Origin of the sequence: Micromonospora echinospora, assembly GCF_900091495.1 — a bacterium.
Taxonomy (GTDB): Bacteria; Actinomycetota; Actinomycetes; order Mycobacteriales; family Micromonosporaceae; genus Micromonospora; species Micromonospora echinospora.
The window spans coordinates 6094224-6209566 of the sequence record NZ_LT607413.1 but is presented as its reverse complement, the minus strand read 5'-3'; the positions used below and the strand labels follow the sequence as shown (position 1 = coordinate 6209566).

Annotated in this window: 94 protein-coding genes, 1 tRNA gene, 4 pseudogenes and 2 riboswitches (2 of these 101 cut by a window edge); of the genes and pseudogenes, 68 read left to right on the top strand and 31 right to left on the bottom strand. The window is 71.8% G+C overall.

Annotation, left to right across the window (positions count from 1 at the left end; genetic code table 11):
* The 14 genes in view from uraD to GA0070618_RS26575 are tightly spaced (at most 43 nt apart) and all read left to right on the top strand, a layout consistent with a single transcriptional unit that may run on beyond the window.
* On the top strand, positions 1-31 hold the end of the coding sequence (gene uraD, locus GA0070618_RS26640) for a 2-oxo-4-hydroxy-4-carboxy-5-ureidoimidazoline decarboxylase (protein ID WP_231931465.1). 476 nt of this gene lie to the left of the window's left edge; only the last 31 of its 507 coding nucleotides appear in the window; its start codon lies off the left edge, out of view; its stop codon occupies positions 29-31.
* Positions 18-377: a hydroxyisourate hydrolase gene (uraH, locus tag GA0070618_RS26635; protein ID WP_088984068.1), complete on the top strand. Its 360-nt coding sequence runs from the start codon at positions 18-20 to the stop codon at positions 375-377. The genes uraD and uraH overlap by 14 nt, the downstream gene beginning before the upstream one ends.
* 4 nt (positions 378-381) lie before the next feature.
* The gene (pucL, locus tag GA0070618_RS26630) at positions 382-1236 is read left to right on the top strand and encodes a factor-independent urate hydroxylase (protein WP_088984067.1); all 855 of its coding nucleotides are present in this window, start codon (positions 382-384) and stop codon (positions 1234-1236) included.
* 23 nt (positions 1237-1259) lie between these two features.
* On the top strand, positions 1260-2645 hold the full coding sequence (locus GA0070618_RS26625) for an 8-oxoguanine deaminase (RefSeq protein ID WP_088985865.1): 1386 nt from the start codon (positions 1260-1262) through the stop codon (positions 2643-2645).
* Positions 2642-4234 (top strand): malate synthase A, encoded by a 1593-nt coding sequence (gene aceB / locus GA0070618_RS26620; protein WP_088984066.1) that lies wholly within the window; start codon positions 2642-2644, stop codon positions 4232-4234. Before GA0070618_RS26625 ends, aceB begins: the two co-directional genes overlap by 4 nt.
* Positions 4234-5418, top strand: a complete 1185-nt coding sequence (locus GA0070618_RS26615; protein WP_088984065.1) for a DUF6986 family protein — start codon at positions 4234-4236, stop codon at positions 5416-5418. The genes aceB and GA0070618_RS26615 overlap by 1 nt, the downstream gene beginning before the upstream one ends.
* 43 nt (positions 5419-5461) lie before the next feature.
* On the top strand, positions 5462-6778 hold the full coding sequence (gene allB, locus GA0070618_RS26610) for an allantoinase AllB (RefSeq protein WP_088984064.1): 1317 nt from the start codon (positions 5462-5464) through the stop codon (positions 6776-6778).
* Entirely contained in the window at positions 6775-7899 is a 1125-nt protein-coding gene (alc, locus tag GA0070618_RS26605) for an allantoicase (protein ID WP_088984063.1), read from the top strand. The genes allB and alc overlap by 4 nt, the downstream gene beginning before the upstream one ends.
* Positions 7880-8182 (top strand): urease subunit gamma, encoded by a 303-nt coding sequence (locus GA0070618_RS26600; RefSeq protein WP_088984062.1) that lies wholly within the window; start codon positions 7880-7882, stop codon positions 8180-8182. The genes alc and GA0070618_RS26600 overlap by 20 nt, the downstream gene beginning before the upstream one ends.
* Positions 8179-8511 carry an urease subunit beta gene (locus GA0070618_RS26595; protein ID WP_088984061.1) on the top strand — a complete coding sequence of 111 codons (333 nt, stop codon included), beginning with the start codon at positions 8179-8181 and terminating at the stop codon, positions 8509-8511. The genes GA0070618_RS26600 and GA0070618_RS26595 overlap by 4 nt, the downstream gene beginning before the upstream one ends.
* On the top strand, positions 8508-10211 hold the full coding sequence (locus tag GA0070618_RS26590; protein ID WP_088984060.1) for an urease subunit alpha: 1704 nt from the start codon (positions 8508-8510) through the stop codon (positions 10209-10211). The genes GA0070618_RS26595 and GA0070618_RS26590 overlap by 4 nt, the downstream gene beginning before the upstream one ends.
* Positions 10212-10213: 2 nt before the next feature.
* Positions 10214-10897, top strand: coding sequence for an urease accessory protein UreF (locus GA0070618_RS26585; RefSeq protein WP_172900337.1), 684 nt, complete (start codon positions 10214-10216; stop codon positions 10895-10897).
* Positions 10887-11615 carry an urease accessory protein UreG gene (gene ureG, locus GA0070618_RS26580; RefSeq protein WP_088984058.1) on the top strand — a complete coding sequence of 243 codons (729 nt, stop codon included), beginning with the start codon at positions 10887-10889 and terminating at the stop codon, positions 11613-11615. The genes GA0070618_RS26585 and ureG overlap by 11 nt, the downstream gene beginning before the upstream one ends.
* Positions 11615-12352 carry an urease accessory protein UreD gene (locus tag GA0070618_RS26575; protein ID WP_088984057.1) on the top strand — a complete coding sequence of 246 codons (738 nt, stop codon included), beginning with the start codon at positions 11615-11617 and terminating at the stop codon, positions 12350-12352. Before ureG ends, GA0070618_RS26575 begins: the two co-directional genes overlap by 1 nt.
* Before the next feature lie 89 nt (positions 12353-12441).
* Here the strand turns inward: GA0070618_RS26575 and GA0070618_RS33715 are convergent.
* Positions 12442-12564: pseudogene (locus GA0070618_RS33715) on the bottom strand (IS5/IS1182 family transposase); the annotation flags it as partial.
* On the opposite strand from GA0070618_RS33715, the pseudogene GA0070618_RS35590 reads away from it, so the two are divergent.
* Positions 12526-12702, top strand: a pseudogene (locus GA0070618_RS35590) (YobI family P-loop NTPase); the annotation flags it as partial. The pseudogenes GA0070618_RS33715 and GA0070618_RS35590 overlap by 39 nt on opposite strands.
* Before the next feature lie 71 nt (positions 12703-12773).
* On the opposite strand, the gene GA0070618_RS33710 reads toward GA0070618_RS35590, so the two are convergent.
* Positions 12774-13631, bottom strand: coding sequence for a hypothetical protein (locus GA0070618_RS33710; protein ID WP_143740265.1), 858 nt, complete (start codon positions 13629-13631; stop codon positions 12774-12776).
* 237 nt (positions 13632-13868) lie between these two features.
* Between GA0070618_RS33710 and GA0070618_RS26560 the strand changes: the two genes are divergently transcribed.
* Positions 13869-14159: a hypothetical protein gene (locus GA0070618_RS26560; protein ID WP_088984054.1), complete on the top strand. Its 291-nt coding sequence runs from the start codon at positions 13869-13871 to the stop codon at positions 14157-14159.
* An 80-nt stretch (positions 14160-14239) separates the two neighbouring features.
* Here GA0070618_RS26560 and GA0070618_RS33705 read toward each other — a convergent pair.
* Positions 14240-14369 (bottom strand) — tRNA-OTHER (locus GA0070618_RS33705).
* 163 nt (positions 14370-14532) lie between these two features.
* Positions 14533-15213, bottom strand: coding sequence for a TetR/AcrR family transcriptional regulator (locus tag GA0070618_RS26555; RefSeq protein ID WP_088984053.1), 681 nt, complete (start codon positions 15211-15213; stop codon positions 14533-14535).
* A gap of 103 nt (positions 15214-15316) precedes the next feature.
* Between GA0070618_RS26555 and GA0070618_RS26550 the strand changes: the two genes are divergently transcribed.
* The 3 genes from GA0070618_RS26550 to GA0070618_RS26540 all read left to right on the top strand — a co-directional run bounded on the left by GA0070618_RS26550 (position 15317) and on the right by GA0070618_RS26540 (position 17782).
* The gene (locus tag GA0070618_RS26550; RefSeq protein ID WP_088984052.1) at positions 15317-16285 is read left to right on the top strand and encodes an NADP-dependent oxidoreductase; all 969 of its coding nucleotides are present in this window, start codon (positions 15317-15319) and stop codon (positions 16283-16285) included.
* Positions 16286-17023: 738 nt separating this feature from the next.
* Positions 17024-17155, top strand: a complete 132-nt coding sequence (locus GA0070618_RS35400; protein WP_276328527.1) for a hypothetical protein — start codon at positions 17024-17026, stop codon at positions 17153-17155.
* 159 nt (positions 17156-17314) lie between these two features.
* Positions 17315-17782, top strand: coding sequence for an SMI1/KNR4 family protein (locus GA0070618_RS26540; protein WP_143740405.1), 468 nt, complete (start codon positions 17315-17317; stop codon positions 17780-17782).
* A gap of 478 nt (positions 17783-18260) precedes the next feature.
* Here the strand turns inward: GA0070618_RS26540 and GA0070618_RS26535 are convergent, their stop codons facing one another.
* Complete coding sequence (locus tag GA0070618_RS26535; protein ID WP_088984050.1) at positions 18261-19742, bottom strand: fibronectin type III domain-containing protein; 1482 nt, start codon at positions 19740-19742, stop codon at positions 18261-18263.
* A 295-nt stretch (positions 19743-20037) separates the two neighbouring features.
* Here GA0070618_RS26535 and GA0070618_RS26530 point away from each other — a divergent pair, with 295 nt between their 5' ends.
* On the top strand, positions 20038-21243 hold the full coding sequence (locus tag GA0070618_RS26530) for an IS256 family transposase (RefSeq protein ID WP_231931856.1): 1206 nt from the start codon (positions 20038-20040) through the stop codon (positions 21241-21243).
* A gap of 69 nt (positions 21244-21312) precedes the next feature.
* Here the strand turns inward: GA0070618_RS26530 and GA0070618_RS26525 are convergent, their stop codons facing one another.
* The gene (locus tag GA0070618_RS26525; RefSeq protein ID WP_088984049.1) at positions 21313-22092 is read right to left on the bottom strand and encodes a transposase family protein; all 780 of its coding nucleotides are present in this window, start codon (positions 22090-22092) and stop codon (positions 21313-21315) included.
* A 159-nt stretch (positions 22093-22251) separates the two neighbouring features.
* Here GA0070618_RS26525 and GA0070618_RS34910 point away from each other — a divergent pair.
* A pseudogene (locus tag GA0070618_RS34910) lies at positions 22252-23331 on the top strand (hypothetical protein); the annotation flags it as partial.
* Between the two features lie 32 nt (positions 23332-23363).
* Here the strand turns inward: GA0070618_RS34910 and GA0070618_RS26515 are convergent.
* Both GA0070618_RS26515 and GA0070618_RS26510 read right to left on the bottom strand, forming a co-directional pair.
* Positions 23364-25256 carry an ABC transporter ATP-binding protein gene (locus tag GA0070618_RS26515; RefSeq protein ID WP_231931463.1) on the bottom strand — a complete coding sequence of 631 codons (1893 nt, stop codon included), beginning with the start codon at positions 25254-25256 and terminating at the stop codon, positions 23364-23366.
* A complete protein-coding gene (locus GA0070618_RS26510) occupies positions 25253-27022 on the bottom strand; it encodes an ABC transporter ATP-binding protein (RefSeq protein ID WP_231931462.1) in 1770 nt (589 codons plus the stop codon). The genes GA0070618_RS26515 and GA0070618_RS26510 overlap by 4 nt, the downstream gene beginning before the upstream one ends.
* A 202-nt stretch (positions 27023-27224) precedes the next feature.
* Between GA0070618_RS26510 and GA0070618_RS26505 the strand changes: the two genes are divergently transcribed.
* The 10 genes and pseudogenes from GA0070618_RS26505 to GA0070618_RS26465 all read left to right on the top strand — a co-directional run bounded on the left by GA0070618_RS26505 (position 27225) and on the right by GA0070618_RS26465 (position 49415).
* Positions 27225-28235, top strand: a complete 1011-nt coding sequence (locus GA0070618_RS26505; RefSeq protein WP_231931461.1) for a FecCD family ABC transporter permease — start codon at positions 27225-27227, stop codon at positions 28233-28235.
* A pseudogene (locus GA0070618_RS35395) lies at positions 28232-28606 on the top strand (iron chelate uptake ABC transporter family permease subunit); the annotation flags it as partial. The gene GA0070618_RS26505 and the pseudogene GA0070618_RS35395, both read left to right, overlap by 4 nt.
* A gap of 83 nt (positions 28607-28689) precedes the next feature.
* Positions 28690-29340, top strand: coding sequence for a FecCD family ABC transporter permease (locus GA0070618_RS26500; RefSeq protein WP_269148443.1), 651 nt, complete (start codon positions 28690-28692; stop codon positions 29338-29340).
* The gene (locus tag GA0070618_RS26495; RefSeq protein WP_088984046.1) at positions 29337-30179 is read left to right on the top strand and encodes an ABC transporter ATP-binding protein; all 843 of its coding nucleotides are present in this window, start codon (positions 29337-29339) and stop codon (positions 30177-30179) included. Before GA0070618_RS26500 ends, GA0070618_RS26495 begins: the two co-directional genes overlap by 4 nt.
* Positions 30180-30450: 271 nt before the next feature.
* Positions 30451-30690: an MbtH family protein gene (locus GA0070618_RS26490; protein WP_088984045.1), complete on the top strand. Its 240-nt coding sequence runs from the start codon at positions 30451-30453 to the stop codon at positions 30688-30690.
* The gene (locus GA0070618_RS26485) at positions 30683-32065 is read left to right on the top strand and encodes a salicylate synthase (protein WP_088984044.1); all 1383 of its coding nucleotides are present in this window, start codon (positions 30683-30685) and stop codon (positions 32063-32065) included. The genes GA0070618_RS26490 and GA0070618_RS26485 overlap by 8 nt, the downstream gene beginning before the upstream one ends.
* A 1-nt stretch (position 32066) precedes the next feature.
* Positions 32067-35621: a non-ribosomal peptide synthetase gene (locus GA0070618_RS26480; protein WP_172900335.1), complete on the top strand. Its 3555-nt coding sequence runs from the start codon at positions 32067-32069 to the stop codon at positions 35619-35621.
* Entirely contained in the window at positions 35618-37282 is a 1665-nt protein-coding gene (locus tag GA0070618_RS26475; RefSeq protein WP_088984043.1) for a (2,3-dihydroxybenzoyl)adenylate synthase, read from the top strand. Before GA0070618_RS26480 ends, GA0070618_RS26475 begins: the two co-directional genes overlap by 4 nt.
* Positions 37283-37284: 2 nt before the next feature.
* Complete coding sequence (locus tag GA0070618_RS26470) at positions 37285-42120, top strand: non-ribosomal peptide synthetase (protein ID WP_088984042.1); 4836 nt, start codon at positions 37285-37287, stop codon at positions 42118-42120.
* On the top strand, positions 42117-49415 hold the full coding sequence (locus GA0070618_RS26465; RefSeq protein ID WP_088984041.1) for a non-ribosomal peptide synthetase: 7299 nt from the start codon (positions 42117-42119) through the stop codon (positions 49413-49415). The genes GA0070618_RS26470 and GA0070618_RS26465 overlap by 4 nt, the downstream gene beginning before the upstream one ends.
* 71 nt (positions 49416-49486) lie before the next feature.
* On the opposite strand, the gene GA0070618_RS26460 is transcribed toward GA0070618_RS26465, so the two are convergent.
* Positions 49487-50506: an ABC transporter substrate-binding protein gene (locus tag GA0070618_RS26460; RefSeq protein ID WP_088984040.1), complete on the bottom strand. Its 1020-nt coding sequence runs from the start codon at positions 50504-50506 to the stop codon at positions 49487-49489.
* A gap of 152 nt (positions 50507-50658) precedes the next feature.
* Between GA0070618_RS26460 and GA0070618_RS26455 the strand changes: the two genes are divergently transcribed.
* Positions 50659-51606: a TauD/TfdA family dioxygenase gene (locus tag GA0070618_RS26455; protein WP_088984039.1), complete on the top strand. Its 948-nt coding sequence runs from the start codon at positions 50659-50661 to the stop codon at positions 51604-51606.
* Between the two features lie 65 nt (positions 51607-51671).
* On the opposite strand, the gene GA0070618_RS26450 is transcribed toward GA0070618_RS26455, so the two are convergent.
* A complete protein-coding gene (locus GA0070618_RS26450; RefSeq protein WP_088984038.1) occupies positions 51672-52616 on the bottom strand; it encodes a methionyl-tRNA formyltransferase in 945 nt (314 codons plus the stop codon).
* Between the two features lie 132 nt (positions 52617-52748).
* On the opposite strand from GA0070618_RS26450, the gene GA0070618_RS26445 reads away from it, so the two are divergent.
* A complete protein-coding gene (locus GA0070618_RS26445; RefSeq protein WP_088984037.1) occupies positions 52749-54092 on the top strand; it encodes a lysine N(6)-hydroxylase/L-ornithine N(5)-oxygenase family protein in 1344 nt (447 codons plus the stop codon).
* A 29-nt stretch (positions 54093-54121) separates the two neighbouring features.
* On the opposite strand, the gene GA0070618_RS26440 is transcribed toward GA0070618_RS26445, so the two are convergent.
* The 4 genes from GA0070618_RS26440 to GA0070618_RS26425 are packed head-to-tail and all read right to left on the bottom strand — an operon-like array spanning position 54122 to position 58027.
* Complete coding sequence (locus tag GA0070618_RS26440) at positions 54122-54934, bottom strand: ABC transporter ATP-binding protein (protein ID WP_088984036.1); 813 nt, start codon at positions 54932-54934, stop codon at positions 54122-54124.
* Positions 54931-55953, bottom strand: coding sequence for a FecCD family ABC transporter permease (locus tag GA0070618_RS26435; protein WP_088984035.1), 1023 nt, complete (start codon positions 55951-55953; stop codon positions 54931-54933). The genes GA0070618_RS26440 and GA0070618_RS26435 overlap by 4 nt, the downstream gene beginning before the upstream one ends.
* Complete coding sequence (locus GA0070618_RS26430; RefSeq protein ID WP_088984034.1) at positions 55950-56990, bottom strand: FecCD family ABC transporter permease; 1041 nt, start codon at positions 56988-56990, stop codon at positions 55950-55952. Before GA0070618_RS26430 ends, GA0070618_RS26435 begins: the two co-directional genes overlap by 4 nt.
* Positions 56990-58027: an iron-siderophore ABC transporter substrate-binding protein gene (locus GA0070618_RS26425; protein ID WP_088984033.1), complete on the bottom strand. Its 1038-nt coding sequence runs from the start codon at positions 58025-58027 to the stop codon at positions 56990-56992. The genes GA0070618_RS26430 and GA0070618_RS26425 overlap by 1 nt, the downstream gene beginning before the upstream one ends.
* 99 nt (positions 58028-58126) lie before the next feature.
* Here GA0070618_RS26425 and GA0070618_RS26420 point away from each other — a divergent pair, with 99 nt between their 5' ends.
* From GA0070618_RS26420 to GA0070618_RS26410, 3 genes are all read left to right on the top strand, one after another.
* A complete protein-coding gene (locus GA0070618_RS26420; RefSeq protein ID WP_088984032.1) occupies positions 58127-59821 on the top strand; it encodes an ABC transporter ATP-binding protein in 1695 nt (564 codons plus the stop codon).
* Positions 59818-61584: an ABC transporter ATP-binding protein gene (locus GA0070618_RS26415; protein ID WP_088984031.1), complete on the top strand. Its 1767-nt coding sequence runs from the start codon at positions 59818-59820 to the stop codon at positions 61582-61584. The genes GA0070618_RS26420 and GA0070618_RS26415 overlap by 4 nt, the downstream gene beginning before the upstream one ends.
* A gap of 162 nt (positions 61585-61746) precedes the next feature.
* The gene (locus GA0070618_RS26410) at positions 61747-64152 is read left to right on the top strand and encodes an ATP-binding protein (protein ID WP_088984030.1); all 2406 of its coding nucleotides are present in this window, start codon (positions 61747-61749) and stop codon (positions 64150-64152) included.
* A gap of 54 nt (positions 64153-64206) precedes the next feature.
* Here GA0070618_RS26410 and GA0070618_RS26405 read toward each other — a convergent pair whose 3' ends face one another.
* The gene (locus GA0070618_RS26405; protein WP_088984029.1) at positions 64207-65721 is read right to left on the bottom strand and encodes a cellulose binding domain-containing protein; all 1515 of its coding nucleotides are present in this window, start codon (positions 65719-65721) and stop codon (positions 64207-64209) included.
* 152 nt (positions 65722-65873) lie between these two features.
* Complete coding sequence (locus GA0070618_RS26400; protein WP_088984028.1) at positions 65874-66752, bottom strand: alpha/beta fold hydrolase; 879 nt, start codon at positions 66750-66752, stop codon at positions 65874-65876.
* A 101-nt stretch (positions 66753-66853) separates the two neighbouring features.
* Between GA0070618_RS26400 and GA0070618_RS26395 the strand changes: the two genes are divergently transcribed.
* The 5 genes from GA0070618_RS26395 to GA0070618_RS26370 all read left to right on the top strand — a co-directional run bounded on the left by GA0070618_RS26395 (position 66854) and on the right by GA0070618_RS26370 (position 71374).
* A complete protein-coding gene (locus tag GA0070618_RS26395) occupies positions 66854-68827 on the top strand; it encodes an AfsR/SARP family transcriptional regulator (RefSeq protein ID WP_088984027.1) in 1974 nt (657 codons plus the stop codon).
* A gap of 434 nt (positions 68828-69261) precedes the next feature.
* Entirely contained in the window at positions 69262-69897 is a 636-nt protein-coding gene (locus tag GA0070618_RS26385) for a hypothetical protein (protein WP_143740407.1), read from the top strand.
* Positions 69894-70301 carry a phage holin family protein gene (locus GA0070618_RS26380; protein ID WP_088984024.1) on the top strand — a complete coding sequence of 136 codons (408 nt, stop codon included), beginning with the start codon at positions 69894-69896 and terminating at the stop codon, positions 70299-70301. The genes GA0070618_RS26385 and GA0070618_RS26380 overlap by 4 nt, the downstream gene beginning before the upstream one ends.
* A 23-nt stretch (positions 70302-70324) precedes the next feature.
* Positions 70325-70936, top strand: a complete 612-nt coding sequence (locus GA0070618_RS26375) for a DUF3618 domain-containing protein (protein ID WP_088984023.1) — start codon at positions 70325-70327, stop codon at positions 70934-70936.
* 270 nt (positions 70937-71206) lie between these two features.
* The gene (locus GA0070618_RS26370) at positions 71207-71374 is read left to right on the top strand and encodes a hypothetical protein (RefSeq protein ID WP_197701648.1); all 168 of its coding nucleotides are present in this window, start codon (positions 71207-71209) and stop codon (positions 71372-71374) included.
* Between the two features lies 1 nt (position 71375).
* On the opposite strand, the gene GA0070618_RS26365 is transcribed toward GA0070618_RS26370, so the two are convergent.
* From GA0070618_RS26365 to GA0070618_RS33690, 5 genes are all read right to left on the bottom strand, one after another.
* Positions 71376-71768, bottom strand: a complete 393-nt coding sequence (locus GA0070618_RS26365) for a hypothetical protein (protein WP_088984022.1) — start codon at positions 71766-71768, stop codon at positions 71376-71378.
* A gap of 123 nt (positions 71769-71891) precedes the next feature.
* Entirely contained in the window at positions 71892-72113 is a 222-nt protein-coding gene (locus GA0070618_RS33700; RefSeq protein WP_143740406.1) for a hypothetical protein, read from the bottom strand.
* A 307-nt stretch (positions 72114-72420) separates the two neighbouring features.
* Complete coding sequence (locus GA0070618_RS26360; protein ID WP_157749018.1) at positions 72421-72816, bottom strand: immunity 22 family protein; 396 nt, start codon at positions 72814-72816, stop codon at positions 72421-72423.
* Positions 72813-73280, bottom strand: coding sequence for an SMI1/KNR4 family protein (locus GA0070618_RS33695; protein WP_157749017.1), 468 nt, complete (start codon positions 73278-73280; stop codon positions 72813-72815). The genes GA0070618_RS26360 and GA0070618_RS33695 overlap by 4 nt, the downstream gene beginning before the upstream one ends.
* Before the next feature lie 159 nt (positions 73281-73439).
* Positions 73440-73736, bottom strand: a complete 297-nt coding sequence (locus GA0070618_RS33690; protein ID WP_143740404.1) for a transposase — start codon at positions 73734-73736, stop codon at positions 73440-73442.
* 536 nt (positions 73737-74272) lie between these two features.
* On the opposite strand from GA0070618_RS33690, the gene GA0070618_RS26355 reads away from it, so the two are divergent.
* Positions 74273-75961: a cellulose-binding protein gene (locus tag GA0070618_RS26355; protein WP_231931460.1), complete on the top strand. Its 1689-nt coding sequence runs from the start codon at positions 74273-74275 to the stop codon at positions 75959-75961.
* Between the two features lie 216 nt (positions 75962-76177).
* On the opposite strand, the gene GA0070618_RS26350 is transcribed toward GA0070618_RS26355, so the two are convergent.
* The 4 genes from GA0070618_RS26350 to GA0070618_RS26335 are packed head-to-tail and all read right to left on the bottom strand — an operon-like array spanning position 76178 to position 81424.
* The gene (locus GA0070618_RS26350) at positions 76178-77896 is read right to left on the bottom strand and encodes an ABC transporter ATP-binding protein (protein WP_088984020.1); all 1719 of its coding nucleotides are present in this window, start codon (positions 77894-77896) and stop codon (positions 76178-76180) included.
* Entirely contained in the window at positions 77893-78819 is a 927-nt protein-coding gene (locus tag GA0070618_RS26345; protein WP_088984019.1) for an ABC transporter permease, read from the bottom strand. Before GA0070618_RS26345 ends, GA0070618_RS26350 begins: the two co-directional genes overlap by 4 nt.
* A complete protein-coding gene (locus GA0070618_RS26340; protein ID WP_088985862.1) occupies positions 78816-79790 on the bottom strand; it encodes an ABC transporter permease in 975 nt (324 codons plus the stop codon). Before GA0070618_RS26340 ends, GA0070618_RS26345 begins: the two co-directional genes overlap by 4 nt.
* 44 nt (positions 79791-79834) lie before the next feature.
* Positions 79835-81424: an ABC transporter substrate-binding protein gene (locus GA0070618_RS26335; RefSeq protein WP_143740403.1), complete on the bottom strand. Its 1590-nt coding sequence runs from the start codon at positions 81422-81424 to the stop codon at positions 79835-79837.
* A gap of 280 nt (positions 81425-81704) precedes the next feature.
* Positions 81705-81900, bottom strand: a riboswitch (cobalamin riboswitch).
* Between the two features lie 119 nt (positions 81901-82019).
* Positions 82020-82145: riboswitch (cobalamin riboswitch) on the top strand.
* Between the two features lie 101 nt (positions 82146-82246).
* On the opposite strand from GA0070618_RS26335, the gene GA0070618_RS26330 reads away from it, so the two are divergent.
* The 9 genes from GA0070618_RS26330 to GA0070618_RS26285 all read left to right on the top strand — a co-directional run bounded on the left by GA0070618_RS26330 (position 82247) and on the right by GA0070618_RS26285 (position 91277).
* On the top strand, positions 82247-83290 hold the full coding sequence (locus tag GA0070618_RS26330; RefSeq protein ID WP_088985861.1) for a prenyltransferase/squalene oxidase repeat-containing protein: 1044 nt from the start codon (positions 82247-82249) through the stop codon (positions 83288-83290).
* 35 nt (positions 83291-83325) lie between these two features.
* Entirely contained in the window at positions 83326-83811 is a 486-nt protein-coding gene (locus GA0070618_RS26325; protein ID WP_088984017.1) for a hypothetical protein, read from the top strand.
* 350 nt (positions 83812-84161) lie between these two features.
* Positions 84162-85577: a prenyltransferase/squalene oxidase repeat-containing protein gene (locus tag GA0070618_RS26320; RefSeq protein WP_088984016.1), complete on the top strand. Its 1416-nt coding sequence runs from the start codon at positions 84162-84164 to the stop codon at positions 85575-85577.
* 29 nt (positions 85578-85606) lie between these two features.
* Positions 85607-86467 carry a hypothetical protein gene (locus GA0070618_RS26315; RefSeq protein ID WP_231931949.1) on the top strand — a complete coding sequence of 287 codons (861 nt, stop codon included), beginning with the start codon at positions 85607-85609 and terminating at the stop codon, positions 86465-86467.
* Positions 86460-87623, top strand: a complete 1164-nt coding sequence (locus tag GA0070618_RS26310) for an energy-coupling factor transporter transmembrane component T (RefSeq protein WP_088984015.1) — start codon at positions 86460-86462, stop codon at positions 87621-87623. Before GA0070618_RS26315 ends, GA0070618_RS26310 begins: the two co-directional genes overlap by 8 nt.
* Complete coding sequence (locus GA0070618_RS26305; RefSeq protein WP_088984014.1) at positions 87623-89254, top strand: ABC transporter ATP-binding protein; 1632 nt, start codon at positions 87623-87625, stop codon at positions 89252-89254. The genes GA0070618_RS26310 and GA0070618_RS26305 overlap by 1 nt, the downstream gene beginning before the upstream one ends.
* The gene (locus GA0070618_RS26300) at positions 89251-90123 is read left to right on the top strand and encodes an ECF transporter S component (protein WP_088984013.1); all 873 of its coding nucleotides are present in this window, start codon (positions 89251-89253) and stop codon (positions 90121-90123) included. The genes GA0070618_RS26305 and GA0070618_RS26300 overlap by 4 nt, the downstream gene beginning before the upstream one ends.
* 273 nt (positions 90124-90396) lie before the next feature.
* A complete protein-coding gene (locus GA0070618_RS26290) occupies positions 90397-91020 on the top strand; it encodes a superoxide dismutase (protein ID WP_088984011.1) in 624 nt (207 codons plus the stop codon).
* On the top strand, positions 91017-91277 hold the full coding sequence (locus tag GA0070618_RS26285) for a superoxide dismutase (protein ID WP_088984010.1): 261 nt from the start codon (positions 91017-91019) through the stop codon (positions 91275-91277). The genes GA0070618_RS26290 and GA0070618_RS26285 overlap by 4 nt, the downstream gene beginning before the upstream one ends.
* 11 nt (positions 91278-91288) lie before the next feature.
* On the opposite strand, the gene GA0070618_RS26280 is transcribed toward GA0070618_RS26285, so the two are convergent.
* The 4 genes from GA0070618_RS26280 to GA0070618_RS26265 form a co-directional block, all read right to left on the bottom strand.
* Positions 91289-92062, bottom strand: a complete 774-nt coding sequence (locus GA0070618_RS26280; protein ID WP_088984009.1) for a class I SAM-dependent methyltransferase — start codon at positions 92060-92062, stop codon at positions 91289-91291.
* A complete protein-coding gene (locus GA0070618_RS26275; protein ID WP_088984008.1) occupies positions 92035-92583 on the bottom strand; it encodes a DUF5825 family protein in 549 nt (182 codons plus the stop codon). The genes GA0070618_RS26280 and GA0070618_RS26275 overlap by 28 nt, the downstream gene beginning before the upstream one ends.
* Positions 92580-94466 (bottom strand): RiPP maturation radical SAM C-methyltransferase, encoded by a 1887-nt coding sequence (locus GA0070618_RS26270; RefSeq protein ID WP_088984007.1) that lies wholly within the window; start codon positions 94464-94466, stop codon positions 92580-92582. Before GA0070618_RS26270 ends, GA0070618_RS26275 begins: the two co-directional genes overlap by 4 nt.
* A gap of 463 nt (positions 94467-94929) precedes the next feature.
* Complete coding sequence (locus GA0070618_RS26265) at positions 94930-95331, bottom strand: GlcG/HbpS family heme-binding protein (protein ID WP_088985859.1); 402 nt, start codon at positions 95329-95331, stop codon at positions 94930-94932.
* A gap of 661 nt (positions 95332-95992) precedes the next feature.
* On the opposite strand from GA0070618_RS26265, the gene GA0070618_RS26260 reads away from it, so the two are divergent.
* From GA0070618_RS26260 to GA0070618_RS26180, 17 genes are all read left to right on the top strand, one after another.
* Positions 95993-97189, top strand: a complete 1197-nt coding sequence (locus GA0070618_RS26260) for a glutathione-independent formaldehyde dehydrogenase (protein WP_231931459.1) — start codon at positions 95993-95995, stop codon at positions 97187-97189.
* Between the two features lie 390 nt (positions 97190-97579).
* Complete coding sequence (locus GA0070618_RS26255) at positions 97580-98275, top strand: GntR family transcriptional regulator (protein WP_088984006.1); 696 nt, start codon at positions 97580-97582, stop codon at positions 98273-98275.
* Between the two features lie 450 nt (positions 98276-98725).
* Complete coding sequence (locus tag GA0070618_RS26250) at positions 98726-99736, top strand: BMP family lipoprotein (protein ID WP_211296314.1); 1011 nt, start codon at positions 98726-98728, stop codon at positions 99734-99736.
* A gap of 10 nt (positions 99737-99746) precedes the next feature.
* Positions 99747-101318 carry an ABC transporter ATP-binding protein gene (locus GA0070618_RS26245; protein WP_088984004.1) on the top strand — a complete coding sequence of 524 codons (1572 nt, stop codon included), beginning with the start codon at positions 99747-99749 and terminating at the stop codon, positions 101316-101318.
* Entirely contained in the window at positions 101318-102433 is a 1116-nt protein-coding gene (locus tag GA0070618_RS26240; RefSeq protein WP_088984003.1) for an ABC transporter permease, read from the top strand. The genes GA0070618_RS26245 and GA0070618_RS26240 overlap by 1 nt, the downstream gene beginning before the upstream one ends.
* 1 nt (position 102434) lies before the next feature.
* Entirely contained in the window at positions 102435-103535 is a 1101-nt protein-coding gene (locus GA0070618_RS26235; protein WP_088984002.1) for an ABC transporter permease, read from the top strand.
* A gap of 2 nt (positions 103536-103537) precedes the next feature.
* A complete protein-coding gene (locus GA0070618_RS26230) occupies positions 103538-104473 on the top strand; it encodes an amidohydrolase family protein (protein ID WP_157749016.1) in 936 nt (311 codons plus the stop codon).
* Positions 104470-105222 (top strand): cupin domain-containing protein, encoded by a 753-nt coding sequence (locus tag GA0070618_RS26225; RefSeq protein ID WP_088984000.1) that lies wholly within the window; start codon positions 104470-104472, stop codon positions 105220-105222. Before GA0070618_RS26230 ends, GA0070618_RS26225 begins: the two co-directional genes overlap by 4 nt.
* A 17-nt stretch (positions 105223-105239) precedes the next feature.
* Positions 105240-105767, top strand: coding sequence for a YbhB/YbcL family Raf kinase inhibitor-like protein (locus GA0070618_RS26220; protein WP_269148442.1), 528 nt, complete (start codon positions 105240-105242; stop codon positions 105765-105767).
* A gap of 44 nt (positions 105768-105811) precedes the next feature.
* A complete protein-coding gene (locus tag GA0070618_RS26215; protein ID WP_088983999.1) occupies positions 105812-106987 on the top strand; it encodes an FAD-dependent monooxygenase in 1176 nt (391 codons plus the stop codon).
* Positions 106984-107892 (top strand): MBL fold metallo-hydrolase, encoded by a 909-nt coding sequence (locus tag GA0070618_RS26210; protein WP_197701647.1) that lies wholly within the window; start codon positions 106984-106986, stop codon positions 107890-107892. The genes GA0070618_RS26215 and GA0070618_RS26210 overlap by 4 nt, the downstream gene beginning before the upstream one ends.
* Before the next feature lie 27 nt (positions 107893-107919).
* A complete protein-coding gene (locus GA0070618_RS26205) occupies positions 107920-108300 on the top strand; it encodes a carboxymuconolactone decarboxylase family protein (protein ID WP_231931458.1) in 381 nt (126 codons plus the stop codon).
* Positions 108297-109184, top strand: a complete 888-nt coding sequence (locus tag GA0070618_RS26200) for an NAD(P)-dependent oxidoreductase (RefSeq protein ID WP_088983997.1) — start codon at positions 108297-108299, stop codon at positions 109182-109184. The genes GA0070618_RS26205 and GA0070618_RS26200 overlap by 4 nt, the downstream gene beginning before the upstream one ends.
* Positions 109181-110611, top strand: coding sequence for an aldehyde dehydrogenase family protein (locus GA0070618_RS26195; protein WP_197701645.1), 1431 nt, complete (start codon positions 109181-109183; stop codon positions 110609-110611). Before GA0070618_RS26200 ends, GA0070618_RS26195 begins: the two co-directional genes overlap by 4 nt.
* A 421-nt stretch (positions 110612-111032) precedes the next feature.
* Positions 111033-112181 (top strand): helix-turn-helix domain-containing protein, encoded by a 1149-nt coding sequence (locus GA0070618_RS26190; RefSeq protein ID WP_231931948.1) that lies wholly within the window; start codon positions 111033-111035, stop codon positions 112179-112181.
* 334 nt (positions 112182-112515) lie between these two features.
* Entirely contained in the window at positions 112516-113718 is a 1203-nt protein-coding gene (locus GA0070618_RS26185) for a helix-turn-helix domain-containing protein (protein ID WP_231931457.1), read from the top strand.
* 2 nt (positions 113719-113720) lie between these two features.
* Positions 113721-113960, top strand: a complete 240-nt coding sequence (locus GA0070618_RS26180) for a hypothetical protein (protein ID WP_088983995.1) — start codon at positions 113721-113723, stop codon at positions 113958-113960.
* A 126-nt stretch (positions 113961-114086) separates the two neighbouring features.
* On the opposite strand, the gene GA0070618_RS26175 is transcribed toward GA0070618_RS26180, so the two are convergent.
* Positions 114087-115121, bottom strand: coding sequence for an extracellular catalytic domain type 1 short-chain-length polyhydroxyalkanoate depolymerase (locus tag GA0070618_RS26175; RefSeq protein WP_157749015.1), 1035 nt, complete (start codon positions 115119-115121; stop codon positions 114087-114089).
* Between the two features lie 83 nt (positions 115122-115204).
* A protein-coding gene (locus tag GA0070618_RS26170; RefSeq protein ID WP_197701644.1) for a hypothetical protein crosses the window boundary here: on the bottom strand, positions 115205-115343 show its 3' portion. It continues 1712 nt past the right edge of the window; only the last 139 of its 1851 coding nucleotides appear in the window; the start codon falls outside the window, past its right edge — the gene reads right to left on this strand; its stop codon occupies positions 115205-115207.

Here is a 115343-nt window from a genome sequence, read left to right as displayed (position 1 = left end):
GATCGGGAAGCTGCTCGATGAGCCGGCCTGACCGGGACGTGGTGGGCTTCGCGCCGGTGTCCACCCACGTGCTCGACACGGTCGTCGGGGCTCCCGCCGCTGGCATACCTGTGCGGCTCGACCGGCTCGACGGGACCCGCTGGCGGCAGGTCGGAGCCGGACACACGGACGCCGACGGACGGTTGCGCGATTGGGTGCCGGCGCGGCAGTGGACGGCCGGACGCTACCGGCTCGTCTTCGACCTCGGCGGGCACCTCGGGGCCGACTCCTTCTATCCGGAAGCCGTCGTGTCCTTCCGGGTCGGCGACGCCGCCACCCATCACCACCTGCCGCTGCTGCTCAGTCCGTTCGGCTACACCACCTATCGAGGGAGCTGACTATATGGGTATCGTGCTCGGGTCCAACCGGTACGGCAAGGCTGAGGTACGCGTCGTCCACGTCGCCCGCGACGGCGACCGGCACACGCTGCGCGACCTAAACGTCAGCACCGCCCTCGCCGGGGACCTGGACGCCACCCACCTCACCGGCGACAACAGCCAGGTCTTGCCCACCGACTCGCAGAAGAACACCGTCTACGCGTTCGCCCGACGGCACGGGATCGGTTCGCCTGAGGCGTTCGCGCTGCTGCTGGCCGAGCACTTCGTGCACAGCCAGGCGGCCATCCGGCAGGCCCGGGTGAGCGTGCGGGAGCAACTCTGGCAGCGGCTCGGGCCGCACTCCTTCCAGCGCCGCGGCGAGGAGATCCGCACGGCCGAGGTCAGCTACGACGGTGACCGTGCCCAGGTGGTCTCCGGGATCACCGGCCTGGTGCTGATGAACACCACCGGCTCCGAGTTCCACGGCTACGTACGCGACGAGTACACGACCCTGCCGGAGACGACCGACCGGATCCTGGCCACCGCCGTGGACGCCCGCTGGCGGCACCTCGACCCCGACACCGACTGGGATCTCGCCTACCAGCAGGTGCGCGATGCGCTGGTCGCGGCGTTCGTCGAAAGCTACAGCTACTCGCTGCAGCAGACCCTGTACGAGATGGGCCACCGGGTGCTCGACACCCGGCCGGAGCTGGCGGAGATCCGCCTGGTCCTGCCCAACCGGCATCACCTGCCGGTCGACCTGTCCCCGTTCGGCCTCGACAATCCGAACGCCGTGTTCGTGGCCACCGACCGCCCGTATGGGGTCATCGAGGGCACCATCCGTCGCGACGACGTCCCGGCCGCGGTCGGCGAGTGGTGACGGCGCCCCAGCCGGAGGCAATCATGATCGTCATCGAGAACTGCGCCGTCGCCACCGTCGACCGCGGGTGGACCGAATACCGTGACGGGCACGTCGTGGTCGGCGCCGACGGCCGGATCACCGCGGTCGGGCCGGGTCCGGCCCGTGCCGTTGACCCGTCGGCCCGCCGGGTCGACGGCACCGGCTGCCTGGCCACTCCCGGTCTGGTCAACGCCCACCACCATCTCTACCAGTGGGTGACCCGGGGTCTCGCCCAGGAGGCCGACCTGTTCGGCTGGCTGACCACCCTGTACCCGGTCTGGGCCCATCTGGACGCCGAGATGGTGCACGCCGCGGCGGCGGCCGGCCTGGGCTGGCTCGCCCTGTCTGGTTGCACGACCAGCACCGACCACCACTACGTGTTCCCACCCGGCCGGGACGATCCGCTGGCCGCCACGATCGAGGCCGCCCGCCGGATCGGGCTGCGCTTCCAGCCCAGTCGCGGGTCGATGGACCTGGGCCGGTCCGACGGCGGCCTGCCCCCCGACTCGCTCGTCGAGGGCACCGAGGCGGCTCTGCTGGCCACCGAGGCAGCGATCGACCGCTACCACGATCCGTCCCCGGGGGCGATGCTGCGGATCTCCGTGGCACCGTGCTCGCCGTTCTCGGTCACCGCCACCTTGATGCGGGAGGCCGCAGCGCTGGCCCGGCGGCGCGGGGTCCGGCTGCACACCCACCTCGCCGAGACCGTCGAGGAGGAGGAGTACTGCCGGGCCACCCACGGCTGCACCCCCGTCGAGTACGCCGAGCGACTCGGCTGGCTCGGTGACGACGTGTGGCTGGCCCACGGCGTGCATCTCGACGACGCGGCGCTGGCCCGGCTGGCCGCCACCGGCACGGCCGTGGCGCACTGCCCCAGCTCGAACGCCCGCCTGGGCGCCGGCGTCGCCCGCGTGCCCGACCTGCTCGCCGCCGGCGTGCCGGTGGGGCTGGGCGTGGACGGCGCCGCCTCTCAGGAGGCCGGCCAGCTCGGCGCGGAGCTGCGGCAGGCCCTGTACGCCGCTCGGCTGCGCGGCGGCCCGGCGGCGATGACCGCCCGACAGGCGTTGGCCCTCGGCACGGTCGGGGGCGCCGAGTGCCTGGGTCGAGCCGACGAGATCGGCTCGCTGGAGGTGGGCAAACTCGCCGACGTCGCGCTGTGGCGCCTGGATGGCCTCGGCCACGCCGGCATCGACGACCCGGTGGCGGCGCTGGTGCTCGGTCCACCCGCCCCGCTGGCGCTGCTGCTGGTCGGCGGCCGGACCGTCGTCGAGGCCGGGGAGCTGCGCACGGCCGACGTGGGGACGATCACCGATCGGGCCAGCCGGGCCCACCGGAAGCTGCTGGCGCTGGCCGAGGCGGGGTCGACGAGGACAGGAGACGGTCGATGACCGAAGCTCAGGCGCCGTCCGCGCGGGCAGACGCCGATGGGGGTGACATCCTCACTCCGGACGCGGTCGCTTTCGTGACCGCCCTGCACCGGCGGTTCGCGGGCCGCCGCGCCGACCTGCTCGCCCGCCGGGCGGTCCGCCGTGCCGAGGCAGCCCGCGACGGACGGCTCGAATTCCCCGCAGACACTGCGGCGATCCGCGACGCGGACTGGACGGTACCGCCCCCGCCGGCCGACCTGACCGACCGGCGGGTGGAGATCACGGGGCCGCCCGAGCGGAAGATGACCATCAACGCGCTGAACTCGGGCGCCCACGTCTGGCTCGCCGACCTGGAGGACGCCAACACCCCGCGCTGGACGAACGTCCTTGACGGGCAGCGCAATCTTCGTGACGCGGTACGCCGCACCATCTCTGTGGACAACGGCGGCCGGCGCTACGAACTGGGCCCCGGACCGTACCCGACGATCGTCGTCCGGCCCCGGGGGTGGCATCTGGACGAGCGGCACCTGCCGGTCGACGGGGTGCCGGCAGTCGCCGCGCTGGTGGACTTCGGGCTCTACCTGTTCCACAACGCCGACGAGTTGCTGGCCCGGGGCAGCGGCCCGTACTTCTATCTGCCGAAGCTGGAGAGCAGCGACGAGGCAGCGCTCTGGAACGACGTGTTCGACCACGCGCAGGAGCTGCTCGGCCTGCCCCGCGGGACGATCCGGGCCACCGTGTTGATCGAGACGATCACCGCCGCGTTCGAGATGGACGAGATCCTGTGGGTACTGCGCCCCCACGTGACCGGACTCAACGCGGGCCGGTGGGACTACCTGTTCAGCATCATCAGGACCTTCCGCGACGCCGGGGCGTCATTCCTGCTGCCCGACCGCTCGGCGGTCACCATGACCGCGCCTTTCATGCGCGCGTACACCGACCTGTTGGTCGCCACCTGTCATCGACGGGGGGCCAGCGCGATCGGCGGCATGTCCGCCTTCATCCCCAACCGGCGAGACGCCGACGCCACCGAGCGAGCCTTCGCCCAGGTCCGCGCCGACAAGCAACGCGAGGCGGCCGACGGCTTCGACGGCTCCTGGGTCGCCCACCCCGACCTGGTCCCGATCTGTCGGGAGGTCTTCGACCGGGCCCTCGGCGACCGTCCCCACCAACTGCACCGGCGCAGGACCGAGGTGGCTGTCACCGCCGAGCAGCTGCTCGACCTGCGCGGGATACCCGGACAGGCCACCGGAGTCGGTCTGCGCGACAACGTCGCCGTGACGCTGCGCTACCTGGAGGCCTGGCTACGGGGCAACGGCGCGGTGGCGATCAACAGCATGATGGAGGACACCGCCACCGCGGAGATCTCTCGGTCACAGATCTGGCAGTGGATCCACCACGGCGTACGCCTGTCCGACGGCACACCGGTGACCGCCGAGCTGGTCCGCGGCATCGAGGACGAAGAACTCGCCGCGATCCGGGCCGAGCTGGGCCAGTCGGCCTGGGCGGGGTCCCGCTTCGACGACGCCCGCCGGCTCTTCGAACGGATCGCCCTCGATCTCGGGTTCGTCGACTTCCTCACCATCCCGGCGTACGAGTTGGTCGACTGATGCGCCTTCGCACGGAGGTGTACACCGACCTGGACGACCGGCTGGCTGCGGTCGACCTCGAGCTGCGCGCAGCCCACCCGGGCCGGGCCGGCGGCCGGCAGCCGGTGCACACCGTCTACGTCCCCGCCGATCGGGTCACCACACGTCTCGTCCCCACCTGGGGGGCCGCCGCCCTCGCCGCCCTGCGGGGCTGCCTGCCACCGCCGTTCGCCGAGGAGTTGTGCGAGGCGGTCACCAGCAAGCTGGCCTCGGAACCGATCGAAGACCTGCGAATCGACCTGGAGGACGGCTTCGGAACCCGTGACGACGCCGACGAGGACCGGGCGGTACGGACGGCGGGCCGGGCGCTGGTCGACGCTTGGGCGGAGGGAATCGCGCCGCCACTGGTCGGGATCCGAGTCAAGAGCCTGGAGGCGGCCACCCGGCGGCGGGCGGTGCGCAGCCTCGACCTGTTCCTGGACGCCTGCGGCGGGGCAACGCCCGGCTTCGTGGTGACCCTGCCTAAGGTCAGCCATCCCGCGCAGGTCGAGGCGATGGTGGTGCTCTGCGCACGCCTGGAGTCGGCCTACGGGCTGCCGGACGGGACGCTGCGGTTCGAGATCCAGGTGGAGGTGCCCCGGGCCGTGCTGGGCCCGGACGGCACCGCGACGGTGCCCCGGCTGGTCACCGCCGCCGACGGCCGCTGCGCCGGGCTGCACTTCGGCACCTACGACTACAGCGCGGCATGCGGGATCGCCGGCCCGTACCAGAGCATGGAGCACCCCGCCGCCGACCACGCCAAGGCCGTGATGCAGGTGGCCGCTGCCGTGGCCGGTGTGCCCGTCTCCGACGGCTCCACCAACGTGCTGCCGGTGGGCGCGGCCCCGGCGGTGCGAGCCGCGTGGGCGCTGCACGCGCGACTGGTCCGCCGCTCCCTCGAACGCGGCTTCTACCAGGGCTGGGACCTGCACCCGGCGCAGCTGCCGACCCGGTTCGCCGCGACCTACGCCTTCTTCCGCGACAACGCGCCCGACGCGGCCCGGCGGCTGCGCGCCCACCTCGATCGATGCTGCGACGGGGTGCTCGACGAACCGGCGACCCGGCGCGCGCTCGCCGGCTTCCTGCTGCGCGGGGTCGACTGCGGGGCGCTGGACGCCGAGCAGGTGGGATTCGAACCGGGCGAGCTGCGGAGCCTGACGTGGTGAGCCCTGACCGCCGCGACCGGCGGTCGACGAGGCAGGAGGGCAGATGACGTACGACCTGGTGCTGCGGTCCCGGCGGATGGTGTTGCCGGACGGGCAGCGGGCGGCGGCGGTCGGCGTGCGTGACGGGCGGATCGCCACGCTCGCCGGCTATGCCGACCCGCTCGACGCCGCCGCCGAGGAGGACCTGGGCGACGTGGCCCTGCTGCCCGGCCTGGTGGACACGCACGTGCACGTCAACGAGCCCGGCCGCACCGAGTGGGAGGGTTTCGCCAGCGCGACGCGGGCGGCCGCCGCGGGCGGGGTCACCACCGTCATCGACATGCCGCTCAACAGCGTCCCGCCGACCGTCACCGCCGAGGCGCTGGCGGTCAAGCGTGCCGCTGCGGCCGGCCGCTGCCACGTGGACGTGGGCTTCTGGGGCGGTGTCGTGCCGACGAACCTGGCCGACCTCGCCGAGCTGCACCGCGACGGGGTGTTCGGGTTCAAGGCGTTCCTGGTCGATTCCGGCGTGCCGGAGTTCCCGCCGGTCGACCCCGAGTTGCTGGGGCGGGCGTTGGGTATGGTCGACGCGCTCTTCGTCGTGCACGCCGAGGACCCGCGGTCGGTGCGGGAGTCGCCCCCGTCGGCCCGCTACGCCGACTTCGTCGCCTCCCGGCCACCGGCAGCGGAGCGGTCCGCCGTCGCCGCCGTCGTGGCTGCCGCCCGCCGCACGGGCGGCCGGGTCCACGTGCTGCACCTGTCATCCGCGGAGGCCCTGCCCGACCTGGTGGCCGCGCGGGCCGACGGGGTGCGGCTGAGCGTGGAGACCTGCCCCCACTACCTGGCGCTGACCGCCGAGCAGGTGCCGGACGGCGCGACCGAGTTCAAGTGCTGCCCGCCGATCCGGGACCGTGACAACCAGGACCGTCTCTGGGCCGCTCTCGCTGCCGGTGCGGTGGACTGCGTGGTGAGCGACCACTCGCCCTGCCCGCCCGCGCTGAAACACGCCGAGACCGGCGACTTCGCCGCGGCCTGGGGTGGCGTCGCGTCGGTGCAGCTCGGTCTGCCGGTGGTCTGGACCGAGGCCCGCCGCCGCGGGCACGGCCTCGCCGACGTCGTCGGCTGGATGGCCACCGGCCCGGCCGACCTGGTCGGACTGTCCGGCAAGGGTCGCATCGCGGTGGGCGGGGAGGCCGACCTGGTGGCGTTCGACGCCGACGCCGACTTCCACGTCGACCCCGGCCGGCTGCATCACCGGCATCCGGTGACCCCGTACGCGGGGCAGCGGTTGACCGGTGTCGTCCGGACCACCTGGCTGCGCGGTCAGGCCGTCACCGGTCGGACGCCGCGCGGCCGGCTGCTGCGGGCGGATACGGCATGAGCGACCTGCCCGACCTGCCCGACCTGGCGTCGCGAACCTTCGGCGGGGGCGTCGTCGCGGCCAACGACGAGTTCTTCGCCGCCGCGGACAACCTCGTCGACCCGCGGCCACCGACGTTCCAGCCGAGTACCTTCGCCGCCAAGGGCCAGGTGTACGACGGCTGGGAAACCCGCCGGCGTCGGGACCCCGGCGCCGACCACGCCATCGTCCGGCTCGGGCTGCCCGGCGTCGTGCGCCTGCTCGTCATCGACACCAGCTTCTTCACCGGCAACTACCCGCCGTACGCCGCCGTCGACGGGTGCGCCGTCGACGGCCATCCGGGGCCGGTCGAGCTGGCTCGGGCGCGCTGGGTGCCGCTGCTCGCGCGTACGCCGCTGGCCGGCGACAGCCGCAACGCCTTCCCGGTCGCCGTGCCCTACCACCTGACCCACGTGCGGCTCACCATCTTTCCCGACGGCGGGGTGGCCCGGCTGCGGGTGTACGGGGACGTCGTACCCGACCCGGCGCTACTGCCGGAGGTGTTCGACCTGGCGGCGGCCGAACACGGCGGGTGGGTCGAGGCGTGCAGCGACCGGTTCTACGGCGCTCCGCAGAACTTGCTCGCCCCCGGCCCGGCCCGGACGATGGGGGAAGGCTGGGAGACCGCCCGACGGCGCGACGACGGCAACGACTGGGTGCTGGTCCGGCTGGGCCTGCCCGGGACGGTGCACTTCGTCGACCTCGACACCAGCCACTTCAAGGGCAATGCCCCGGGCAGCGCCACCCTGCGCGCCGCCGACGCGCGCCACGGCGACCTCGACGACCCACGGACGTGGTTCCCCCTGCTGCCGGACACCCGGCTCCGGCCGGACACCCGGCATCGTTTCCCGGTCACCGAACCCCGCACCGCCACCCACGTCCGGCTGGACGTCTTCCCCGACGGCGGCATGGCCCGGCTGCGGGTGACCGGCCGCGCCGACCCCACCGCACGGGCCGTGCTCGCCGCGCTGCGGGAACGCACCCGGCTACCGGCGGCCGGACCCGCCCCCGCCGCACCACGAGGAGCCGGAGCCGCGGATCTGGCACCGAACCGACCGCACCGCGACAGCACCAGGAGCACGGATGTTTCTGACCCCGCATGAGCAGGAGCGTCTGCTCATCCACACGGCGGCGGACGTCGCCCGGCGGCGGCGCGACCGCGGCCTACGGCTCAACTATCCGGAAGCGATGGCGACCATCACCGCGTTCCTGCTCGAAGGCGCCCGCGACGGCCGCTCGGTCGTCGACCTGATGTCGGCCGGGCGGACCGTGCTGACCCGCGAGGACGTCCAGGAGGGCGTCCCGGAGTTGTTGAAGGAGGTGCAGGTGGAGGCGACGTTCCCGGACGGCACGAAGTTGGTTACGGTGCACCACCCGATCCCGTGATTCCCGGCGAGGTGCTGCCCGGCGACGGTCCGGTCCGCGTCAACGTCGGACTGCCGGTGACCAGCCTGCTGGTCGTCAACACCGCCGACCGTCCGATCCAGGTCGGCTCGCACTACCACTTCTTCGAGGCCAACCCGGGGCTGTCCTTCGACCGGGCCGCCGCGTACGGGCTGCGGCTGGCCATCCCGGCCGGCACCTCGGTGCGCTTCGGGCCCGGGGTGAGCCGCACGGTCGACCTGGTTCCGTTGGGCGGTGCCCGGATCGTGGCGGGGCTGCGCGGCGAGGTTGCCGGTTCGTTGGACAACGACGGGACGGGGACGGCGCCATGATCGAACTGGACCGTCGGCGGTATGCCGAGCTGTACGGACCCACCACCGGCGACCGGATCCGGCTCGCCGACACCGACCTGCTCATCGAGGTGGAGGCCGACCACTGCGTCGGCGGGGACGAGGTGGTCTTCGGCGGCGGCAAGGTGATCCGGGAGTCGATGGGGCAGTCCCGAGCCACCCGGGCCGAGGGTGCCCTCGACACGGTGATCACCGGGGCTGTCGTGCTCGATCACTGGGGCGTGGTGAAGGCCGACGTCGGCATCCGGGACGGCCGGATCGTGGCGCTCGGCCGAGCCGGCAACCCGGACACCATGACCGGCGTGCACCCTGACCTGGTGATCGGCCCGGCCACCGAGGTCATCGCCGGCAACGGACGGATCCTCACCGCGGGCGCCATCGACACCCACGTGCACTTCATCTGCCCACAGCTCGTCCAAGAGGCGCTCGCCGGCGGGATCACCACGCTGGTCGGGGGCGGCACCGGCCCGGCCGAGGGCAGCAAGGCGACCACGGTCACCCCGAACGCCTGGCATCTGGCGCGGATGCACGAGGCCCTCGACACGTTCCCGGTCAACGTGCTGCTGCTGGGCAAGGGCAACACGGTCTCCACCGAGGCGCTCTGGGAGCAGTTACGTGCCGGGGCCGGCGGGTTCAAGCTGCATGAGGATTGGGGCACCACGCCGGCTGCGATCGACACCTGCCTGCGGGTGGCCGACGCATCCGGGGTGCAGGTGTCCATTCACACCGACACCCTCAACGAGGCCGGCTTCGTCGCCGACACGCTGCGCGCGATCGGCGGACGGGCGATCCACACCTACCACACCGAGGGAGCTGGCGGCGGGCACGCCCCGGACATCATCACCCTGGCCGCCGAGCCGAACGTGCTGCCGTCGTCGACCAACCCGACCCGCCCGTACACCCGCAACACCCTGGCCGAGCACCTGGACATGCTGATGGTCTGCCATCACCTCAACCCGGCGGTGCCGGAAGACCTCGCCTTCGCGGAGAGCCGGATCCGGCCGTCCACCATGGCCGCCGAGGATCTGCTGCACGACCTCGGCGCGATCTCCATCATCGGCTCCGACTCGCAGGCCATGGGCCGGATCGGCGAGGTGGTCACCCGCACCTGGCAGAGCGCCCACGTGATGAAGCGGCGGGTCGGTCCGCTGCCCGGGGACGGGCGGGCCGACAACCACCGGGCTCGCCGGTACGTCGCGAAGTACACCATTTGCGCGGCGATGGCCAACGGCCTGGAGCGGGAGATCGGCTCGGTCGAGCCGGGCAAGCTGGCCGACCTGGTGCTCTGGGAGCCGGCTTTCTTCGGCGTCCGGCCGCACCTGGTGATCAAGGGCGGGATGATCGCGTACGCGCAGCTGGGCGACGCGAACGCCTCGATCCCCACCCCGCAACCGGTGCTGCCGCGGCCGATGTTCGGCGCGTACGGGGCGGTGCCCGCCGCGACCAGCGTGGCGTTCGTCGCGCCGGCCGCGCTCGAGGCCGGACTGCGGTTGGACGTACGGCGACCGCTGGTGCCGGTGGGTGACGTGCGGTCGCGGGGAAAGGCCGACCTGCCGGAGAACGGCGCGATGCCGAGGATCGAGGTGGACCCGGACACCTTCACCGTCCGGATCAACGGCGTGGTGGTCGAGCCGGACCCGGTCACCGAGTTGCCCATGGCACAGCGGTACCACCTGTTCTGACCATGGACAGCGCCCTGCTCCTGCTCGCCGACGGTCGGTTCCCGGCCGGGGCGCACGCCCACTCGGCCGGCCTCGAGGCCGCGGTCACGGCCGGACGGGTCACCGAACTGCGCGACGTCGAAGCGTTCCTGCGTGGGCGGCTGGCCACCGCCGGGCTGGTCACGGCGGCGTTCGCCGTGGCGGCCCACCGCGCCGACACGCTGCCGGCGGGGAAGCGGCCTGGCCGGCTGGCGGAACTCGACGCCGAGTTGGACGCCCGCACCGCCGCGCCCGCACTGCGCGCGGTCTCCCGCCGGCAGGGCCGGGCGCTGCTCCGGGCCGGCCGGACCGTCTGGCCGGGCGGGCGCTTCACCGACCTGCCGGCCGAGCCGGGCGGTCCGCACCAGCCACTCGTCCTCGGGTTGATCGGCGTCGCCGCCGGACTCGCCGCGTCGCAGGTCGCCCTGCTGGCCATCCACGGCACGGTGACCGGGCCGGCCAACGCCGCCGTGCGGCTGCTCGGCCTCGACCCGTACGAGGTCCAGGCGCTGCTGGTCCGTCTAGCCCCGACCGGTGACCGGATCGCCGCTGCGGCGGTCCGGGCCGCCGCCGAGCCACCGGCCGCGTTGCCCTGTGCCGCCGCGCCGCTGACCGATATCCAAGCCGAAGCTCACGCCACCTGGGAGGTGCGTCTCTTTGCGTCCTGAAACCACTCCGTCGGACCCGCACGACGAGTCCGTCCCGCATACCCACCCCGCCCCGGATGTCGATCCGCACCCGGCGCTGCCCCACTCGGCCCGGCCGCTGCGGATCGGCATCGGCGGGCCGGTCGGCTCCGGAAAGACCGCCCTGGTCGCCGCGCTGTGCCGGGCCTTCGCCAACGAGCTGCGGCTGGGTGTGGTGACCAACGACATCTACACCACCGAGGACGCCGACTTCCTCAAGCGCGCCGGGGTCCTCGACCCGGATCGGATCCGTGCGGTGGAGACCGGCTGCTGCCCGCACACCGCGATCCGGGACGACATCGGGGCGAACCTGGACGCCATCGACGAGCTGTCGGACCAGGTCGGCCCGCTTGACCTGGTCCTCGTCGAGAGCGGCGGCGACAACCTGACCGCCACGTTCAGTCGCGGCCTGGTCGACCAGCAGATCTTCGTGGTCGACGTGGCCGGCGGCGACAAGGTTCCCCGCAAGGGTGGCCCCGGGGTCACCGCCGCCGACCTGCTCGTGATCAACAAGACCGACCTGGCTTCCCTGGTCGGCGCGGACCTGGCGGTGATGGACCGGGACGCCCGGGCCCGCCGTGGGGACCTACCCACCGTCTTCCTGTCCATCGTGCGCGACGGCGGCGCCGCCGAGGTCGCCGCCTGGGTACGCCACCAGCTCGCGCACCACACCGGCGGGGCCGCCGCCGGCATTGCCTGATGTTCGCCGCGGCCCGCGTGCGGGCGAGCCCCGACCGCCACGGCGGTACCGTCCTGGCGGACCTGCACGGCGAGCCGCCGCTGGTGCTACGCCAGGTCCCGGACGACCACGGCGCCGCCGTGGTCTACCTGGTCGCTGGCGCGGCCGGTCCGCTCGGTGGCGACGACCTCCGGCTGGACATCGAGGTGGAGGCGGGAGCTGCGCTCCGGGTACGCACCCTCGCGGCGTCCGTCGCCCTGCCGGGACGCTCCGGCGCGCCGTCGCGGACCCGTGTGCGGGCGCTCGTGCACCCCGGTGGGAGCTTGGACTGGTTACCGGAGCAGTTGGTCGCCGCCGCCGGGTGCGCACACATTTCGCACGCCGAGATCAACCTGGCCGCCGGGGCCACCCTGACCTGGCGCGAGGAGCTCGTCTGTGGCCGGCACGCCGAACCGTCGGGCGACGCGACCGTCTCGATGTCGGTCGACCACGATGGCCGGGCGCTGCTACGGCAGTCGCTCGCCGTGGGACCGGCCGCCGACGGCTGGGCCGGTCCGGCGGTACTGGGCGGAGCTCGGGCCACCGGTTCGCTGCTTCAGGTCGGTCCCGCCGCAGCCGCGTTGCCTCCGGTGGTCCGGGGGACGGCGTCGCGGGTGCCGCTGGCGGGCGGTCCGGCCGTGTTGTTCACCGCCACCGCCGACGACGCGCACACCCTCCGGGAGCATCTCACGTCCGAACGTTGGGCCGGCCTGCCGTGACGCTGTCCGGTCGGCCGAGTCCGATGGCGTACCCCGGCGCTCCGCGAGCCGGCCCAGCCCTCCTGTGGCCGCGCTCGCCACCGCTAGGCTCCGTCGGCCATGACCGGCCTACCAGCGGGTTTCTGGTCGATGCCGGAGGTGCGGTAGACGATGGTGTCGTTGCGGTCGCCCGGCTGCGGGTCACCGACGGCGATGACCAGGCGGGTGCTGGCGACAAGTACCTCGACGAGATCGTCCACTTCTTCGAGACGACGAAGTTCGAAGTCGTCGTCTTCGAGGACCTCGACCGGTTTGACGACCCGCACATCTTCGAGGCGTTGCGCGAGCTGAACACCCTGCTCAACACCTCGCACGCAGCGCGGGGCCGGACGATCCGGTTCGTCTACGCGCTCAAGGACAGGCTGCACGACGCCCTCCGCGGTCAACCGATCGCCTGTACCCATGCCTCGGCTCGGGGGCCGGCGCCGACGGCACGCAGGACGGTGACGGCGTCCCGTGGGTCGTCCACGGTCACGACGTGTACGTGCTGGCGGGCGCGGTGGTGCCGGACGTCGACGTCGAGCAGCCGGCCGGCGCGGACCAGGACGTCGGACAGCAGGGCATCGGGTACCCGCACGCGCAGCTGGGTGCGTCGCCGGTCGCTGCTGGACACCAGCAGCGAGGTCCGCCACACGGTTCGCGCCAGTGGCATCGCGTCCGGACACTGGCGGTGCAGCTTCCCGGGCAGAGACGTTCGCAGCTGCTGAAGCAGGTCGGTGGCGGCCTTCAGTTCCGACGCCGGCACGAGCACCTCGAAGCTAGCCCGGCCGGCACCGGCGCGACGGGACGGTTGGCAAGTCGTCGTGACCTCCGGAACGGCCGTGCGGATCACACGGGCCGTCCTGATCGCGAGTTGGGCGTAGATCGTTGAGGCGACACTCGCCCAGTGGCCAGCGCAGTCCCATGGCACAGGCCGGAGAAGACCAGTGACGAGCGCGGCGTCCGCCCAGGCGAACGGCGTGGCGGGTACGGACGCGGCCAGGGCGTCCAGCAACGTGCGATGCGTGATCGCCCCCCAGCGCCCGTGCCGTCTGACCTGTCTGGCCGCGCGAATCGGCGCCTCGGAACTGCTTTCCATATCGAGTATCGAAGCAACGGCGTCCCAATCGCGACAATGAGCGCCGGGAACGATGTTCGTCCTCTCCCGCCAACCCGCTTCGGAGGAACGCACCATGAACGACGCGTCACGCTGCTGGTGTGCTTGCCCCGGATGCGAGAGGACCAGATCAGGAGCGACCACTACGCCATGTGGTAGGTGGGATCACCCCCGCCTCACATACGTCCACGGGGAGGTGCCGACCTCAATGGAGAGGAACGACCCGACAGCACACACAGATCACTGCCATCGACCTGGGGACACCATCCGCCAGGTCGTGCTAGGTCAGCGCGCCGAAGCCGCCGAGTGGCAGCGTCGGCGCGAGTAGCTGGGCCCGGACGGGCCCACGGCACCCTCATTGCCGTATCCGCAACGCTCTCCATGGCGCTCTGGCTGGTGCTCGCGTTCAGCCTGGGGCACCACGCTACCGACTATGCCACCTACGGCCACGCCGTCCTCGTCTCCTTCGCTGCCCTGCCGGCTATCGCCCGCATCCAGCTCAGCATCGCGTACGTCCGGGAGACCCGCGCCGCCCTGCGGCACGACGAGATCCTGAAGATGGCCGACGCTGTGAGCAGCCGCACGATGGAGCATTCCGAGGCGGTCAGCGATACGGTCGACCGGCTCGGCGCGGCCATCCAGGGCGGGACCCAGGTGCGCAACATCCGCTGACCTCCCCCAAATGTCCCCACGCGATGAGTAACGGCCCCTCGGAGTCTTCCCGAGGAGCCGTTTTACCTGGTGGACAGGGGTGGGTCGCCGGGGACTCGAACCCCGAACCCTTCGATCCAACCAAGGAGAAGGAAGCGCTCCCATAACCGCACAGGCGGAAAGCGGACGCGCTACTCAGTCGAATGCTCTATCCAGTTGAGCTAGCGACCCAGATGTCGATCATCGCACCGTCCGGGCGGACACGGCCATCGAGTTTCGGAGTCACTGCCGTACACGGCAGAGATGGAACGCCGCCGCTTGTCAACTCCGCTTCAATCGTGGGCCTGTTGCGAAAGTGGGGTTTGCCGTGCCATGCGGCAGGCGCCGCTCTGCGTCAGGCTCTGGAGGGCCGCTGTCTCGGGGAGCTGTCGGCCGCGAGCGGGAGACTGCGCAGCGACAGAGTGCTCGGTGGAGGTAGGGCCCAGTGAGCCGCCTCAGCGCGGAACGACTGGAGCAGGTACGCCACCAGGCGCCGGGACGCAGCACTGTCCCGCGGCAGCGCGGTGACCAGACCGCAGTGGGACAACAGGGCCACGGCGAGGTCGGAAGGGTGGAAGTCGGCCCGCAACACGCCCGCTGCCTGGGCTCTGCGGACCAGGGTCAGGAGATCCCGCTCGGTCCGTTCTCGGGCCTGCGCGTGTTCCACCGTGCTGTCCGGAAAGGCTGCGACGAACGCGGCCGAAAACCCCTGTTCCTCCCGCTGAAGCTCGCAGGCCGTCTCGACCAGGCGCTGGAAGCCCCGCCAGGGGTCGGGGTCGGCCAGTGCCTCGGTGAGCGCTCGGGCGCAGGTCTCCATCTGCTGCGCGAACGCGGCCCGCACCAGAGCATCCCGGGTCGGAAAACGCCGGTACAGCGTCGCTACGCCGACCCCGGCCCGTCGGGCCACGGTCGCCATGGGCGCGTCGATCCCGTGCTCGGCGAAGACCGCGCGGGCGGAGACGAGGATGCGCTCCTGGTTGCGCCGGGCGTCGGCCCGCAGCCTGGCCGGGCCCGCGATCCGAGAGGATTCCTCCACCACTGTTTCTCACCTCCGCTTCAACCGGACGATGTCGTCCACTTAATAGCCTACGCTCGGCGCCAGGTCCCCCGCAGGGCCACTGGTGGCGAAGGTGAGAACGATGGACGACCGCATGATGAAAGCAATACTTTTCGACCGCTTCGGCGGCCCCGAGGTGCTGTACGTGGGCCGGGTACCACGCCCCGAACCGGCGCCCGGCGAGGTGCTCGTGCGGGTGCGCGCGTTCAGCATCAACGGCGGCGAACTGGCGGCCCGTTCCGGCAGCCTCCGTCTCTTCACCGGACGGAAGTTCCCGCAGCGCGTCGGGTTGGACCTCACCGGCGAGGTCGCCGCACTCGGCGTCGGCGTGACGGACTTCGCGGTCGGCGACCGTGTGTGGGGCATCGTGGGCCGTACCGGATTCGGCAGCGCCGCCGAGTACGTGACGGTCCGCGTCGAGCGGCTCGGCCGGGTCCCGGACGGACTGGATCTGGCGGCAGCCGCCGCACTGCCGGTGGCAACCACGGCCGTCACGGCGCTGCGCGACAAGGCCAGGCTGCGCCCCGGCGAACGACTGCTCGTACGCGGCGCTGCGGGCGGCGTCGGCAACGCCGCCGTCCAGCTCGGACAGGCATATGGCGCCGGAGTGACGGCCCTGGCCCGCGCCGCCAACCTTGACTTCGTCCGCACGCTCGGCGCCCACCACGCCATCGACCACCGGACCGTCCCGCCGAGGGAACTGGGCCTGTTCGACGTGGTCCTCGACACCGTGGGCACCGACCTGCGGGCCTTCCGGCGCCTGCTGGCACCTGGCGGACGCATGGTCACTATCGCCTTCGACCTGGCGCGGCCCGCCGCCTCACTCGGCTACATCGCCGCCAGCGCCGTACACGGAGGCGGCCGGGTGCGCTTCTTCAGCGGCAACCCCAGTCGGGCACTCTTCGACGACCTCGCCCGCCAGGTGGTGGAGGGTGGCCTGCGCCCTGTGGTGGACAGGTTCTTCTCGTTGGAGGAGACAGCGGCGGCACACCGGGCGCTGGAGGCGGGCGGGGTGCGGGGCAAGTACGTGGTCAGGGTCCTGAGTCATTGATTCGTTTGCAGTACGTGGCGAGGTTGGTCAGGATCTCGTCGGCGGTCTTGGTCCAGACGTAGGGTCGGGGCTGCTCGTTACAAAGGGCGAGCCAGTCGCGGATGTCTTTCTCCAGGGCGACCACGCTGCGGTGGACACCACCGCGGATGGGCTTGTTGGTGATCTCGGCAAAGAACCGTTCGACGAGGTTCAGCCATGACGCGCCGGTCAGGGTGAGAACTGCCCCGGATCTTGTAGAGCCTTGCCCGCTTGGGAAGGATCGAGAGATGGCAGGAACGAAGCCGTATCCGCAGGTACTTGCGGGAGCGGGCGGTGCGGATGGTCGTGGAGGTGCGGCCGAACTACGAGTCGGACTGGGCGGCGATCACCCCAGTGGCGGCTCGGTGGGGTCGGCACCGCCGTCCATCACACAAACCGCTGGCTCAGGTCAGGCCAGAGTGGACAGCTCACACCCTCGCCACGCGTCTACAGGACCGCCAGATCGAAAAGACGCTCCGCCATGCCCGATCCACTGACCTGGCGCCGGCATCAAGGAACACGCCGCGATCCGCTACGCCAACGAGAGGTTGATCTGGCGTTGACGATGCCCTGGTTCGCCTGCTTCGTGGGTACGTCTGGCCGCTGCTTCGAAGGCCGTTGTGCAAGGAAAGCCTCGCTGCCGGTCGTTGCTGCTGCCAGTGGGTGCGGGTTCCCATCCCTCTGGGCAGGACGTGTACGCCTTCGTCGCGGAGCGCGGTCATGGTGTTGGCCGCCGTGTCACGGACGGTCGCCACCGACGCTGTGCTGGCCACCGTCCCCGAACCGACCGAGTTCCTGCGGGACATCGAGCGGACGCAGTCCGGACGTTCGCAGGTCGGCGTGGTCGGATGACGGAATCCGCCGAGACGAGGCGGTCGACGCCTTCGAGATGTTGCGGTCGACGCCTTCGAGATGTTCGGCGGCGAGCGCAGGGCCGCGGTGGTCGAGATCGGTGTGCACGCTGCGAGGGTTGCCCGTGGGCCTGCCGGCGCCGCTGGCTACGGTGAGCGCATGGGTGTTGTCTCGTATCCCTGGTGGCACACGCGTTTCGAGTCCGTACGGATCGATGAGGGCGCCTCCGACGTGGCCGGTGTCGCGCTGGCGCGGACAGAGCTGGCGAGTGCCTTGGTTTTCGCCGAGCCGTTCGTTCTACCGCCGCTGCTCGCCGAGATGCTCGCATCGGGTGTCATCTGGTGTTCGCGTACCGCCGGCGACCGGTATGCGGAGTTCGGCTGGTGCGGTGCGCAGATGGCCGAGATCTCCTGCGATTACGAGTTCGCCGACTACATGCCGGCTGCGGTACCGCTCGCCTTCGACGGTGGCGGTGGTCTCTATCTGCTGGACGCGCGTGCCGGTCGCAACGACGGGCGGCAGCCGGTCGTCTGGTCGCACTCCGGCAGCCTCGGATGGCATCCGGACGACCACAGGCTGGTGGCCCCGGACTTCGAGTCGCTCGTGTGGGACACGAGCCTGACATGACGGATGCGCGTGGTCGTAGCGTTCTCGGGAGGTGCTGGGCGGGGTTCGCTCGTGAAGTGACTGCTGCCTGTGGGTTGGCTCCAAGAGGGGTGTGTGACCCGGTGTGGCGCCGGCCGCGGTCTGACTCAACAGAGGCGTGAGGGTGTAGGGCACTGCAAGTCGGTCTGTCGTGCGCGGTCGTCATCGTCAGCGACGGCGAAGGGCTGAGGCGGCATGGTGAGCATCGGGATAGATCCACACAAGAGTAGTCACATCACCGTGGCTGCCGCCACGGTCGGCACGGGCCAGAACCATCCCAGCTTCGGGCCCAGCACCGGTATCGTCGTTGAGGGCACCCCCATCATTCTGGCCGGGGTGCCGACTGCGGCGGTCGGCACGCCCACCGGATGCGGGCGGTGCCGCCGGGCGACGGGATCACCGTGGGCTCGCGGTCGGGGGCCAGCACGGTGCGCCGTTTTCGGCCCCCGGCCGCTGATCGTCACGGCGGGGGCAGGTACATGGCCCGGACGGTGACGCGTGGGCTGGGCGCCGACTCGTGGCCGCTCGCGTCGACGGCGACGACGACGTACTCGTGGGTGGTGCCCGCACCGACGGGAAGCGTCAGCGACGTGCCGGCGGTCTCGCCGACCACCGTGGCGCCCTCGTACAGCCGGTAGCCGGCCGGTGGTTCCCCTCCCGTCGAGGAGGACCACGTCAGGGTCACCTGCGCCGAGGAGGGCCACACGGCTGGAACGTTGCCGGAGACGACGAGGGAGGCGGGCGCCGCCGGGCGGGCGGGCGGCCCGTCCGGGGTGGTCACCTCGACCCGCCGGCTGCGCGGGCTCGCACCGCAGCCCTGCGCGAGGCTCGCGACCACCCGGTACGCATGCGCCGACGCGGAGGGCAGTCCGGTGAGGACGGCCTCCGCGTACCGGGTGGTGGCGACCGGGGTGTCCCCGTCGAGCACCGTGTAGGAGTCGGCGGTGGAGTCGAAGATCCAGGCAAGGCGCGCCGAGGACGGCGACGTGCCGGTGACCCGCAGGTCCACCGGTCGGGGCGGCTCGGTCAGGCAGGTCTCGGTGGCGACCGTGGCGGCGGCGCTGTGGGTGGACTCGTTGCCCGCCGCGTCCAGGGCGGCGACCGTGAACCGGTGCCAGGTGGCGTGGTAGAGCCGGTCCACCGTGACCGTCGTCCCGGTGGTGGCGGCGACCAGCGTGGCGCCGTCGTAGATCGCGTACCGGGTCGGCGGGGTGCCGGGCGGAGCGGTCCAGGACAGGTCGACGGTGGAGTCGGTCCGACCGGTCACGGTGAGCCCGGTGGGTGCCGCCAGCCGGGCCGGGTCACCCGGTGCGGTGGTGGCGGTGAGGGAGCCGGCCAGGCGGGGGCCACCGCTGCCGGGGCACTGACTGTAGCGGTAGAGGGCGAACTGGTGGGACGCGGCCGGTGTCAGGCCGCCGACGCGGACGCTGGTCCCCGGGACCGGGCCGAGGCTACGGCCGTCGACGCGCAGTTCGAGGTCACCGCCGAGCGGGTGCCGCGTCCAGGCGATGGCGACCGCCGAGGCGGTGACCTCCCGGACCGAGACCGGCACGCCGGGATCGGGCATGCACTCCGGGTTGTAGCCGTACTGCCAGGATCGTCCGGTGGCCGGGGTAGCGCGGGCCGACTCCCGGCCCCGGCGGTCGACCGCCGTGACGGTGTAGGTGTGCGTGGAGCCGAACGGGACGTCCAGGTAGGCGGCGGTGGTGGTGGTCCGGGCCACCACCTGGTCGTTCTCGTACACGCGGAAGGCGGTGGCCCGGGAGCCGGTGCGCGGCTGTTCCCAGGTGAGCGAGATGCTGCTCCCGGTCGTGCTCGCCCAGAGGGCGGTGGGCGTGGCGGGGCCGGTGGAGCCGGCCGAGGCGGCGGGTGCGGTGGTGGCGAGGGTGCCGAGCACGGTGGCGAGCAGGATGGCGCCACGGCGACGGAGCGGTGGGCTCACAGAGATCCTCTCAGATCCGCGAAGGTCGATGAACTTATCGAAGCCACGTCGTGACAGCCTGTCAATTGGCCGTTGGGAGCGCTCGGCTCCGCAGTTGGTCAGGGGTAGCCGCGCCGTCCTCATCGGAGGCGACGTCCATGCCCAAATACACCGCGCCCATCGTCGGCGGGGACTGTACAAATAACGGCTGATCGACCGATCAAGGGAGAGACGCCAGATGACGACCGAGATCATCTCGGGGCAGGAGCCGGCAGCCGTGCCGGTGGGTGCGGTCACGGATGAGCAGTTGATCGCGATGCTGGTCGATCGGACTCGTGGTGACGGGTTGAAGCTGACCGGTGAGGGTGGGCTGCTGCAGCAGCTGACCAAGCGGGTCCTGGAGTCGGCCCTGGATGGTGAGATCACCGACCATGTCGGCTACGACAAGCACGACCCTGCCGGTCGGGGCAGCGGGAACAGCCGTAACGGCAGCCGGACCAAGACGGTGCTCACCGATGTCGGGCCAGTCGAGGTGCGGGTTCCCCGTGACGCGGCGGGGACGTTCGAGCCGCAGATCGTGCGGAAACGGCAGCGGCGCCTGACCGGGGTCGACGACATGGTGCTGTCGTTGTCGGCCAAAGGCTTGACGCACGGCGAGATCGCCGCCCATCTGGCCGAGGTGTACGGGGCTGAGATGTCGAAGCAGACCATCTCCACCATCACCGACAAGGTGATGGACGGCATGGTCGAGTGGCAGAACCGGCCCCTCGACCCGGTGTATCCGGTCGTGTTCATCGACGCCATCAACGTCAAGGTCAGGGACGGTCAGGTCGCGAACCGGCCGATCTACCTGGTCATGGCAGTCACCGTCGACGGCCACCGGGACATCCTCGGGATCTGGGCCGGTGACGGCGGCGAAGGCGCGAAGCACTGGCTGCACGTGCTCACCGAACTGAAGAACCGCGGCGTCGCCGACGTCCTGATGCTCATCTGCGACGGGCTCAAGGGTCTACCCGAGGCAGTGGAGACGGTCTGGCCGCGCACCATCGTGCAGACCTGTGTCGTGCACCTGCTACGTAACTCGTTCCGGTACGCGGCCCGGCAGGACTGGGACAAGATCGCCAAAGCGCTCAAGCCGGTCTACACCGCGGCCACGGAGGACGCCGCGGCCGAGCGGTTCCTGGAGTTCGCCGAGACCTGGGGCAAGAAGTATCCGGCGATCGTGAAGCTGTGGGAGAACGCCTGGGCCGAGTTCGTGCCGTTCCTCGCCTTCGACGTCGAGATCCGCAAGGTCATCTGCTCCACCAACGCGATCGAGTCCGTCAACGCGCGCATCCGCAAGGCCGTCCGGGCTCGTGGGCACTTCCCGAACGAACAGGCCGCCCTCAAGTGCGTGTATATGGCGTTGATGAGCCTCGACCCGACCGGCACCGGCCGCCGACGCTGGACCATGCGCTGGAAGGCACCCCTGAACGCCTTCCAGATCGCCTTCGAGGGCCGGCTCACCCCGGCCAACCACTGACCACCTCAACCAAGATCAGCCGTTAACTTGACACTCCCCGGTGAGCCTGGCCGGGCAACGGGTCGGCGTTCAGCCGGCAACGATGATGTTGTGGAGATGAGCGATGCCGGATGCGGTGTCGGTCAATGTGCTGGCGGCACGCCGGTAGTCGCGCAGGAGCTTGAAAGTCTTCATACGGGCCAGGGCGTGTTCGACCTGGGCGCGGACGGTGCGGTGATGGTTGTTCAGGTCCGCCTTCCACTCGGGTAGCTCGCTGCCGTCGGCAGGCTTGCGGTACGGGATGATCACCTCAGGATTGCCGCGGTAGGCGCCGTCGGCCATGACCGGCCGTCCGGCCAACTTCTGGTCGATACCCGAGCTGCGGTAGACGATCGTGTCGTTGCGGTTACCGGGTTGCGGATCACCGAGGGCGACGACGAGGCGGGTGTGGGCGTCGATGGCGACCTGCAGGTTGATGCTGTAGCGGTAGTTCTTGCTCGGGGCGGCCAGCCGGTGGTCCCGGGTCGGCACGAGAGTGCCGTCGACGATGGTGATCTGCTCGACCCGACGCCGACGCCCCGGCGTCAGAGCGAGCAGGGGGCCGACGGTGTCGATGACCCGATGCGCGGCGGAGTGCGACACCCCGAACAGCGGGCCGATCTGCCGCATTGTCAGGTTCGTGCGCCAGTACGCCGCCACCAGCAACACCCGGTCGGCGAGGTCGAGAGACCACTGCCGGCCCGGCCGACCGTCAGCGATGGCGTCACCGCCACGCTCGGCGACCAGCCTGACGAGGCGGCGGAACTGGGCGGGCTGCAGCCCAGTGAACGGGAAGATCCACTCCGGGCCGGCTGCCGAGATCACCTGCACCCGGACATAATCCACCATGAACCGGTCACCGAGTTACGAGACGTCCTTTAGCGGGTCAACGGCGATCGTGTCGGCGTGGTTCGCATGGTGGTACCTCCGGTTAACTGTGCTGCGGCTGCGGGCTGGCAACCGCCGGAGTCGACCGGAACGGGGGACCACGTGCTCGAGAAGCTGATCATCCAGAAGACACTGCGCGTGCCGGCCAGCGACGGCACGGCGGGCGACGGCACGGCGGTGGCCCGGCAACTGGACGCGGCGCTGCTCGAAGTCGGGTTCTCGGCGTCGCGGGCTCTGCTGGAGCACATCGGCGCCCTGGCTCCCGGTCCGGCGATGGACCTCGCCGCTACGGTCGTGTCGGCGGTGCGCGAGCTGGTGGGCGATCATGTCCAGCACAACGCCTATTTCATCGGCTTCCCGGACGGCGTGCCGGACACCATCGAGTTCTGGACGGATCGGCTTCGGGCGGCCGTGCTCGCCGGTGGGGGCACGGCGACCGACGCGCAGCTGCGGGACGCCGTTGCCTCGGGCGGGGTGAACCTGCTCGACCTGCCGGCTTACGGGGTCTACCAGCACACCCATGCCGAGCTGTTGGCCGTGCACGACGACCTGGTCGCCGCAGCCGGTGACCGGGTGACGTTGCTGCGTCTCGGCGACCCGGCCGACGTGGAGGCGGCGCGGCTGTATCTGGCCTTGGCCGGTAGCTCGACGCCGCACGGCGAGGCGGACCTCGCCATCCTCGGTGAGCTCGCCGTCGCCTGCATGGACGGCACGCAGCCGGCCGAGGTCCCGGTGCGGGAGAACCGTGCCGTGCTCAACGGGATCCGGTTCGTGCTCGGTCGGCCGCTGGTCGGCGTGGACAGCACGACCGATGTGCTGCGCGTTGCCTGCCATGTCTCCGGCGGGGACGCCTCGCTCGTCACACCCACGCGGTTCCGTGCCTTCCGGCGCCCGGAGCGGCGGATGCTGCTGGCCGCGTTGAACGAGGTCGTCGGGGCGAGCCCGGACAAGCTCGGTGACGTCGTGCGCTACGCGGAGCGGTGGAAGCGGCTCGGGGAGCGGCTGCACCCGCACGAGTACGGCCAGTGGCCGCACGCGCAGGAGGTGTTCGCGGTCGAGCGTGGTGAGCGTCGCGTGTCCAACCTCGCCGGCCGCGCGGAGGCGGCGATCCGCGCCGGAGCCATCGGCCCGGCCGCTTCGGTGTTGTCGGCCGCGTCGGGCCTGCTCCTGCGGTCCGCGGATGTCCGAAGAGGGTGCGTATCGGCCCGGAGGGGCTACCGATCCGGAACGGCCAAGCCGGATCCGGTCCGAGGGTCGACCGCGCCGGTTCCGGGAACGACTCCGGCACCGGTGCCCGGTCGGCCGGAGCGGTCCGCCGCCTGGCGGGGCCGGTCGCGAACACCAGCACGGGTGCCGCTCCAGCTTCGCCAGAGCCTGCCGTACATCCCTTCCGCCGAGACGAGTTCGGCGTGTGATCCCGTCTCGACGATCTTGCCTTGGTCGAGGACGACGATCCGGTCGGCGGTGGCGGCCTGGGTGAGCCGGTGCGCGACGATCAGCGTGGTCCGCCCGGCGGTCGCGGCGGTCGCCGCCGCGTCGAGGTCGCGGGCACCGGCGCTGCCCGCCTCGGCGGTCGCCTCGTCCAGGATCGCGACCGGGGGGTCGGCGAGCACCAGCCGGGCCAGCGCGAGGTGCTGGGCCTGAGCGTCGGTGAGCTGGTGGGCGCCCTCGCCGACGACGGTGTACAGCCCGTCGGGCAGTTCCCGGACCCAGCCGAGCGCACCGACGGCATCGAGGGCGGCAGTGACCTGCTCCTCCGTCGCCTCGGGTCGCGCCAGCCGCAGGTCCTCGACCAGCGGCCCGGAGAAGACGTGCACCTGCTGGGTGACGATGCCGACGTGGCGCCGTACGAAGGATCCCTCCAGGGTGGACGGATCCACACCGCCGATGCGGACCGATCCGGTAGCCGGTGCGATCATCGCGCCCGCGATCGCGGCCAGCGTGGTCTTGCCGGCACCGCTGGCCCCCACCAGCGCGACCCGTCGCCCTGCGGGGATGCGCAGGGAGATGTCGAGCAGGACGGGCGGGCCGTCGTCGTACCAGTGGGTGACGTCGATGATCTCCATCGAGGTGTCGGTCAGGGGTGCGGGATCGCCCGCAGCCGCCGACGCGGGTAGCCGAGCCACCCCGACCAGCCGCGCCAGGCTCGCGCCTGCCCGCTGGAGCGCGTCGGCCTCGGAGAGCAGCAGGGCCAGGGGATTGAAGAGGCGGTGGAAGTACAGGGCCGCGGCGGTCGTCGCGCCCACCGTCACGGCGTCGGCGCGGACCAGGAGGTAGCCGACGACGAGGACGGCGCTCAAGCCGACGAACTCCGCGCGGTTGATCCGGGACACGAAGCGGGTGAACATTGTGAAGACCCCCACGGACAGCCCCATCGCCGTGTGGGAGCGGTCGGCTATCTGGCCGACGTGTTCGGTCTCGAGGCGGTAGGCCCGTACCGTCGTGCCTCCCCGCAGCGCGCCGACGATCGCCTCGGAGCGCTGCGCCGCCGCGACCCGCTCCTTCGCGTAGTACGGCCCGGACCGGGGCAGGTACCACCGCAGCGCCCACGCGTACAACGGGGCCGCGGCCAGCCCGGCCAGGCCGAGCCGCCAGTCCACCGCGAACATCCCGACGCCGGTGAGGACGACCGTGATCAGCGTCGAGACCAGGGTGGGCCCGGTGGTGCTCACCACCGTGTTCACCACGGCGGCGTCGTCGCCCACGCGGGACAGCAGGTCACCGGTGCCGACCCGGTCCAGGGAGGTCACCGGTAGGTGGAGGGCCCGGTCCAGTGCCCGCTCCCGTAGCCGGGCGAGAACGGTGGCGCTGACTCGGGCGACGAGGACCGTCGCCCAGGCGGTCAGCGCGGCGCCGAGCACGGCGGCCACCGCGACCACCGTTACGGCCCGGAACAGGTGCCCGAGGGTGGTGCCGCCGAGGAGGTTGTCGATCATGTCGCCGAGGACCCAGGGCGCCACCAGCCCGATCGCGCTGGCTGCGACGGCGACGGCGAGTGCAGCGGCGGTGAGTCCCGGCATCGTGCCGGCCTCCGTGCGCAGCGTGGCCCAGGTCTGGCCGGCGGAAGCGGTCGGCAGGGCCCGGTGCGCCGTGGAAGTCTTGGTCACCGCAGCACCGCCTCGCGGTATGCGGGTTCCGTGGCGACCAGGTCGGCGTGGGTGCCTTCGGCGACCAGCCGGCCGGCGCGGATGACGACCACCCGGTGCGTTGCGTTCAGCAGGGTCGGGCTGGTGGTGACCACGACGGTGCTGCGGGAGCCGCCCTGGCGGGCCTGCGCGAGTCCGTCGGCGATCAGCGATTCCGTGACCGGGTCCACCGATGTCGTCGGTTCGTGCAGGACCAACACCGGGGGGTCCGCCGCCAGGGCCCGGGCGAGGCCGACGCGCTGCCGCTGCCCGCCGGAGAGGTTCGTACCCTGGCCAGTCAACGGCCGGTCCAGTTCGTCCGGGTGGCCGGCGACAACGTCGTCGGCTGCGGCGGCCCGGATCGCGGTGGCGAGCCGGTGCTGGCCGTCGTCGACAGCCGGTGCGGCCGAGTCCCGCCCGCTGGAGGTCGTCCAAGAGCGGTGGCCGGGGAGCAGGTTCGACCTGAGGGTTCCGTCGAACAGCGCGACGCGATGCGGTTCGACCAGCACGGTCGCGCGGGCGGCGTCGAGGTCGAGCTGCTCGGCGGGAACCCCGTCGATGGTCACCGTGCCGGTGTACTCGTGTCGCGGCACGCGACCGGAGAGGAGCATCAGGAGGGCGTCGGCGTCCCCCGGGTCGTCGGTGACCACGCCGAGCGTCTCGTCGGCGTGCACCGCCAGGGTGAGCCGTTCGAGGGTGCGGTAACTGACCGCATCGAGGGCGAGTCGCGTCTCGGCGTGGGGCAGCGGTGTCCGGTCGCCGGGACGGATGGTGGGCGCGGCGGCGAGGACCCGGGCGATCCGCTGGGCGGACGCGCGAGCGCCGGCGTGGAGCTGGACGCAGAACCCGAGGCGTTGCAGCGGTTCCGCGGCGAACTGCGCAAGCCCCACCACGGCGATGAGTTCTCCCACCGTGATCCGTCCGCGTACCGCGAGCCAACCAGCGGCGGCCGTGACACCGGCCAGGTACAGCCCACTGACCAACACGGTAAGACCCTGGTGGAGTCCCTTGACGTTGGCGGTGTGCACGGTGGCCGCCAACTGTCGAGCGCTTGCCTGTGCGTACCGTCGGGACGCGTTGCCCTGCGCTCCGAGCCCGTGGAGCACCCGGACTCCGTGGAGCAGGTCCGTGGCGAGCGCGGTGGTGGCGGACATGGTGGTCTGCTGGACGATTCCCCGCCGGGTCAACAGTGGGGCGAGGCGCTGTAGGACGGTCACGACGATCACCGCGCCGACCAGGACCCCGAGCCCGAATGGGGCATCGATTACAAGTAATGCGATGCACGAGACGGCCAGCGCGGTCGACGCGCTCGCCGCCATGCTCACCGCCCGGATCACCGTCGCCATGGCCGTCACGTCGGTGGACGCGACGGCCAGCAGTTCCCCGTCGCGCATGCCCGTGCGGTGGTCGCGGGGATCGAGGATCAGCCGGCTGATCTCGACCCGCAGCAGGTGTGCCTCCCGTTCCATGGCCCGCAGCCCGTGCGCGGCGCCGAACCGCCAGGCCAGAGCGATGACGACGAACAGCAGGCCGAGGCCGGCGATCGACGCCGTCAGCGCGGAACTGTCCCCGGTCGCCACGGCCCGGTCGATGATCAGACCGATGGCTACCGGTACCAGCGCCTCGGCGGCCTGGTGTACGCAGAGCAGGGCGAGGGTGGCGGAGAGCCGGCCCAGGTGCCGGCGGACAGCGCGCCGCAGCAGTCCGGTGGCGGTGGCATGGTCGTCAGCACTCGGTTCTCCGTTCACCGTTCCCCCGACAGCTCCCGTAGACGGATCGAAGAACATTGAAAGGTAGGCTAACCTAAGTTGCTGGACGGAAGAAATCCTTGATTGTGGCCAGTTCCTGATCATTCAACCGCCCTCAGTGGCCGGGGCGTGGAATTGAGAGACGACGCATGTGAAAGCCGTGTTCAGCGCCCGGAATCGGGCGGGCTCCGCCAGTCAGCCCGTGATCGGAGACGTCCGGCGCGGGCGGATTACCGTGCTGATCACGCTGCTGGCGTTGCTCGTGCTGGCGGCGCTCGCCAGCCTCACTGTCGGGGCGAAGCCGATTCCACCCGACGCGGTGTGGAGCGCGATCACCGCACCCACCGGGAGCGAGCACGACTTCGTCGTCCGCACGCTGCGTGTGCCACGTACGGTGCTGGGCCTCGGGGTGGGGATGGCGCTGGGCGTCGCCGGCGCGTTGATGCAGGGACACACCCGTAACCCGCTGGCCGAACCGGGCCTGCTGGGTGTCAGCGCGGGTGCCGCGTTCGGCGTCGTGGTCGGCATCGACCTCCTCGGCGTCACCGGTCTGTATGGCTACGTCTGGTTCGCATTCGCCGGCGCCTTCGCGGCGAGCGTCGCGGTGTTCCTGCTCGGCTCGGTCGGCAGGGGTGGGCCCACCCCGGTCACCCTGGCCCTGGCCGGGGTCGCGCTGAGCGCCCTGCTGACGTCGCTGACCTCGGCGCTCGTCCTGTCCGACGTGCAGACCTTGGACAGGTTCCGGTTCTGGGCCGCGGGTTCGGTCGCCGACCGGGGTGCCGACATCACCTGGCAGGTCACGCCGTTCCTCCTCGCCGGACTGGTGCTTGCCGCGCTGAACGCGCCGGGGTTGAACCTGCTGGCGCTCGGCGAGGAGATCGCCCGGGGACTCGGCGTCAACGTGCGCCGGGTCCGCTGGACCGGTCTGGTCGCGGTCACGCTGCTCGCTGGAGCGGCGGTGGCGGCGTGCGGGCCTATCGCGTTCCTGGGCCTGGTGGCGCCGCATGTAGCGCGGCACTTCACCGGCCCCGACCACCGCTGGTTGCTGCCCGCGTCGGGTCTGGCCGGCGCCGTGCTCCTGCTGGCGGCGGACGTGATCGGCCGGGTGGTGGTGTCCCCTGGGGAGCTTCAGGTCGGCATCGTCCTCGTGTTCGTCGGCGCGCCGTTCTTCGTCGCCCTGGTGCGCCGCCGGCACCGGCTGGTGTCGTTGTGAGCGCCGGCGGAGTGGACCAGGTCACCCGGTACGAGCGGCCGGCCGGCCGGGTGCCGGGCCGGACGCCCGTACGGGTCGGTCCGTTGTCCGGCGTGTGGCGCCCCCGGACGGTGGGGGTGACCCTGGTCGGGCTGGTCCTGCTCGGTCTGGTCGCCGCGGTGAACGTCGGACGTGGCGATTTCCCCATTTCCGTCGGCGAGGTGGTCGCCGTCCTGTTCGGCGGTGGCGACCGCGCGGACCGTTTCGTGGTGCTGGAACTGCGGCTTCCCCGGACGTTGACCGGGCTTCTCGTCGGCGCCGCGTTGGGACTGTCCGGCGCGATCACCCAGGTCGTCGCCCGTAACCCGTTGGCCAGCCCGGACATCCTCGGGGTCACCGCCGGCGGCAGCGCGGCAGCGGTGGCGGTCATCGTGCTGGGGGCGGCTCCGTCGCCGGGGGCGGGCTGCTGGCCGAGGTGGGCCTGCCGGTCGCGGCGCTGGTGGGTGGTCTCGGCACCGCGGCCCTGGTCTACCTGTTGGCGTACCGGCGTGGGCTCGACGGATACCGACTCGTCCTGGTCGGGGTGGGGGTCGGCGCGCTGGCCGCCGCCCTGGCGAACTGGTTGCTGGTGGTCGCGGAGATCGAGGAGGCCGCCCGGGGCACGGTGTGGCTGGTCGGCTCGCTCTACGCGCGCGGCTGGGAGCACGTCGTCCCGGTGGGACTGGCGTTGGTTGTGCTGGTACCGGTCGCGCTGCTGCTGGCGTTCCCGCTGGGCGCGCTGCAACTCGGTGACGACACCGCCCGAGGTCTCGGCCTGCGGCTCAACCGGGTCCGGGCCGGGCTGGTCACCGTCGCCGTCGGGCTCGCCGCCGTGGCGACCGCGAGCGCCGGCCCGGTCGCCTTCGTCGCGCTGGTCGTGCCGCAGATCTGCCAGCGGCTGGTGGGCGGCGCCCGGCCGCCGCTACTCGCCTCGGCCGTCTACGGCGCGCTGCTGACCGTCGCAGCGGACCTGCTGGCGCGGACCGCGCTCGGCGTCGAACTTCCGGTGGGCGTGGTCACCGCGATCCTCGGCGCACCGTACCTGCTCCATCTGCTCGTCCGTGGCAACCGGAGGGTCAGCGTATGACGGAGATGGCTCCCACCGCCCGCCTGCGGGCCCGTGGGTTACGCGTCGCCTACGGCGACCGGGCGGTGCTCGACGGCCTGGACATCGACGTGCTGGACGGCTCCATCACCGCGGTGATCGGGCCGAACGGCTGTGGCAAGTCGACCCTGCTGCGTACGCTGGGGCGGCTGCTGCCCACCACCGGTGGACACGTTCTGCTCGACGGCGTACGGATCGACCGGATTCCCTCCCGGCGGGTCGCCAAGGTGCTGGGGGTCCTGCCGCAGTCCCCGACCGCCCCGGACGGTATGACGGTGGCGGACCTGGTCGCCCGGGGACGCCACCCGCATCAGGCCTGGTACCGCCAGTGGTCGGCGGCGGACGAGGAGGCGGTCGCCGAGGCGCTCCGGTGGACCGACATGGCGGAGTTCGCCGAACGCGGCCTCGACACGCTGTCCGGTGGGCAACGCCAGCGAGTGTGGATCTCCATGGCCCTCGCCCAGCAGACGGACGTGCTGCTGCTCGACGAGCCGACCACCTTCCTCGACCTGGCCCACCAGATCGACGTCCTCGACCTGGTCGAGCGGTTGCACCGCGAGGGTGGCCGGACGGTCGTGATGGTGCTGCACGACCTCAACCTCGCCGCGCGCTACGCCGGTCGGCTGGTGGCGATGCGCGACGGTCGGATCGTCGCCTCGGGCACCCCGTACGAGGTGCTCACCCCGGCGGTGATCCGGGAGGTGTTCGGGCTCGACGCGCAGGTTGTCGACGATCCGGTGTCCGGTACCCCGTTGGTGGTCCCGATCGGCCGTCGGCACCGGGCCGCCGTGCCGACCCCGGAGTTGTCCGGCCGGAGCTGAGTCGGGCCGCCGGTCTGGACGGGCGGCCGGAGGTGGAGCGGGTCCGCCGGGTGGCGGAGCCCGGGAGAAGCTGGCCGGGCGCGGGCGAGCGGCGGTGGGCCCGCCAGTGGAGCGAATCCGCAAAGTTACATTGAGATATCTCGATGTCACTGTTAGGGTTGGCTTACCTAATTGACGCGTCCTGGGTCGCACTGAGGTTCGTCGCGTCCGCCATTCGTTTCCACCCGTCAGTGGTCGCTGCGCGCTCAGCCATCCACGGAGGAGCAGATCTGTGCCCGACAACCCTTTCGATGACGAGGACGGCGTCTTTCACGCCCTGGTCAACAGTGAGGGCCAGTACTCGCTGTGGCCGGTGTTCGCGGCCGTTCCGGCCGGCTGGTCGATCGCCCACGGCCCGGACAGCAGGCAGGCGTGCCTCGGCCATATCGAGGCGGTGTGGACCGACATGCGCCCGGCGAGCCTGGTCGCCCTGATGCGGACGGACCGCGACCACCACCAGACCGATGTCTGACCGTGCCGGGGCGGGCGCCGACGGAACACTGCAGCGGTACCTGCACGCCAGTGTGACCGTGGCACGCGACCCGGTCGCCGCCGGAGTCGACCTGGTCCACCGGGCGCGGGGTCCCCTCGTCGTGTACGAACGCCCCGGCGAGGTCGCCGTCGCCTCCGGCGTGCTCGCCGAGATCGTCCTCGACCGCCGGCAGGTCCAGGTACGCATCGGTGAACACCGACATGTCGAGCCGACCGGTGACGAGCCCCTGCAACAGGTGCACCGGCTGCTGGCCGGCCTCGACGTCGCCGGCTGGCGCGCGTACGGCTGGATCGGCTTCGAGCTGAGCTACCTGCTGCACGGCATGCCGGAAGCGGTCGGGCCGGCGCCACTGCTGCATCTCGTCGTACCGCGGCGGGAAGCCCGCATCAGCAACCGGACGGCCCACCTGCGGGCCACCGACCCGGCCGGGCTCGCCGACCTGTCGGCCCGACTCTCCGCCGTACCCGACCAGCCGCCGCACCACGCGGACGGCCGTCCCGTCGACGAGTCGAGCGGAGCGGTCGAGTACCGGGCCGCGGTCGCCTCGGCCATCCGCGACATCCGCGGCGGCGACCTGCAGAAGGTGATCCTGTCCCGCGTGGTCCCCGTCCCCGGCCCCGTGGACCTCGTCGCGACGTACCGGACCGGTCGCCGACGCAACACGCCGGCGCGGTCCTTCCTGCTCCGGATCGGCGGCGTGCAGGCCGCCGGGTTCAGCCCGGAGACCGTCATCGAGGTCGGTGCCGACGGCACGATCTCCACCCAGCCACTGGCCGGCACCCGCGCGCTGTCCGGGCTGGACACGGTCGACGAGGAGCTGCGCGCGGAACTGCTCGGCGACCCGAAGGAGATCTTCGAGCACGCGATCTCGGTGCAGGCCGCCCAGGAGGAGCTGCGCGGCGTGTGCCGCGACGGCTCGGTGCACATCGAGGAGTTCCTGACGGTCCAACGCAGGGGCAGCGTGCAGCACCTCGCCTCCCGGGTCACCGGCCGGCTAGACGCGGGCCGCAACTGCTGGCACGCCGCCGCTGCGCTGTTTCCCGCGATCACCGCGTCCGGCATACCGAAGCGCGCGGCCTGCGCCGCGATCCACCGGTACGAGACCACGCCGCGCGGCCTCTACAGCGGAGCCGTGGTGGTCGCGGACTCCGACGGCGGGCTCGACGCCGCGCTGGTCCTGCGCACCGTCTTCCAGCAGGACGGGCGGACGTGGCTGCGCGCCGGAGCGGGCATCGTCGCCCAGTCCACACCAGAGCGGGAGTTGGAGGAGACCCGGGAGAAGCTGCGCAGTGTCAGCCCGTTCCTGGTCGGAACCGACGAGCCGGTCCCCGTCGCCGGCGGGGAGGTGGCCTGAGGTGAGTACGTCGCACACGCCGGACGTCAGCGAGGCCGGTCTCCGCGCCACCCTCGCCGATCTGCTGGAAGAGGAACCGGCGACGGTGGGCGCCAGCACCAACCTGTTCGAGGAGGGGCTGGACTCGATCACCCTGATGCGCCTGGTCGGCACCTGGCGGCGGGCCGGCTTCCAGGTCGACTTCGCCGAACTCGCCCAGCGGCCGACCGTCACCGCGTGGTCCGAGCTGCTCAACCGGACACCGGACGACCCCACCCGCGCCGCGCCGCCACCGCACGCCGGCACCGCCCGGACCGGGGCCGCCGGCACCTCCCGCGACCCCGACACCGCCGGGTCGGGCCAGCCGGCCGACGGCTCCGGCGAGGAGTTCGCGTTGGCGCCGATGCAGTACGCCTACTGGGTCGGGCGTACCGACGGGCACCCGCTGGGTGGCGTCGCCGCCCACCTCTACACCGAGTTCGACGGTACCGGGGTGGACCCGGACCGGCTGGCCGCCGCCCTGGAACGGCTCGTGGCCCGCCACGACATGCTGCGGGTACGCATCACCGACAACGGTCGGCAGCGCGTCGACACCCGCTCCGGGTGGCGCGGACTGGTCGTGCACGACCTGCGGGACGCCGGACCCGACCAGGTCGAGGAGGCGCTGGCCGCCACCCGCGACACGTGGTCCCACCAGCTCCTCGACATCGAGGCGGGCGAGGTCTTCGCCACCGCGCTGAGCCTGCTGCCGGGTGGCCGTACCCGGCTGCACCTCGACGTGGACATGGTCGCCGCCGACGCGGTGAGCTACCGGGTCATGCTGGCCGACCTGGCTCGGCTCTACGCCGACCCGGCGGCGACGCTGCCCCCGATCGGCTACCACTACCGGGACTACCTGGCCGCCCGGCCCGTCGCCCGTCGGGACGCGCAACGGCGGGCCGCCGCCTACTGGCGGGAACGCCTGGCGGCCCTGCCCGGGGCCCCGGACCTTCCGCTGGCGGCGGACCACCCGGTGCCCGGCACCCCCCGGGTCGTCCGGGAACACCTGTTCCTGCCAGCCGAGCAGCGGGCGGCGCTCGCCGCGGCGGCCCGTCGGCACGGGGTGACACTGGCCGCCACGGTCGCCACCACCTTCGCCGAGGTGCTGGGCGCGTGGAGCGGGCAGCCACGTTTCCTGCTCAACGTGCCGATGTTCGACCGCGCCCCCACCCACCCGGACGTGGACCTGCTCGTCGGCGACTTCACCAGCTCGGTGCTGCTCGCCGTCGACCTCTCCGAACGGCTGGCCTTCGCCGACCGGGTCCGCGCCGTGCAGGCCCGCTTGCACGCCGACGCCGCCAACGCCGACCACCCGGGGGTGGCGGTGCTGCGGGACCTCACCCGCGCCGCCGGTCGGCAGGTGATCGCCCCGGTCGTGTTCACCAGCGCGCTCAACCTCGGTGAGCTGTTCGCCGACTCCGTACGACGGGAGTTCGGCGACGCCGGGTGGATCGTCTCCCAGGGACCGCAGGTGCTGCTCGACGCGCAGGTCACCGAGATGACGGACGGACTGCTGGTCAACTGGGACGTCCGGGTGCGGGAGTTCGCCGACGGCGTCGTACCGGCGATGTTCGCCGCCTTCGCCACGCTGGTACGACGCCTGGCGACCGACCCTGCCGTGTGGCGTGACCCGGTCGACGGCTTGCTGCCGCCGGCACAGCTCGCGATCCGGGACCGGGTCAACGCCACCGACGGCCCGTGCCGCGCGCGTACCCTGCACGGGGACTTCTTCGCCCACGCCCGCGCCCGGCCGGACGCGCCCGCGCTCCGCTGGGGCGAGGCGTCGCAGCTGACGTACGGGGAACTCGCCGAGCGGGCCCTACGGGTGGCGGGGGCGCTCACCGCGCACGGGGTGGCACCCGGCGATCCGGTGGGAGTGTCCCTGCCCAAGGGCCCCGACCAGGTGGTGGCGGTGCTCGGCGTGCTCGCCGCCGGCGGGGCGTACGTGCCGGTGGGCACCGACCAGCCGCCCGCGCGGGCCGCGCGGATCGCCGCGCTGGCCGGCTTCCACGTGCTGCTCACCGCCGGCAAGGAACCCGACGGTGGCCTGCCCCTGGCGCGGGCGTCGACCCACCCGCCGCTGCCCACACCGGTGCCCAGCGGTGGCGACGACCTGGCCTACCTGCTGTTCACGTCCGGGTCGACCGGTGAGCCCAAGGGCGTGGAGATGCCGCACCGCGCCGCGACGAACACCATCGACGACCTCCGCGACCGCTACCGGCTCGGCCCCGAGGACCGCACCCTGGCCGTGTCGGCGCTCGACTTCGACCTGTCCGTGTTCGACGTCTTCGCTCCGCTGTCCAGCGGCGGCGTCGTCGTCGTGGTCGGCGAGGACGAGCGGCGGGAGGCGCACCGCTGGGCCGAACTGGTCCGGGCGCACCGGGTCACCGTGCTCAACTGCGTACCGCAACTGCTCGACGCGATGCTGCGCGCCGTCGGCGACCGGGCCGACCTGCGCTCCCTGCGGGTGGTGCTGCTGGGCGGCGACCGGGTGGGCGTCGACCTGCCGGCCCGGCTCGCGGTCGCCGCGCCGGGCTGCCGGTTCGTCGCGCTCGGCGGCACCACGGAGACGGCGATCCACTCGACCGTCTGCGAACTCGATCCCGGCGCGGCGGTCCCGGCCGACTGGCAGTCGGTGCCGTACGGCACCCCGCTGCGCAACGTGGTCGTCCGGGTCGTGGACCCGCTCGGCCGGGACTGCCCGGACTGGGTCCCCGGGGAGCTGTGGATCGGCGGCGCCGGCGTGGCCCGCGGCTACCGGGGCGACCCGCGCCGCACCGCCGAGCGGTTCGTCCATTCCGGCGGGCGCCGCTGGTACCGCACCGGTGACCGGGCCCGCTACCGGCCGGACGGGACCGTGGAGTTCCTCGGCCGCCTCGACGACCAGGTGAAGATCCGCGGCTTCCGTGTCGAACTGGGCGAGGTGGAGGCGGCCCTGTCAGCCGGGGAGTCGGTCCGCGCCGCAGTGGCCGTGCTGACCGGCGGGGACCGTCCGGCGCTCGGCGCGGCCGTCGTCACCGACGGCACGACCACCGTCGAGGAGGTCCGCGAGCGGGTCCGTGACCTGCTGCCCGCGCACATGGTCCCGGATCGGGTGGTACGGCTCGACGCCGTGCCGCTCACCCCGAACGGCAAAATCGACCGGCGGGCGGTACGGGTGGCCGTCGAGCGGGCCGACGCCGGGCCGGCCGCCCGGGTGGCCCCGGACGACGAGGTGACCCGCGCGGTCGGCCTCATCTGGGCCGAGGCCCTCGAGGCGGAGCCCGACACTCTGGGAGTCACCGACGACTTCTTCGCCAGCGGCGGCGACTCGCTGCTGGCGACCCGGGTCGTCGCCGCGCTCCGCGACACGCTGGGAGCCACGGTGTCGGCGCGCATGCTGTTCGTCGCGCCGACCATCGCCGGCCTCGCCGAGCGGATGCTCGCCGCCGAACCGGCACCCGCGCGTCTGCGCCGCGCCGCGGCCGTCTACTGCGAGGTCGCCGCGCTCTCCGACGACGAGGTCGCCGCGCAACTCGACGAAGGAGAACGAGTATGAGCGCGTCCCCGCCCGTGCCGGCGCTCGACGGCGTCACGGCCTACCCCGACGAGTTCGTGGACCGCTACCGCGCCGCCGGCTACTGGCGCGACGAGACGCTGGGGCAGCTCCTGCGGAGCTGGGCGGCACGCTCCGGCGACTCGACGGCGGTGGTGGCCGGGCCGGTCGGCGCGCCGCAGCGGCTGAGCTACGCCGAACTCGACCGGCGGGTGGACACGACCGCCGCCGGACTGCGGGCGCTGGGCATCGCGGCCGCCGACCGGGTCGTGGTGCACCTGCCGAACACCCTCGAGTTCGTGGTGGTGCTGTTCGCGCTGCTGCGCTGCGCGGCGGTGCCGGTGCTGGCCCTGCCCGCACACCGCCGCGCCGAGATCGCCCACTTCGTGGCGCTGTCCGAGGCGGTCGCCTACGTCGTTCCCGACCACCACGAGGGGTTCGACTACCGGCCGCTGGCCGCCGAGGTCGCCGCCGCCGCGCCGACCCTGCGGCACGTGCTGGTCGCCGGTGACCCTGGTCCCCACACCGCGCTCGCCGACCTGCCGGCCGGCCCACCCGGGCCGCTGCCCGACGTCGACCCCGGCGCGGTCGCGCTGCTGCTGATCTCCGGCGGAACGACCGGGAAACCCAAACTGATCCCGCGCACCCACCGCGACTACGCCTACAACGCCCGGGCCAGCGCGGAGCTGTGCAGGCTCAGCGCCGACGACGTCTACCTCGCCTGCCTGCCCGTCGCCCACAACTTCCCGCTGGCCTGCCCGGGTCTGCTCGGCGCGCTCGGCGTCGGTGCCACCGTCGTGCTCGCCCCGACCCCGAGCCCCGACGTCGGGTTCGGGCTCGTCGAGCAGGAACGGGTGACGGTCACCGCGCTCGTGCCGCCGATGGCGCGGATGTGGGTCGACGCGGCGGACTGGGACACCCGCGACCGGTCCAGCCTGCGTCTGCTCCAGGTCGGCGGCGCGAAACTCGACGCCCAGCTCGCCCGCCGGGTCGGCCCGGTCCTCGGCTGCGGGTTGCAGCAGGTGTACGGGATGGCCGAGGGGCTGCTCAACTACACCCGCCTGGACGACCCGGACGACCTCGTCGTCGGCACCCAGGGCCGGCCGTTGTGCCCCGACGACGAGGTACGGGTGGTCGACGGCACCGGCGCGCCAGTGCCGCCCGGCGCGGTCGGGGAACTGTGGACCCGGGGCCCGTACACCATGCGCGGCTACTACCGGGCGGCGACGTACAACCGGACGGCCTTCACCGCCGACGGCTTCTACCGGACCGGCGACCTGGTCCGCCAACTGCCCACCGGCCACCTCGTGGTCGAGGGACGGGTGAAGGACGTGATCAACCGCGGCGGGGAGAACGTGTCGGCGGCGACGCTGGAGGAGCATCTGCTCGCCCATCGCGCCCTGGCGCAGGTCGCGGTGCTCGGACTGCCCGACGAGACGCTCGGCGAGGCGGTGTGCGCCGTGGTCACGCTCAGTCCCGACGGCGCATCCGCCCCGAAGCTGAAGGAGCTGCGGAGCTTCCTGGCCGGGCGAGGGCTCGCCCGCTTCATGTGCCCGGACCGGCTCGTCGTCCGCGACACCCTCCCGGTGACCGGCGTCGGGAAGATCGACAAGCGGGAGCTGGCCGCCCTCCTCACCGCCGCCGAGACGGAAGGCCACCAGTGAGCATGGACCGGACACCCAGTTCCACCGCGCGCCGCCGGGAACTGCTGCGCCGCCGCCTGGCCGAGGAGAGCCTGCTGGCCGCGCCGGCCGCGGAGGGCACCGCCACCGTGGGCCCCAGCGGCCCGCCCGCGCCCGGCGCGCTCTCGCCGGGGCAGCGGCGGATGTGGTCGATCCAGCAACTCGCCCCGGGCACCGTCGGCTACAACGTCACCATCGCCCTGGACCTCACCGGCGACCTCGACCCGGACCTCTTCGCCCGGGCGGTGCACACCGTGGTCGCCCGGCACGACATCCTCCGCACCACCTACCGCCTGGCCGACGGCGACACCGACACCGGACCGGTCGTCCAGGTCGTGCACCCGGACCTGCCCGCCCCCGTCGACCGGTTCGACGTCGGTGACCTCGACGACGAGGCGCGCGCCGCCCGGGTGGACGAGCTGGCCCGCGCGGTCGCCGGCCGACCCTTCGACCTGTCGGTCGACCCACCGCTGCGGGTACGGCTGATCCGCACCGGCCCCACCACGTACACGCTGGTGGTCGTCGCGCACCACGTCGCGTGGGACGACGGCACCTCAGTGGTGTTCTTCACCGAACTGATGGGCCACTACGCCCGGCTGGCCCGGGGCGAGCCGGTGGACCGGGAACGCGCCGCCCGGCAGTACGCCGACGTCGCCACGACCGGCGTCGACGCCGACGGCGAGGCGACGACCTACTGGCGGCACCAGCTCGACCCGCTGCCCGACCCGCTGGACCTGCCGGGACTTGCGGGCGGCGCGGGCGGTCCGGGCTGGGAACGGTCACAGTCGATGCGTCCGGGCACCGGCCGGCGGGTACGCGAGTTCGCCCGCCGCGAGAACTCCTCCACCTTCATGGTTCTGTTCGCCGCCGTGTCGGCCCTGCTGCACCGGTACACCGGCGCCCGCGAACTGCTCGTCGGCGCGCCGGTCGTCAACCGGGACTTCACCGGCGCCGACGAGATCATCGGGTACCTGGGCAACACCGTCCCACTGCGCGCCGAGGTCGAGCCCACCGACGACTTCCGTACGCTGCTCGCCCGCGCCCGGACCACCTGCGTCCAGGCGTACGCCCACCAGCACGTCGAACTCGACGACATCGCCAGAGCTGTCGACCCGCAGCGCAACCGTGGCGACGCGCCCCTGTTCAACGTGGTCCTGTCGCTGCGCTCGCCGGTGCTGGAGCCGTTCCGCGCCGCCGGGCTGGCTGCCAGCCGTCGCCACGTACCCGGCCCGGACGCCCGCTTCGACCTGACCCTGGCCGTCGAGACCGACGCGGACGACCTCACCGTCGAGGCCAACTTCCCGGCCGGCCCGGCGGCCGACGCACAGGTACGGCACCTGCTGGACCATCTGGACCGGCTGCTCGACGCCGCGCTGGCCCGGCCGGACACCCCCGTCGGCGACCTGGACCTGCTCGACCCCGACGAGCGCGCCCGCCTCCTGGGCACCTGGAACGACACCGCCGTCGAGGTCGACGGACGCCTGCTGCCCGAGCTGTTCGCCGCCCAGGTCGCCCGGACCCCGCAGGCCCTCGCCGTCGTCACCGCGACGGCCGGCGGACCCGGGGCGGCCTTCGCCGAGACGTCGGGAGACCCGTCCGGGGCGCGCGAGCTGAGCTACGCCCAGCTCGACGAGCGGGCCAACCGGCTCGCCCGGCACCTGGCCGGCTCGGGCATCGGCCCGGAGGACACCGTGGCGCTGGCGGTGCCCCGCTCGCCCGCGATGATGGTGGCCGCCCTCGGGGTGCTCAAGGCCGGCGCGGCGTACGTCCCGGTCGACCCGGCGTACCCCGCCGACCGGGTACGGCTGATGCTCACCGACCCCCGACCCCGGCTGCTGCTCACCACGTCCACGGTGGCCGGCGACCTGCCACCCGGCGGACCGGACCGACTGCTGCTGGACGCCCCGGAGACGGCGGTCCGGCTCGCCGCCCTGCCCGGCACCGGCCTCACCGATGCCGACCGGACCGCGCCGTTGCGCCCGGACAACCCGGCGTACGTCATCTACACCTCGGGCTCCACCGGGCGGCCGAAGGGAGTGGTGATCTCCCACCGCGCGCTGAGCAACCACCTGCACTGGGCGCTGCGCCGGTTCACCGGCCTGAGCGGCCGTACCCTCCTGCACTCGTCGATGTCGTTCGACTTCTCGGTCACCCCGATGTACGCGCCGCTGCTCTGCGGCGGGGTGCTGGAACTGTGCGCGGAGGGCCCGGACGCGATCACCACCGCCGTCGGCCCGGCCACCTTCCTCAAGATCACTCCGAGCCACCTGCCGCTGCTGCCCTCCGTGCGGTTCGCCGATGACGGGCACCGCACGCTGGTGATCGCCGGCGAGGCGCTGCGCGGCGCGGCCCTGGGACGGTGGCGGCCGCCGGCCCTCGGCACCATCGACGTGATCAACGAGTACGGACCGACCGAGGCGACCGTCGGGTGCACCCTGTACGACGTCGCGGGCGCGACCGACGGCACCGTCCCGCCCGGTCCGGTGCCGATCGGCGGGCCGGTCACCAACACCACCTGCCACGTCCTCGACCCGGCCCTGCGGCCGGTCCCGGTCGGGGTGACCGGGGAACTGTACGTCGGCGGGGCGCAGCTCGCCCGTGGCTACCTCGACCGGCCGGCGCTCACCGCCAGCCGCTTCGTCGCCGACCCGTACGGCGTCGCCGGGCAGCGGCTCTACCGCACCGGCGACCGGGTACGGCGTCGCCCCGACGGCAGTCTGGAGTTCGTGGGGCGGGTCGACGAGCAGGTGAAGATCCGCGGGTTCCGGATCGAGCCAGGCGAGATCGAGTCCGTGCTGACCGCCCACCCGGGCGTCGCCCAGGCCGCCGTCGTCGCCCGCACCGACGGGCCGGGCGGCGCCTACCTGGCCGCGTACGTCGTCCCCGCCACCGGAGCGGACCGGCCACCGGCGACACCCGGCACCGGCCCGGACCTCGACGGCGCGACGCTGCGCGCCCACCTGGCCGAGCGGCTGCCCGACCAGATGGTCCCCGCCGCCGTCGTCCTGGTCGACCGGCTGCCGCTGTCCCCGTCCGGCAAGGTCGACCGGCGGGCCCTGCCGGCACCGACGTTCGCCTCCACCGCGTCGACACCGGCCCGGGAGCCGTCCGACGCGATCGAGCGGACCCTGCTGGACCTGTTCACCCAGGTCCTGGGCAGCGACGGGATCAGCGTCACCGACTCGTTCTTCGAACACGGCGGGGACAGCATCGTCGCGATCCAGCTCGTCAGCCGGGCCCGTCGGGCGGGGCTGACCATCTCCCCCCGGGACGTCTTCGAACGGCTCACCGTCGAGGCGCTCGCCGCCGCCGTACGCGCCGCGCGACCCGCGACGGCGGCGGTACCCGAGGACGTCCGGGAGGACCGGACCGGCCCGGTCGAGCCGACGCCGATCCTGCGGGCGTTCACCGAACGCGGCCGGCTCGGCAACGGACACCGGATGTCGCTGCTGCTCGACGTCCCGGCCCTGGAACACCAACGGCTGGTCCGCGCGGTGCAGGCGCTGCTCGACACGCACGACGCGCTCCGCGCCCACCTGGACCGCGCCGGGGCGCGCCCCCAACTGTGGGTCCGCCCCGCCGGTACGGTTCGCGCCGAACCGCTGGTGCACCGGGTCCCCACCGCGGCCAGCGGCGCGGACCCCGCCCAGCTCGACCGGGAACTCGCCACGGCGACCGCCCGTCTGGACGCCGGGGCCGGTCCACTCGTGCAGGTCGTCTGGTTCGACGCCGGGCCCGGCCGATCCGGCCGGCTCCTGCTCGTCGTCCACCATCTCGTGGTCGACGGAGTGTCCCTGCGGATCCTCGCCGAGGACCTCGCCACGGCGTGGCGGGCCGCCGCCGACGGGCCGCCGGCCCTGCCCGCCACCGGCACCTCCCTGCGCCGCTGGTCGCGCGAACTCACCCGCCAGGCCGCCGGCCGGGCCGGCGAGCTGCCACGGTGGCGGAGCATCCTCGACGGCGCCGACCCGCTCTTCGGCACCGACGGCCCCGACCCGGTCCGGGACACCTGGGCCACCGTCCGGACGGTCACCGTCGACCTGGACCCGGCCAGCACCGCCGCCGCCCTGACCACCGTGCCGCAGGTCTTCTTCGCCGGCCCGGACGACGTGCTGCTCACCGCGCTCGCGCTGGCGGTCGCGGCCTGGCGTCGCCACCGGGGCGACGACCCGGCCGCCGCCACCCTGGTGCTGGTGGAGGGGCACGGCCGCGAGGAGGCCGCCGTCCCCGGTGCCGACCTGTCCCGCACCGTCGGCTGGTTCACCAGCCAGTACCCGGTGCGGCTCGACCTGTCCGGGATCGACCTGACCGACGCGCTGGCCGGCGGACCGGCCGCCGGCACGGCGCTCAAGAGGGTCAAGGAGCACCTGCGGTCGCTGCCCGACCACGGCATCGGGTACGGCATGCTCCGCCACCTCGACCCGGACTCCGCCGGTCAGTTGGCTCGCCTGCCCGCTCCCCGGCTCGGCTTCAACTACCTCGGACGGCTGGACACCGCCGGCGAATGGCCGATCGCCCCGGGCGGGGTCAGCGCCGCCTACGACCCGGACATGCCGGTACCCACGGCGCTGGTGGTCAACGCGGTCACCGAAGCCACCCCGGCGGGGCCACGGCTGACCGCCCACTGGATGTACGCCAGCAGGATCCTCACCGAACCGGAGGTCCGCGACCTCGCCCGCCGGTTCGGCGACGCGGTCGCCGCCCTGGCCGCGCACGCCGCCACCCCCGGCGCCGGCGGCCACACCCCGTCCGACCTGCCCCTGGTGTCGCTGGACCAGAGCCAGCTCGACGCCCTCGAAGCGAAGTGGACCCAGGCATGACCGGATCGGCCATCGAGGACGTCCTGCCGCTGTCACCGTTGCAGCAGGGACTGCTGTTCCACGCCACCCTGGACGAGGACGACCCGGACACCCCGGACGTCTACCTCGCCCAACTCGTCGTCGACCTGGCCGGGGAACTCGACCCGGACCGACTGCGGGCGGCCGTCAACGCCCTCGCCGCCCGGCACGCCGTGCTGCGCACCGCCGTCTCCCGCGACCTCGCCGAACCGGTCCACGTCGTGCTGCGCCACGTACGGGTGCCGTGGACGCTGGTCGACGTGACCGCCCGCGCCGACGCCGAGGAACACGCCCGGCACCTCGTCGACGTGGACCGCCGGACCCGCTTCGACCTGGAGACGCCGCCGCTCGTCCGGGGCCTGCTGATCCGGTTCGGTCCATGGCGGCACCGGCTCGTGCTCACCAACCACCACATCGTCAGCGACGGCTGGTCCACCCCCCTGCTCATGCGCGACCTGTTCGCCCTGTACGCCGCCGCGCACCCCGGCGGTCCGCGCGACGCCGCCGCGCTGGCCGCCGCGCTGCCGCCGGTACGCCCGTACCGTGACTACCTCGCCTGGCTGCGCGGACGGGACCAGGCGGCGTCGCTCGCCGCGTGGCGGGCCGCGCTCGACGGCGTCGAGGAGCCGACGCTGCTTGCGCCGGCGGCCCGGGGCGGCCCCGCCACCCTTCCCGACGAGGTCACCGACGTGGTCCCGGCCGATCTCGCGGCCGGCCTGACCAACCTGACCCGGCGGCTGGGGGCCACCGTCAACACCGCGCTGCAGGTCGGCTGGGGACTGCTCGTCGGCCGCCTCACCGGCCGTGACGACGTGGTCTTCGGCGCCACCGTGTCCGGACGTCCGGCCGACCTGCCCGGCGTCGAGTCGATGGTCGGGCTGTTCATCAACACCATCCCGGTCCGCGTCCGGATCCGTCCCGCCGAGCCGGTGACCGCCCTGCTGACCCGCGTGCAGGCGGAGCAGGCCGCGTTGCTGGACCACCAGCACGTCGGCCTCGCCGACCTCCAGCGCGCGCTGGGCGGGACGGGGGAACTCTTCGACTCGCTGATGGTGTTCGAGTCGTTCCCGTTCGACGTGGACGCGATCGACGCGGCACTACACGGCGCCGGGCTGCGCAGCACCGCCGTGTCCAGGCCGATCTCCACGCACTACCCGCTGACGCTGCTGGCCACCCCGACCGGAGATGGGATCGCGCTCACCCTCAAGTACCGGCCCGACGCCTACGACGCCGCCGCCGCGCGTACCCTCCTCGACCGGCTGGTCCGGGTGCTCACCGCGCTGGTGACCCGCCGGGACGCCCCGGTGGCGGCGGTCGAGGCGCTCGCCCCGGCGGAGGTCGCCGCCCTCGTCGCCGCCGGTACGGCCACCGGGCCCCGCTCCGGCCGGGTCCATGCCAGCCGCCGGGTCCTCGACGCCGAGCCGGCGCTCCGGCCGGAGCCGGACGCGGCCGGCGCGGCGACCCTGCCAGAGTTGTTCGCCGCCCAGGCGGCCCGGACCCCGCACGCCGTCGCGGTGGTCGACGGTGACCGGCGACTCAGCTACGCCGAGCTGCACCGACGCGCCGACCGCCTGGCCCGTCGGCTCGGTCGCGCCGGCATCGGCCCCGAGGACCGCGTCGCGTTGCTCGTGCCCCGCTCGGCGGAACTGGTCGTCGCGGTGCTGGGGGTGCTCGCGGCCGGCGCGGCGTACGTGCCGATCGACCCAGACCACCCCGCCGAGCGGATCCGGTTCACCCTCGCCGACGCCGCCCCGGCGGCCCTGGTCACCGCCGCCGTCGACCTGCCGGAACTGCCGGACGTCCCACGGCTGGTGCTGACCGGCGGCGAGGACGACCCCGGGACCGAGCCGACCGGTGCGTGGCCGGTCTCGCCGACCCGACCGGAGCACCCCGCCTACGTCATCTACACCTCGGGGTCCACCGGCACCCCGAAGGGAGTCGTGGTCAGCCACCGCAACGTCGTCGCCCTGTTCGCCGCCACCCGGCCGCTGTTCGGGTTCACCGCCGACGACGTGTGGACCCTGTTCCACTCGTACACCTTCGACTTCTCCGTCTGGGAACTGTGGGGACCGCTGCTGCACGGTGGCCGCCTGGTGGTCGTCCCCCGGGAGACGACCCGTTCGCCGGGGCGCCTGCTGGCGCTGCTGGCGGAACACCGGGTCACCGTCCTGAACCAGACCCCGTCGGTCTTCGACGAGCTGGCCCGGGCGGACGCCGAGACCCCCGGCACCCCGTTGGCGCTCCGTACGGTGATCTTCGGCGGCGAGGCGCTGGAGCCCACCCGGCTGCGCGACTGGTACGCCCGGCACCCGGAGGACACGCCCCGCCTGGTCAACATGTACGGCATCACCGAGACCACGGTGCACGTCAGCCACCTCGCCCTGGACGCGGGGGTGGCCCGCGCACCGGCGAGCGTCATCGGGCGGGGCCTGCCCGGTCTGGACGTGCACCTGCTCGACCCGGCCCTGCGCCCCGTCCCGGACGGGACCGTGGGCGAGGTCTACGTCGGTGGGCCCCAGCTCACCCGCGGCTACCTGGGGCGGCCCGCGTTGACGGCGACCCGGTTCGTGGCCCATCCGTTCGGTGCGCCGGGGCAGCGGTTCTACCGCACCGGCGACCTGGCTCTGCGGCGTCCGGACGGCGGACTGGAGTACGCCGGCCGGGCCGACGACCAGGTGAAGATCCGGGGTTTCCGGATCGAACCCGGCGAGATCTCCGCCGTCCTGGCCGGCCACCCCGACGTGACCCGGTGCGCCGTCGTCGCCCGCGACGACCGGCCCGGCGGCAGGTATCTGGTCGGATACGTCACCGGGAACGCGCCGGATCCGGCCCGGCTGCGGGAGTACCTGCGGGCCCGGCTGCCGGAGCACCTGGTGCCGGCCGCCGTCGTGGTACTCGACGCGCTGCCGGTCACCGGCAACGGCAAGCTCGACCGGCGGGCGCTGCCCGCCCCGGACTTCGGCGGCTCCGGTACGTCCCAGCCCCCGACCACGCCCACGGAGCGAACCGTCGCCACCTTCTTCGCCGAGGTGCTCGGTACCGGCGGAACCCACGACGGCGGGCGGAACGCGGACGACAGCGCCAGGGGCGACATCGGCGCGGACGACTCGTTCTTCGCCCTCGGCGGGCACTCCCTGCTCGCCACCCGGCTGGTCGCGCTGATCCGCGCGAAACTGGGCCGGGAGGTCGCGGTCCGTACCGTGTTCGCGCATCCCACCGTGGCGGGCCTGGCAGCGGCGCTGGACGGCACCGCCGGTGCCGTCCGGCCGTCCCCCCGGGCCGGTCGTCGTCCGGCCCGGCTGCCGCTGTCCTTCGCCCAGCAGCGGCTGTGGTTCCTGTACCGCTTCGACGGCCCCACCGCGACGTACAACATCCCGTTCGCGCTGCGGATCCACGGCGACCTGAACGTGACCGCGCTGCGGGCCGCGCTCGGCGACGTGGTCGAGCGGCACGAGATCCTGCGGACCGTCGTCGCCGTCGACGCCGAGGGCCCGCACCAGCGGATCGGTGCCCCGCAGGAGCGCCGACCGGCGCTCGTCGCGGAGCCGCTGCCGGCCGAACGGCTCGACGCGGAGCTGGCCCGCGCCGCCGCGTACGCCTTTGACCTCGAGCGCGACGTCCCGATCAGGTGCCGGCTGTGGCGGCTCGACGGCACCGCCGGGTACGTGCTGTCCATCGTGCTGCACCACATCGCCGGTGACGGGTGGTCCACGGAGATCCTGCTCGCCGACCTGGCGGCGGCGTACCGGGCCCGCCGCGCCGGCGGGCCGCCGCACTGGTCCCCGCTGCCGGTGCAGTACGCGGACTACGCGCTGTGGCAACGCGACCTGCTCGGCGACGACGACGATCCGGACAGCCTCGCCGCGACGCAGATCCGGTACTGGCGGAAGGCTCTCGACGGCGTACCCGACGAGCTGACCCTGCCGACCGACCGGCCCCGGCCACGGCAGGCGACCTACCGTGGCGGGGTCGTCCGCGCCAGGCTGGACGGGGCCGCCGCGAGCCGGTTGCGCGGGCTCGGCCACGAGCTGGGGGCCAGCGAGTTCATGCTCGCCCAGGCCGCCGTCGCGGTGACCCTGGCGAACCTGGGTGCCGGCACCGACATCCCCCTCGGCGCGCTGGTCGCCGGGCGCGGCGACGAGGCGGTCGCCGGTCTGGTCGGCTTCTTCGTCAACACCCTCGTCGTGCGGCACGACCTGTCCGGCAACCCGTCGCTGCGCGAGACGGTCACCCGGGCCCGGGACACCGTCCTCGCCGGGCTCGACCACGCCGACGTGCCGTTCGAGCGGCTCGTGGAGGCCCTGAACCCACTCCGCTCGCCGGCCCGCCACCCGCTGTTCCAGGCGATCGTCACCCATCAGGACGCCCCGGCCGGGACCGAGCTGGCGGGACTGGACACCGAACTGCTCGTCGGTGACCTCGGGGTCGCCAAGTTCGACCTGTCGTTCCGGTTCGGCGGCATGTCCGGCGAGCCCGGCCTCGACGTCGAGGTCGGGTACCGCACCGACCTGTTCGACGCGGGCACGGTGGAGTCGATGCTGGGCACCCTGCGGCGGGTACTCGACACCCTCGTCGCCGCGCCGGACACCCGGCTGGCCGATCTGGACCTGCTCACCGTCGAGCAGCGCCGGTTGTTGGACTCGTTCAACGACACGGCCGTGGCCGTACCGGACGACACCCTGCCGGAGCTGTTCGCCGTCCAGGTCGCCCGTACCCCGGGCGCGGTCGCCGTGGCAGGGGCCGGAGCCCGGCTCACGTACGCCGAACTGGACGCCCGAGCGGAGGCGCTGGGCCGGGTGCTCGCCGCCCGGGGGATCGGACCGGAGCAGATCGTCGGGGTGCACCTGGACCGCAGCGCTGAGCTGATCGTCGCGCTCCTGGCGATCCTGCGCCGGGGAGCGGCCTTCGTCCCGGTCGAGCCGGCCTGGCCGGCGGCGCGCATCGCGCGGATCTGCGCCGACTCGGGCACCCGGCTGGTGCTCACGACGGCCCCGGGACGGGCGGCGCTGCCCCCGATGCCGGACGTCGACGTCCTCCCCGTCGACTCCGCTCGTCCCGTCGACCCGGTCGGGCCGGGGGGTGCTGGTGTACCGGCCGGGGCGGTCGCCGGAGCGGGCGGTCCGCCGTCGCTGACCGGCGACAACCTGGCGTACGTCATCCACACCTCGGGCACCACCGGCACCCCGAAGGGAGCCATGATCCTGCACCGTCCGATCTGTGCCCGGCTGCGCTGGCAGGCCGGCATGCTCGGCTTCGGCCCCGGTGACGCGGCCCTGTTCAAGGCGCCGCTCGGATTCGACATCTCGATCAACGAGATCTTCCTGCCGCTGGTCACCGGGGCCCGGGTCGTCATCGCCGAGCCCGGAGCCGAACGGGACGCCGCGCGGCTGTTGGAGCTGATCCGCGAGCACCGGGTCACCTTCACGTACCTCGTCTCGTCCGTGCTCGACGTGCTGCTCGGCCTGCCCGGCATCAAGGCGGTGTCGGGAACCCTGAAACACGTGTGGTGCGGGGGAGAGGCGCTCACCCCCGAACTGTTCGCCCGGTTCCGGCAGACCCTCGGCGCGACGATGTACCACGGCTACGGCCCCGCCGAGGCGACCATCGGCGTGAGCCACCTGCTGTACCAGCCGGGCACCGAGCGGGCCTCGGTGAGCATCGGACGTCCGAACCCCAACACCCGGATCCACGTCCTGGACGAGCTGCTGCGGCGGGTGCCGGTCGGGGTGCAGGGCGAGCTGTACGTCGGCGGGTTGCCGCTCGGCCGGGGCTACGTCGACGCGCCGGGGCAGACCGCCGCGCGCTTCGTGGCCGACCCGTTCGGACCACCGGGGGCGCGGCTCTACCGCACCGGAGACCTCGGCTACTGGAACCCGGACGGGACGCTGGAGTTCTGTGGGCGGGCCGACCACCAGGTGAAGATCCGTGGGATGCGGGTCGAACCACAGGAGGTCGAGGCCGTGCTGGCCGAGCACCCGGCCGTCCGGCAGGCGGTCGTGCTGACCACCCGCTCCCGTACCGGGGTGCCGGCGCTCGTCGGGTACGGCGCCACGGGGGAGGCCGGCATCACCGGCGAGGAGCTGCGGGACTGGCTGCGTGGACGGCTGCCCGACCACATGGTGCCGGCGGCGGTCGTCTGTCTGCCCCGGTTTCCGCTCCTGCCCTCCGGCAAGATCGACCGGCCCGCGCTGCCCGCCGTCGAGCTGCGCGGCTCCGCGCCGTACCGGGAGCCGACGAGCCGGACCGAGGAGGTGGTCGGCGCGCTGTTCGCGGAGATCCTCGGCCGGGACCGGGTCGGCGTGGACGACTCCTTCTTCGAGCTGGGCGGGTACTCGCTGCTCGCCACCCGGTTGGTCACCCGGATCCGGGCCGAGTTCGGCGTCGAACTCGCCCTCCGGACGGTGTTCGACGTGCCGACGGTCGCCGGGCTGGCCGACGTCATCGACACCGGTGACGTCGCCGCGCTGCCCGCCGGCTCGGGTGCGCTCGGGGCCTTCGCGCCGTTGCTGCCGATCCGGCGGACCGGCTCCGAGCCGACGCTGTTCTGTGTGCACCCCCGGCTCGGGCTGGCCTGGATGTACACCGGCCTGCTGCCGCACCTGGACCGCGACCGTCCGGTCTACGGCCTCCAGGCCACCACCATCCCTCCCGACCAGCGGGAGGCCCCGGACATCCGACAGCTGGCGCACCGCTACGCGGAGCGGATCGTGGCACACCAGCCGCAGGGCCCGTACCTGCTGCTGGGTTGGTCGTTGGGCGGGCGGATCGCGCAGCTCGTGGGCTGCCTCCTCGAGAGCTGGGGGCACCGGGTGCCGCTGCTGGTCCTGCTGGACGCGCACGCCGAGGTGGGCCGGCCCGCCGCCGGGCCGGACCCCGAACCGGACCGGTCGACGCTGTACCACCGCTGGCTGGAACGCGCCGGATACGACGTACGGGGCCTCGACCCGGCGACCGTGACGCCCGCCACGGTCCGCCGGCACGCGGCCGAGCACGGCGGGGTCTTCGGCGGTCTCGACGAGGCCGACATCCACGAGATCGTCGACAGCTTGCTGGCGGTCACCCGCCTCGACCGTCGCGCCGAACCGCAGGTCTTCGGCGGTGACGTGCTGTTCTTCTCGGCTGACGCCGGCACCGGCGGGGCGGTGGAGCAGTGGCGGCCGTACCTCACCGGACGCGTCCACGAGCACCCGGTCGACTTCGCGCACGACGATCTGATGGCGCCGCGCTCGCTGGCGCAGATCGGTCCGGTGGTCGCCGAGTACCTGGGGCGGCTGTGAACGCGCCCCACCGGCCGTGCCGCGCGGTCCGGTCCGGCCACCCGCACGCCGGGGTGGCCGGCCGGGACCGGCTAGCGGAGCACGGTCTTCAACAGCGGGACCAGCCCCTCGACCGCGTACGGGATGCTCAGCACCGACCCGGCGGCGAGCGCGAGGGAGACGTCGAAGTCCTCGACCACGGCGAGGCGGTCGGCGGTGGCCGCCTTCGACGCCGCCAGCGCCGGGTACTGGGCGAGCGCGTCGGCCCGGTTCAAGCCCTCCCGGGTGAGCAGGAGCACCACGTCGGCGTCGCCGTCGTTGACCAGCTCGTTGGACAGGTCGGTGAAGAACGTCGACTCGCCGAGGCCGGCGACGTAGGCCGACGGGGTGAGACCCAGCGCGGTCGCCACCCTGGTGCGGGTGTCCGCGGTCGTGAAGATGCCGAGCTTGCCCGCGGTGCCGAGCAGGATGGTGATCGTCTTGCCCGCGAACGTGGGGTTGTCGTTCTTCGCCTTGGTGAGGATGGCCTCCGTGTCGGCGACGAGCTTGTCACCGTCGGCCGCGCGTCCCACCGCGGTGGAGATGACCCGTACCGACTCCTGCCAGGTCACCGCGTTCGGCCCGGTGTTCGGCGGCAGGCCCACCGTGGGGGCGATCTCGGTCATCTTCCGGTACTCGGCCTCGTCGCCGTTGGACTGCACGTTGAGGATCAGGTCGGGGCGCAGTGCCGCGATCTTCTCGAGGCTGACCGGGAAGGTGAGGATCTCGGGGTTGGCCGACCCGAGCTTGGATTCCGCCCAGACGCCGACGCCGCGCTTCATGGTCGGCACGAACTGGTAGACCGAGGCCGGCACGAGGCCGAGGGCGACCAGGACGTCGTGGTCGGTACGGCCGACCGAGGCGATCGTCTTCGGCTGGGCCGGGATGGTGACCATGCCGAACTTGTCGGTGACGGTCGCCGGGAAGGTGCCGCCCGAACCGGTGGCCGGCGGCGCATCGTCATCGGCCGACTCGCCGCAGGCGGAGAGCAGCACCGCCGAGCCGACGGCGGCACCGAGGCCGAGGAACCGACGGCGGCTCCACCCGTGCCCGGGTCCTGCTGACTGCCCCATAGTCACACACCTCTTTCGCGAGGAATCGCGTGCCACGCCGGCCGGCCACATCAAGGGATTGCACCAGGGAGAAAGGAAAGTCCGAAGAGGACCGCGCTCGGTATCGCGATCAAAATAGCAGAGGCTAACCTAAGTTCGTAGTTGGAGGAGAGATGAGCACCTCGGTGCCGTCGCCACAGGCGGTGTTACCCCTGGTCATCGAGGGAACGGGCGTCGCTGTCGAACACCTTCGGACCAACCGCGCCACGGTTCGTCGCAGTCTCACCGCGCACGGCGCGGTGTTGCTGCGCGGATTCGACGTCGGTGGTGTCGAGGGCTTCGAGGACTGCGTACGCGCACTGTCCGGTGCCCCGTTGACCTACACCGAGCAGTCCACCCCCCGCAGCCGGATCAAAGGCAACGTCTACACGTCGACCGAGTACCCCCCGCACGCGGAGATTCCGCTGCACACCGAGATGTCCTATCAGGCGGTGTGGCCGCTGGTGCTCTTCTTCTACTGCGTCGAACCGCCGCACACCCGGGGCGCCACGCCGCTGGCCTCGACCAGGCTGGTGTACGAGCTGATCGACCCGAGCGTCCGCGAGGAGTTCGAGCGCCGCCGCTGGATGGTGCTGCGCAACTACGGCGACGACGTGGGCCTGCGCTGGTGGACCGCGTTCGACACCGAGGACCGGGCCCAGGTCGAGCGGCTGTGCCGGGCCGGCGGCGTCGTGCCGGAGTGGGTCGGCGCGCGCGGCCTGCGTACCCGGGCGGTGCGGGACGCCGTCCACCGGCACCCGGTCACCGGGGATCCCGTGTGGTTCAACCACATCGTCCTGTTCCACGAGAGCAGCCTCGACCCGGACGTCCGGGAGGCCATCCGGGACATCTACGGCGAGGACGGCTTCCCCCACAACACCTACTACGGTGACGGCGCCGTGATCCCCGACGACGTCGTGGACCACCTGCGCCAGTGCTACCGGGCCGCGTCGATCCGGTTCGACTACCGACGCGAGGATCTCGTGATCGTGGACAACATGGCGGTGGCGCACGGCCGCGAGCCGTACACCGGCCCGCGCCGGATCGCGGTCGCGATGTCGGAGCCGTCGGACGGTCGGTGAACGGCGGGACCGGCCCCGGCGTCCGGCACCGGACGGTGGCGGACCCCGGGCTCCCGCCGGTACGGTCAGGGCCGGTCGGTGAGGTACCCGCCCATGGTGTGGAAGTAGTCGGTGGCCGCGTGCTCCGTGCCGTCGTCGGTGCGTACCCGCTTGACGACCAGGCCGTGACTGCGTCCCCGGCGGGCCTCCGCGCCGGCCACGATGACGATGCCGTCGCCCTCCCGGATGAAGATCCGGCCCGGGGTGCCGCCGTAGCAGCCCTCGCTGACGGCGGCTTCCAGGATCCGGATCCGGGCGCCACGGTGGTGGGTGAATGCGTTCGGGTACGGGTCGGACAGCGCTCTGACCAGGCGCTCGAGGTCTTCGGCGGGCCAGGTCCAGTCGATGCGGCTGTCCTCAAGGGACCGCTTGTGGAAGAAGCTCGCCCGGCTTCGGTCCTGGGGTGTGAAGTCGGTGCGGCCCGAGGCGATCAGCGCCAGCCCGTCCAGGGTGATCGGCCCGAACAGGGCGAGGGTCCGGTGGAACAGGTCCGTGGTGGTGTCGGTCGGCCCGACCGGTACCGCGCGTTGCAGGACGATGTCACCGGCGTCGAGCACCTCGTCCATCAGGTGGGCGGTCACCCCGACCTCGGGCTCGCCGTTGATCATTGCCCAGATCAGCGGCGAGAAGCCGGCGTACGCGGGCAGCAGCGAGTCGTGCACGTTAAGGGTGCCGTGGCGGGGCAGGTCGTAGATGCTCGGCGGCAGCCAGGTGCGCCAGTTGGTCGCCACGATGATGTCGGCGTCGGTCCGCTTGACGGCCTCGGCCAGCGAGTCGTCGGGGCGCTGCCGGATCTCCACCGGGATGCCGTGCTCCCGGGCGAGGTCGGCGACCGAGTCGTCCCACATCTGTTCGTACGCGTGGTTGCTCTTCGGGTGGGTGACCACCAGCGCCACCTCGTGCTCGGATTCGAGCAGCGCCTGGAGGGTCCGGTGTCCCCAGGTCTGATAGCCGAACATGATTACCCGCATACGGAAACCTCCGGGATATTGGCGAGCATGGTTACTCCGGGTGCGGCTCACCTACGTGGCGACAAAGGTCATCTCATTGACCGCCATAAATGTTAAGGGTAGCCTACCCTAAATCGCGATCTGGGGGTATCCATGGCGCACGCCTCGTCACCGGCCGAGTTGCCCGTACTCGACATGGTCGGCGTCGGGTTCGGTCCCTCCAACCTGGCGCTGGCCGTCGCACTGGCCGAGAATCACCAGCCCACCGGAACGCGCCACCAGGTCACCGCACTTTTCTTCGAGCGTCAGCAACAGTTCGGCTGGCACCGGGGAATGCTCCTCGACGACGCGACGATGCAGGTCTCCTTCCTCAAGGACCTGGTCACCCTGCGCAATCCGGCCAGCCGGTTCAGTTTCCTGTCGTACCTGCACGCCCGGGGCCGCCTGGTCGACTTCATCAACCACAAGACCCTCTATCCGCTCCGGGTGGAGTACCACGACTACCTGGAATGGGCCGCCGCCCAGGTCGACGACCTGGTCCGCTACGGCCACCAGGTGGTCGGCATCGCACCGGTGGCGTCGGAGGAGGGGACCGACCTACTCGACGTGCTCGTCGACACCGGGCACGGCACCACTGTCTACCGCGCCCGCAACGTGGTGCTCGCCACCGGCCTGCGGCCCCGGCTTCCGGCCGGGATCGTCCCCGACGACCGGATCTGGCACAACCGCGACCTGCTGTTCAACCTGGACCGGCTGGCCGGTGCCCCGCCGTCGCGGATCGTAGTCGTCGGCGCCGGACAGAGCGCGGCGGAGGTCGCCGCCCACCTGCTCGAACGCTTCCCGGCCGCGGAGGTCTGCGCCGTCTTCTCCCGGTACGGCTACAGCCCGGCCGACGACAGCCCGTTCGCCAACCGCATCTTTGACCCCGCCGCAGTGGACGACTTCTTCGCCGCACCGCCCGAGGTGAAGGCGAGCCTCATGGGGTACCACGCCAACACCAACTACTCGGTCGTGGACGGTGACCTGATCGCCGACCTCTACCGGCGCAGCTACCGGGAGCAGGTGCTCGGGCGACGGCGACTACGGCTGCACAACGTCTCCCGGCTGGTCGGCGCGTCGTCGGTGTCCGACCGGGTCGAGGTGACCGTGCAGGACCTGACCACCGGCGAGCACCACACCCTCGACGCCGACCTCCTGGTCTGCTCCACCGGTTACGACCCGGTCGAACCCACGACCCTGCTTGGGGAGCTGGACCGCCACTGCCTCCGCGACCCGGCCGGCCGGCTGCGGGTGGCCCGCGACTACCGGATCGTCACCGACGGGACCATCCGCTGCGGCATCTACCTCCAGGGCGGCACCGAGCATTCGCACGGCATCAGCTCCTCACTGCTCTCCAACGGGGCAGTGCGGGCGGCCGAGATTCTCGACTCGATCACCAACCGGCTGGACCTGGCCGCAGGCGCCACCATCCATCCCGCCACCGTCGGCAGCACCTGACCACGCAGCTGGTGGCGCTGGCCGGCGGCCTACTGCATCGCGAGTTGGACATGGTGGCGGCCGATCGGCAGCATCAGCGGCTTGCCGGAGACCGGGTCGATGATGACCTGGCTGTCCAGGCCGAAGACGGTGCGTACGCACTCCTCGGTCAGCACTGCGGCCGGTTCGCCGGCGGCGTGCAGGTCGCCGCCGGCCAGGGCGATCAGGTGGTTCGCGTAGCGGGCCGCCATGTTCAGGTCGTGCAGCACCATCACGATCGTGGTGCCGCGATCGGTGTTCAGGTCGGTGAGCAGGTCCAACACCTCGACCTGGTGGCTGACGTCGAGGAAGGTGGTCGGCTCGTCGAGCAGTAGCAGGTCGGTCTGCTGGGCCAGCGCCATCGCGATCCACACCCGCTGGCGCTGCCCACCGGAGAGTTCGTCGACCGACCGGTCGGCCAGGTCGGCGGTGTGGGTGGCATCGAGCGCGGCGGCCACCGCGAGGTCGTCGTCCTTGCTCCATCGCGACAGGATCCGCTGGTGCGGGTTGCGGCCCCGGCCGACGAGGTCGGCGACGGTGATGCCGTCCGGCGCGATCGGCGACTGCGGGAGCAGGCCGAGGGTGCGGGCCAGCTCTTTGGCCGGCATCTTGTGCACCTCCCGGCCGTCGAGCAGAACATGACCGGTGCGCGGTGCCAGTAACCGCGACATCGACCGCAGCAGCGTCGACTTGCCGCAGGCGTTGGCGCCGACGATGGCGGTGATCTTGCCAGGCGGCACGAGCAGGTCGAGTGACTCGATGACGGCGCGATCGCCGTAGCCGACGGTCAGTTTCTCCACGGTCAGGCAATGGTCGGTGGTCACAGCGAGCCTCCCGCGCGGTTGGTGCGGACGAGCAGGTAGATGAGGTACGGGGCGCCGAGCACGCCGGTGATCACACCCACCGGGAAGCGGGTGTCGAAGGCGAACTGGCCGAGAAAGTCGGCGACCAGCACCAGCAGTGCGCCGACCAGCCCGGACGGCACCAGCAGCGAGCCACCGGGCCCGGTCAGCCGGGCCGCGATCGGTCCGGCCAGGAAGGCCACGAACGCGATCGGTCCGGTGGCCGAGGTGGCGAACGCGATCAGCCCGACAGCCGCGACGATCGACACCAACCGGGTACGTTCCAGCCGGGTTCCCAGAGCCGCAGCGGTGTCGTCCCCGAGTTGCAGCATGGTCAGGTTCCGCGCCTGGCTCAGCAGCACCGGGCCGAACACGGCCAGCGCGATCAACACCGGGATGGTTTCGTCCCAGGTGGAGCCGTTGAGGCTGCCGTTGAGCCAGCGTGTCGCGGCCTGCAGGTCCCACTGGCCGGCCTGGTTGAGGATGTACGAGGTGGCGCTGTTGAGCATGGCGGCGATGCCGATGCCGATCAGCACGAGCCGGGTGCCGGCCACCCCGTCCTTGAACGACAGCACGTAGATGATGACGGCGACGCCGAGTGCGGCGACGATGGCAAAGACCGAGACGCCGCTCTCAGCGAGGTTGAGCACGATGATGCCGAAGGCCGCGGCCGAGCTGATGCCGATGATGTCGGGGCTCGCGAGGGGGTTGCGCAGCATGGTCTGGAAGGTGACGCCACCCATTCCGAAGCAGAGCCCTGCCGCCAGGGCCAGGACCGTACGGGGCAGACGGAGTTCACCCACGGTGAACGAGGCGCCGGGCACGGTCTCGCCGAGGATCACCCGCAGCACGTCGCCGGGCGGGTAGAAGGTTTGCCCGACCATCAGCGAGACGACGACCATCGTCGCCACCGCCACGCCGAGGGCGGCCAGCACGGTGTGCCGCCGCCGGCTGCGCCGGACCCGGCCGCGGGTGACGGCCTCGAGGGTCCTGCTGCTCACAGTTCGCGTACCTTCTGCCGGCGGACGACGTAGATGAAGAACGGGGCGCCGATCAGGGCGGTGATGATGCCGGCCTCGATCTCGTCGGGCCGGTTCACCATCCGACCGACGACGTCCGCGGCGGTCAGCAGCCCGGCCCCGACGAGCGTGACGAACGGCAGTAGCCAGCGGTGGTCGAGACCGACGAGCAGTCGGCACAGGTGCGGGACGATCAGGCCGACGAACGCGATCGGCCCGGCGACCGCGGTGGCCGCCCCGCACAGCATCACCGCGCCGAGAGCGGCGACCCCGCGTACCAGAGCGACGCGTTCGCCGAGGCCGGCGGCCAGTTCGTCGCCGAGGGCCAGCGAGTTGAGCGCCCGGGCGCAGAGCAGGCAGATGACCAGGCCGGTGATCAGGAACGGCAGCACCTGGCCGATGCTCTCCCAGGTCGCGCCGCCGACCCCGCCGACCTGCCAGGACTGGAAGTTCTCGGCGATGTCACCGCGCGGCAGCACGACCGCCACCACCAGCGAGGAGAGGGCGGCGGAGGTGGCCGCACCGGCCAGCGCGATCTTCAGCGGGGTGGCACCGGCGCGCCCGATCGAGCCGACCGCGTAGACGAAGAGGGTGGACACGGCCGCGCCGGCGATGGCGAACCAGATGTACGCCGTGGCGGTGTACAGGCCGACGGTGACCATGCCGACCGCGATCGCCAGCATCGCGCCCATGTTCACGCCGAGGATGCCCGGGTCGGCGAGCGGGTTGCGGGTGACGCCCTGCATCACCGCGCCGGACAGTGCCAACGCCGCGCCGACGAGCGCCGCGAGAACCGTACGCGGGATGCGCTTGACCACGGCTGCCTGGTTGAGCGTGTCGTCGGTGCCGCCGAAGGCGGCGGTGATGTCGGACCAGCCCACGATCCGGGAACCGAAGGCGACCGACGCGAGCATCACCAGGACGAGGACGGCCAGGACGACCAGCAGCCAGCCCAGGCGAGCCCGGGCCGGACGTCGCAGGGCAACGACGTCCGGCCCGGGCTTGGTTGCAGTGGTCATCAGATCTTGTCGGCGGCGGCGGCGAGCAGTTCGACGTAGTCCTTGAGCACGAACGACACGGCGAGCGGCGTCGGGTTGGCGGCGGTGGCGACCGGGGTGCTGTCCGGAAGCGAGACGAACGAGCCCCGCTTGATCGCCGGGATCTTGGAGAGCAGTGGGTCCTTCTGCAACGCGGCCAGCGTCTTGCCCTCGGCGTCACCGTAGGTGACGATGATGTCCACATCACTGAGGTTCTGTACCTGCTCCGCGCTCTGCGTGAGGCTGAACTCCTTGGTTGTCGCGGAGGCCTTCGCGATGCTCTCCGGATGCTTCATGCCGAGGTCGTTGAAGAACTGGGCCCGGGTATCGTGCGTGGTGTAGAAGCTGATCTTGCTTAGATCGGTCGAATCGAGATGGGTCAGGAACATCACCGACTTGCCGGCCAGCTTCGGGTAGCGCGCCGCCTCGTCCTTCATCTGCTTCTCGATCTTCGCGATCAGCGCGTCGCCCTCGGCGGCCAGGCCGAGGGCCTGGCTCTCCAGCTTGATGCTGTCGCGCCACGACGTGGCCCAGGGCGCCTGCGGATACGCGACGACCGGCGCGATCTTCGTCAGGGTGTCGTAGTCCTGCTTGGTCAGACCGGAGTAAGCGGCCAGGATGACGTCCGGCTTGGTGTTCGCCACCGCCTCGAAGTCGATGCCGTCGGTCTCGTCGAACAGCACGGGTGTCGACGCGCCGAGTTCCTTGAGCTTGGCGGCGTCCCAGGGCAGCAGGCCGTCGCCGTCCTCGTCGCCGAAGTTGGCCTTGGCGTAGCCGACCGGGACGATCCCCAGGGCGAGGGGGACCTCGTGGTTGGCCCAGTTGACGGTGGCGACCCGCTCGGGCTTCTTCTCGATCGTGGTGGTGCCCAGGGCGTGGGTGATCGTCAGGGGGAACGTCGTCGTCGCGTTTCCGGACGCGGCGGGCGTCTCGTCGGTGTCGGACGATCCGCCGCACGCGGCGAGCGCGAGCGTGGTGGTGACCGCGACGATTCCGGTGAGTAACCGGGAGAGGCGCATGTGAAGTACTCCAACTCGCGTCGGTAAGGCAAGCCTTTCCTAACTTGATCCGTAAGGTACTTCACGTTTCCGCTGCTGGTGGCAAGGGGGTACGAGGTAGTGAGCAAGTCCAGTCCCGGAACCGCCGTCCTGCGCAGGGCGGTCGCCCGCAACGGGCGACGCCTCTGGACCGGAACGGCGTTGGCCAGCGTGTACCAGCTCTGCGCGGCACTGGTGCCGGTCCTCATCGGTGTCGTCGTGGACCGGGCCGTCGCCACCGGCGACGTGGGCGCGCTGCTCATCTGGATCACGGTGCTGGCACTGGTCTATCTCGTCCTGGTGGTGACGTACCGTCACGGCGCTCGGCGACTGCAACGGGCCATCGCCGAGGAGGGCCACCGGCTACGGGTGGAGGTGGCGGCGAGGATCCTGGACCCACGCGTGCTCCGGACCGACCGGCCCACCGGTGACCTGCTCGCGATCTCCAACACGGATGCCGACTACACCTCCTACCTGCTCGATCACATCCCCCGGATCACCAGTGCGCTGGTGGCGGTCACGGTCAGCGCGGTCACACTGCTGCTGATCTCGGCGCCGCTCGGGCTGACCGTGCTGGTCGCGATCCCGATCGTGCTGGCAGTCCTCAACCTCACCGCACCGCTGATCGCGAGGCGCGTCAAGGAGCAGCAGGACCAGGCCGGTAGGGCCACCGCGCTCGCCACGGATCTGGTGACCGGGCTGCGCCCCCTGCGCGGCATCGGCGCCCAGGACACCGGCGCCGAGCGCTACCGCCAGGTGAGCCGCCACTCCCTGGCGGCCACACTGCGCGCCTCCCGGACCCAGAACGGGTACCTGAGCGCGGCCACGACGCTCAGCGCCCTGCTGACCGGCGGCATCGCGATCATGGCGGGCTGGTTCGCGCTGACCGGTCGCATCACGGTCGACCAGTTCATCACGGTGATCGGCTCCGCGCAGTTCCTCATCGAGCCGTTCGGCGTCCTCTCGGTCGTACCCAGCTGGACCGCCGCGGCGCGCGGCGCGGCGGACCGGGTGGCCGCCGTCACCCAGGCCGGGGTGACCCTGCCGCCGCCCGCCGCCGCACCCGGTGGCATCGAGTGCGACCTGCGCCTGACCGACGTCACCTACGGCCCGCTGGCCGGTCTCGACCTGCACGTCCGCCCCGGCGAGTTCGTCGGCGTCGTGGCCGACCGGCCGGCGGACGCCGAGGCGCTGGCGCGCGTACTGGCGGTACCCGACTCCTACAAGGGTGACATCCTGCTCGGCGGAGAACGGCTGGAAACCGTGGACCGTGGCCGAGCACGCCGCCTGCTGCACACCGAACCGCACCGCACCGATCTGTTCACCGGCACCCTCACCTCGAACATCGCCATCCACGACGACCACGGCGGACGACTCGCCGAAGCCCTGCGCGCCGCTGCCGCCGACGAGGTGGCCCACCTGCATCCGGAAGGTCTGCACATGCCGGTCACCGAACGCGGCGCGAACCTGTCCGGCGGCCAGCGCCAGCGCGTCGCTTTCGCCCGCGCGTTGCTCGCCGGGCCGCCGCTGCTGGTCCTGCACGACCCGACCACCGCCGTCGACGCGGTCACCGAGCAGGCCATGGCCGACGGCATCCGTGCGCTGCGGCACGGACCGGGCGCGTGCTACGGCACCGTCGTCATCACCAGCAGCCCGACGTTGCTCGCCGCCGCCGACCGGGTCGTGTTCATCGGGGACGGCAGCGTCACCGCCGAGGGTTCACACGCCGAACTCGTCACGCACGACGACCGATACCGTCGGGCGGTGCTGCGATGACGAACCCGATCCTGCCTGTGGCCAGCCCGCGTGAGAGCAGAGCGTGGCTCGGCGCCGAACTGCGAGCCCGCAAGGGGGCCACCGGCATCACGCTGGTTGTCGGGCTGCTCGCCGCCGGCACCTCGATCGTTCCCGCCTACGCCCTCGGCCTGCTGGTCGACCGAGTCCGGGCCGGCGGCGGCACCACGGCCCTCGTTCCGGTCGCCGTGACCATCGTGATCGCCGCAGTCGTCGGCGGCCTGGCGACCGGTGCCGGTGCCCACCTCATCCGCCGGCTGGGCGCACGGATTCTCGCTGACCTGCGCGAACGCGCCGTGGACACCGCGTTGCGCCTGCCCGTGGCGGTGCTCGACCGGGCGGGCCGGGGCGACCTGATCTCGCGGGTCGGCGCGGACATCAGCGCCATCGACAGGGCCGTCTCCGACGTACTACCCACCATGATCTCCGCACTGCTCCTCGCGGCGATCAGCCTCGCCGCGATCATCGGCATCGACTGGCGACTCGGGCTGGCCGGCGCGGTCGCCGTCCCGCTCTACGTGCTGGGGGCACGGTGGTACCTCCCACGGGCCGCTCCGGCCTACGCGGCGGAACGGGTCGCCATCGCGCATCGGTCCCAGCAGTTCGTCGAGAGCGTGCAGGGCATCCGTACGGTGCACGCCTACCGGTTGGAGGATCGACACCTCGCCGGCATCGCCGGTGCTTCCCGACGCGCCCGAGACATCTCGATGAGCGTGTTCGCCCTCTACACGCGGTTCGTGGGGCGCATCAACGGGGCAGAGCTGGCCGGGCTCGGCTCGGTGCTGGTGGTGGGATTCCTCCTCGTACGCCAGGGAGCTGTCACCCTCGGCGAGGTCTCGGCGGCCGCCTTGCTGTTGCACCGCCTGTTCGGTCCGATCCTCCTGCTGATGGTCACCTTCGACAAGGCCCAGGACGCCGGGGCCAGCCTCGCCCGCCTCGTCGGTGTGCTCCGCATGGAGGCCGAAAGCCGCGCAGGCGTCACCACCGCGTCAGCGCGCGACCTCGTCCTGGCCGGCGTCAGCTTCAGCTACGACGGGGTCACACCCGTCCTGCGTGACGTCTCCCTGCGAGTCGAGCCGGGTCACCATGTCGCGCTGGTCGGCTCCACCGGGGCCGGAAAGACCACCGTCGCATCGCTCGCCGCCGGGGTCCTCCGGCCCGGACAGGGCAACGCCACTCTCGGCGGTGTTCCCGTCACCGAGCTGCCCGCCCGCACGATCGCCATGGTCAGTCAGGAGACCCACGTGTTCGCCGGTCCGCTCCGCGAGGACCTGCGGATGGCCAGGCCACAAGCCTCGCCGGACGAACTCACCGCCGCCCTGGCCCGCGTCGGCGCCCTGGCGTGGGCGCTCAACCTCCCCGACGGCCTGGACACCGTGGTCGGCGATGGCGGCCACCCCCTGACCCCGGCGCAGGCGCAGCAGTTGGCGCTCGCCCGGGTGGTGCTGCTCGACCCGGCGGTCGTGGTGCTGGACGAGGCGACCGCCGAAGCCGGCAGCGCGGGTGCGCGCGACCTCGAACAGGCGGCCGCCTCGGCGCTGGAAGGACGAACCGCGCTGGTCGTCGCCCACCGCCTCACCCAGGCCGTGTCCGCGGACCACATCATCGTCATGGAACATGGCGAGATCGTGGAGAGCGGTCCGCACGCCGAGCTGATCGAGGCGGGCGGAAGCTATGCCCGCCTGTGGACGGCATGGGCGGCCCGAGCCACAGACGGCAAGGAGCCAGCCGCTCAGCGGAGGTAGGAATCCACCACAAGCTACTCGTCGCAGACCACTGGACTCCGATGACGCGTCGCGGATCCACCATGGCGATGCTCACACTCGGTGCACAGTCGTACGCTGCGCGTAACGTATGTGTGAGCATCGACGTGCGTTACATATGTGGCGTTGGGTGGTTGGGGGAGCATGCCCACGAGTCAGGTGCAGCGTGACCAGTTCGGAGGTCTACTCAGGACCCTCCGCCTCGAGCGGGGACTGACCCAGGAGGAGCTTGCCGAGGCGGCCGGCTCCAGCGTCCGCGGCATCCGGGAGATGGAACGCGGCCGGGTGCGCAGCCCACAGCGACGGACGGTGGTGCTGCTCGCCAACGCCCTGCGGCTGGCCGGGGCGGACCGCGACCGCTTCGTCGCCCTGGCCCGGGCGCAGCGGCCGCCACACGACCGCGCTGCGCCGCCGTACGACGGCCCGGCGGTGGTCGTGCCCGGAGAACTGCCCGCCGCCCTCCCGGACCTGGCCGGCCGGGCGGAGATCCTGGCACGGCTCTCGGCGCTGGCCGCCGACGTCACCGCCGGACGGCCGGACACCGCCTCGGTGGTGGTGCTGCACGGACCGCCCGGGATCGGCAAGACCAGTCTCGCCGTCGCGGCCGGACACCGACTCAGCCCGGCCTTCGCGGGTGGACAACTCTTCGTCGACCTGCAGGGCGTCGGGCCCGGCGGACCGGTCGACCCGGCCGAGGCGCTGGCCGGACTGCTGCGGTCGCTCGGGGTGCCGGACAGCCGGATCCCGGTGTCCCCGGCCGAGCGGGGTGGTCTGTTCCGCACCCTCACCCGGGACCGGCCGCTGCTGGTGGTCCTGGACAACGCCGCCAACGAGGCACAGGTACGCCCACTGCTGCCGGCCGGACGGGGATGCCTCGCGCTGGTCACCTGCCGGCGTCCGCTCACCGGCCTTGCCGGTGCCCTCCGCCAGCCGCTCGACCTGCTCGCCCCGGCAGCCGGTCGACTGCTGCTCGCGGCGATCGTCGGCGCCGACCGGATCGCCGCCGAGCCGGCCGCCGCCGACCAACTCGTCACACTCTGCGGCCAGCTGCCGCTGGCCCTCCGGATCGCCGGCAACCGCCTCGCCAGCCGACCGCAGTGGTCGGTCGGTTGGCTGGTGGACCTGCTCCGCGACCAGCGTCGACGGCTGACCGTGCTGACCGCCGGAGACCTGGGCATCCGGTCCGCGTTCGAGGTCTCGTACCGGCAACTGGACCCGACGGCCGCGCGGGTGTTCCGGCGGGCCGCGCTGATCCCCGGCGCCGACTTCGAGCCTGCGCTGGCCGCCGCCGTGGCCGGCACCGACGAGGAAACCGCCACGACGGCCCTGGAGGAGCTGGTCGAGGCCGGTGTCCTGCTGACCACGGGGGACCGGTACCAGCTCCACGACCTGGTCCGGCTCTACGCCCACGAACGCCTCGACGCCGAGGAACGCCAGTCCTGCCGGACGAGGGCACACGACCAGGTGGTCGACTGGCTGCTACGGCGCACCCGGCAGGCCGGCGCGATGTTCGAACCGGGGGCCTGTAGGGCCGACTCCCCGTTCGACGACGACCGGGCTGCGGCGTACTGGCTGGACCGGGAGTCCGGCAACTGGCTGGCGGCGCTGCGCGACGCGGCCCGGAGCGGCCGGCACACCGACGTGGTCGCGGTCGCCAGGGCACTGCACTGGTACTCCGACGCCACCAGTCACCGGCATCCCTGGGAGGAGATCTTCTCGCTCGGCGTGGCCGCGGCCCGGGCCGCCGGCAGCCCGCGCGACGAGGCCGCACTACTGAACTTCCTCGGCTGGGCCCGGTACTTCTGCCAGGACCGCAACACCGACGGCCTGGCCACCCTGGCCCAGGCGCTGGAACTGGCCCGGCGGATCGGGGACCGCCGCGAGGAGGCGTGGGCACTGACGTACACCGCCGCGATCCACATTCGGACCGGCCGCGCCGGGTCGGCCATCGACCACTGCCGCCGGGCCGTGGCCCTGTTCCGCGAGATCGGGTACACCCTCGGCGAGCACAGCGCGGCCAGCGCGCAGGGCACAGCGCTCGCCGCGCTCGGCCGGTTCGCCGAAGCAGCCGAGCTGCACCGCGAGGTGCTGGTGTTCCACGGCCGGGGCAACGATCTCAGCCGTACCGGCGCGGCGGTGGCCCGGGCCGGCGCGATGATGAGTCTCGGGGCGGATCTGGCCGGGACGGGCCGGTGGCGGGACGCCGCGGACGAGTACGCCCGCGCCCGGCGGGTGTTCCACCGGTGCGGCGCGACGTTCAGCGAGGCCAACGCCGTCCACCGGTACGGGCTCGCCCTTCGGGCGTTGGGCGAGGTCGACGCGGCGGCCGAGGCGCTGCGGGCGGCGCTGGACCTGTATGCCGCGCTGTCCTGCCCGTGGTGGGAGGCGCAGACCCTGTCCGCGCTCGCGGCGCTGGCCGACGCGGCCCCGGACCGGGCCGCCGAAGCCCGCCTGCTGCGCCAGCGGGCATTCGACCGGTGCGGCGAACTGGACGCCCCGGAGGTCCGGACCCTGCGCGACACCCTGCGACGCGACCTGGCCCAGTCCTGACCCGCGACCCGGACCGGGCCCCGCCGACGACGCGGCGGGGCCCGACAGACGGGATCAGTTGCAGGTGGTGCCGTTGAGGGTGAACGGCACCGGGGTGGCGGGGGAGCCGCTCGCGGTGAAGCCGACATTGACGGCGCCGCCGGTCGGGATGGTGGCGTTGTGGTTCTCGTTGGTGACGGTCACCGCTGGGCCGGTCTGCTGGAAGACGCCGTTCCAGTGGCCCTGGACGAGTTGTCCGCCAGGCAAGGCCCAGCTCAGCGTCCAGCCGTTGACGGCCGGGCCGTCGTTGTAGACGGTGACGCTGGCGGTGTAGCCGGTGCCCCACGAGTTGGTGACGACGAAGGAGACCCGGCAGGTGCTGGCGACCGCCGTCGCCGGCACGAGGTTGCCGTAGTCGTCGCGGGCGGTGGCGAAGTCCTGGAACCCGAAGCCCGGCCCGGCCGACCGGGTGGTGGTGCCGGCGGCGAGCACGGTGCCGTCGGCGTTGACGGCGTAGACCGGTCCGCCACTGTCGCCGCCCCGGGCGGACTCCTCGCCGTCGAGCTGGGTGGCCTCGACGAGGTCCTCGATGTCGTCGTAGTGGAAGTCGACCCGCAGGTTGCAGACCGGACCGCCGATCTCACCCGCGGAGGTGTACCCGGACTGGCACAGCAACTGGCCGGGGAAGACCTCGGTCCAGCCGACCACCTGGGCACGGACCTCGTCGTGCTGACCGCCGACGTAGAGGTGGTCACCGGGCGCCGACGTCGAAATGATCATCGTGTCATGGTCGTCGTTGCTGTCGACCGCGTAGCCGACCAGCGTGCCGGTGCCGGTGGTCGTGTCCCAGCCGACGTGCCAGGGCGAGCCGATGGCTCCGCAGTGCTCGGCGGTGAGGACGTAACCGGCGCCGGTGTCCGCGTCACGTACGCCGAAGCCGGCGGTGCACCCGGGCGTGGTGAACCCGATGCCCGCCCCGCCGTCGAACGGCGCGGAGTCGTCGGCCCGGGACCGTTCGACCATCCGTTCGCGTGCGACGAAGCTGGTCCGGACGCCGGTGACCGGCAGCTTCGGCAGCCTGGCGCCCGGGGTGCGGTCGACGGCGAAGTCGATGCCGCTGCCGTCGGTGCGCAGCCTGACCGCGTGAACGGCGTCCGCCGGGTCGGCTTCCACCACCGGGGTGAGTCTGGCGGCCGCCGTGCGCAGGTCGGCCCGGGAGTAGGTGGCGTCGGCCATCTCGACCGGCGCGGTACGACGGGCAGCGGTGACGGCTGCGACGATGTCGGCGGGCGGCGCGCCCTTCCACCACAGGGTGACGTGGTCGCCGACCAGGCCGATGCCGGCGTAGCCGCGTGCCGGCGCGCGTTCCACCGCGGTGCGGATGACATTGGCCGCGTCGACCAGCGGGGCCTGGGCGATCATCCGGTCCCGGGTCTGTGCCGGAATGACGTCGAGGATGGACTTGGCGGCCCCGGTCGCCCCCGGCTGCCCGGACTCCGGGTACGCGGAGGCGGGACCGGTGAGCGCCGTCGCACCGACCAGCGCCCCGACGACCACCGTACGGGTGATCGCTTTCCGAATTCGTGTCATGGCGCTGAGTCAAGCAACGCCCGATGCCGGGAGACAGGCAGGACGCCCGGCAGGAGTGATCCTGCCGGGCGTCCGGTCATCGGCTCGACCGGACGGAGGAGAGGGTCGGTGAGACCACGCGTCCGATCGCACGGAGGAGCGCCGCAGTGGCACTACCGGGCGAGCAGCGAACGCAACACCTCGCTGATCTCGTCAGGTGCCTCCTCGGCCATGAAGTGCCCGGCGGACGTGGTGCGGTGCTCCAGGTCGGCGGCCCAGGCGCGCCAAAGCCCGGCGGCGTCGTAGCCGAGCGCGGCTCCCCAGTCCTGCTGGACGACGGCCACCGGCATGGCCAGCCGACTCCCGGCGGCCCGGTCGGCCTGGTCGTGCTCGACGTCGATACCGGCCGAAGCACGGTAGTCGGCGACGATCGAGGGGACCGCCTCGCGGGCGGCCTTCAGGTACTCCGCCCGCACCTCGGCGGGGATGGCCCGAGGGCTCCGGGCCCACACGTCGAGGAAGTAGCCGAAGAAGGCGTCCGCGCTGGCCCCGATCATCTGCTCGGGCAGCCCGGGCGGCTGGGCCATCAGGTACAGGTGGAAGGCGACCGCAGCGGAAGACCCGTGCAGAACGTCCCACATGTCCAGAGTCGGCAGGACGTCGAGAATGGCGAGGTGGGTGATCGTGGCGGGATGGTCGAGACCGGCGCGGAGGGCGACGAGGGCGCCGCGGTCGTGTCCGGCCAGGGCGAAGCGCTCGTGACCGAGCGTGCCGGCGAGGGCGACGATGTCGGCGGCCATCGTCCGCTTGGAGTACGTGTCGGCGGTGCGCGCCTCGGGTTTGTCGCTGGCGCCGTAGCCGCGCAGGTCGGGACAGATCACCGTGTGGTCGGTGGCCAGGTCGACGGCGACGTGCCGCCACATGAGGTGGGTCTGCGGGAAGCCGTGCAACAGCACGACCGGGCTGCCGGCGCCCCCGACGGCCACGTTCAGTGTCACTTCGTCGTCGACCGTGACGTGCTGGTAGTCGAACCCGGGAATGGCGGAAGTCATCGTTGTTCCTTTCTCGTCGGGCAGGCTCCTTCAGCGTGCCGCTGGCGGATGAGCAACCGATGAGCGCGATACGTTGACCTCCAGGAACGGAAGGTGGTTCGGTGCAGGTCGGGTTCGGTGTCCTCGGACCGGTTGTCGCCTGGGCCGGCGACGGCACGCCGATCGACGTGAGAGGGCCGAAACACCGCGCCGTACTGGCGCGGCTCGTCGTCGCGCGCGGCCGGGTCGTCCCGGTCAACCGCCTGGTAGACGATCTGTGGGAGGATCCCCCGCCAGGCGCGACGAGTGCGGTGCGCACCTTCGTGGCGGCGTTACGGCGCGCGCTGGAGCCGCAACGCCAACCGCGAGAGCCGGCCCGGCTGCTGGTCACCGAGGGGCCCGGCTACGCGCTCCGGGCCGCGCCGGACACGGTCGACGCCTGGCGCTTCGAGGACGTGACCGCCGCCGCGTCCGGCACACCGCCCCACGAGGCACTCGAACGCCTCAACCTGGCGCTGAGCTGGTGGCGCGGGCCCGCGTACGCCGACTTCGACGACGAGCCGTGGGCCCGGGTCGAACGCTCCCGACTCGAACAGCTACGGCTGAACGCGATCGAGAGTCGGGCCGCGGCCCGACTGGCTCTCGGGCGCGCGGCCGACGTCGTGCCGGATCTCGACGCCCACGTGGCCGAGCATCCGTGGCGGGAGGAGGCGTGGCGGCTGCTGGCACTGGCGCTGTACCGGACCGAACGGCAAGGGGACGCGCTGGCGGTACTGCGCCGAGCTCGCCGTCTGCTCCTCGAACAGCTCGGCGTCGATCCGGGCCCACGGCTGCGGCGTCTGGAGACCGACATCCTCCGCCAGGCCGACCAGGTGGGCGGCGGGCCCGCCGCACCAGGCCCGGAACGGATCTGGGCGCAGACAACGGCGGCGTACGACCGGACCGTGGCGTCCGACGCCCGTGCGCGGCTCGAGTCGACGGTCGGGCTGCTGCGCAGTCTCGCGGTCACCGGCGCAAGCGGGCTCGAGGTGGCGCGGGACCAGCGGGTAGCCGCCATCGACGCGGCCGAGCAGCTGGGCAACCCCGACCTCACCGCGCGGGTGATCGGCAGCTACGACGTACCCGCGATCTGGACCCGCTCGGACGATCCGGAGCAGGCGGCGCGGATCGTGGCGGCGGCCGAACGGGCCCTGGCCGCCCTGGATCCGGACTCGCCCGACGCCACCCGGGCCCGCCTGCTCGCCACCATCGCGACCGAGTCACGGGGCACACGCGCGACGCGTGGACCGGAAGCGGCCCGGGAGGCGGAGCGGATCGCGCGGCGTCTCGGCGACCCGGCCCTGCTGGCCTTCACCCTCAACGGCGTGTTCATGCAGACGTTCCAGCGTGCGGGCCTCGCCCCCGAGCGGGACGGGGTCGGCGCCGAACTCGTCGCGCTCTCCACCCGTCACGGCCTGGCGACATACGAGATCCTCGGCCGCCTCATCCGCATCCAGGCCCGCAGCGCGCTCGGGGACTTCGCCGGCGCGGACGAGCACGCCGCCGCCGCGGACCAGCTCGCCGAGCGGCACGAGCTGCCACTCGCCGGCGTGTTCACCCAGTGGTACCGCGCACTGCGCCTGGCCGCGACCGGGTCCTCGCCGCCGGCTGCGGAGGCCGCCTACCGGAACGCGGCGGCACGGCTGTCCGGCGCCGGCATGCCGGGGGTCGAGCGGGGCCTCCTGCCGCTGGCCCTGCTGTGCCTGCGGACGTGGCACGGCCAGCCGGCCCGGTTCGACGACGACACCGACTGGGGCCCCTACAAGCCCTGGGCGCGTCCGCTCGTCCTGCTGGCCCGCGACCGCCCCGCCGACGCCGCCGCAGCGCTGCGCCAGATCCCGGACCCGCCTCGTGACCTGCTGTTCGAGGCACTGTGGTGCCTCACCGGTCACGCCGCGCTCGCGCTGGACGACCGGGCGACGATGAGACGCGCCCGGACCGAACTCGCCCCGGCCGCGAACGAGCTGGCCGGGGCCGGCAGCGGCATGCTCACCGTCGGCCCCGTCTCCGACCACCTCGACCGCCTCGCCGAGAAGATCGGTGACGAGCGGGGGTAGCGAAGACGTCAGCGGAGTGCACGACGGGGGACTGCCGAGGGAGATGTCCGGTCCCAGGGGTCACTCCAGGATTTTTCGCCTTGACCTCTTCGTGCCGGACCTGCTCATCGATTGGCTGATCCTGCACCACGTCGTCTTTGGGCCGACACGTTCGACGGGTCTGCCGTCCTGCCTCTGTGCGTCACCGGTGTCGCCCGATCCGACGGTCAGGTGGGCCATGAGCTGTTGAAGTCTCTGCCGGGTGTCGGGCTTGGCGGGCTGGCTGCTGCATCAGGTCACGCCCCTGAGGCTCTTCGGTCTGGCCCGATCGCCGATCCGGTCGGACGAGGTCCGGCACCAGACACGCCGGGACGAGATGGGCGAGGCATGGAGCAGGTCGGCGCGGGTAACCGCGCGTACCGACTTCACGGGCCTGACCGACGAGGGGAAACCGGATGACGAGCGGATCGCAACATCGACCGGGCGGGCCGGGCGGCAAGGCGGGGCAGGCCCGGAATGCCGCCGTTGGCGTCGGCCGCGATGCGGCGCAGGCCGCTGGCCAGGTGTCGCACCAGGCTGTGGATCAGGGCAGGGAGGTGGCTGCCGAGACCCGCCGGCAGGCGCGCAACCTCGTCGAGGAGGCATCCGCCCAGGCCCGGCTGCAGGCAGAACAGCAACAGCGGCGGGCAGCCGACGGTCTGCGTAGCCTTGGTACCCAGTTGCGGTCGATGGCCGACGACGGTCACCAGGAGGGCGTCGCCGCCGACCTGGTACGCCGGGGCGCCGACGCCGCCCAGCAGGCGGCGGGCTGGCTGGACAACCGCGAACCCGGCGATCTGCTCGACGAGATCCGCGACTACGGCCGCCGCCACCCGGGCACCTTTCTCGCCGCCGCCGGCATCGCCGGACTGCTCGCCGGCCGCCTGGGTCGCGCCCTCTCCAGCGGTAACGGCGGCTCGACCGACCAAGCGACCGGACATCCCGAGGAACATCCCGAGGAACATCCCGACGGCATGCTGCATCTCCCACCTTCCGCCAGCGCGCGGGCTCCCCTGCGGCACGGGCCGACCGGCAGTGAGGTGGGGCCGTGACCACGCCACCGTCCTGCGGCGACAGCAACGACAAGGCACAGCAATCCATCGGCGAACTCCTCGCCGACGCCAGCCGTGACCTGTCCACCCTGCTGCGGCAAGAGGTCCAACTGGCCAAGGCCGAGCTTCGGCAGGAAGCTCGTACTGCTGGCGCCGTCGTGGCGATGGTTGCCGCCGCTGCGATCGCGGCGTTGCTGACCCTGTTGTTCCTGTCCCACGCGCTGTGGTGGGGGCTGTCCAATGTCATGGACCAAGGCTGGGCGGCACTGATCGTCGCCGTGTTGTGGGCCGTCGTCGGCGGCGTACTGGCCGCCCGGGCTCGTAAGCAACTCAGCGCCATTCGCACGCTACCGCGTACGAAGCAGACCGCGCGGGAGATACCCGACGCCCTGCGGGGCCGCTAGAAACCGGAACGAGGTGAACCGGCATGACCACCGATCCCGACCAGATTCGTGCCGAGATCGAGGCCACCAGAACCGACCTGAGCGCCAACGTCGACGCCCTCACCTACAAGGTCAACCCGAAACGGGCGATGACGGCACCGATCAGCCAGGCCCGCGGGCGACTCACCCGCGCCGTCGACAAGGTCATGGGCACCACGCAGCACGCCCGCGAAGCGGGAAGGCAGCACGCCGCAGCAGCGGCCCACCAGACCACCGACGCCCTGTCCTCCGCCGGGCAGCACGCCCGAGCCCTACCGGAAGCGTCCAGGCAGCAGGCCCAGGGCAATCCTCTCGCCGCCGGCCTGATCGCCTTCGGAGTAGGGCTGCTCGCCTCGTCCCTGATCCCGCCCAGCAACCCAGAACAGAAGGCCGCCGGGCACCTCAAGCAGCAGGCTCAGGCACACTCCGGCCCAGTCAAGCGACGGGCCGCAGACATCGCCCACCAGGCACAAGACAACCTGCGCGAACCCGCGCACCAAGCCACCGAAGCCATCAAGAGCACCGCAACGCGAGGCGCGACCGAAGTTCGCGACCAGGGTACCCAGGCCGCCCGACACGTGGGCGAGGAAGCCCGCAACAGCAAGAACCACCTGTGAGCGCACCGGCGGGTGCGAAGCTTCGGACGAACCAACCAAGCGGCGCGGGCCACGCTGCCGCGCCCACACGCTACGCAGTCCCGCCGACCCGGGTGTCCACTGCCAACTGCTCCGGCAGCGGCAGTTGGACACCCTGTAATCCGAGCGGCTCAACGACTACGAGCACGAGACGGAGTCTGTCGGCACGGCCGAGGATGACGGTCTCGTGCAGACGCCGTCTACGAGAATCATGCCGCGCGGCGACTCCTGGCACTCGATAGGTTGCAGCCGATGGGCAGACTCCTCGACGGTGCTGTGATCGCTGGTGACGGTTCGGGGAACTCGATCTGGATCGCCGCCGACGGAATCGTCCGTCTCGTCGACCATGACAACGGCAACAAGGTCGCGCGGCTCGCTTCCGACCTCAGAACTCTGCTGAAAGACAACGTCCACGGCTGACTCAGTCACCCATGCCGCGTAGGCGTTGCGACACGGTCAGTTGTTGTGCGGGGTTGACGCCGTCCGAGGTGACGAGACCGGTGAAGATCAGCAGCCCGTCCGGCCGGACGGTGAGTGTTCCCCGTACGTCTCGGTGCCCGATGAAATAGAGCGCGATGTCGTAGTCGTCCGAGGCATCGTCGTCGACTGTCAAGGTCATGGTGTCGCCCGCAGGCGTGAGGGGCACGCCTCGGAAGTACAGAAGCGGCGGCGCGAGCGCCCACTCCGACGTTCCGGCTGGTGTCGTCGCCGCGCTCAGCTCGGCGGTAAGGATGCCGGAGGCGCTGATCACGACTGAACTGCGGTCGCCGTCCATCCCCAGGTCGACCCCGCCCAGCCGGAACTCTTCCCGCACGTCCGCAGCGTAGCCGCCGTGTGCGCGACTGAGATGAAAGGTAGTGGCGCCAGCGTGCGCTCGGCGCGGAGGATCGGCCGGTGACGCGGCGCGGTACCGTCGCGGAGTTGACCCTTGCCGCGATCAGGACGGCGTCGACCGCGGCGGATCGGTGCACGTGCACGTGTTGTCGGTCGATCGAGGCTCATCGACCGTCTCGCGCCCGACTACGTGGATTTCTTTCCCACCGGCCCAGAGGAGCCCGGTCTTCTCGCGCTCCAGCTCGCGGCCTTCGCTCTGCTCGGGTTCCCCATCATCGCCACCGGCTTCGTGCTCGCAGAAGATGATCTGTCCCTGCTCGGGCACGGCTTTCACCTCGATCAGCTCGCCGCCGCAGGGGTGCGGTAACTCCAGGTCGAGCTCGACTTCGTCGTTGACGTCGAGTTCCGGATCGGCTCCACCACCCTGACGCGGAACGCTGATTTCCTGGCCCGCTTCCGGTACTCGTCACCGACGCGTTCACCGACCTGAACGCCCAGACCGGTCTGGGTGAAGCCGGGGTGTACCTCGAACTCGGCGACGGACGAACACGGCTGCGGCCTTCGCCTCTCCGCCGCGCTGCGCCTTCCGGTCCCGTTGACAGCCGCATGACAGTTCAGCCCGCCAACACACGCTATTTCCGATAGGGGTATGCCCCGAGGAACGCCAGCAACGGGGATCCGGAGACCAGTACCGCGCTCGCGTCGAGGTCGTACACGAGGTATGCGCTGTTCGCATCGGGGAACCGTCGCGTGAGGTCCTCATCGGCGGCCGGCGCGAACGAGTCGCCGTAGCTGTGATCGACCAGCGAGTACGGGCCGTCGGCGAACCAGGCAGCCTCAGCCTGGTCCTCGTCCACCCAGCCGAGCCCATGATCCCGCGTGAACGGGCTCCAGCTGTCATCATCGTCCGGATAGCGGAAGCTCACGTAGTCGTCGAAAGCATCCTCGTCCGGCAGGTGACCCGCCCAGATCGACACGACCCCCGGATTCCGCAGCGCACCGTCCGACAGCGATCCCGCATCCGTCATGTCAGGCTCGTGTCCCACACGAGCGACTCGAAGTCCGGGGCCACCAGCCTGTGGTCGTCCGGATGCCATCCGAGGCTGCCGGAGTGCGACCAGACGACCGGCTGCCGCCCGTCGTTGCGACCGGCACGCGCGTCCAGCAGATAGAGACCACCGCCACCGTCGAAGGCGAGCGGTACCGCAGCCGGCATGTAGTCGGCGAACTCGTAATCGCAGGAGATCTCGGCCATCTGCGCACCGCACCAGCCGAACTCCGCATACCGGTCGCCGGCGGTACGCGAACACCAGATGACACCCGATGCGAGCATCTCGGCGAGCAGCGGCGGTAGAACGAACGGCTCGGCGAAAACCAAGGCACTCGCCAGCTCTGTCCGCGCCAGCGCGACACCGGCCGCGTCGAAGGCGCCCTCATCGATCCGTACGGACTCGAAACGCGTGTGCCACCAGGGATACGAGACAACACCCATGCGCTCACCGTAGCCAGCGGCGCCGGCAGGCCCACGGGCAACCCTCGCAGCGTGCACACCGATCTCGACCACCGCGGCCCTGCGCTCGCCGCCGAACATCTCGAAGGCGTCGACCGCAACATCTCGAAGGCGTCGACCGCCTCGTCTCGGCGGATTCCGTCATCCGACCACGCCGACCTGCGAACGTCCGGACTGCGTCCGCTCGATGTCCCGCAGGAACTCGGTCAGTTCGGGGACGGTGCCGAGCACACGGTACGGGGACGCCTTGGAAGTTGCCTTCCACGAGGATGCCGGCGTCGGAAGTGGATCGGACCCGTAGCGTTCCGCCATGTCACGCCACAGTGCCCCGGTCTGCAGCTTCCACATGGTCCGGATGATCTGCCGATCCCGCCCTCCCCTGGGAATCCCAGGCTTCGGTGGCAGTGGCGGGATGAACATCCAGGCGGTATCGGTCACCTGCGAACGATGAGCTAAACCGGCAGCCGGACCCGCCAGCGCGACACCGCTCCCCGGGCTGTCGTGGCGTCCCAGTTCAGGTGCCTTCGAGTCGAGGGCTGGGCTCCAGGGTCGACACTGCCCGGCCCGTCCTCGTTCCCCACTCCCGCTGGCGGACGGCCGGCGCGATCAACCTTTTGTTCGTACGTGGCACCATCCCCGGCCCTGCACCCCGGGGGTGAGGGGTGGCCGTCTGCGGCGCCCGCGCTACCCGGCGGGTGACGAGAACGGCCTGACGTGCCTGGTCCGGGCGGGTTTGCCGGGAACCAGCCCCACCGCGTGTGCGAGACGGAGGGGCGCTGCACGGCATCTGCCGTGTCAGCTTCTGCAACAAACCTGCACGTCTTCGCTCTTGCTTCTCAGGCAAACGCTTTCCTAGCCTGGTGTTTCATCGATGTTTCGATCTATGGCCGGGCCGAGGGTGCGGACAAGAAATCACGGCGGTGCCGGGTGACCAAGGTGTGCCCGCACCGCGCTCACTCCTGAGGAGTCCAACAGTGAGGATCGCAGTGCGACACAAGCTTCTTGCGGGCGGCACAGCCCTGGCCGCCGTGGCCGCGGTCGCCGCGGCGTTGCCGATGACCCGGGCGTCGGGTGCGTCCGGCGGCCCCAGTCCCGCATCGGTCGGCGTCAACGCGACCAACCTGAGCCTCGGGGCCGGCTCCGACGGCTCCAGCAAGGCCAGCGGCACCAGCTACGGCAACGTGCTCGACGGCAACATGAGCACCTACTGGTCACCAGTCGGATCGACCGGCCGCATCTCGATCAAGTGGGATTCCGCCACCACGGTGGCCTCGATCAACATCCGGGAGGCGGCCGGCGCTGTCGGGGCCATCGGCTCCTGGCGGGTCGTCAACAACGACACCGGCGCCACCCTGGCCACCGGCACCGGGGCTGGGGTCATCACCTTCACCGCCACCTCGCTGCGCAAGATCAACTTCGAGATCACCGGCGCGACCGGCACACCGAGGATCGCCGAGTTCGAGACGTACGCCTCGGGCACGACCACCCCGCCGACCACGCCGCCACCGACGACCGGGCCGACCACCCCACCGCCCACCACCCCGCCGCCGACCACGCCGCCGCCGACCACGCCTCCGCCGTCGAGCAGCACGCTGTACGTGGCGCCGACCGGCACCGACAGCGCGGCCGGCACGGAGGCGAACCCGACGACGCTCACCTCCGCGATCACCCGGATCACCGCCGGTGGCACGATCTACCTGCGCGGCGGCACCTACCGCTACTCGCAGACCATCACCATCGGCCAGGGCAACAACGGCACGTCGAGCGCGCGCAAGAACATCTTCGCCTACCCGGGCGAGACCCCGATCCTGAACTTCTCGGCCCAGAGCGAGGACCCGGCGAACCGTGGCCTCGCGGTGGGCGGATCGTACTGGCACATCCGCGGCATCATCGTCGAGCGGGCCGGGGACAACGGCATCCTGCTCGCCGGCAACAACAACATCATCGAGCGTACGGTGACCCGCCACAACCGGGACTCCGGTCTCCAGCTCTCGCGGCTGATCGCCAACGCGCCCCGCGACCAGTGGCCCTCCAACAACCTCGTGGTGAGCACGGTGTCGCACGACAACGTCGACTCCGACGGCGAGGACGCCGACGGTTTCGCCCCGAAGCTCACCGTCGGGCCCGGCAACATCTTCCGCTACACCGTGGCCCACAACAACATCGACGACGGCTACGACCTCTACACCAAGAGCGACACCGGGGCCATCGGCGCGGTGACCATCGAGCACTCCCTCGCCTACAACAACGGCACCCTCAGCAACGGCGGCCAGGCCGGCAACGGTGACCGCAACGGCTACAAGCTCGGTGGCGAGGACATCGGGGTGAACCACATCGTCCGGGGCAACATCGCCTACGACAACGGCAAGCACGGATTCACCTACAACCGCAATCTGGGCACAATGCAGGTGTCGAACAACGCCAGCATCGGCAACACCGAACGCAACTTCACCTTCGACGGCGGCTCCTCGGTGTTCCGGAACAACACCTCGTGCGACAGCGGATCGAACGACAAGATCGTCGGCAACTCCGACAGTTCGAACCAGTTCTGGTCCGGCACCAACGGATCCCGGTGCTCCCAGTACTCCGGCGCTCTGGGCTGGTCCTTCGCGTCCGATGGTCGTCTCGTCGTGACCTTTGGCGGCCGGGTGGTCACGCCGTAACGAAGCGGGACGCCGGCGGCACCGGAGACGGCCAGCACCCGACGGCCACGCCGCCGCACATGCCCACGGTCACCGGTCCCGGCGCGGACGCGCCGGGACCGGCACCATCAGCCGGCACCCCACGACAGACCTGATCGGACGTGCCACCTCGTACGGCTACGGCATCGGTGGCGTCGAGTCGGCCGAGTTCGACCCTGGATCCCCGTGACGACCAGGTCATCGAGGTCCGGGACGCCCGGTCGCGGCCGGGCCCCCGGCCCCGGCGAGGGCCCGGCTCAGGCTGGGGGCCGCCGCGAGCAGGCGTCGGGCGAGAGGATGGTCGGACTCGTCGAGCAGGTAGCGGGTGGAGCCGGTGACCTGTACCCGACCGTGGTCGATCAACGTCACCTGGTCGGCGACGGCGGAGACGACGCCGAGGTCGTGGGTGATGAACAACAGGGTGAGCCCGAGCTCCTGACGCAGCGCGGCGAGCAGATCCAGGACCGTGGCCTGGACGGAGACGTCGAGGGCGGAGGTGATCTCGTCGCACACCAGGACGTCGGGGCCGGCGGCCAGGGCACGGGCGATGGCGACGCGCTGCTGTTCGCCACCGGAGAGCTGTCCCGGATACCGATGGACCAGGCCATGGGGCAGGCGGACGCTGTCCAGCAGGTCCCCGACCCGTTGCGCCACAGAAGCGCCTGCGGTGGTGTCGAAGTAGCGGACGACCCTGGCGAGTTCGGCGCCGACGGTGCGGCGGGGGTTGAGTGACTCGGCGGGATTCTGGAAGACGATCTGGATGGCGCGGCGTTGGGTCGGGGTGCGCCTGCGGGCGGTCGGGGCGAGAACCGCGCCGCGCAGGGCGATGCCGCCGGCATCGGGGCGGAGCAGCCCGGCGACACAGCGGCCGATGGTGGTCTTGCCGGAGCCGGAGGCACCGACGAGCGCCCGGCAGCTACCGGCTTCGAGGTCGAGGTCGACCCGGTCGGCCGCGACGATCCGTTGGTGGCCGTCGCGGTAGGTGACACTCAGCCCGCGCACCTGGAGAACCGGGACGGCCGGGGCGGCGGGGGAGCCGTCGGCGCGGGTCGGCCGGGTCGTGACCGACGCCCGACGGTGCGGGTCGGGGACGACGTCGAGCAAATGGCGGGTGTACGGGTGACGCGGCCGACGAAGGAGGGTGCGGGTGTGGTCGTGCTCGACGATGGTGCCGGCGCGGAGCACGGCGATTCGATCGGCGTGTGGGGCGATGGCTGCCACGTCGTGGGTCACGTAGACCATGGCGGCGCCGGTCTCGGCGCGGAGGCGGTCCAGGTGGGTGAGGAACTCGTGCTGGGTGGCGGCGTCGAGGCCGGTGGTGGGCTCGTCGAGGACGACGACCGCTGGTTCGAGGAGCAGGGCCTGGGCGATGACGACGCGTTGGCGCTGGCCGCCGGAGAGCTGGTGCGGGTAGCGGCGCAGGAACCGCCGGTCGGTGGGAAGCCGGGCACGGTCGAGGGCACGGCCGATCACCGCGTCGGCGTCGCGGGTGCGCCGGTGGGCGTGCAGGATCTCGAACAGTTGCCGACCGACGCGCCGGGCCGGGTTGAGCGCGTGGAGCGGGTCCTGGGGGACGTAGCTGACCAGCCGGGAACGTAACCGGCGGAGGTCGGTGTCGGTGCGGCCGAGGACCGGCTCACCGGCGATCCGAATGCTGCCGGCGGTGATGCTGGTGCCGGGATTGGCCCAGCCGAGCAGGGCCAGCGCGGTCGTGGTCTTGCCCGATCCGGAGGCGCCGATGAGCGCCAGCAGGTGTCCGGCCGCCAGGTCGAACGTGACGCCGTCGACGATCGGTCGACCGGAGTCGGTGTGCACGCGTAGGCCGTCCACCGCGACGGCGAGTTGCTGCCGGGTCGGTGGACCGGTGCCACCGGTCGTCGGAATGTCGGCCGATGGTCCGGCGGCGTCCAGTGTCATGGTTGGTCGACCTCGTCGTTGACCGGTCCACGGCCGGAGTTGGTTTCGATGGCCGTGTCCGCGGGGCGAAGCGTCGGGGCGGGGTCAGGTGTGGTGGTGCCGGCGCGGGACGGGCGGCGTAACCGGGCCGCGATCTCGTCGCCGCTCAGGTTGACGGTGATGGTGAGGGCGGCGATGAGAACGGCCGGGGCGACGACCGCCCAGGGCTGGAGCACCAGGCCGGTGCGGTTCTCGGCGACCATCAGCGCCCAGTCGGCGGCGGGTGGTTGCAGGCCGAGTCCGAGGAAGTTGGCGCCGGCGACCATGGCGATGGTGCCGGCGATGCGGGAGCCCACGTCGGCGAGGACGGGGGCGGCGATGTTGGGCAGTACGTCGCGGACGGCGACGTCGGGCCAGGACTCGCCGCGGGCGATCGCCACCTCGACGTAGCCGCGGACGGCGACCTGCAGGGTGGCCGCGCGCACGACCCGGATGATGCCGGGCAGGTTGGCCAGGGCCGAGGCGGCCACGACGACGAGGGTGCCCCGTCCGGTGGCGGTGGCGAGAACGGCCAGGACGAGGAACGGCGGGACGGCCAGCAGCACGTCGACCGGCCGGAGGACGACGCTGTCCACCCGGTGGCGCAGCCCGGCGAGGATTCCCGCAGCGGTGCCGGCCAGGTAGGCCGTGACGGTGGCGGCAGCCGACAACGCGACGACCGTGCGCCCGCCGTGCAGGAGGCGACTGAGCACGTCGCTGCCCAGGTAGTCGGTGCCGAGCGGGTGTCCGGACCGGGGCGGAGTGAACGGCAGGCCGACGACCTCGGTGGCGGTGTGCGGCGCGAACCACGGCCCGGCCAGCGCGACCACGAGGACCACCACGGCCGCCCCCGCGATGACGCCACCCCCGGTCCGTCGCCGGATGCGGGCAGGACGGGTGGTCATCGGCCCTGCCTGGGCTGCGTGCGCAGTTTCGGCACCAGCGCCAGGACTGTCAGGTCGGCCAGCAGGTAGCCGACGACGGTGGTGGCGGCGAAGAGCAGGGTCACGGACTGTACGTAGGGCAGGTCGCGGTGTCCGATCGCGTGGACCAGGTCGGCCGAGATGCCGGGATAGTTGAAGACGGTCTCGACCACGACGATGCCGCCGACCAGCCAGGTGATGCTGCCCGCGAGGAGCGGTGCCGCCGGTGCGAGGGCGTTCCGTAGGGCGTGGTGGGTGACGATGCGCCGTTCGGACACGCCGTGCAGCCGCGCCATCCTCACGTAGTCCGAGGCCATCGCCTCGGCCACCTGCGCCCGGACCATCCGGATCGTCTGGGGGGCCATCACCGCGACCAGCGTGAGGACCGGTAGCACGAGGACCTCGGGAGCGGACAGCGGACTGGCGTCGGGGTCGAGCATGGACACGGCCGGCAGTACCGGCCAGGCGTAGGCGAAGACCGCGATCAGCAGGGTGGCGGTGACGAACTCGGGTAGCGCGCCGACGACGACGGCGGCGACGGTGACAGCCCGGTCGCGGGCGCGACCGGCACGGGCACCGGCCCAGGCGCCGAGGCCGACCGCGACCGGGACGAGGACCGCGGTCGCCACCGCAGCCAGGGTCAGGGTGTTGCGGAGCCGACCGGCGACGATCTCGGTGACCGGCCGGCCGGAGAACACGGATCGGCCGAGGTCACCTCGCAGGACACCGCCGATCCAGTCCAGGTACCGCTCGGGCAGGGGCCGGTCGAGACCGAGCTCGGCGCGCAGGGCCGCCTTCTGCGCGGCGGTGCCACCGCCGGAGCCGGCACCCTTGGCGAGGAGGACGTCGACGGCGTCGCCGGGCAGCAGCTGCATCGCCCCGAAGATCACCACCGAGGCGGCGACGACCACCACGATGGCACTCAACAGGCGTCCGGCGAGGTAGCGGCCCAACGGAAAACGGTCCCACCACGGCAACCGGGGCCCGGGGCCGACCTTCACAGCCACACGTCGGCGTAGTTGCACCAGTCGTCGCTGGCGACGGTGGCCTCCGTGAAACCCCGCACCCGAGGGCTCACCCCGTCGAGCCATCTGGCGTAGGAGTGGATGATGTATCCACCGTCGGCCCACAGTTCCTGTTGCAGTTCCCGGTACCGCTCCCGGCGCAGCGCCGGGTCGATGGTGCCCCGGGCGACGGCGAACTTCGCGTCCCAGGCGGGGCGCTTCCAGGCGGTCTCGTTACTGAGCGCATCGGACACGACCGCCTGGCCGTAGAACCACTCCAGAGCGTAGCTACCCCAGCTGGTCTGGGTGAAGGGCTGCTTGAGATACACGTCGGTCCAGTACGACGACCGCTCCGACTTCACCACCTCGATGGTGATGCCCGCCTGCTTGGCCTGCTCGGCGTAGAGCAGCGCCGCCTGCACGTACCCGGGCGTGACGTCGGCGGTGTGCAGGGTGACCTTCAGGTTCTCCCTGCCGGCCTCGCGCAGCAGCGCCCGCGCCCGTTGGGGGTCGTGGGGCCGCTGCGGGATCGCGTCGGCGTAGTTCGGCGCGCCCTTGCCGTACAGGTCGTTGCCGACCTCGCCGTAGCCGAACAACACCGCGTCGACGATGGCCTGGCGATCCACCGTCAGCTTCAACGCCTCGCGCACCCTGGGGTCGTCGAACGGTTCACGGTCGATGAGCATGTTGAACGCGTGCATGGTCCCGACCGGGGACTGGCGAATGCCGAGTTGCCGGTTGCCCTGCTGGGCCTTGGCCTGCACATGGGACAACTGGTGCACGATGTCGGCCCGCCCGGAGAGGAACACGTTGAGCCGGGCGTCAGCGTCCGACGCGAGGAGGATCTCCACGCTGTCCACGTAGGGCTTTGCCGGCTCCCAGTAGCGCTCGTTGCGCACCAGGCGGGTGCGCTCGCCCGGCGTCCAGCTGTCGAACCGGAACGGACCGGTGCCGACGGGCGGGTGGGCCTTGTCGAAGCTGGTGGTGCCGTTCTGGATCACGTAGACGTACCAGCCGGCCAGCAGCGCCCCGAGGTCGGCCATCGGGTGCTTCATGCGCAACTCGACCGTCAGGTCGTCGACCCGTCGTGATCCGGCGAGGTCGACCATGGCGAGGTCGGCGGCGGCCGGCAGCTTGTTCGCCGGGTCGATGATCCGCTTGACACTCCACAGGACGTCGTCGGCGGTCAGCGGCTTGCCGTCGTGCCAGACCACGCCCTTACGCAGGACGATCCGCCAGACCGTGCCGTCGGCGTTCGGCTCCAGGCGCTCGGCCAACCGTGGACGCAGAGTCAGGTCGTTGTCGTAGGCGACGAGCTTGTCGAAGATGTTCTTCGCCACCGCTCCGCCGCCCCACGAGCCGGCCAGATGCGGGTCGAGCACATCGTCGGTGGTGCTTGCCCCCGAGGTGACGACCCGCAGATTCCCGCCACGGCGCGGCACCCCGCCCTGCGCTGCCGTCGGCTCCTGCGTCCCGCATCCGGCCCATCCGGGCACGCCCAGCAGCACGGCGCCGGACATCACACCCTTGAGCAACGCGCGTCGGTCGGCGGCCCCGGCCACGCGATCGCTACGTCTGTTCACGGCACAGGCTCCTTGCTCGGGTGGAAGACGGAACCACGGCGCTCTCCGGCAGGGACTGGCCGGAAAAAAATCGTGGACCAGAACGGGTCACGCCGGCGAGCACCACGCTGCGCGCGACGCGCGTCCCACAGCGGTCATCACAGACCACGGTGACGACAGGTCAGCGGCTTCGGTGCCAGCTCCTACGGGAGCGTCGTTCGGGGCGCGACCAGCAGGCGGCGGTCGACGCGCGAGCACCGGACGAGGACATGTGCATCTGATCCATCCTTCGTAGATCAACATCGATGGCGTGCGGGTGGAGGTATCCTGACTCCCGGGTCAATGCTCACCCCGGCCTTCCCAGGCTTACGCCCAGTGGCCCACGAGGGGATCTACTACCCGGTCACAGTGGCGAGGACCGTGCCGGGCTCACACCGGCTTCCCTCACACATCGCGGGCCGACCCTAGCAAGGGCATCCACCGAACCACATAGGACTCTGCACTGTGTCCTACGCCACTCCTCCGGGATCGGTGAAGCCCACCAGGGAGGAACCGTGCCGACGGCCAGGACCGCTGGCATTGACAGTCACCGTGGCGGGGCCGACACTGTGGCCACAACTCCAGACGTGAACACGCGTGGGGGAAGTCCGGTCGAATTCCGGCGCTGGCCCGCAACGGTAGGCCGTCCAGGGGATGAACCCTGGCGGCGAGCCCGAATACCCGCCGTGTCCGCGAATCCCGCTCCTCAACCCGTCGTGGCCCACGGGTCGGAGTCCCGCAGGCTGCCCACGTTCGGTAACCGACCGGGATCTGACGACCACCGGGCCGGAAAGGCGCGTGACGATGGTCGTCCGCCTGAGCCGGCACCGCCTGCTCACCCTCCTCTGCGGTGTCCTCACCGCCCTCACGCTCGTCACACCCACACTCACCGCACCCGCGCAGGCCGTGGCGAACCGGCCCGACGCCGCAGCCGGCTGGCTGGCCCGGCAGCTCGTCGACGGGGAACGCTTCGAGGTCGTCTTCGACGGCGTCGCCTACCCCGACCCCGGACTGACCCTGGACGCGGTGTTCGCCTTCGCCGCGGCCGGCGTCGCCGACGACCCGGCCGCCCGGGCGCTGGCCTGGGTCACCCGCCCCGACATCCGCGACGGCTACCTCGGCGACGGCACCACCGAGGCGTACGCGGGCGCGACCGCCAAGCTCACCCTCGCCGTGCAGGTGCGGGGCGGCGACCCGACCGCCGTGGGCGGACTCGACCTGGTCACCCGCCTGCGGTCACTCCAGGCACCGGACGGCCGGTTCACCGACCGGTCCGCGTACGGCGACTACAGCAACGCCTTCAGTCAGTCCTTGGCGATCCTCGCGCTGGCCCGGACCGCCACCGGCGTCCCACCCACCGCAGGCGAGTGGCTCGCCGGCACCCGCTGCCCCGACGGCGGCTACCCGGTGCTGCCCGCCCAACCGACCTGCGTCCCCGACGTGGACGCCACCGCCCTGGCGGTGCAGGCGCTGCGGGCCGCCGGCCGACCGGCCGACGCCACCGCCGGACTCAACTGGCTGGTCTCCGTGCAGCGCACCGACGGAGGCTTCACCAACGCGGCCGGCACCGCGAACGCCAACAGCACCGGGCTGGCCGCCCAGGCGCTGCGCGACGGTGGCCGACCCCTGGCCTGGGCCAGGGCCCGGAGTTTCCTGGTCGGACTCCAGGTCGGCTGCGCCGGTGTGCCCGCCGACCGGGGCGCGGTCGACTTCGACGGCGGCACCCTCGACCGGGACACCCTCAACCGGGCGACCACCCAGGCCGTCCTCGGACTGACCGGGGTCGGCTACCCACGGCTCACCGCCGTCGGCGCCGACCCGGACGCCCCCACCCTGCCCTGCCGCTGAACCCCGGAACAACCGTCTCGACTTAAGGAGCATCCATGTCCCGTTTCCGTCCCTCCCGTCGTGGCTGGCTCGTCGGCCTGATGGCCGCAGTCCTCGCCGCCGCTGGGTTGACCGCCGCCGACCCCGCACCACGGCCGGCCCAGGCCGCCGCCTGCACCGGCACGTCCGGCGTCACCGTCGTGGTGGACTTCACCGCCCTCGGCGGGGGAGTGCAGGTCGCCTGCGCACCCGGCGACCCGGCGACCGGACTGGCCGCCCTGCAGGGCGCCGGCTTCACCGTCACCGGCACCCAGCGCTGGGGACTGGCCTTCGTCTGCCGCATCAACGGCCTGCCGACCTCCGCGACGGACCCGTGCGTCAACACCCCGCCGGTCACGGCGTACTGGTCGTACTGGCACGCCCCGAGCGGCGGCGCCTGGTCCTACAGCACCTCCGGGGCAAGCAGCTACAACCCCGCACCCGGCAGCGTCGAGGGCTGGTCCTTCGGATCGGGATCGGCACCGAGCATCCCCGCCCCGTGATCGGCCAGCCGCGCTGACCCGGGCGGCACCGGGCGCCGGCACCACTGTCTAGCGTCGCGTGACGTTCGGGCGGTATCGTGTCGGCGCCCGGTCCATCCGGGCCACAACTGCATACGTCCCGTGTGGGGGGAAGCCGGTAGAAGCCGGCGCTGACCCGCAACCGTGAGCGAGGCCCACCTCGCGAGCCGGAATGCCCCGCCCGGGACGAGCGGCTTCCACTGTCGAGGTTCACAGGGTGAAGTCCGGCCACCGCCGAGGCCCGTCACCCCGCTCACGCTGCACGCGAGCGGGTTTTTCGGGTCCGAGGTGCCCTCCGGAGCTCACCGACCGCTCCGCGAAAGGCACCCACCATGCCCCTGTCCCGGCTCCGACGTCCCGGTCTCGGCGTCGCCACGACGACCGCGCTCGTCGCCCTCGCCGCCACCGCACCCAGCCTCGCGGCCCCGTCCACCGCAGCCGACCCGGACGCCGCCCGCGACGCCGCGACCTGGCTGGCCCGCGAGTTCACCGACGGCGCCCTGCCCGGCCCGTTCGGTGGCCAGGACTGGGGCCTGACCATCGACGGTCTCCTCGCACTGACCGCCGCCGACGTCGCCGAGCCGACCCGCCGCGCGGCCACCGAACAGGTCGCGGCCCACGTCCGGTCGTACAACAGCTACGACGACTGGGGCATCGAGGGCTTCACCGACGGCGGCGCGACGGCGAAACTGCTCTACGCCGCCACCGCCGCCGGCGCGGAGCCGACCGACTTCGGCGGCTTCGACCTGCGGGCGGAGACGCTGGCCCTGGTCGCCGGAGCGGACAGTGGCGACCAGCGGGGCCGCATCACCAGCCGCACCACCGATGCCAGCGGCCCCGACGCCAGCAACACCTTCGACCAGGCGTTCGCCGTGCTCGGACTGGCCCGCAGCGGTGAACTACCACAGGACACCGTGGACTTCCTCGTCCGCCAGCAGTGCGCGGTGGGTGGCTTCCGGCTGTACCCCGACGCCGACGACAAGCCGACCTGCGACGCGCAGGCCACGCCGACCCTGGACGTCGACTCGACCGCCATGGCGGTGCAGGCCCTGCTGACCGCGGCCGAAGACGGCGCCACCGGCGCCGCCGGCGCGGCCCGGCGCGGCGCCGACTGGCTGCAGACCCAGCAGCAGGCCGACGGGTCGTTCGGCGGTTCCGGCCCCACCAGCGGCACGAACGCCAACAGCACCGGACTGGCCGCACAGGCCCTCGCCGCCGCCGGACGCGACACCGCCGCCACCCGGGCCGCCGCCGCCCTGGTCGCGCTGCAACTGACCACGGCGACCGGCGGGGCTGCCGCCGCCGACGCCGGCGCGATCGCCTACAACGCCGAGACCCTGACGGCGGCCCGCACGTCGGGCCTGGGGGAGAACGACCGCGACCAGTGGCGTCGCGCCACCGCCCAGGCGCTGCTCGGCCTGGCGCAGGTACCCCTCGGCCGGATCGGCCTCGACCCACCCGTCTCGCCCAGCCCCTCGCCGAGCATCACCGCCTCGCCGACCCCCAGCGGTTCACCGTCACCGTCCGGCTCCGCCACGCCCACCCTGACACCGAGCCACTCCGACAGCCCCACCCCACCGACCCCGACGCCGACCGCGACGACCCCTTCCGCCACCCCGAGCACCACACCGGTCGGCGGCGGCCTGCCCACCACGGGTGCCTCCGTCATCACGTACCTCCTGGTGGCGCTGCTGCTCATCGGCGGCGGAACGGCCCTGGTGGTGCTCACCCGCCGGCGGGCGACGTGACCGCCGGAGCCCGGCTCGTGGCGGCCACCGTGGCGGTCCGGCTCGCGGCGGTCAGCGTGACCGTGGCCGCCGCGCTGGTCGTGCCCACCCCGGCCCAGGCCGCCGGCACCGCCGGGCACTGCCCGGACGCCTCCGGGGTCACCGTCGTGGTCGACTTCAACGAACTCGGCGGTGGAACCGTGGTTCGCTGCGCCCCGGGCGCCCAGGCGAGCGGCCTGGCGGCGCTGAAGAACGCCGGTTTCCAGGTCACCGGCACCCTGCGCTGGGGTGAGGGCTTCATCTGCCGCATCGAGGGCAAGCCGTCGGCGGCGACCGAGAAATGCGTGGACACGCCGCCAGCCAACGCCTACTGGTCCTACTGGCACGCCGACAACGGCGGCAGCTGGCGCTACAGCGACAAGGGCGTGCTGAACCGCAGGCCGCCTGCCGGCAGCTTCGAGGGCTGGTCGTTCTCCCGTGACCGCAGCCCCGACGATGCGCCCCGCCCCGGTGTGGCCCCGACGCGTCCGGCACCGCCCCGACCGTCGCCGTCCCCACCGGCTCCGTCCGACGGAGCGACCCCACCGGCACCCGCCGCCCCCTCCCGCACCGAGCGGTCCGTGCCGACGGCAGCATCCACCACTCCGCCGACCATCACCCCGGCCACGTCGGCACTGGCGACGCCGACCGCACCGGCCCCCACGGGCCTGCCGGTCACCCCGGGAACCGGCGGCACCGCCGCTGCCCCGACGGCCGGACCCGCCGAAAGGCCGGTCACCACCGACGTCGCCGCACGACGCGACGACGGGCTCCCGCTGGGCACGGTGACCGGCGTGCTGCTGCTGGCGGCACTGGCCGGCGGCGGAATCCTCGCCGTACGCCGCCGACGGGCCACCGACCCGGATGACTGACCGTGCCACCGTCACCGGGGCGCCCGCCCCGGTGACGGTTCCCCACGCCGACGCACCGGCCTCCCGTCTGCCCCGGACCCTGCATCCCGGCGCGTGGTGGCTGTGGGCGCTCGGACTCGCCACCGCGGCCAGTCACACCACGAACCCGCTGCCATTGGCCCTGCTGATCAGCACCGCCGCGTTTGTGGTCGTCCGCCGCCGGGGCGACGCCCCCTGGGCGTTGGCGTTCCGGATGTACCTCGTGCTCGGCGCGGTGATCGTCGCCATGCGGGTCGTGTTCCGCGTCGTCTTCGGCGGCGGCCAGGGCGAGCACATCCTGGTTCGGCTACCGGAGATCCCGCTGCCGGCCTGGGCGGCGGGCATCCGGCTGTTCGGGCCGGTCGCCGTCGAGGAACTCCTCGGCGGGTTCTACGACGGACTCCGACTGGCGACCATGCTGATCTGCCTCGGCGCCGCGAACGCCCTGGCCAACCCGAAACGACTACTCAAAGCCGTACCCGGGGCGCTCTACGCGGTGAGCACGGCGGTGGTGGTGGCACTGTCGGTCGCCCCGCAACTGGTGGAGAGCGTGTTGCGAGTACGCCGGGCACGACGCCTGCGCGGAGGCACCGGGAAGGGACTGCGCGCGCTGCGGGGCATCGCCCTGCCGGTGCTCGCCGACGCCCTGGACCGCTCACTGGCGCTGGCCGCCGCGATGGACTCCCGCGGCTACGGCCGTACCGCCGCCGTACCCGCCGGCCGGCGGGCCGTCACCGGCGCGCTGGTGCTCGCCGGACTGGTGGGCGTCTGCGTCGGTGTCTACGGGCTGCTCGACGCCACCGCCCCCGACTACCTCGGCGGGCCGATGCTGCTCGGCGGCCTGGTGACCGCCCTGTCCGGGATGCTGATCGCCGGCCGTCAGGTGGTCCGCAGCCGCTACCGGCCCGACCGGTGGCGGTTGGCCGAACTGGCCGTGACCGGCTGCGGGCTGACCGCCGCCGCCCTGGTGATGCTCGCCGGATCGGTCGACCCGGCCCTGCTCTACCCGCCGGTCAGCCCGCTCAACTGGCCCGAGCTGACCCCGCTGGTGGTGCTGGCGCTCGCAGTCGCCGTGGCACCCTCCTGGCTGGCACCCCCACCCGCCGTGGTACGGCGCGGCACCCCCGGAGGCGGATGATGATCGAGTTCGACCGGGTGACGGTCCGGTACGCCGGAAACGACACCCCGATGCTCCGGGACGTGACGCTCCGCGTCGACGAGGGGGAGTTGTGCCTGGTCGTCGGCCGGACCGGAGCCGGCAAGTCGACCCTGCTGCGGGCGATCAACGGCCTGGTGCCGCACTTCACCGGCGGCACCCTGCACGGCGCGGTACGGGTGGACGGCCGCGACACGCGCCACCACCCCCCGCGTGACATCGCCGACGTCGTCGGTGTCGTCGGACAGGATCCCCTGGCCGGCTTCGTCACCGACACCGTCGAGGAGGAACTCGCCTACGGCATGGAGCAGCTCGCCCTGCCGGCCCCGGTGATGCGCAAGCGGGTCGAGGAAACCCTGGACCTGCTCGGTATCGCCGAACTGCGGCACCGGCCGCTGCGGACCCTGTCCGGCGGGCAGCAGCAGCGGGTCGCCATCGGCGCGGTCCTCACCAGCCACCCACGGGTCCTGGTGCTCGACGAGCCGACCTCCGCGCTGGACCCCACGGCCGCCGAGGACGTCCTCGCCGCCGTCACCCGCCTGGTCCACGACCTTGGCGTCACCGTCGTCCTCGCCGAACACCGCCTGGAACGGGTGGTCCAGTACGCCGACCGGCTGGTCTATCTCTCCGGCGACGGCCGGGTGGTCGACGGGGACCCCGCGACCGTGCTCGCCGACGCCGACATCAGCCCACCGCTGGTCGAGCTCGGTCGGCTCGCCGGCTGGACACCGCTGCCACTGTCGGTCCGCGACGCCCGCCGACGGGCCTCGCCCCTGCGTCAGCGCCTCGCCGGCACGGCACCGTCCCGGATCCCCACCGTCCCCGACTCCGCCCCGGTCCTGACCGCCCGCGCGGTCGTGGTGCGGTACCCCGGAACGGTTGCCGTGGCCGGCGTCGACCTCGACCTGCACCCTGGCCGGATCGTCGCCCTGATGGGCCGCAACGGGTCCGGCAAGTCCAGCCTGCTCTGGGCACTCCAGGGCAGCGGACCCCGCCAGGGCGGCACCGTCACCGTCACCGGCCCCGACGGCCCTGTCGACCCGAAGACCCTGCCGGCCGCCCAGGCCCGCCGCCGGGTCGGACTCGTGCCGCAGACCCCCGGCGACCTCCTCTACCTCGACACCGTGGACGCCGAGTGCGCGCAGGCCGACCGGGAGTCGGGCGCGGCGGCCGGCAGCTGCCGGGCACTGTTGGACGACCTCACCCCCGGCCTGCCCGGCGACCGCCACCCCCGTGACCTGTCCGAGGGACAACGGCTCGGCCTCGCCCTCGCCGTCCAGCTCACCGCCGCCCCGCCGGTGGTCCTGCTCGACGAGCCGACCCGAGGACTCGACTACCTCGCCAAACGTCAGTTCGCCGCCCTGGTGCGCCGGCTCGCCGCCACCGGCCGGGCCGTGGTGGTGGCGACGCACGACGTCGAACTCGTCGCCGGCCTCGCCGACCGGGTCATCGTCATGGCCGAGGGGGAGGTGGTGGCCGAGGGCACCGCCGCCGAGGTCATGCTCGCCTCCCCGGCGTTCGCCCCGCAGGTGGCCAAGGTCCTGGCACCGGAGCCCTGGCTGACCGTGGACCAGGTCGCCGCCGCCCTGGCCCGCTGCGGAGCGTCGGCGTGAGCGTGATCCGGGTGGCCCCCCGTACGGCTGTCGTCCTGGTCCTCGCCTCGGTCGCCGCGCTCGCCACCTTCGCCTGGCCGTTTGTCGTCCCCGCCCAGGCGGAGAGCACCGCGCGCACCGGCGAGGCGCCCCTCGTCCTCGTCGTCATGCTGCCGGTGCTCGTGGCGCTCGTACTCGCCGAACTCAGCTGCGGCGGCATCGACAGCAAGGCCCTGGCGATGCTCGGGGTCCTCGCGGCGGTCAACGCCGCGCTGCGCCCCCTGGGGGCCGGCACCGCCGGTATCGAAACGGTGTTCTTCCTGCTCGTCCTCGCCGGCCGCGTCTTCGGTCCCGGCTTCGGGTTCCTGCTCGGCGCGATATCGCTCTTCGCCTCCGCGTTGCTGACCGCCGGGGTCGGGCCGTGGCTGCCGTTCCAGATGCTCGCCGCCGCCTGGGTCGGTCTCGGCGCCGGTCTGCTGCCGAGACGACCCCGGGGCAGAGCCGAGATCGCCCTCCTCGCCGGTTACGGCGCGGTGGCCGCGTACGGGTACGGCCTGCTGATGAACCTGTGGTTCTGGCCGTTCAGCACCGGTGCGGACACCCAGCTCTCCTACGTCGCCGGAGCACCCGTGCTGGAGAACCTGCACCGGTTCGCCGTCTTCACCGCAGCCACCTCGACCTTCGGCTGGGACACCGGCCGGGCGATCACCACGGCGGTGGCGATCGTCCTGGCCGGACCCGCGGTGCTGACCGCGCTGCGCCGGGCGTCCCGCCGCGCCGCCTTCGGCACACCGGTCACCTTCGCCGACGCGGACCGGCCCGATGCCGGCGAGCCCGCTTCCGACCTCCCGTCCGCCCCCGGTCAGCCGGCGAGACAGCACACCGGTTGACGCAGGACCCGGCCTTGCGCGCGATCGACCCGCTCGCCGTCCGGCGAGATCACCCTCCGGTTCATGCGCGGTGAGATGCCTGCGGTCACCTGTCGCGTCGGCGAGTTGGTCAGGTACTACGCCGAGCGGTGGTGTCGCACGGGCCCGCGCTTCACCACCGCGTCCACCCGGGCGGTCTTCGATGTGATCAATCGCCACTCCTTGGCGTGCGCGGCGCCCTGTTGCAAGATAGTGGCAATAGCATTGTCTTGGCAGTAACCGCGAGGAGTTCTGATGCCGATCTACACCCTGCCCGACCTGCCCTACGACTACGGCGCACTGGAGCCGGCGATGTCGGGGCAGATCCTGGAGCTGCATCACGACAAGCACCACGCCGCGTACGTCAAGGGCGCCAACGACGGCCTGGAGCAGCTGGCCGAGGCGCGGGAGAAGGGTGACTTCTCGACGCTCGTCGGCTTGGAGAAGACGTTCGCGTTCAACCTGTCAGGGTACGTCCTGCACTCGATCTTCTGGGGCAACCTGTCCCCGGACGGCGGTGACCGCCCCGACGGAGACCTGGCCGCCGCGATCGACGAGCACTTCGGCTCGTTCGACGCGTTCGCCGGGCAGCTCTCCGCCGCCACCAAGAGCGTGCAGGGCTCCGGCTGGGGTGTGCTCGCGTGGGAGCCGCTGAGCCAGCGGCTGATCGTGGAGCAGGTGTACGACCACCACGGCAACGTCGGACAGGGCTCCACGCCGCTGTTGGTCTTCGACGCCTGGGAGCACGCCTACTACCTCCAGTACAAGAACGTGCGGCCGGACTACGTCGACCGGCTGTGGGACCTGGTCAACTGGTCGGACGTGATCGCCCGCTTCGACGCCGCCCGCGCCGTCACCCCGAATATCCGACCGGCGTGACCGGAACCACCCCGGCCGCGGCGGAGCTGGTCCAACGCGCCGCCGGGGTCATCGCGGCCAAGCATCGCGGCGACCTCGACGGTGCCGAAAAGCTCCTTTCCGCGTTCGGCTCCGAGCAGGCCAAGACCCTCGGCTTCTACCTCCTGGCGGACCTGAGCCTCGGACTGCTGCGCGCACAGAGCGGCCAGTCCATGGATGACCTCGTACATGAGCTGTCCCTGATCGTCGCCGCCACCGCCACACCACCCGGGGCCTGACCCGGCAGCGTTCATCCGGTCGGTGTCGCCGCGAAGTCTGACTTGCCCGCGGCACCGCCGTCCGGGACGTCGGTGCCGACGTGGTCGAGCGGGTCCGCCCGGACCCAGGTCCGGTCGGCGCTGACGAACTCGGTCCGGCGTAGGCCCGCCAGCGCCAGCAACTCGTCGAGGTCGGCGTCGTCGACCCGTTCGACAGTGAACCGGTGGTACCAGACGAGGCCCTCCAGCCGGTACCGGATGGTCGCCGCCACCTGACGCGACGTGGGTCGGCGCACCTCGACGAGCACGATCTCGAGTCCGTCCTGGTAGACGTAGGCGGGTCGGGGCGTGTCGAACCAGGACGGGTCCAGCCGTTGCAGCAGAAGGCTCCCGCCGTCGGCCAGGTGCCGGCGGCCGGTGGTGAGCCACCGGACGCGGAGCCTGCGGTCCGGGTCGTTGATCAGGTGCGAGGCGAGCAGCACGGCGTCGAAGCGGCCGGGCAGCCGCAGCTCCTCGATCGTCGATCGGACCGTGACCGTGTACGGGATGCGGGCGAGCATCTCCGGTGACTCGTCGACGGCGGTGACCGGATGGCCGAGGCGGACCAGCGGGCCGGTCATCCGACCGGCTCCGCAGCCGAGTTCGAGGATGGACGCCGCCGGGGGAAGTGCCCGGTGCACCAGCTCCGGCTCGCCCCAGGTGGGCAGTCGGGCGTACAGGTCGACCGAGGAGCCGTCCGGTGCGATCGCTCCCGGTCCGTTGCCCGACGCGCAGCCCTTCATACCGCGGTCGCGGGCACCGGCCACACCCGCATCCGATACGGCAGGGTCACGGCCAGCCCACCGAGGCGAAGCAGAAGCCCCTCGGCGATGAGTTCCTCGGCGGCGGCCTGCCCCTGGGTCGGCCAGTCGTCGAGCCGCTGCGGCGTGAGACAGCGCAGGAACGCCTCCCGCAGCGGCGGTTCGTCGAGCACGTAGACAGCGGATTCGACCGGGTCCCGAACGTCGCGGACGCCCAGGAAGCCGGGACCCTGCCGGTAGTAGCAGAGGCCGAGGCGGAAGGTGTCCCGCCAGTCGGTGACGGCACGGTCCTCACCCGCCGACCACTGCGGTGGGGGCAGGTGCCGCAACGGGGTGAGGTCGAGGCCGCCGGTCGCCCGGCACCGCCAGGTGACCCGGCTTCCCCGGCTCAGGCAGTCCCGCAGGACGGCGACGAGGGCGAGCACGGACTGCGGCTCATCCGGGGTCAGGACGACGGGGTCGAGCAGGCGGGTGGCGTCCGGCCAGGCCGGGTCGGGCACGGGGCGGCCGGGAACCGTCGCGGTCACGAAACCGCCCCCAGGACGGCGTACACCTGTTCGTCGGTGCGGATGCGCAGTGGCGCCACCGTGGTGGCCAGCGTCACCCACCGTTCCGCGTCCGTGAACACCAGCCCGTCGGCCAACTGCTGGTCGAGCCACCGGACAAGTTCTGCGGTGTCGACCCGGTGGCCGGCAGCGGTGAGCTGGCTGTGCAGCGCGGCGACCGTACGCGGTCGGTTCAGCTCACGGTAGGCCGCCGCGCGCCAACCGCGCAGGGTGTGCTCGCGGTGGGGCCAGCCGATCCGGCGGTCCCGGATGCCGAGGGTGTCGTCCGACCGTTCGTCGAGCAGCAGGTACGACTCGTGGTGGTCGTCCTGCCACCGGGCCACCGCGTCGTCGAGGGCCCGGGCCGTCTCCGGTCCGATGCCCCGGTCGTCGCACTGGAAGAAGTACGCCAGTTCCATCAGCTCGTCGTGTCCGAACGGGTAGAGGTACCGGTAGAAGTGTGCGGGTTCGCGGCGGCCGAAGCCGAGTTCGGGTCGTTCGAAGTACGGGCTGAAGCGTTCCACGGTGATGCGTGCCGCGCCACGCGGCGGTTGCAGGTGCACCAGCGCGGGGAACTGCGCGACGACCTCGGTGTAGTCGTGGTCGGTCTCGCCGGGGAACCCGTAGAGGTAGTTCCACTGCACCGTCAGCCGGTGGTCCTCGCTGTCGCGCAGCAGGCGGACGTTGGTGACGCCGTCCACCCCCTTGTCCATGATCTTGAGGACGCGGGTGGACAGGCTCTCGATGCCCGGCTGCACGTGGACGATGCCCGCCTCGGCGAGCTGTCGCACCTGGTCGGCGCGGAGGTTGGACTTGACCTCGTAGTGCATCCGCAGGTCCCAGTCGGCGGCGGCGAGCCGCGGCAGCAGAGTGCGGAAGTACTCCATGTCCAGGATGTTGTCCACCGGGATGACGTCGAGGATCTGGTGGCGCTCCACCAGCGTCGACAGTTCGGTCCAGAACTGGTCGGCCGACTTGCTCCGGAACGCGATCACCGAGCCGTTGAGTCCGCAGAAGGTGCACTGGTGTTTGTCGCCCCACCAGCAGCCCCGGGCGGCCTCGACGACGAGACTGGGGTTGACCCGGTCGCGCAGCACCGACGCGTCGAAGTCCGCCTGCCACCGGTCGAAGGTCGGGATCGGAATGAGGGCCGGCGGCACGGTGGTCCGGGCCGGTGCCACGGCGACGGACCGGTCCTCGTCCCACCAGCACACGCCGGGGACGTCGGCAGGCGTTCGGCCGGCGTCGATCCGGTCGAGCAGCAGAGGAAATGCCAGTTCGCCCTCGCCGCGGACGACGTAGTCGACGAACCGGTGGTTGCGGTGCAGCGCGGCCCCCATCGGACCGTCGCAGTTGGCGCCGCCGAACACCACCCGGACCTGCGGTCGCCACCTCTTGATCGCCCGGGCGAGGGCCAGGCTGGGAATGGTCTGCATGAAGGTCGAGGTGAACCCGACCACATCGGGTTCTCCAGCGGCGATCCGTTTCGCCGCGTCCTCGATGAACGGTGCCGCGAGCTGGCGCATCCATTCAATCTTCGGTAGGTCGATCTCGGCCCCGTCGACGCTTTCCGCATGCGTACGGAATTCTGCCAGGCGCCAATGCGCATCGTCGTGCAGTGCCCCGGCGAAGACCCAGTCGCCGGTGCCGTGAAAAAGCCCTTTGTCGGCAACGGTGATGTAGTCGTCGGCGGTGATCTCGCCTGCCGACGCGGTCAGCAGATGCTCCGCCCAGTGCAGGTAGCCGTGGTATTCGTCGATCTGATCTGTTGGCCGGGCCTGGCGCAGCCGGCTGTGCAACAAACCGACCGGCAGAGAGGGGCTGGATATGGACTGCCAGGGCATCGCCACCAGGCACACCCGCACGGCTACTCCTTCCACGCCGCGCGGGGTTGCCGGCCGCCGGCCGGCAACCCCGGCGAGCGTCAGCTGGGCGAATCCTTGGGAGTGGAACGCTTGCCACCCGCCGCAATGCGGTTCGGGGGCGGAAGGATCAGGGCGTGCATGGACGTCTGCGGCCGGATCTTGGTTTTCTTGAGCGCCATCGTCGTTACCTCCCTTCTGTTGGGAGAATAACGACATTCGATCGACAAACAGTGACCAACCGGCCCAATAAATAGATCTTCGCGTATGTCGACAAACTTCGGCGACAGGGGTTGCCCGGCCCTAGCCGACCGTTTTAACCTCAGCCGGTTGCCGGGCGCGTCCGGCGCATCACCCGGCCGCCGGGGAAGGTGGTGACAGCGTCGGCGCGGGGCGGGAGGCGCAGGGCGAACTCTCGGGCACCTGTCCAGTCATCTCACCGTGATTGGGCAACCCGGACGAGGGCTCACGCTGCCATCGCGTGGAACGCCGACACGCCCGCCTCCGCCACCAGCTGGTCGTTGTCGACGGTGCTGCCGCTCACGCCCACGGCACCCAGCACCTGGCCGTTACCGTCCTTCAATGGAATCCCGCCCGGGAAGGTAATCAGACCCTGGTTCGAGAACTCGATGTGATAAAGCGGCTGGCCGGGCTGAACCAAGGGGCTGAGTTCCCCGCTCGCCATGTCGAAGAGCCGCGCCGTACGCGCCTTTTTGATCGCGATGTCGATGCTGCCGAGCCAGGCACCGTCCATTCGGGTGAACGACTTCAGGTTGCCACCCACGTCGACCACCGCGATATTCATCAGCAGATTCAACTCGCGTGCCTTCCGCACGCTCGCCTCCAGAACCATCTGCGCCTGATCCATCGTCACATCTGACCGTATTGCAACGCTTGTCACCGCAGTGCTTCCCTTCCGTCGTTTGCCAGCTTCTGGTGGTTCGATGCGACCGGCACCCCGGCCGCGGCGCTGGCGGACCGACCCCTTTCGGATCCTGCTGCACCTGCGCGCCGAACCGGGACCTCAACTGCCCGTCCGTCTACCTCGAAGGTCGGACAATCATGGCTTTATCCGGCCCACCGTACCCTGCGCACATGCGCTCTTCAGCGTTATCCGGATATCGGGGAGAAAGCCTGCCGGCAGCAGGAAGGTGGAGTCGGTGAGGTGTCGCAGTGGTCGAAGCGAAGCCGACACGGATGCCGGTTGTACCGGACCTCGTGCGGCGACCAGGGCGGCGGGCACCGGGATGTCCCGACCGGGATGAACCTGCCGACCATGTCGGGGCGACGCCGCCGATCTCGAAATCGACGTCACCGACGACGGCCGAACGCGCACACCGCTCTTCTGCGCAATGGGGACGGTCAGTGGCTGTGGTTGCCCGCCGACAGTGATACCCGGCCCCGGGTGTAGCCGGGTGAACGCGAACCGGGGACGCGTCCGCACCCGAGCGGCCACCCGAACGCGGGAGCCGTCGCGCCACCCGAACCGGCGGGCGTGACTCAACCCGGCGACAGGACTCCGCCAACTGGTGGCATTTGCCTATTACGCCCACGTTCTGCGCGCCGGCCTCCTAGGTTCTGTAGACATGAAGGCAGTGGTGTACGAGGGGCCGCGCAACATCACGGTGCAGAACGTCGAAGACCCACGCATCGAGTCGCCGAACGACGTGATCATCAAGGTCACGACGAGCGCGATCTGCGGTTCCGACCTGCACATGTACGAGGGGCGCACGTTGGTCGAACCGGGCATCGTGTTCGGCCACGAGAACATGGGCGTCGTGGTCGAGGTCGGCTCCGGCGTGGTGAGCGTCAAGAAGGGCGACCGGGTGTCGATCCCGTTCAACGTCGCCTGCGGCTTCTGCCGAAACTGCCGGGAAGGCAAGACCGGCTTCTGCCTCACCGTCAATCCCGGGTTCGCCGGTGGGGCCTACGGCTACGTCGCGATGGGCCCCTACCGCGGCGGACAGGCCGAGTACCTCCGGGTGCCGTTCGCCGATTTCAACTGCCTGCAACTGCCGAAGGGTGACGGGCACGAGAACGACTTCGCGATGCTCGCCGACATCTTTCCCACGGGCTACCACGCGGTCGCCATGACCGACCTGCGCCCCGGGGAAGCCATCACCATCATGGGTGGCGGGCCGGTCGGCCTGATGGCCGCGCACTCCGCTGTGCTGATGGGTGCCGCAAAGGTCTTCGTGGTCGACAAGGTCCCCGACCGGTTGCGGCTCGCCGAGTCCATCGGAGCGATCCCCATCGACTACACCAAGGCTGACCCGGTCGAGCAGATCAAGGAGCAGACCCAGGGTGCCGGCACCGACAAGGGCGTCGACGCGGTCGGCTACCAGGCGGTCAATCCGGAGGGCGAGGAGCAGCCGGCGGCGGTGCTCAACAGTCTCGTGGAGGTGGTCCGGGCCACCGGCGTCATCGGCGTGGTCGGGCTCTACCTGTCCCAGGACCCCGGCGCAGCCGATATGCACTCCCGCAGCGGGGAACTGCTCTTCAAGGTCGGCAAGTTCTTCGAGAAGGGCCTTCGGATGGGGTCCGGCCAGGCGAACGTCAAGGCGTACAACAGCTATCTGCGTGACCTCATCGTGGCCGATCGGGCAAAGCCGAGTTTCGTGGTCAGCAAGGAGATGCCGCTCGGGCAGGCGGCGGAGGCGTACGCGCACTTCGACCGGCGGGAGCCGGGCTACTCCAAGGTGGTACTGAAACCGGCAGCCGCCTGACGGCCGGCCGAGGCGGAGGGGCGCGACGGTGGGGCTGCGCACCTGGATCGAGGGCTGGCTGGTCTACCGACAGATCACCGCCGACGGTCCGCTCGGACGGGGCCGGCGGCGAGGTTCGGCCACTCGGCGGAGTTGATCGCCGCACCGAAACCGCCGGCTCGACGGCCCGGTCGGCCTCGCCGCCTGTCCCGAGGCGTTGCGCCGCATGCCGAGGCTTGCCGATCAACGTCCGAGAGTCGCGGCTGCGGCCGGTCCGGGGCACCCGCCGCACCCACGGGGAGCTCTCCGCTGTGTCACGGCACCGCCGGGAGCTGCCGGCACGGCCACCGCCCGGGTATCATCCATCAAGCTCAAGGGCGTTGGGCAGTGGTCTAGCGAAAGTTTGGAGTTATGTCGGCGGCGCAAAGGGCATCCGCTGGGGTCGCCGACAACGACGTCTCGAAGAAAGACGTGATCGTCCAGAGGCTTCGTGACGAGATCGTGTCCGGGGCTATCGCGCCGGGGGAGAAGCTCTCCGAGGCGCGCCTCGCCGAGCGGTTCGGGGTCAGCCGGATGCCGGTGCGTGAGGCGTTCAAGGAACTCGAAGGTGCCGGATTCGTCTCGATCGAGCGTCGCCGGGGCACTTTCGTCAAGAGCCTCAGCCGGCACGAGATCCTCGATCTCTTCGAGGTGCGTGAGGCGATCGAGGGGATGACCGCCCGGCTGTGCGCCAACCGCGCCAGCAACGAGTTCCTCGCGCGGATCGACGAGGTGATGGCCTCGATGCAGGACTGCGTCGAGGCTGGCGACACCGACGGCTACAGCGCCATGGACGCGCGGCTGCACGAACTCATCACCGAGGGTGCCGGCAACGGGCGGTTGAGTGACCATTACCGGTTGCTGGTCCAGCATCTGAGCCGCGGCCTGCTGTCGTCGATCGTGACGAGGCGAGAGGGACGGATGCGGCGTTCGCTCGCGGAGCACCGTGCCGTGGTGTACGCCATCCGCGCGCGGGACGCGGATGCGGCGGAAGAGGCCATGCGCGCCCACGTGCAGCGCGGCCGCCTCGAACTCCAGGACGAGGTCACCACGAAGTTCGGGCGCTGACCGGCCCGGTGCCCTGCGCGCCCGACCCCGGTGTGGCCGGGAGGGGGCCGTCGCCGGCCTGAGCAGCGGCCCGGCAGATCCACCTGGCACGCGATCTGAGCCCGGCACCGGCACGCAGCCGCTGGTCGCGCGCCCGGCGAGAGCGTACGCGCAGTCTTGCCGTCTGCGGCTGGTGCCGTCCAGCCGGCCTTGCTGACCCTCGCTTCCGCTACCCGCTTCTGCCGACGCCGAGTCGACCGGGCCTGCGGCAGGTCATCGGGAGTTCAGGTCGGAGGAACCTCTTGACAACTGGTATGGCAGATCAGCAGTATCTGGTTCACCTCACCGCTCACGTGCAGTAGGCGCGCTTGCATCTGCCATACCAGTCTCTTCACCGGTCCGTTTCACCCTTGTTACCTCAACGGGCAGTAGCCGACGAAAGGCCTTCGCATGCGTACCAAGATCGCGATCGTGTCAGCCGTTACCGCCATACCCCTCGCACTCTCGGCGTGTGGGTCCTCGGGCGACGGGGCGGCGGCCGACGGGACCAAGAGCATCGGCTTCATCTCCCAGGCCCCCCGCAACGACGGCGGGTTCACCCAGTTCGGGCTGGCCGGCGTGAACGCGGCGATCGAGGCCGACACGACCCTCAAGCTGTCCTCCATCGTCGACAACGCCGCCAACTCCCAGGAGCAGATCCAGGGACTCGAGTCGCTGGCCGCGAAGAACCAGATCGTGGTCGCGGACGGCGCCTCGTTCAACAAGGCCGTCGCGGTCGTGGCGCCGAAGTATCCGAAGGTGCGCTTCATCCTGGTGGCCGCTGACCTCGACGCCTACGCCGAGAACGTCACCTCGGTCACCGCCGCCGTCGGATACAACGCCATCGTCGTCGGGGCCGTCGCCTCGGCCCATTCCCGGACCAAGAAGCTCGGGATGATCGCGGGCCTTCAGGTCCCCTCCACCACCGCCTGGTACCACGGCATGGTCCAGGGTGCCGCGCTGGAGAATCCGAAGACCAAGGTCGTGGAGACCTACACCGGCGACTTCAACGATGTCGGCAAGGCCAAGCAGGCCGCCGAAGCCATGATCGCCAGTGGTGTCGACTCGATCCTCTCCGACCTCGACAGCGGCTCCGGGGGCGTCTACCAGGCCGCCGGCGGCGCCACCAGCCCTACCGACGTGTACGACGTTTTCGCCCTGCACTGCGACTCGAGTCCCCACATCATCGGCTCCGGCGTAGTGAGCTGGTCCGACATCCTGAAGAACGCGGTCGCCGACGCCGCCGCCGGCAAGCTGCCGGCTGGCGCCATCAGCTACGGCCTGGGCACCGGCGCGCTGCGGTTCGAGTTCTGCCCGGGCAAGGGGACGGCGGCGGAGAAGGAACTCGTCGAGAAGATCACCAAGGACATCACCGACGGCAAGATCGTCGCCGACAAGGGTGTTCTTCTTCCCAAGCCGGCCTACCACTTCGAGCAGCGTTAGGTCGCCGTCGATGAGGACTCGTCCCGATTCCGGCCCCGCCGTGCGCGGCTCGGGCACCGGAGCTTCCGCTCTCCGGCTCACCGGAGTGACCAAGCGGTTCGGCTCCTTCGTCGCCAACGACGCCGTCGACCTCGACATCGCCTGGGGTGAGATCCACGCCCTCCTCGGCGAGAACGGTGCGGGCAAGACGACGCTGATGCGAATCGTCACCGGCCTCTACAACCCGGATGAGGGTGGCATCGAACTCGACGGAGAGCCGGTGCGTTTCCGCAGGCCCGAGCAGGCCCTGCGGGCCGGGATCGGGATGGTCCACCAGCACTTCACGCTGGTACCGACCCTGACCGAGCTGGAGAACCTGGCCATCGCACCGGCCGCTCTTCCGTGGCGCAACGGTCTGACCGAGGCACGCCGCCGATCACAGGAGGTGGCTGCGGAGACCGGCCTGCGGATCACGCCCGACCGGCTGGTCGCCGACGCGTCGGTGGGGGAGCGGCAGCGACTGGAGATCGTCAAGTTGCTCTGCCGCGGCGCCCGGATCCTGATCTTCGACGAGCCGAGCGCCGCACTGAGCCCAGGCGAGTGGGACGAACTCGCCAACCTGATGCGGCGGCTCGCCGCCGCCGGTCACGCGGTCATCCTGATCTCGCACAAGCTGTCGGAGGTCTTCAGCGTCGCGGACCGGTACACCGTGCTGCGGCGCGGCGCGGTGAGCGGTTCGGGAACCATCGCGGAGGCGACCTCCGACCACCTGGTGACCCTGATGGTCGGCGATCGAGTGGTCGACCGTCCGCCGCTTCCCGCCGGCACCCCGGGTCCCGCCGTCCTCACCATCCGCGGTCTCGACGTCGCCCGGGACGACAGCCAACCGGCCGGGCCGAAGGCGCTCCAGGGCATCGACCTCGAGATGTGTCGAGGCGAGATCCTGGGGATCGCCGGGGTCGCCGGTAGCGGTCAGTCCGAGCTCGTCGAGGTGCTCATGGGCATCCGGTCGGCACTGTCGGGCACCATCGAGTTGGCGGGGCGGCCATTCACCGATCGGTCGCCGCGCGGGTTCTTCCGCGCCGGCGGTGCGGTGATTCCGGAGGACCGGCACCACGCGGCGATCGTCCCCGGGATGACCCTCTGGGAGAACATCACCCTGCGGTCGCTGCGTTCCGCGCCGTTGAACAGGCGGGGACTGCTCGACGTCCGGGCCGCGTCCGCCGAGGCGCGCCGGCTGATGGACGAGTTCGACGTACGCGCCGACAGCGAGAACCTGCCGATCGGGCGGCTCTCCGGTGGAAACCAGCAGAAGGCGGTCCTCGCCCGGGAACTGTCGGGCAACCCGGACCTGCTGATCGCCGCACAGCCCGTGCGCGGTCTGGACGTGCGAGCGGCCGACTTCGTCTACCGGAGCCTCGTCGCGCACCGCGAACGCGGCGGTGCCGTGCTGCTGATCTCGATGGACCTCGACGAGGTCATCTCGATGTCCGACCGGATCGCGGTGCTCGCTCACGGGCGCATCCAGGGCGTCGTCGACGCCGCGAAGGCCACCCGCGCCAGCCTCGGCGCCCTCATGACGTCGTCCGGAGAGGCCCTGTGATGCTGTCGAAAGACCTGATCATGCGGATGCTCGTGCAGATGGGAGTGGGCTTGGCGGCACTGGCCGTCGGCGCGCTCCTGCTGGTGGCGATCGGGGTGGCGCCGCCCGAGGCGTTCCACGTCTTCTGGAGCGGCACCTTCGGGACGCCGACCAATGCCGGTACCACCCTGACCCAGGCTGTGCCGCTGCTCCTGGTCGCGCTCGGCTGGATCCTGACCACCCGGGCCGGACGTCTGCACGTCGGCTTTCCCGGTCAGATCCTCGTCGGTGGCTCCCTCGCCACGGCGGTCGGGCTGCAGTGCGGCAGCCTGCCGGGTCCGGTCGCGGTGGGGCTCACCGCGATCGCCGGCATCGTCGGCGGGGCACTCTGGGCCGGCCTGACCGCCTGGTTGTGGGCCTCGCGCGGGGTGCTCGAGATCGTGTCGTCGCTCCTGCTCAACCTGGTCGCGCTCCAGGTCGCGGAGTGGTTGGTCCGGGGGCCGCTACAGGGCTCCCTGGACGGTCAGCCGCAGTCGGCGAACTTCCCGGCCGCCGCACTGTGGCCGAGCGTCGAGTCGGTTCCGGGCCGCACCCTCTCGTACGACGTGGTGCTTCTCCCGGTGTGTGCGATCGCTGTGGCGCTGCTGCTGTCCCGCACCGCGTTCGGCTTCCGCCTGCGGGTTGCCGGCGGCAACCAGGAGGCCGCTCGGTGGTCGGGCATCGACCCGGTCCGCGAAGGGGTCGCCGCCATCATGATCTCCGGTGGGTTCGCCGGTCTCGCGGGCGCGGCGCTGCTCTTCGCCGGTTCCGCGCCCTGGATGAGTGACGGATTCGAAGCCGACGTCGGCTTCAACGGCATCGCGGTCGCCCTGCTGGCGCGCAACTCGCCGATCGGCGCGGTCGCCACCGCCGTCGTGTTCTCCGCGCTGAACGTCGGTGGGACCGCCATGCAGGCCCAGCTGGATGTGCCGTCCTCGCTGGCCTCGGTGCTCCAGGGCGCCGTCATCGCGCTGGTCCTGGTGGCGGCCGTCGTCCTGAGGGGCAGCACGAGGACACCGTCCCCGGCCAAACCCACCCCCGCCCGCCGACGATCCGGCGTCGTCGCCCGCAGCGCTGCCCGGACCGAGGAGGCCTGAGATGGGTATCTTCGACGTCGCGTTCCTCGTCTCGGCGATCACGATCGCCGCCCCGATCCTGCTCGCCGCCACCGGGGAACTCGTCTCCGAGCGGGCCGGCGTACTGAACGTCGGGCTCGAAGGTGTGCTGCTCGTGGGCGCCTTCGGCGGCTACCTCGTGATGGCCGGCACCGGGAATCTCGCGATCGGTTTCCTCGGCGGCATCGTTGGGGGCCTGCTTTTCGGAGCGCTGATGGGAGTGCTCTCGATCGAGGCCAAGGTCGACCAGATCGTCGCCGGCATCGCGCTGACCCTGCTCGGCTACGGCCTGACGACGTTCCTCAACGAGGACCTCTTCAGCGAGCCGCGCGCCTTCGACCCGCTGCCCCGGCTCGCGATTCCGCTGCTCTCGGACGTGCCCGTCCTCGGGCCCGTCCTGTTCACCCAGGACGCCTTCATCTATGCCACGGCCGTGGTCGTCGTCCTCGTGGCCCTGGCGCTGACTCGGACGACCTGGGGCATCAACCTGAAGGCGACCGGTGAGAGCCCGGTAGCCGTCGACGCCGCTGGCGTCAGCGTCCGCGGGCTGCGCTGGGCCGGCGTCCTCGTCTCAGGGGCCTGCGCCGGAGCGGCGGGAGCGTACATCTCCATCGGCGACGTCGGTGTCTTCCGTGAGGCCATGACCGGCGGGCGCGGCTATCTGGCGATCGCCGCCGTCCTGTTCGGAGGCTGGCGGCTGAGCGGGCTGGGCCTTGCCGTCGCGATCTTTGCGGTCACCGATGCCACCCAGCTGCGGTTGCAGGCCGTCGGCGACATCCCTGGTGAGGTGTGGGTCGCCGTGGCCCTGCTCGTCCTGGTCGCTCTCGGCGCCGGGCGCGTCCGGCGTGCGGCGGCCACCTCCCGCCTCGACCGGCGGCGGGCCGGCGCCGTCGAGCTCGCCGGCCTGGCCGTGGTCGCGGTGCTGATCGTGCTCGCCCTTGTCCGACCGGCCGTGACGTTGCCGGTGTCCCTCTGGCTCGCCATGCCGTACGTGCTGGCGCTCGTCGCCCTCGCCGCCGAGGGCAAGCGGCGGCACAAGGCGCCCGAGGCGCTCGCCGTCCCCTATCTGCGAAGTGAGGTCTGACTTTGATCACCGACGTGCACACGCACTTCTGGACTCGGGAGCACCAGCGCTCTCCCTGGACGGACGGGCTGGGTCGGGTCTCGAAGACGCTGGCCTCCGACGAGATCGACCTGGTCACGGTGGAGTCCTACCGCCGGGGCGTCGCGCCCGCCGAGCGGACGATCGTCTTCGGGCTCCAGGCGCAGGCCTCCGGGATCATGGTCCCCAACGATGCCGTCGCCGCGTTCGTACGAGAAGTCGGCGGTCAGACCGTCGGTTTCATGTCGGTCGATCCGACCCGCCACGACGCGGTCGACGAGGTGGAGCGCTGCCACGCGGACCTCGGGCTGGTCGGCATCAAGATGGGGCCGATCTACCAGGGCACCTCGCCGCTGCACCCCATGACGATGCGGGTCTTCAAGACCGCGGAGCGGCTCGGCCTGCCCGTGATGATCCACCAAGGCGCGATCTTCGCGAACGCCGGCCGGCTGCCCGACGCCAACCCGCTGCTGCTCGACGACGTGGCGTGCACCTTTCCCGACCTGCGGATCGTGGTCGCACACATGGGTCATCCGTGGATCTACGAAACCGTCGTCGTGATGCGTCGGCACCGCAACGTCTTTGCCGACACGTCCGCGATCGCCAGCCGTCCGACGGTGTTGGCGAACGCCTTCTCGGCCGCCAAGGAGTACGGCGTCCTCTCCAAGGTGCTCTTCGGTAGCGACTCCCCGATGGTGGCCGCGGCCAGCGCCACCGCCGCCCTCGAACGGGTCGTCGCGCGGATGCGGCAGATCGCGCACACGCCCATCACCGACGAGGAACTACACGGAATCCTGCACCGCCCGTCGTTCGACCTGCTCGGCATCGAGGCACCTGCGGCGCCGTCGCCGGCTCTGCCGACCGAGCTGACCCGAGCTGACCCGAATCGCCTGCTGACCGCCCCCGGGAGGAAGCCATGACGACGAACCAGACCACGCATCCGTCGGTGTTCCTGGACGCCACGGCCGTGCTCGACGGCCCGCTCCCCGTCGAGATCTCGATGGAGCCGATCCGCCACGGGGCGCCCTTCGCCTACGAGAGAGTCCTGTACGACGCCGCCGGCGCGTTCTTCGCCGTCTGGGCGTGCGACGCCGGTGTCTACCCCCGGGTGAAGGACAAGCGGGGCTCGTTCATGTACATCATCTCCGGCGAGGCCACCATCACGGACGAGGACGGCACCTCCCACGAGCTGACCGCCGGCAGCGTGATCGTGCTGCCGTACGGCTGGGTCGGCACCTGGGACATCCGCGAGACCATCCGGAAGGTCTACCTGCACACGACCCCGGTGCCGCCGTACCGCGCGGGTGTGCAGCCGTCCGCCTTCCTGGCCGCGGTCGACGTGCTCGGGGGCGACCTGCACGCCCCGGTGGCGGCGCGAGTGGCCTCCTGGGCGCCGCCGGTCGCCGAGACCGTCGTGTTCGACGGACCCGACGGCCGGTGCGCCGTCCAGGAGCGCGGCCCGGGGGTGTTCCGGCGAGCGGCGGCCGAGGGCGCCTCCTACCTGTACGTCATCTCCGGCGAGGCCACCGTCACGGACGAGGACGGCACCTCCCACGAGCTGACCGCCGGCAGCGCCGTCGCCCTGCCGGACGGCTGGGCCGGCACCTGGGACATCCGCACCACGATCCGCACAGTCCACGTCGACACCGCACCGATCGCCGACAAGTGATCAGGACAGGAGAAACTGTGATCAACGACGACCCCTACGCAGCCGTGACCCCGGCACCGCCGCTGCGGGTGTTCAGCGAGGACCTGGTCGACGGCACGGAAATGCCGCTGACCTACCGCGACCCGGACCTCGGCGGCACCAACACCTCACCCCACCTGGCCTGGTCGGACTTCCCGGTCGAGACCAAGAGCTTCGCGATCACCTGCTACGACCCGGACGCTCCCACCGGGGTCGGTTTCATGCACTGGGCCGTCGCGAACATTCCCGCCTCCGTGACCTCGCTGCCGGCCGGCGCCGGCGCACCGGACGGGCCGATGCCGGCGGGCTCCCTCACCCTCCCCAACGACCTGCGGATGCGCCAGTACATCGGCCCCAACCCGCCGCCGGGCTCGGGCCGCCACCGCTACGTGTTCATCGTCCACGCGGTCGACGTCCCCGCGCTCGAGATCGACCCCGGGCTGACCCCCGTCGTCCTGGGCTTCAACCTGCACTTTCACACGCTGGCACGAGGGAGCATGACGGTATGGGTGGACGCGGAGGAGTGACGGTCACGTGATCGCTCAGCATTCCGACTCCCGGAGGCACTGACATGACAGGAACCCACTCGACAGGCTCCACCGACCGTTCCCGCCACGCCGAGGTCGCGGGTGCCGGGTTCGCCGGTCTCACCGTGAGCATCGCGCTCGCCCGCCGTGGCTGGACCGTACGCCTGCACGAGCAGAACGACCAGGTGCGCGACTTCGGCGCCGGCATCCTGCTGTGGCGCAACGCGATGCTGGCCCTCGAGGTCATCGGGGTGGCCGGGGCGATCAGGGCGAACGGCGTACAGCCCGGCACCTACGACACCAGCCTGAACGGCGACCCGGTCTCGTCGGAGCTGGCCGGCTACCCCTACTGGGCGATCACCCGGCCAAAGCTGCACGCGCTGCTCGTCTCGGCGGCTCGGGCGGCCGGAGTGGAGATCGTCACCGGTTCACGGGTGGTCGGGGCCGACCCGGCCGGCGCCCTGCTCCTGGCCGACGGGACCAGGCTGGAAGGAGACCTGGTGATCGGTGCCGACGGGGCCGGCTCGGCGGTCCGCAACTCGCTGGGCGATCTGACCCAGGAACGCAAGAAGTACCAGGACGGGGTCTGCCGGGTCCTGATCCCACGGCCCGAGGAGTTCCAGGGCCCCGAGTGGGACCGGGTCATCGACTTCTGGACCCTGGAACCGGACGCGATGCGCATCCTGTTCATCCCCACCGGGCCTGACACGATCTACATGGGCATGATGGCGACGACCACCAACGAGCGCGCCTCACGGATCCCGATCGACGTCGAGGTCTGGTCGAAGCGCTTCCCGCATCTGGCCACGGCGGTGGAGCTGGCCGGCAGGGCCGAAGGCGGCCGACACGACAACTACCAGACCAACCGGGTGGCGCCCTGGTCGAGTGGTCGGGCGGTGCTCGTCGGGGACGCGGCCCACGCCATGTGTCCCGCGCTCGGGCAGGGCGCCAGCGTCGGGATCGTCAACGCGGTCGAACTCGCCCACACCCTCGATCAGTACGACGACGTCGGTGCGGCGCTCGCCGTGTGGGAGGAACGCGAGCGGGGCATGACCGACGCCGCCCAGGCCCGGAGCGCCTACATGGCCGAGACCCGAACGCTGGCCAAGGGCAACGGCTTCACCGCCGAGGTCATGGAGACGGCGAACTTCGAGCTTCCCGCGGTCACGCCCGAGATCGTCGCGGCGTACCCGGTGCCGGAGGGGGACCGGTCGTGGTGAGTGGACCGCAGACGGTCGTCATCGGCGGCGTCGAGATCACCCGGATCCAGGAGTACGCCGGCCCCAGCCCGGCGACCCCCGGCTTCCTGTTCCCGGACAGCGACCCGGCGTACTGGCGGGACAACGCCGGATGGCTCGACCCGGACTTCTTCGATTCCGGTCGGGGGCAGTTGCGCTCGGTGCTGCACACCTGGCTGATCCGCAGCCAGGGGGCGGTGATCCTGGTCGACACCGGTGCCGGCAACGGCAAGGAACGCCCGTACGCCCCGGTCTACGCCCACCACGACACCGCGTACCTCGCGAACCTGGCCGCGGTGGGGGTCGCACCGGAGGACGTGGACATCGTCATCAACACCCACCTGCACGTCGACCACGTGGGGTGGAACACCCGCCTGGAGGGCCGCGGCTGGGTCCCCACGTTCCCGAACGCGCGCTACCTCATCACCCGGGAGGACTTCGAGTTCTGGGACCCGGTGAAGAACCCGCGCCCGCCGGCCGACGGCAACCAGAACGTCTTCGAGGACAGCGTCGTCCCGGTACACCGCGCGGGACTCGTCGAGCTCTGGAGCGGCGAGTACCGGATCGATTCCGACCTGGTGTTGCAGGCCGCCCCCGGGCACACCCCCGGCTCCGCGGTGCTGCGGCTGGAGTCCGGGAACGCCGGTGCGCTCTTCGTCGGCGACATCATCCACTCGCCCGTGCAGATCGCAGCCCCGGACGTCAACAGCTGCTTCTGCGAGGATCCGGCGCTGGCCCGGGCGTCCCGGCGCCGCCTCCTCGCCGAGGCCGCCGAGCGTTCGCTGCTGGTCTTTCCGGCCCACTTCGGCGGGCACTCCGCCTGTCACGTCGCCGCCGCCGACGACGTGTTCGTCATCCGCGACTGGGCCGACCTGGCCCGGATCTGAACCACCGCTCGGAAGGATTCCACCACCGTGACTGAGGACCTGTACGAGGCCGGCATGGCGATGCGCCGTCGGGTGCTCGGCGACGCCCACGTCGACGCGTCGCTGGCTGCCGCCACCGATTTCTCTCTGGATCTGCAGGAGTACGTGACGAAGTACTGCTGGGGCGACATCTGGAACCGCCCCGGGCTGAGCCTGGAGGAGCGCAGCCTGATCAACCTCGCCATGATCACCGCCCTCAACCGGGGCCACGAGTTCAAGGCGCACGTCCGCGGTGCGCTGAACAACGGGGTCTCCCGAGAGAAGATCAAGGAGGTCCTCATGCAGACCGCCTTCTACTGCGGCGGGCCCGCCGCGTTGGAGAGCTTCCGCCTCGCAGCCGAGGTGTTCGCCGCGGTGGACGCCGAATGACCGGGACGGGGATCGAGCACATCGGGTTCATCGGCCTCGGCAGGATGGGCCGACCGATGGCCTCGCGACTGTACGACGCGGGCTATCGACTCACGGTGGCCGACGCCGCACCGGACGTCGCCGAGGGATTCGTGACCGACCACCCGAAGGCGGTCACCGCCCACACGGTCGACGCGTACCGGGCCGTGGACGCCCTGATCCTGATGCTGCCGAACTCGGCGGTTGTCGAGTCGGTGCTCGAGGGCGACGCGGTCGCGGAAGCGCTGCGACCCGGCACTCTGGTCGTCGACATGAGCTCCTCCGAGCCGCTGCGCACCCGCGCGTTGGCCGAGCGGCTGACCGCCCGGGGCCTGCGGATGCTCGACGCTCCCGTCTCCGGCGGAGTACGCGGCGCGGTCGCCGGAACGCTGGCGGTACTGGTCGGCGGGGAGGAGACCGATCTGGCCGAGGTGCGTCCGGCCCTGCGACGACTGGCCCGGACCGTCATCCCGGTCGGCCCGATCGGGTCCGGGCACGCGGCCAAGGCCCTGAACAACCTGGTCTCGGCCACCACCATCTCGGTGACCGTCGAGGCGCTGCGGCTGGGGGAGCGGTTCGGCATTCCGCCGGAGACGATGACCGAGGTGCTCAACAGCTCCTCGGGACGCTCGAACACCAGCGAGAACAAGGTCGCCCAGTTCATGGTCAGCGGCAGGTACGACTCGGGGTTCGCGCTGCACCTGATGGCGAAGGACGTCGGGATCGCCGTCGACCTGGCACACGAACTCGGCCAGGCCACCGAGGTCGCGGACGGCGTGGCCCGCCAGTGGCGGCGGATCGCCGGGGAAGTCACGCCGCAGACCGACCACACCGCCATGTACGAGCTGATCGGGGGTGACCGGTGAACGGCCCGCTGCTGCACTGGATCGGCGGCGAGGCCGTCCCGCCGACCGCCGGGGGTTACCGCTCCGGCACCAATCCGGCGACCGGTGGCGTTGGGGCACAGGTCGCGCAGGGAACGGCGGCCGATGTCGACCTCGCCGTACGAGCGGCGCATGCCGCGGCCCCCGGGTGGCGTCGGATCGCGTCGCTGGAACGCGGCCGGATCCTGGCGGCCATCGGCGGGCGGCTGCTCGCGGACCTTGACGCCCTGGCCGAACTGGAGAGCCTCGACACCGGCAAGCCGCTCGCCCTCGCCGCAGCCGAGGTCCGGGGTGCCGCGGAGTACTTCGAGTTCTATGCGGCACTGGTGAACCTGCCGGCGGGCGACGTGCTTGACATTCGGCCTGACCTGCACGTTTACACGCGGCGCGAACCGTTCGGGGTGGTCGGGGTGATCACGCCGTGGAACCTGCCGCTCAACCAGGCGGCCCGGGCCTGCGCCCCGGCGCTCGCCGCCGGCAACACGATCGTCGCGAAGCCCGCGGAGAGCACCTCACAGACGACCGTGGCCCTGGCGCGGATCGCCAGCGAAGAGGGGCTGCCGCCGGGGGTGCTCAACGTGGTGCTCGGCCGCGGCGACGAGGTCGGGACCGCGATCGTGCAGCACCCGCTGGTGCGCAAGGTGGCGTTCACCGGTTCCGTGCGGGTCGGGCAGGACATCGGTCGGATCGCGGCGGACCGGATCCTCCCGCTGACCCTCGAACTCGGCGGCAAGTCGGCCAACATCGTGTTCGACGACGCCGACCTTGAGTTCGCCGCCGCCGAGGCCGTCCGGGCCTTCACCACCAACGCGGGTCAGGTCTGCTCCTCCGGAACCCGGCTTCTGGTCCAGCGGTCGGTCCAGGAGCGGTTCGTCGCCGCGTTGGTGGCGGCCACCCGGCGGCTGCGCCCCGGCCGGGACGTGGGCCCGATGATCACCCGAGGCCAGTACGACACCGTGCAGCGGTACTTTGCGATCGCCGCCGAGGAGGGGGCCCGAGCCGAGCTCGGCGGTGGCGTGGTCACCGATCCCGAGCTCGACGGCGGCTTCTACGTCGAGCCCACGATCTACTCCGGCGTCACCAACGAGATGCGGATCGCCCGGGAGGAGATCTTCGGGCCCGTTCTGGTGATCATTCCGTTCGACACCGAGCAGGAGGCCATCGAACTCGCCAACGACTCGGAATTCGGCCTGGTCGGGGGAGTCTTCACCGAGGACATCTCCCGCGCCTTCCGGGTAGCCGAATCGATCGAAGCGGGCCAGGTCTACGTCAACTCGTGGTCGACCCAATCGGTCCAGATGCCGTTCGGCGGGCACAAGCTGAGCGGCTACGGGCGGGAGAAGGGGATCGAGGCGCTGTACCACTACTCGCACGTCAAGAGCATCAGTGTGCGGCTGGCTCCCCGCTGAGGGCCGACAAGGCCGGGTAACAGGGGCGTCACCCGACGGAATCGCCGATATGCCAGCTGGTCATGCCGGCGACAACGGCACGCGACCACTACGAGTCCTATTGGTATGGCAGCGCTCTCTCAGGAGGTCGCAGGAGGACCAGGGCGGCCAGTGACGGAGGGCTACGAATCAGCGCCCGATGTCAGAGACGTGCGCGGACGCGCCTGGGCGAAGCGCGCAGAGCTTACAAACGAGGGGTCGAAGACAGTCGCGTTTATGGTGGAGATGCCGCATGCATGCGCGGCAGTAGATGCTGTGGGTGAGGATCGGGTGTACCTTCCGTTGTGGCGGCTTGCTGGATAGAGGCCGGCGAGGACGCCAAGTCGGTCTTCTACCTGGGAACGCGCTGATGTCTCGTCGCCCCATACCTGCCGATCCGTCGATCGGTGATCGCATTCGGGCCCGTCGCGAGCTGCGTGGCTGGAGCATTCGCCATGCCGCCAGTCGTGCTGGCATCTCCCATACGTCCTGGTCGCGTATCGAGCGCGGCCAGCAGCGCACCGACCGGTACATGGTGGTGGATCTGGCCGCTGCTCTTGAGTGCTCGGTGGTTGACTTGACTGGGCAGCCGTATACGCCTGCCGATCGGCAGCTTGACGCTGCTCGGATCGACGCGGAGCGGGTGTGGCGGATCATGATGGACACGCCCATGGCCGTCCGGCGTGACGTGCCGGCCACCGTCGAGCAGGTGCGTCGGGAGGCCGGGCTCGTGCGTGTCCTGTACGGCCGGTGTGACTACGCGGGTGCCCTGCGTCGGCTCGTCGACCTGGTGCCGGCGATGCACGCTCTGACCGACCGGCGTGCGGCGTTGGCGGAAATGGTGCCGGTGTACGGCGTGGCGATGGGTTCCCTGCTCAACGTCAGCTATCCGGCTCACGCGTGGCTTGCCGCAGAGCGCTGTGCCGAGGCGGCGGGCCTGCTCGATGATCCGGTGGCGGCGGGGGTGGCGGCGGCCAACCGGGCTCGGGTGTCCGCCTACTCCGGCGCGTACGGGCCGGCACGGGCGCTGTGTGACGCGGCGGGTGCCGACCTCGCGGGTAGCGGGGCGGTCGGTGCTCTGGACGTGCTCGGCTTCCTGCACCTGGCACGGGCGCATCACCTTGCCGGCCTGCGCGACCAGGCGAGCGCCGAGGATCATCTTGCCGAAGCGGCGCGGATTGCCGCGCATACCGGGGAGACCGAAAGCTGGGATCTCGCCTGGGGCCCACGGAACGTGGCGTTGTGGCGTATGGCCTTTCAGCTCGACACAGGCCGTCCGGAGGGGGCGATGCAGACGGCCGCCGGCGTGGACCTGACCGGCCTGCCGCCGGTACGGCAGGTGTACTTCTGGCTCGACATGGGGCGGGCCGCTGAGGCTGTCGGCCGGGACCGGGAGGCCGTGCGGATGCTGCTCGCGGCGGAACGAGTCGGCCCACAGCACGCCCGTTCGTCGACGTCGGCCCGGGAGACGGTGCGGTCGTTGCTGCGGCGGGGCGCAACCTCACCGGAGCTGCGGGGCCTCTGCGAGCGCATGAGCATGACCGCACAGTAATCGGCCGATAGTGGTGCGTAAGCGTTCCAGGGGTCATGTTTGCTGTCCGTAGCGTCCCGATCACGGGCGTGGCTGTGTTGATCCGTACTGGTAGGACTGCCGCCGCGCCTCTGAGCCGGCGCGGCGGTGGCGGTCCTTCCAAGAGCCCACCGCCGTGCCCCTTCCGGAGGGGTGCAGGTGGGCGATACGCAGCGTGATCCAGGATCAAGCCGGGGTGAACAGGCGGAGGCCGCCGAGCGGGAGGCAGCGAAGCGGCGGATTCTTGCGCAGGCCGAGGCGGATCGGGTACCGGTCGAGGAGACGACGCGAGCGGTGCCGGATCGGCGGTGGCGTCGTGGACCGCACTGACCTGCTGCCGGTCGGTCGTCGGGTGGCGTACTGGCGAGGACGGCGGAAGCTGTCTCAGCAGGTGCTCGCGGATCGGCTGGGCAAGTCCAAGAGCTGGGTCGACAAGGTCGAGCGGGGTGTCCGGTCGCTCGACAAGGTGTCGACGCTTCACAACATCGCTGCCGTGCTGCGGATCGACACGGCGGTGCTGCTCGGTCGGGACGCGCAGCCGGCCGGGCTGAGCGAGCGTGTCGAGGGTGTGGAGCGGATCCGGGTAGCGCTGTCGACGTACGAGATCGCGTTGGAGCGGCCGGCTCCCCGCCGCCCTGTCATGCCGGCCGAGAGGCTGACGCAGGAGATGGCCCACGCCTGGACGACCTTCCAGCACGCCCGCTACCCGCAGGCCGTCGACCTGCTGCCGCAGTTGGTGGCCAGCGCGCAGCGCACCCACGCCCACGATCCCGGCGGGGGTCGGGTGCCGCTGGTGGAGACGTACCGGGTGACGGCGGCGTTGCTGGTGAAGCTCGGTGCCCCCGACGTGGCATGGCTGGCCGTCGACCGGGCGATGACCGCTGCTACCGGTGACCGGGAGTTGGTGGCTGCCGCTTCCGTGCAACTCGGTCAGGTGTTACGCGAGTCAGGGCAGGCACGGGTGGCGAAGTCGGTGATGTTGGCTGCCGCGTACCGGATCGCCCCGCCGGTGGTCGAGTTCGGCGACCCGGCCGAGCTGTCCCTGTGCGGGACGTTGCTGGTTCAGGCCGCCCTGGCCGCCGCGCGCGACGGGGATGACCGCACCGCTGTCGAGCTGATCGACGAGGCCGCCGAGATGGCGGCCGGGGTGGGGGACGGGCACGACCACCACCGGACCGGGTTCGGACCGACAGCGGTGGAGCTGGCCCGCATCACTGTGGCGGCGGAACGCGGTGACGCGGAGGAAGCCGTGGCCCGCCACGAGAGGGTGACTGGGCGCGACGGTTGGCGGTGGCTGTCGGCCGAGCATCGCGCCGCGTACCTGATCGATATCGCCCGCGCGTACCTGCACGCCGACGACCCGGTCAACGCCGGCCGGATCCTATTGGAGGCCGAACGGATCGCACCGGCCGAGATCCGCCACCGACCAGCCGGCCGGGACCTCCTCGCCCAAGTCGCCCGCGACCCCGACGCCCCGACGACGCTCACCCACCTCGCTACCACCCTCGGGGTGGGCTGAGGATGACCGCACCGTTCCTGTCCCTGGCGCAGATCCGCAACCGGCTGATCCTCACCGCCCGCTGGGTCCTCCGCGACCACCGACCCGGACCCGACGGCCGCTGTCCGATCTGCCGGACCGCAGATTGCCCGGTGGCGACCGCCGCCCGCGACGTCCTCCGCACCGCCGAGGAAGTACAGCAGCGAAGTACCGCAACCGAGCCAACCACACCCGACCCGGACGACCCGCAGCAAACCGGATGATCTCGAACGACACCCGCACCAACCGCCCCGCCGCCAGTTCGGGACGAAGAGGTCACTGGTTCGATCCCCAGCGCGGCGGTCGCAGGCTCACCCTGGGACTGCCGGGGTCTCGACGACGCCGGGAGTTCAGCTGTTGCGTGGGTGGTTCGCGAAGAAGCGCCAGATCGATTCGGTAGCGGCCAGGGCCGTCGAGGGTGGGTCCATTCCGAGAAGGCGTTCCACCATCGCCGGCGACGCGCCCGGCCATTGGTGCCCCGCGTCGGCGATGGTGATCAGCTCGACGTCGCGCCCATCCGGACAGCGGGCGGCCGACGTGGTGACGGCTCCAGCGGTACGCGCCTCCGGAGCGGCGCATCGCGCGACCTTCCGCCACCGGTCGATCTGGTCGGCGACGGGTCCGCCGTCGATCTTCACTGGGCGCAGCCCGGTCCCGCCGTTGTCCAGCTTCCCCGGCCGGCCGTCGTACGGGACCACGTCGTCGGCTGTCCCGTGGATATGGATCAGGGAGATCGGTGCCGGCGACGGGCATGGCCCGAGCAGCGTTCCCGCCACCACCCCGATCGCGGCGAAGGTGGTGGTGTCGCAGGCCAGTCGGTAGGCGAGCATCCCGCCGTTGGATATGCCGGCGGCATAGGTCCGGTTCGGATCGATCGACAGCTTGGCGGAGATGTCGGCCACCGTGGCGACGATGAACGCCACGTCGTCGACGTCGTCATGGGCCGGTCGCCCGCAGCAGTGGGCGCTCACCGCCCAGGACCGGTGGAGTCCGTCCGGGTACGCGACCACGAAGCCCTTACGTTCCGCCGCGGCGTTCCACCCGTATGCCGTCTCTGCCTGGCGACCGTTCCCAAGGGCGCCGTGCAGCATCACCACCAACGGTACCGGCGCAGACAGCGACAGCTTGGCCGGCCGGTACAGCCGGAAGGTGCGTTCCCTGCCGGCCACCGTGACGGTGTGGGCGGACGATCCCCTGGCCACCGGGCTTCGAAGGCCGGACCCGGTCGGCGAGGTCCCGGGCGGCGTGGTCGGTACGGCGGCATCCCGCCGCAGCGGACGCATCACGTCGCAGCCGATCAGCACGGTGAGGACCACCGCGACCGCCGCCGCCACCGCTGACGTGGTGCGCCTGACGGTCGCCGCTCTCGTGGTTGGCCGGTACATGAGGTATCCCCCTCACGGTGCTCGTCGTCAGCGGCGCGGGCGGTCGGCGCTCTGCGCCGACCGCCCGCGCCCGAACGGGCTTGTCACTTCCCGTAGGCCGGCGCTGCCCCGCTGGCGTCACTCCCGGGCGGGAGCGGTCGCCCCTTCCCGCCGTAGGAGGGGTTCGAAGTGGCCAGGGGGAGCCGGATCAGCTCCCAACCGCCCTCCGGGACATCATCCTGC

Excerpts from the sequence above, each read along its gene's own strand:
- uraH (WP_088984068.1), top strand. The coding sequence starts at position 18 with ATGAGCCGGCCTGACCGGGACGTGGTGGGCTTCGCGCCGGTGTCCACC.
- pucL (WP_088984067.1), top strand. The coding sequence starts at position 382 with ATGGGTATCGTGCTCGGGTCCAACCGGTACGGCAAGGCTGAGGTACGC.
- GA0070618_RS26625 (WP_088985865.1), top strand. The coding sequence starts at position 1,260 with ATGATCGTCATCGAGAACTGCGCCGTCGCCACCGTCGACCGCGGGTGG.
- aceB (WP_088984066.1), top strand. The coding sequence starts at position 2,642 with ATGACCGAAGCTCAGGCGCCGTCCGCGCGGGCAGACGCCGATGGGGGT.
- GA0070618_RS26615 (WP_088984065.1), top strand. The coding sequence starts at position 4,234 with ATGCGCCTTCGCACGGAGGTGTACACCGACCTGGACGACCGGCTGGCT.
- allB (WP_088984064.1), top strand. The coding sequence starts at position 5,462 with ATGACGTACGACCTGGTGCTGCGGTCCCGGCGGATGGTGTTGCCGGAC.
- alc (WP_088984063.1), top strand. The coding sequence starts at position 6,775 with ATGAGCGACCTGCCCGACCTGCCCGACCTGGCGTCGCGAACCTTCGGC.
- GA0070618_RS26600 (WP_088984062.1), top strand. The coding sequence starts at position 7,880 with ATGTTTCTGACCCCGCATGAGCAGGAGCGTCTGCTCATCCACACGGCG.
- GA0070618_RS26590 (WP_088984060.1), top strand. The coding sequence starts at position 8,508 with ATGATCGAACTGGACCGTCGGCGGTATGCCGAGCTGTACGGACCCACC.
- GA0070618_RS26585 (WP_172900337.1), top strand. The coding sequence starts at position 10,214 with ATGGACAGCGCCCTGCTCCTGCTCGCCGACGGTCGGTTCCCGGCCGGG.
- GA0070618_RS26575 (WP_088984057.1), top strand. The coding sequence starts at position 11,615 with ATGTTCGCCGCGGCCCGCGTGCGGGCGAGCCCCGACCGCCACGGCGGT.
- GA0070618_RS26560 (WP_088984054.1), top strand. The coding sequence starts at position 13,869 with ATGGCGCTCTGGCTGGTGCTCGCGTTCAGCCTGGGGCACCACGCTACC.
- GA0070618_RS26550 (WP_088984052.1), top strand. The coding sequence starts at position 15,317 with ATGGACGACCGCATGATGAAAGCAATACTTTTCGACCGCTTCGGCGGC.
- GA0070618_RS35400 (WP_276328527.1), top strand. The coding sequence starts at position 17,024 with ATGGTGTTGGCCGCCGTGTCACGGACGGTCGCCACCGACGCTGTGCTG.
- GA0070618_RS26540 (WP_143740405.1), top strand. The coding sequence starts at position 17,315 with ATGGGTGTTGTCTCGTATCCCTGGTGGCACACGCGTTTCGAGTCCGTA.
- GA0070618_RS26530 (WP_231931856.1), top strand. The coding sequence starts at position 20,038 with ATGCTGGTCGATCGGACTCGTGGTGACGGGTTGAAGCTGACCGGTGAG.
- GA0070618_RS26495 (WP_088984046.1), top strand. The coding sequence starts at position 29,337 with ATGACGGAGATGGCTCCCACCGCCCGCCTGCGGGCCCGTGGGTTACGC.
- GA0070618_RS26485 (WP_088984044.1), top strand. The coding sequence starts at position 30,683 with ATGTCTGACCGTGCCGGGGCGGGCGCCGACGGAACACTGCAGCGGTAC.
- GA0070618_RS26475 (WP_088984043.1), top strand. The coding sequence starts at position 35,618 with ATGAGCGCGTCCCCGCCCGTGCCGGCGCTCGACGGCGTCACGGCCTAC.
- GA0070618_RS26470 (WP_088984042.1), top strand. The coding sequence starts at position 37,285 with ATGGACCGGACACCCAGTTCCACCGCGCGCCGCCGGGAACTGCTGCGC.
- GA0070618_RS26465 (WP_088984041.1), top strand. The coding sequence starts at position 42,117 with ATGACCGGATCGGCCATCGAGGACGTCCTGCCGCTGTCACCGTTGCAG.
- GA0070618_RS26460 (WP_088984040.1), bottom strand. The coding sequence starts at position 50,506 with ATGGGGCAGTCAGCAGGACCCGGGCACGGGTGGAGCCGCCGTCGGTTC.
- GA0070618_RS26455 (WP_088984039.1), top strand. The coding sequence starts at position 50,659 with ATGAGCACCTCGGTGCCGTCGCCACAGGCGGTGTTACCCCTGGTCATC.
- GA0070618_RS26450 (WP_088984038.1), bottom strand. The coding sequence starts at position 52,616 with ATGCGGGTAATCATGTTCGGCTATCAGACCTGGGGACACCGGACCCTC.
- GA0070618_RS26445 (WP_088984037.1), top strand. The coding sequence starts at position 52,749 with ATGGCGCACGCCTCGTCACCGGCCGAGTTGCCCGTACTCGACATGGTC.
- GA0070618_RS26430 (WP_088984034.1), bottom strand. The coding sequence starts at position 56,990 with ATGACCACTGCAACCAAGCCCGGGCCGGACGTCGTTGCCCTGCGACGT.
- GA0070618_RS26425 (WP_088984033.1), bottom strand. The coding sequence starts at position 58,027 with ATGCGCCTCTCCCGGTTACTCACCGGAATCGTCGCGGTCACCACCACG.
- GA0070618_RS26415 (WP_088984031.1), top strand. The coding sequence starts at position 59,818 with ATGACGAACCCGATCCTGCCTGTGGCCAGCCCGCGTGAGAGCAGAGCG.
- GA0070618_RS26410 (WP_088984030.1), top strand. The coding sequence starts at position 61,747 with ATGCCCACGAGTCAGGTGCAGCGTGACCAGTTCGGAGGTCTACTCAGG.
- GA0070618_RS26405 (WP_088984029.1), bottom strand. The coding sequence starts at position 65,721 with ATGACACGAATTCGGAAAGCGATCACCCGTACGGTGGTCGTCGGGGCG.
- GA0070618_RS26400 (WP_088984028.1), bottom strand. The coding sequence starts at position 66,752 with ATGACTTCCGCCATTCCCGGGTTCGACTACCAGCACGTCACGGTCGAC.
- GA0070618_RS26385 (WP_143740407.1), top strand. The coding sequence starts at position 69,262 with ATGACGAGCGGATCGCAACATCGACCGGGCGGGCCGGGCGGCAAGGCG.
- GA0070618_RS26375 (WP_088984023.1), top strand. The coding sequence starts at position 70,325 with ATGACCACCGATCCCGACCAGATTCGTGCCGAGATCGAGGCCACCAGA.
- GA0070618_RS26370 (WP_197701648.1), top strand. The coding sequence starts at position 71,207 with ATGGGCAGACTCCTCGACGGTGCTGTGATCGCTGGTGACGGTTCGGGG.
- GA0070618_RS26360 (WP_157749018.1), bottom strand. The coding sequence starts at position 72,816 with ATGACGGATGCGGGATCGCTGTCGGACGGTGCGCTGCGGAATCCGGGG.
- GA0070618_RS33695 (WP_157749017.1), bottom strand. The coding sequence starts at position 73,280 with ATGGGTGTTGTCTCGTATCCCTGGTGGCACACGCGTTTCGAGTCCGTA.
- GA0070618_RS26350 (WP_088984020.1), bottom strand. The coding sequence starts at position 77,896 with ATGACACTGGACGCCGCCGGACCATCGGCCGACATTCCGACGACCGGT.
- GA0070618_RS26345 (WP_088984019.1), bottom strand. The coding sequence starts at position 78,819 with ATGACCACCCGTCCTGCCCGCATCCGGCGACGGACCGGGGGTGGCGTC.
- GA0070618_RS26330 (WP_088985861.1), top strand. The coding sequence starts at position 82,247 with ATGGTCGTCCGCCTGAGCCGGCACCGCCTGCTCACCCTCCTCTGCGGT.
- GA0070618_RS26325 (WP_088984017.1), top strand. The coding sequence starts at position 83,326 with ATGTCCCGTTTCCGTCCCTCCCGTCGTGGCTGGCTCGTCGGCCTGATG.
- GA0070618_RS26320 (WP_088984016.1), top strand. The coding sequence starts at position 84,162 with ATGCCCCTGTCCCGGCTCCGACGTCCCGGTCTCGGCGTCGCCACGACG.
- GA0070618_RS26310 (WP_088984015.1), top strand. The coding sequence starts at position 86,460 with ATGACTGACCGTGCCACCGTCACCGGGGCGCCCGCCCCGGTGACGGTT.
- GA0070618_RS26305 (WP_088984014.1), top strand. The coding sequence starts at position 87,623 with ATGATCGAGTTCGACCGGGTGACGGTCCGGTACGCCGGAAACGACACC.
- GA0070618_RS26290 (WP_088984011.1), top strand. The coding sequence starts at position 90,397 with ATGCCGATCTACACCCTGCCCGACCTGCCCTACGACTACGGCGCACTG.
- GA0070618_RS26265 (WP_088985859.1), bottom strand. The coding sequence starts at position 95,331 with ATGGATCAGGCGCAGATGGTTCTGGAGGCGAGCGTGCGGAAGGCACGC.
- GA0070618_RS26255 (WP_088984006.1), top strand. The coding sequence starts at position 97,580 with ATGTCGGCGGCGCAAAGGGCATCCGCTGGGGTCGCCGACAACGACGTC.
- GA0070618_RS26245 (WP_088984004.1), top strand. The coding sequence starts at position 99,747 with ATGAGGACTCGTCCCGATTCCGGCCCCGCCGTGCGCGGCTCGGGCACC.
- GA0070618_RS26240 (WP_088984003.1), top strand. The coding sequence starts at position 101,318 with ATGCTGTCGAAAGACCTGATCATGCGGATGCTCGTGCAGATGGGAGTG.
- GA0070618_RS26235 (WP_088984002.1), top strand. The coding sequence starts at position 102,435 with ATGGGTATCTTCGACGTCGCGTTCCTCGTCTCGGCGATCACGATCGCC.
- GA0070618_RS26225 (WP_088984000.1), top strand. The coding sequence starts at position 104,470 with ATGACGACGAACCAGACCACGCATCCGTCGGTGTTCCTGGACGCCACG.
- GA0070618_RS26215 (WP_088983999.1), top strand. The coding sequence starts at position 105,812 with ATGACAGGAACCCACTCGACAGGCTCCACCGACCGTTCCCGCCACGCC.
- GA0070618_RS26200 (WP_088983997.1), top strand. The coding sequence starts at position 108,297 with ATGACCGGGACGGGGATCGAGCACATCGGGTTCATCGGCCTCGGCAGG.
- GA0070618_RS26180 (WP_088983995.1), top strand. The coding sequence starts at position 113,721 with ATGACCGCACCGTTCCTGTCCCTGGCGCAGATCCGCAACCGGCTGATC.
- GA0070618_RS26175 (WP_157749015.1), bottom strand. The coding sequence starts at position 115,121 with ATGTACCGGCCAACCACGAGAGCGGCGACCGTCAGGCGCACCACGTCA.